Here is an 87,868-nt window from a genome sequence, read left to right as displayed (position 1 = left end):
TGCCTACTCAACGGTCGCGGGTCCACCCGTCGGAGGTCACCAGACCGAGCCGCCCGTATGCCAGAGCGCCAAGATCAAGATCTACAGCTGGAGTACTAGGGTCCCGCGGAACACTGCTCGTCCAGAAGAGGACTGATCGACCGGCAGCCGGGCTGAAGGGCTGGTCATCGACTCTTGCTCCCGCCAGCGCTCGCACTTGGTCACTGTCGCCTGGCCGATCACGTGACCCAGGTCCCGGCTCGGATGTCGAAGCAGCTGCGGGCTGTGCAGCAGGACCTCATCGCCTGGCTACCGGTGCGCCTATGCGTGGATGGTCCTGGAGGTGGGTCGATGGGAGGTCCCGGTGTGGTGTCGCCCTCCTGAGGGTGAGCCCGTCCTCCCGTCGGGCAAGCCGCCAGTCGCCGCACTGCAGAACTGGTTGCCGACGTCCCCTCTCGAACTCTTGCGGTTTCGTGGACGAATCCATATGGTGCTTATGGTGGGGCTTCGTTGGCGAAATCAGGCCGGGGGACTCTGCAATGAATCACGGAACTCTGCGGTCCGCTGTCGTCGCGGCACTGGCCGACGTCGAGTCCCTCAATGTCAAGCTCACTGGGCTGCTCGCGGAGATTGACGGAACGGACACTGCCATTGACCTGGGACGCCAGGGGCTGTGGACAAGGGCCCAGCTTGCACTTCTGTGGAGCAAGGTGAACCACCTTCCCGGGGTACGCGCGCTGTTCGAGGCCACGGCCGAGCACCCAGACGAGAAGGTTCGGTTCACTGACATTCTCCAGCGTTCGGGACTTCCCGAGCGTCAGCAGAGCAGCGAGCACGCAGCCCTTAGCCGCATCTCCGGACAGTTGTTCAAGGAGAAGCGCTGGCCGATCGAGAACAGCCAGGGCGGCATCGACAATGCGACGGGTAAGGCCGAGATGCTCTATTGGATGGACAGCCGAGTAGCCGCCTGGTGGCGCGAGATCACACAATTAGAGGCTTAGGCAGACGTGGGCCTGTGCGGAGCGTGGGGGATGCAGAGTTGAGGGCTTCGCTGTCTGCCGATCGGTGTGTGCAACGCCGAGCTTCTCGGTTCACCCGGGCGAGCCGTTGCGGGCGTAACCTGACATAGATCACATTGTCGCTTTCGCGGATGGGCGAAATGCGATGCGCCATGGAGGGGGGAAATTCGATCGATGGCTTCGGAATTCATCGATGAGCCCGACCTCGAGACTCTTCGCCAGATGGAGCTCGAGCAACGCGAAAGGCGTCGACTCGCCCGCCTGCGCGGCGAGGTGCCAGCCTTACGCGCTCGCCGAAGGTCCGCACCAGCGATAGTCGAGCGGGCGCCGACGTCCGAGATAACGCCGACTCTAGTGGAGCTGCCTGCCCGTATCGGCGCCGTCCTGGATCGCATGGCCGAGCAATCGGGAAATGCCGACTTGTTTGCCGCGGTACTCACCAATCTCGGCGCCCAGGCTGATTCGTTGTCCGTCGTGGTGCCTACGGTGCGGGCACACCTATCCGGGCTATCTCCGCTCATCGCCCTGAACCATCTCGCCGAACTTACAGCGGCAGGCATGCCTCTACTTGGCGACGATGAACTCGCTCGCGCCGAAGCCATCCTCACCGGCAGGCTACCCATACCATCGACGGACTCTGTGTCAGCCGACGCATGGCAATTGCACCTGGAAGCCACGGCGGCCGCGGCGCACGCAACCCTTTCCGCCGAGGTGTGGCAGCGGCTCGTACAGTCTTTGCCGTTGCCCATTGTCGACGATCTCATCGACTCCGGTGCGCTCGATGAAAAGGTGCATCCTGCGGAATGGCCGGCCAGGGACGAGCGCGTGCGCTACGTGCTCGCCCGAGTGACACCCGGGGACCTTGGTGATCACGATGTCGAGGCCCTTGGCTGGGCTGACGAAGTGCGTCGACGCTCCGTGGTTGCCGGCATCGGCGTCGAACCGGTTGAAGGTCGGCACGACCAGTGGAGTTTGCGCTCGGCGCTTCTGGACGGCGAAGTCAGCGTACTCGACGACGTTCAGTCGGACGCGGACACAATGTTGCCCACGGAGCTCGCCCAACTGGTCAGGTCGCTCCGGGAAGTTCGCCGTGGGAGCCCTGTCAGCCGCCGACTCGGTGAGGAGCGCGGGCTGTTCGGCCTACTGGAGGACTGCGTACCGCAGGACCGGCTGATTTCCGGCCGGACTCCATTCCACTACTGGGCCGGTACACGCCGGATGTACCGGCTGTTGGACCAGGCCCACTGGGCTATGGCCGTGGAACCAGACACTGCGGCGGACATGCTGCGCAAGGTCGTCCAACAGGCCACCGCTCTGCGCAATGAACAGCACGGCGCGACAGCTGGCCGCGCCGACCGTGAGGCACGTGTGGCCCTTGCGTACGTGTACTTCCTGACCGCCCGCCCGGGTGACCGTGACCGGCTCGATCAAGGCGTGGGACTACTTGAGGACTTTCTCAAAAGGGGCGGTGCCCAGCGCACAGGGGTCGATCGCGAGACCCGAGGCCGGATGAACCGGCTCAGCCAGCTACTTCAAGCACTCCGCCACAGGTCCAAGCCGCACGATGTTCTCAATCCGTATCTGGCCTTGTCGGTCGAACACGGCTCAACTGAATGGCGACACGGGTGGCGCAACATGCGCACGCAGGTCCCCACCGAGCAGCTGGAGTACATCAACAGCGCCAAGGACCGAATCCAGCGGCTCGAGACGGCCCGGCGAATGGGTAACGAGACGGAGGAACTGTACGAGCTCCCGCTCGACGAACGCTTCCTGTGGGTCCCTCGCGACCGGTCGCCCGTCCTGCAGCCACGAGCGCACTCTCTGAAACGACGAACTGACCCCAGCACCCCGGAAGATCGGGAATGGACCGCCGCTGAAGCGGCCAGCGAAATCATCGGCCGCAGCACCACGATTACGAGGAATGACCACTGATGGACAAGAGGGAGAAGCGGCGAGTTGCGCACAACCCCACATTCCAAGGGCTGCGCTCCCGCCCCATGACAGGCGGAGGCGGAGCCCGCAAAGGGGAGGCAGTGCACGACGAGCCTCCCCCGCGTTCTGGGCAGTCGCCGGCCCGCAGCGAGGACACGTCCAACGCGAACGCGGATGCTCAGCTGCCTACCGATGCCTTGGCCAATCCCGAGAGGTTCTTTGAGAAGGTCAGCGAGAAGCTGGCCACACGGGTCGACAAGGCGGCCTCGAAGGCAGGCCTGAGGGCGTCTCAGGAGCTCTCCCAGAAGCTAAGGGAAGAACTGGACGACGCCATTCGCGGCGTCATGTCCACCGCCGAAAAGGTCGGCACGCTGGTACGGCAAGCGGTACAGGCCGCCGTCGATGATGCACTGCGCACCGCAGTGCTTGAGGCGACGCGGGTACGAGAGCAGCAACTGTCGCAGCTGGCACTCATCGATCGCACAGCCTGTTCTACTCAAGACCTGGCGGCCGTGCGTTTGAGGATAGAAGCCGAGCTGAAGCGGTCGGGCCTTGAGCGCGTCACGTCGCTGGACAATCTCGCTGCCTTCGATGTCGTGAACCCCGGAGAGCACAACGGGAGCAAGGCCTTCGAGGTGGTTGCCCCCGCATACATCGAGACGTCGTCCGGGCGTGTCGTCCAACGTGGCGAGGTACGACAACTTCCTGCGGGCCACTTCGACGGGGCGGAGGACAACGCATGACGTTCGGCATTGACTTCGGCACCAGCAACTCGGTTGTCGCACGTTGGACGGGCCACGGCACCGAGGTCATACGGGTAGACAGCGATGGACTTCCCGCCGAGTGGAACCGCCCAGGCTTCGATGAGCTGTTTCCTTCAGTTGTCTCGCTGCGGGATGTTCAGAGGACCTTGTGCTTCGGTTGGTCCGCCAAGTGCAGTGCCGACGCCCCACAGGACGCGGTGAAACGCATGCTCGCTTCCAAACCTCGGGCTACGGCGGACGAGGACCAGGACGAGTACCTGCGCGGCGCACTGCCCGAAGAGCATGAGGTATGGCTGGGCGACGAGCCGTACCGCAGCACGACGGTTGCCGCAGCTTTGTTCGACCAGATGCGGGCAGGCGTCCGCCGCAATCTGAGGGAAATGGAGGAGGCAGTCGTCACCGTCCCCGCCAATGCCACCGGGGCAGCTCGTTACCGAACCAGGGCCGCGGCACGCCTCGCAGGTATCAGGGTCAAAGCGCTGATCAACGAGCCGACTGCGGCTGCGATCAGTTACGCCCACGACTACCCAGGTGAGGGCTGTTTTCTTGTCTTCGACTGGGGCGGTGGCACGATTGACGTCACCGTGCTCGAACATTACGACGGCATCTTCGACGAGGTGGCTTCTCGAGGCATCACCGCGCTGGGTGGCCTCGAATTCGACGAAGCGCTCGTCCGGCTGATTCTGCCCAAGCTCGGGAGGCGGCCCGAGCATCTGACCCGCGCGGAAGCACGCCGCTGGCGACGCCACGTCGAGCTCACCAAGATCGCGCTGTCCCAGCCCGGCACCAACGATGTGCTCTTCGAACCCCCTGGCGGCATGAGCCCCATCGTCATCTACCGCGAGGAGTTCGAAGAGGCTGTGGAGCCCCTCGTCCGGCGGGCCCTGGTGCCGTTGGAGGAGTGCCTCAACGATGTCGGGCTGTCACCTGAGACGCTCGATGCCGTCCTCATGATAGGCGGGACCTCGCAGATTCCACTCGTTCGCCGGGAAGTCGAGCACGCACTCAATCGCAAGGTGGTGGACGCACGACTGTGCAAGCCCATGACTGCCGTCGCGCGGGGGGCAGCCATCACTGCAGCAGAGATCGACGGGCTTGTCCCCGGGACTACCATCTCGGTCGCCACGAGCCATGACCTCGGTTTGACCTTTCAAGCCGGTAGCCGTCGTGGCTTTGCCACCTTGATCCCCCGATACTCGACATTGCCGGCCCGCGGCAGTCGCAGCGCCATGCCTGCCGTTCGTGGTGCTTCCAAGGTCGTCCTGGAGATCGTCGAGGGGGACAGCGCACGGGCTGCGGACGATGAGCGCACATTTCCCCTGGCGCGTCTTGAACTGCCCGTCCCCCAGCCGGGGGCCGACCCCAACGCGAACCTTTTCGACGTCGACTACCGCTACGACCGCAACGGCATCCTCAAAGTGCGTGCAGTTCTGCGCCATGGTGGACGCGAAATCCTCAACGAGGAACTCGACTGCTTCGGACCTGACGGAACACCGATTGAGCAAGGGCTCGACCGAGAACTCGAACGCCTGTTGCGGCGCATCACCGAGCCGGCGCCGCAGCCTGAGCCACTGACGGCGAGCACAGCGACTCCGGACGCGATTCCCGCAGACATTCACAGCGCAGAGCCGTCTGCCATTCCCACGCTCGTCGTGGATGGGCGGGGAGTCATGACCGCAGGAAGGAGCGCAGCCTCGCCTCGCCCCCCAAGCTATGCGCTCCTGGGTTCCGCACTGGCCGTGATCAGGCAACGGTTCCCGAACCGTCGGCTGATCACGGTCATCGGCACGGATGTCGTCGACATGGTGGAACACCATGAACGCGAAGCGCTGGACCAGGCCATCACCAGGGGAGAGGTGATCCCAGTGCCCTCTGTTTCAGCGCAGGCAGTCCTCAATGTCGCAGGACAGCTCGCAGCGCCCGTGGTGTCGATGAACAACCTGATGCGGTTCCGCACGCCCTACCCGTGGCTTGCCGAGAAGGGGCGCTTCATCCAGCTCGCCCGCGTGGAGAAGGACTGGCTTTTCCCGTGAGCGCAGCCGTGGTGACAGTGAAGTCCGACTGGTCACTTCAACCTGAAGCGACCAGTCGGCTTCGCAGCCCCGGAGTGGGCGGTGCCCGTGTGGTTACCGCTCGGGTGGCGGCAGACCACAGCTCGCGGGCCAGAGCGCTGCCGGCGGTCCATCGGGGCCAGTAGGCGCTGGGCGTAGCGGCTGGCGCGGATCTGGCTGCGCCGTGCGCTGCGGAGATTGCCGCGGTGACAGGCGGCGTCTACGCCGTCACTGACTCGCCCTCGGCTCGAGCTTCACCCCAGAAGGCCGCCCGCCTGGCACGATCCCAAGAGTCCATCGAGAACCGGCTCCATCCTGTCCGTGACAGCGCCCTTCACCGAGGACGCCTCCAAGATCCGCACCGGCATCGGGCATCATCGCCCTACCCGACGACGACGGAACCGATGAGGCCCTGGATCGATGTCAGTTCCTTGTGACCGCCCAGGTAACCGATACCCCGGTGCAGGTGAACCGTCAGCGCACGCGCCGCATTCTCGTCGGTAGGTTCTTCGCCGTCCTGCAGGCAGCGCTGCTTGAGCAGGGCGAGGTACAGGTCACCGTGAGCACCGGTGAAGGTCTTCCACGTCATCTCGACATTGGAGTCGGTGACGATGTCACGGACCAGCGGTGTAGAGGGGTCTTGCAGGGACAGCAGCAGGGCCCAGCGGCACAGCACGTTCCACTGGGCGATGCCGGTGGTGCGCTTGAGGCGAACCAGCCGGTCCTTGGCCGGCTGGGAGAGCCGGACGGTCTCAAGCGACATGGCTGCCTCCTGCATTCCACCAGTAGCCCTCGACGACGCTAGTGGTGAGCTTGGTGTCGTCATGGACCAGCGTGTAGGTGCGGGCGATGGACCTCTTCAGCCGGCCCAGCAGGTACTCGTCGATCTCCTCGTCTGTCGACAGAAGCAGTACCTGCTCGCCCGCCTGGGGGAAGTACCGGTCGACGAGGTGCTCCCGGTGGCGGCTGTCCAGGCGGCCGAGCGGCGTGTCGATGACATTCGGCAGACGGTTGCCTGCGACCTGCATGAGACCCCACAGAAGCGAGATGGCAAGCAACTGGCGCTCCCCGGCACTGAGTCGGCCAGGGGAGATGGTCTTGCCCTCGGCGTCCGACAAGGTGAGGGTGAAATCATCGATGTTGATGCGGATGTCATCGACCAGGCTCTGCTTGCGCATCAGCATGCGGAAGCTGCGGATCATGGCGACTTCCAGGTTGCCGATGTGCCGCTCGAGCAGTGCTTCGCTGAAGCGAGCGAGGGTCTGCCGAGCCTTCTCCGAAAAACGGATGATGCGCTCGACTTCCTCGGCCTTGACCTTGGTACGGATGAACTCGTTGTGCGCCTTTTCCAAGGATGCCCTGACACCCGCTCGGCGCCGTTTGAGTTCCTCGACCCGTTCGGCTGCCTTCTCGCAGGCGCTGACCGCTGAGGCGACCTCCTGCAGCTGTTCTTCCCGCTTGGCCTGCAGCGCCTCGACCTTGTCCCGCGCGGGCACACCCGCCAGCTGACGGTCCAGCTCAGCGAGTGCCTCGGACGCCTCCTCGGCTTCGGCCAGCAACTCAGCTCCGCGGCCGCGTTCACCTTCCAGTGCCGCGTCGAGGACATCGAGCTGGGACCCCATGTCGGCGGGCAGGCGGAGGTCCACGTCGAGGGCTGCCGCCTCTGCGCGCTCGGTGCGGTCGGCTTCCATCGCCTTGACAGCTGCCTCGTGGGCTTGCGCGGGGAGCTGGTCGAGCAGCCAGTCGTCACGTTCCCGCAGGACGTGCAGGACTTCGCGGGCTTGGGCGGCCGCCCGCTCCCGCTCAAACTGGGCGCGTACTTCTTGCAGCTGCTTACCGGCCATGAGGAACGGCAGTGCGCCGGCCGCGGTCTGTACCAGGGCTGCCCGGGCATCTGCGAGCTGGTTTGCCGCCTGCTTGCGAGCGCTCTCCAGCTCGACCCGCTGCTCGAACAGAGCGCCGCCTTCCTTCTGGAATGCCTGTTCGACGGAGTTCAAGGCGCGCGTGGCCTTGGTGTGCTCGCTACGCAGATGTGCCAGTTCCTGCGTGGCCCGTTCCAGCTCCTCCTGGGCTGCTTCCTGCTCCTGCTCCTGACTGCGGATGTTGTCGAGCAGGTGCTGCTCTTCGTCTGAGAGCTTCTGCCGGCGCTGCAGAGCCTGCAGATCGGTGCGGAGCTGCTGGACGGTGCTCACACCGAGCAGCGAGTGGACGGCCGATTCGATCACGGAGGCGGCTCGGTCCGGGTCGGCCAAGGACTCGATCTTCTCGCCGTCGAAGAAGGACAGCGAGGCGATTTCGAGTGGCAGGAGATCTTCGACGTGGTCGGCCCAGCCCTGGCTGAGTACCCGGCTGTGGCGGAGTTCGGGGGTAGCACGAAGGTCGCCCTTCGTCTTGTCTCCGAAGTGCTCGTCGATGGAGACGTTCAAGAACTCCTTGACGGACTTGCCGCTCTCATGCCAGCTGCGGGTGACCTTGTAGTAGTGCTCGGTGCCCTCCACAGTGACCGTGAATTCGAGGCAGATGGCAGCGCCACGGCTGGGATCCGCCTGGCGGTTGATGCTTTCGCGTAGGTAGGTGTCGTACGCCTTGCTGCCTCTTCCGGAGCAGCGGGCACGCGGCCCGTACAGGGCGAGTTGGATGGCGTCGAGGAGCGTGGTCTTGCCGCAGCCGTTGAGCCCGCCGATGAGAACGATCGGCTTGTTCTTCATAGGCGTCAGGTCGAGGGACTGCTCACCGCGGTAGGCCCCGAACTCGGACAAGGTGATCTTATGCAGGAGCATCGAGTTCGGTTTCCTCGTCGAACGTCAGGGTCTCGGTGACGTCGTCGCGCCACTTCTTCTTGCGCTGCGCGAAGTTGACGGCGTCGTCGGCGTCTTCGTAGTAGCCCTTCTCCACGGCTTGCTGGAGAGCCTCGAAGAGCCCGGCGCGACGGGTCATGGTGCGGTACTTACGCTCGACGGAGAGTAGCTCGCGGACCATGCCGTAGTGGATGGCGTCGTCGCCGCAGATGCCCTTCAAGATTTCCATCTCGTCGGCGCCCATGACCAGCTGCTCGTCGAGCGGGCCCCCGGGGAATGCCTCGCCGGTGGCTTCCTGATAGATGCCAGGCAGCGAGTCTTCGACCTCGTGCTTGTCGAAGACCCAGATGCGGCGGATCTCATGAAGCTCCGCGAGGGTGATCAGCTCGATGTTCTTCACGTGTTCGGGAGCGTTGGCGCGGATCCAGGTCTGGGCCTCCAAGAGCTCGCGCAGCCAGTTCTCACGGTAGTTCTGCTTGTACGGGCCGTGGATCGCGTCGTCCTTGAACAGCATGACGCGGCCGTTCATCCGCCGGAAGTCGCGGGCTGGCTTGTCCGGCTTGGGGAAGCCTGCCTTGCGTCCTTCAGGAAGCTCGGGGTCCCCCTCCTCGTAGTAGCCGAAGGGGGCGTCAAGCTTGTCACGCAACGACAGGAGCGGAAGCATCCACTCCTTCTCCTCGTCGTTTTGGATCATCGCCGACATGGACTTGTCCTGCTCGACCAGCGTGCAGGTCCAGCAGCCGAAGCGGCTGGAACCGCACGAGGGCGTGGTGGAGTCGACAACCAGAGGGCACTCGCCGTCGGCGGAAGCGCCCTGGTACATGGTGAGCAGGTCCTCGTTGTGGTAGCCCCACGGATTGGGGCGTTGCATGAGGAACTCCCACACGTCGTCGTTGGTCCACTCCTCGATGGGGCTGTAGACGAGCGAGTTGGGCAGGTTCGCGTTGGGGGAGAGCCGGTCGCGCACCCGTCGCTTCTCGTGCTTCTCCATGGCGCGGGCACGGGCTTGGCTCTCGGTCTTGCGGATGCCGAGCACCATGATCGCCTCACCGTGGGCGGCGACGACGCTACGGATGAAGGAGTTCGACGGCTTGATCTTCAGGCGCTCGGTGCACCAGCGGAACTTCGGGCGCGGGGCAGGGTAGCCCCGGCCGATGAGGTTCACCCAGAAGGTGTCCTTTATTTCCGGCGTCAGGCGGTGTGGCTCGATCGGCAGCTCCTGCGCGGTGGCCGCCTTCTCCATGGTCTCCAGCGAGGTGGTGACCCAAGCCGCGACGACCGGATTCTCAACCAGCGTGTCGGTGCTGATCACATGGACGGGCTTTGTGCGCTTGGCTGCCGGCAGCTCCTGCAGCGCCATCCAGACCAGCTGGAGCACCGCGGTGGAATCCTTGCCGCCGCTGTAGCCGACGACCCAGGGGACCTGGTCAGCGGTGTACAGCTCGCGGATCTCGTCCGTGAGTGCGGTGATCACCTCGTCGAGCGTGCGCCCATCGAACGGCCTGCGGCGCACCGGGGTGAGACCGAAGGGGATGGGGATGGTCATGCCTCGCCTCGCAGGTACGCGTCTTCCACTCGCTGTTCTTCGGGACTGAGCCCAAGGCCGAGGTGGGCGCGAAGGTAGTTCACGGTCAGGGTGACGTTTTGATGGCTCTTGGAGACGCGGCCGCCGACGATGGCGCGGCCCTCCCAGTCGGTGTTGGAACGGGCCCAGTTGACCTTCTTCAACGGCGCGAGGTGTCGCTTCCAGCGGCTGGGCACCGTGGACTCGCGGAACAACGAATTACCGATGCGGCCCAGGGCATGCAGCGCGATGCCGTGGCTGTGGATGAAGTCCCTGCGCATCTCTGCGGCGGTCAACTCACGCCTGCGGACCATGGCCCACTCCGGCAGCGCCTGGTCGATGGTCTCCCAGTACTGCTGAGCCAGGTCGGTGGCCTCGTCGTCCTTGACCTCCAGGCCCTGCAGGAGGGACTGGGTGCCGTAGTACAAGGCGCTGAGGGTGAACATCTTGCGGGAACGGGCGGCGAGGTTACTCTTCTCCATCTCCACGTAGCCCTTGAAGACCGCTGAGCGGGCCGTCAATGCGCGGGCGACCCGGGCTCCGTTATCACGGTGGTCGTACAGCACGCCGATGGAGCGTGCCGGGCGGACAGCATGGCGGTTGAGGTCGGCGAACATCTGCTGGGAGCGGGCGAGGCCGGCGTCGTGGAAGAAGACGACGGCGATCGTCTCGTCCCCCAGGTCGGGGTTCTCCTTGAGGGCCAGCTCGATGGACGCGCGGCGGTGCTGGCCGTCGTTGATCAGGAAGCGAGCGTCCATGGGGATGCGCAGCTGGCCGGTGCGGAAGCCGATGCCCTCGCCGGCGATGCTGTCGAACATCATGTCGCCGTCGACGGAGGCGGTCAGTGCGCTGAAGACGTAGTCCTCGGGGTTTTCGAGGATGTACCGCGTCAGGGCTGGCAGACGGCCCTTGTTCAAGATGCGCTGGGCGCGCAACTCCGGAGAGAGATCTTCCTCGTCGAAGATGAAGATCTTCGGGATGAGGCGGAGCGGGCACATCGAGACGTAAAATTCGCGCCCTGCCTGGACGCCGCGAATGGCCGGGAACGTGTATTCGAATCCCGTAGTGGTCCGCGGTGGGGCCACTTTCGTCGCAGGTGTCGTCGCTTCGATCTCCACCGGGCAACCCTAGCGTACGTCATCACTTAGACGTACACGAGTCACCGTTTTCACGCGGCTCGGTGCATCCCACTCCAGTCGTCGATACTCAGGTACCGCAGGGGTCTGTTGGAGCGAGGAATGACACGCATCGCGCCACTTGTTTAACGTACCGGCGGGGGTGGCAGCGTACCTCTGCAGCGAGCGTGTACGTTAACGGCTTGACGTACACATGTCTCGATGACCGGTAGAGGGCGTAGGTGAGCACTGTGGTGGCGTACCTGGATGCGGCGGCGACGACCCGGGTGGACCCGCGAGTGGCAGATGTGGTTCTGCACTGGATGACGGAAGACTTCGGCAACGCTGGCAGCCGCACCCACGAGTACGGTGCCCGCGCCAAGAAAGCCGTCCAGGAAGCACGAGCCTTCCTCGCCGCCACCGTCGCAGCCAAGCCCGAAGAGGTCATCTTCACCAGCGGCGCCACCGAGTCCAACAACATCGCCCTGCTCGGCATCGCCCCGCACGGGGAGAAGGCGGGGCGCAGGCACATCATCACCTCTGCCATCGAGCACAAGGCAGTCCTCGAACCGCTGCTGCACCTCCAGGAGACCCGCGGCTTCGAGGTGGACGTCCTGGAGCCTGGTCCCAGTGGCCGCATCACCACTGACGCGGTCCTCGAGCGGCTGCGCCCGGACACCCTGCTGGTCTCGCTCATGCACGTGAACAACGAGACCGGTGTCATCCAGCCGGTCGCCGAGATCGCCGAGAAGCTGCAGCAGACCGACACCTACCTTCACGTGGACGCCGCCCAGGGCTACGGCAAGCTTCCCGGGGACCTGAAGGCGCCCATCGACTTGATCAGCATCAGCGGCCACAAGATCGGCGCTCCGAAGGGCATCGGCGCCTTGGTGACCCGGCGCCGCGGCTGGAACAGGATCCCCCTAGAGCCGATCATGTTCGGAGGCGGCCAGGAGCGAAAGCTCCGCCCCGGTACCCTCCCCGTTGCTTTGATCATGGGGCTGTACGAGGCCGCGAAAATCTTCCAGGAGAACCGGCAAAACTGGGAGCGCGACGCCCTGGCCGTCCGCGAGCGCTTCCTCGCCGTTCTGGGCAAAGCCCGCTTCCACATCAACGGGGACATCGAGCACGCCGTGCCCCACATCCTCAACGTCACCTTCGACGGTCTCAACGCCGAGGCATTGATCGTCCGCATCAAGGACCTGGCAGCCGTCGCCACCGGTTCCGCGTGCACCAGCGCCTCCTACACGCCCAGCCATGTTCTCACCGCGATGGGACTTCCCCAGGACGTCGCCTCCAACGGATTGCGCTTCTCCTGGTTCCCTGCCCAGGTCGCCGACTTCGACCCGACGGAGCTGGCCGAGACCATCATCCGCATGCAGCCGGAAGCCACCGACTCCTGAGCCTGCCGGTGCGCCGGATCACGCCTCCGGCGCACCATGCGGCGCCGCAGGGCCTACCGCCTGCGCGCGCCGCACCAGCCGATGGCCGCGCAGCGCACGCCCGCACCGCACCAGCTCCGCCTCCCACCCGTTCTCGGTACCGATGAGATGCGGGTGCGCGTACAGCCCTGCCCTGGACTCCGCCTCCGTCAGCCGCCGGTAGCGCTCGGCGTCGGGATCATCGGGAGCCAGGAACTCGTGCTTGCGGTGGAGCAGCGGACGGTTGCCCGAGTCCGCATACGACATATGAGAGGTCTCCAGCGTCTGGAGATCCACGATGTAGGAAGACTGGATCCGCGGGTGCGGATCTTTGTCGAACGCCGGGTAGTCCAGCCATGACACAGCCCGCCCCTGATGCCGCAGCTTCACCACCGTCCAGTCCGCCGGCCGTCCTGCAGCGATGGACGCACAGTGCTCATACAGACGCAGAACCGTGGGAAGGCGTTCGATGGCCCTGCGGTGCACATACAACGCCGTCGGAGTCAGCTTGCCGACCTGCGAGGCGTTCATCGCCCCACGGACATAGCCGTCGTCCCGCAGTTTCAACAGCAACCGGTCGGCCCGCTGACAGGCTTCCTTGTACGAGGAGAAGAAGGTCCGGACATCCAACTGCACGCTGGGCGGCAGACTGCTGAACGGTCCCCGCCCGTTGAACAGCTCCACCGCCAGGTACAGCAGGGTGTTCAACGTGGTGCGCTTGGCGCCCTCGGCCACCAGGTCGGCATCCGCCGATTCCCGCACCAGACGCTTCACCTCGGCAGGAGTCAGGTGCGCAAGCAGCTCCGCCGTCGTCCGGGGCATCTCGTCGATCCGCGGGGTTCGTCCGCGCCGCTGCACATAGTCCGCCAAGGCGGCAATGGCCGATGTGCTGTCCTTCGACGCCAGCCATTCAGCGTCCGGGGCGATGCGCTGGGCGAGGTATCCCAACCGGGCCGCGTCGTCCTTGAACGCATAGACGATGCCCGGCGCGGCAGCCACCAACCGGGCACCCGTCACCTCCTGGACGTACGCACGCAGCTCGCTCGCACCGAAAAGATGCTGGAAGGTGCCCTTGCCGGTCAGCAACCCGTCCCCGAACTCTTCGCCATGCACCTTGGACTTCTCCCAGGTCAGGCGAGTGGAGACGATCAGCAGAGTCTCAGCGAGATCCCAGGCGTCCTGGAGCGTCCGCCGGCGTTCCACGGGGTCCTCGATGACATTAAGGACGTAGGTGAGTAAGACGACGTCGGTCGGCTCGAGTCTGGCTTCGGGACGGTAGAACGGATCCCAGCCGGAGACACGACACCCCAGCCTCTCCAGCGCCCGCACATCGTCCCCGCGCCCGCAACCGTAGTCCAAGATGGTCCGCTTAGCCGTCAGCTGACGATCCCCCAAGGCTTGCCGTGCGGGGACGGAGAGGTTGGCGCGCCCGATGGCGGTGCGGCGGCGATCGCTTTTCCAGGTCTGCTGCATGACTGTGGAGCTCGCTGAGTGGATCAATGACCGAGGTCGACGGGGGGACCGGGCCCTCAACGGCAGCGTAGTGGACAGGGCGCTCCTGCGGGGCAGAGTTGGCGATGGAGCGTTTCGCCATAAGGGCCTGAAAATAGCCATCTCGTGAGCAATCACTGGATATTGGCACATTTGTTTGATGTGTGCTCCGTTGAGAGGCCCGTCCGTGCCGTGTCCATCGATTCGAGGCGGTCGACCCGAAGTTGCGACCGCCACTCGCCTTCCGCAAGCGTGGTGGCCGGCGGGACAATAGCCTCGCAGCAGAGGATGGGAGGAGGTGTCCGTGTGTCAGTGGGATCCCTTACTCTAAATCTTCACAAGCGGTAGTGATCTGCAATGTGGCACTCACTGCGCAGGGGGAGAGGTCTGTCCATGGGGGGAAAGAGCCTGCAAGATCTTTTACTTGGTCGTGCCGTACTGCCGCCGGGCTGAAGAGAACGTCCGAGCGGGGCGCGTTACGTCGTGAGTCTGTGTCATGCGGGGTCACGTCTCCGGACTGAACGTTCCGGCTGAGGCAACCCAGCGCTGCACCGAACCGGGAGCGTTGACGTCAGTGCGGGCAGGAAGCTCGGGGGAATGGCGTGGCCGCATGGCAGTGCCCACAGTCGTTCGCGCCGCGAGTCGAACGGCTATCTGAAAAACCAGGCATCCGCGGGCCGTCGTCAACCTCTCCAGGCACCTGAGGACTGGAGAGGTTGGCGATACGTGCCGATTTCAGAAAGAAGTGCAGGGAAGCAATGTTTGGTAACCCCACCGCGTCTCCGTTCCGAGAGTTGGTCCAGGGAACGTGGGGTAGCTTCGCCACGCCAGCCGGGCGCGTCGACTACATCATGACGAAGGCCCGCCTGGGCGAGGACTCCGATGAGCCTGAGCGTCGGCTCACCAAGAACCTCGCTCCGGTACGGGAGGTCATGGAAGCCGGCGACCTCGACTTCGACCAGCTGCTCCAGCGTGACCTGGACGACCACCGCGTCGCGGTGAAGCTGGTGCCATACCTGCTGGAGCGCCAGATCACCGGGCCGGCGTTCTTCCCGCCGATCGTCGCGGTTCTCCTGCCGTTCAAGTCCAAGAAGCCGACGACGTTCGCCCCGCTCGGCAGGCCCGAGATCGTGGCGGACTCCGGCACGAAGTGGAAGCAGGAACAGGCTGGCAATGCCTTCCAAGTGCAGCGTCACGTCTTGGACGACGGTCAGCTCGACCCGGCGAACTTCGGCAAGCTGAAGTGGAACGATACCGAGTCGAAGCTGGTCGTGCTCGACGGCCAGCACCGGGCGATGGCGCTGCTTGCGGTGGAACGCACGCAGTCGCGGAGTTGGCAGGGGTCGCCGGGGGAGCGCTTCCGGTCCTTTTACGAGTTCCCGGTGGGCCAGGCGCTGAAGCGGTTCGGCGACGTGGACCTCAGCGGCATCGAGGTCCCGGTCACGGTGTGCTGGTTCCCCGAGGAGACAGGCGAACAAAGCAATCCGCATGGAGTGGCGCGCAAGCTGTTCGTCGACGTCAACAGGGAGGCGCGGCCGCCGTCGAAGTCGCGGATCATCCTGCTCTCGGACGCCGAGCTCAGCAACGTGCTCACCCGCCGTGTGCTGAGCGACCTGCGCAAGGACACCGGCGAGGCGCAGCTGCCCATCTACGCCGTGGAGTACGACAACCCCGATACGAACAACACCCAGCCCGCCCGCTGGTCCGTGCTCACCAATATCCACTTGCTCAAGCGAGCGGTCGAGTTGTGTGTGTTTGGGCCACAGCGGCCCTTGCTTCAGGCGGACCTGCGGTTCTCCGGAGGCCGTCCCCCGGAGAAGGCCATGGACGAGTTCATGCGGTCGCAGCTGGATCTGTCCAGTGTGTTCCCCGAACCGGTCGAGGACGGCAGCTTCCGCTACGCCTGGAACGACATCAAGAACACGAAGTTCCCGCTGAGCTACGTCGACGCGATCAGCGACCGCTTCTCCGAGACCTGGGGAGAAGCCCTCATTACCCTGCTGTCGCGCACCGAGCCGTACGCCGCGCACGCCAGGGCGCTGAACCAGCTGCGCGAAACCTGGGACCGGCACGACCCTGGTCAGAGCCTCGCACACGATGCGCTGTTCAACGGGGTGGGAGTGTTCTGGACGCTGCGCGACAGCTTCGACACCTACCTGGAGAGTAAGCAGTCGGGGCAGCCCGCGGCCAAGTCGGACGTGATCCGTGCCTGGGAGATTCTGCGGGACCGGGAGGAGGAATTCGAGGTCTACCGCAGCAAGGAGTACCGGGACAACGGTAGGACGGGGTCGCTGAAGCAGACCAAGGCAGCTTTCGCCGTCTTCAACACCCATGCCTGCCAGCTGGGCATGGCACTGACCCTGGGCTCACTTTGGGAACTGCGCAAGCAGCAGCCGAACAAGCCGGCCCTGTCTGATCTGCCGAAGTTCGCCGACGACCTGGCCGCCGCCTGGAACGCCTACTTCGCGCTGGAACCGGGCAAGGCCAAGGACCGCCGGCTCGCCTTCAACAAGGCCGAGGTCCACAACCCGCTCAACCAGATCGCCAACATGGACACCCCCCAGGCCGTGTACTTCCGGTACTTCTGGCTGCAGATCCTGGACATCGACGAGGCATGGGCACATATCGAGCGCTGGTTCGACGGACGCACCGCGTTCCGGCACATGCTGAGCGGCGCTCGCGGCCTGTACCTGGAGCTCTGCGTCGATCAGCAGATCCGGGCGCTCAGGACCAGTCTTCCCGGTGAGAAGGAGAACGCGATCCGGCTCGCGGCGGAGCGGAACGCGAATGCGGCCCTCGGCAGGGCGCTGAGGGACTGGTTCTACGGCACCGACGAGCCCTTCCGCGCATGGCAGCTTGAATACGGCCAGGCCCACGCGCAGGCCCTCAAGGCGGGCGCTGCTGCAGCCACGCCCGTCCCCGCGCAGGCTGCCGCGCCGCCGGAGTCCGCGGCCTCGCGTGCGGAGCACCCGACCTCCTCCATCGAGGATCTGCTCAGTGAATGACCCGGTAGGCCACGAAAGCAGCCAGTGGCGCGCCACAATCGACGAAGCGAAGCGCCACAACCAGCGCATTCGCGCCTGGGCGGCAGCCCAGGGCTACCCGATCGGTGACCGAGGGAGGCTGCCCCGCGACGTCGTCGCAGCCTTCGAGGCCGCCCAGACAAGCCCTCACCCCGAGCCGCAACAGCTCGCCGGCCCCCCCGCTGCCGTACCCCACCCGCACCCAGTCGATCCGCAGGAGGTGCCCCTCATGGTGTCCGCACTCTCGGCGCCCGCACGCCCCTGGGACGTGCTCCTGCCGTGGCTGGACCGGCTCGCCCCGTCGGAACTGCTCGCCCTCCAAAGACTGGGCGGGCCGGCACAGTGGTGGCTGCGTGAGACCCCCCAGGAGACCTCGGCACGCCGGGAGGACCTCGGGGCTGTCTTCGACCTCCTTGCATCCTGCCTCGAGATCGCGCCGCTCGCCTACGAGCCCTTGTCATCCCTGCTCCCGCAGCTTTCGGTCGACAGGGCGATCGCTGACCTGGACGCCGCCCCCAAGACGTGCACGGCGCTGGCAGCTGTCGCTGGCGGGGCCACCCTCGACGCCATCGGCACACTCTCGCCCCACGACATCCTCACCGCGCCGATCGGCAGCCACTGGGTCAAACACGATGCTCTGGCCGTGCTCGTGCGAGAAGGGGTGCTGTTGAGCACCCCTCGTGCGCTGCCGCAAGATTCGCTGCCCGAGCCCGTTGGGGCAGCTCCGGCGGGCAGCCTCGACGACGCCGTCGCACACTGGTTCGAGGGGCTCGATCCCCGCCAGCAGGACCTGATCGTTCACCATGTGAGTGCGGCGTCGCCCTCTTCCGTCGATCTACTGGCCACGCGTCACCGCACAATGCGGGAGCGGATGACCCAACTGCTTGAGCAACTGCCTGACAGGCTCGCGGAATCGGCCGATGCAGACCCCAGGCTGCACCGCGCATTGGAGCTGTTCCAGGAGGTGACCAGTGCCCCCATCTGCAGGGCGGACATCGTCGAACGGCACCCCTGGACGGCATCGACGCTCATCGAACCGGCCGTCACCGTGCTCGACGTCCTGGCCGCCGTTGTGCTCAGTGCCCGCGAGGACGACAAGTGGCTGTATGCCGGATCCGTTGAGGCGGCCCGGGCCAAAACCCTGGAAGCACTCGACCTCGACCCGGCGCAGTACATATCGCTTAACGCTGCGGCCCGCTTGCTCGCCGCGACGGGGGAGCCGCTGAGGCCCACGGAAGACTGGCTTCACTTCTGCGGTCTCCGGCTCGTCGGCAACCAGGTTGAGCGCCGTGCCGAACCCGCGAGCGACGGGGCAGACTCCGGGCAGAGCGATGCTGCAGGCGCCGACTACGAGCTCGCACCGCCGCAGCCGAACGGGGTTGCGGCCGCGTGGCCGCAGCAGTCCACGGCACCGCACGACACGTCACCACAGCCGCCCGCGATCCCATCCCCGGCCACTTCCAGCACCCCGCCACCTCCGGCCGAGTCCGCCACTCTCGCCCGGGCCCTCGATGAACTGCACCGGTTCGCCGCCAAGAACCGTCCTGACGCCACGCTCGCGGATCTCCTGCAGCGACCCGAGCAGCTGCCGCGCCCCCTGCGTGGGCTTGTCCTGCGCCTGCTGGCGGCCGAGACCGGACCCTCCGGCTGGGTCCTGCCCGCAGAACCACCGCCGGCCGTCGATGCCGCAGCGCACAAGGAGCCGGCTCTCGCCGAGGAGGACAGCCTGGCTGACGCGCTGGCCGCGATCCTGAGTGAGGCCAAGACGCCGCTCATGCCCGGCGAGGCTCTTTACGCCCTGCTCGATTCGGGAGCCCTCGCCGAGGTCTCCGCAGCCCTTGCCGCGGACCCGCGCATCCTCGTTACCGCCAGCGGACAGTGGAGCATCGATGGCCACCTACACGACGGCTATGGTCCCGCGGGGACGCAGCAACCCCGCGAGCCGACCACGGGCCCGAAGAGTACCCTCAAGGACCAGGCTTGGGCCGTGCTTCGCGAGGCTGGACATCCCCTGACCTTCCCGCTTTTGGTCGAAGGCATGGGAACGGATGTCAATGCGCGCTCGCTGAAGGCCCAGTTGCCGACCGACTCCAGGTTCCTGCGCAGCGATATCGACTCCTGGGCGCTGGCCGAGTGGGGACTGCGCAGGTACACCTCGATCAAGAATCTGGTCGCCGAGGAGGTTGACCGCGCCGGCGGCGAGATCGCCACGGCCGATCTCGTGGCCGTCTTGACGCGCGAGTTCTCGATCAAGGAGTCGAGCCTGATCCAAGTCGCCTCGACGCCGCCCTTTACTACCCGCGGGGGTGTGGTCCGGCGACTGGACGCCGTGCACGCTGACAGCCGCGAGCAGGAACCCACCTCCGACGGCGATGAGCGGTCCCACGAAGATGGACCGTCGACCGACGACCTCATCGACCTGATGGGATTGTGATGGTTGACCACCCGTTGAGCGCACTGCGCGCCGCCAGCCTGCTGGCCGACTACCGCAGCGACCGTTGCGACATCGTCGAAGACTTCTACGCCCCTGCCATGGCCGCCGCCACGGCCTACGATCGCGCCGTCGGTTACTTCAGCGCATCGGTGCTGGCGGTGTTCGGCCAGGGCGTGGAAGCGTTCGCCGCGCGCGGCGGCACCATGCGCCTGGTCGCCTCTCCGCAGCTCAACGCTGACGACGTCGAACAGATCCGCGCCGGATACGCGATCCGCGCAGTCCTGGAACAGGCAGCCCTGCGCGACTTGGAACGCGCGTGCGAGGACCCGTATGCAGCCTACGGCCTGGGTAGACTTGGCCTGCTCGTGGCCGAAGGACACCTGGACGTCAAGCTGGCCTACATATCCGCAGGCGATCGCGTCGGCATGTACCACGAGAAGATCGGGATCTTCCGGGACAGCCGCGACCTGGTGGCCTTCAAGGGCAGCGCCAATGAGACGATGCCGGGGCTCGTCGGCAACTTCGAGTCCATCGAGGTCTTCCGCTCCTGGGAACCCGGCGACAGCGCTCGCGCCATCCGGATAAGCCGGGATTTCGAAGACCTGTGGCACGACCGCACCCCGCTGCTGCGGGTCGTGGACTTCACCAAGGCGGCCACGGACCTCATTGCCTCCTGCGCCCGCCGCAGTGCCCACCAGGCACCGCCCGACCTGCCGCCCATGGATGGCGCGCCGCTCACACTCCCGCGCCCGGAGACATTCGGCCGCCTGGCCATCCCGACGGACCTGGCGGTCCGCGACTATCAAAAGCACGCTGTGGAGCGATGGTTCGGCAACGAGGGCCGCGGCATCCTCCGCATGGCCACCGGCACCGGCAAGACACTGACCGCGCTGGCCGCCGCTGCCCAACTGGCCCGGATGCTCGGCAATCGCGACGAGCCCCTGCTCACCTTGGTCATCGCGCCCTACCAGCACCTGGTGGACCAGTGGAGCCGGGACGTCGCCTGGTTCGGGATGACCCCGGTACGCGCCTACGAGTCCGTCACCAGTTGGTACGGTAACGCCTCCGCCCTTCTGGACGCCCTGGCGCTGGGCACCGTCAAGGGCGGTGTCATCGTCACCACCAACGCCACCCTGGCGGCGGACCCCCTGCAGGGCCTCCTCCACCGCTACCGTGGCCGGCTCCTGGTGATCGCCGATGAATGCCACAACCTGGGAGCTAAGCGACTGCGCGACAAGCTGCCGGACAATGCCCGCTACCGTCTGGGTCTGTCCGCCACCCCCGAGCGCTGGTTCGACGACGACGGCACAGCCGCGCTCGCGGACTACTTCGGTCCGGTGGTTTTCGAGATGGGAATCGGCGACGCCATTGCCGCCGGAGCGCTGTGCCGCTACACCTATACCCCGATCTTGGTGGAGCTCGACAGCGAGGAGGCCGAGCTCTACGCGGAAGTCACCGAGAAAATCGCGAAGCTGCTGGCAGCCAAAGACTTCCACGAGGACGCTGGCGAGGACACGCCGCTGGGCAAGCTGCTGCGCAAGCGGGCCAACATCCTCGGACACGCCCGCGCCAAGCTACCCGCGCTGCGCAGGGAAGTCCTCAAGCGGCGCGAACACTGGTACCAACTGATGTACTGCGCGGAGGGCCGCCACCCGCTGAGCTACGAGCATGGCGGGCCAGACGAGCCGACGCAGTTGCAGCAGGCCCTGGACATGGTCGGCGGGGAACTGCGGATGCCAGCTGCCCCTTACACCGCTGAAACTCGGCGCGAAGAGCGGCAGGTGCTGCTGCGGCGCTTCGCAGCCGGTCAAGACCTGCAAGCGCTGCTGTCGATGAAGTGCCTGGACGAGGGCGTGGACGTGCCGGCCGCCCGCACCGCCTACCTGCTGGCCAGCTCCTCCAACCCCCGGCAGTTCATCCAGCGCCGCGGACGCGTGCTGCGCCGGTCGCCGGGCAAAGAGCACGCGGACATCGTGGACTTCATCGTCGTGCCGCCGGACAACCCCGGTGGTCTCCAGCGCACGACCGAGCGCCGCATGGTGGCCCGTGAACTGGCACGGGTCACCGAGTTCGCACATTTGGCTGACAACGAGGCCCAAACGCTGGACATCCTGCGGCCGTTGCGCGTGCGCTACGGCCTGCTGGACACCTGACGAGCAGACCCCAGTGATCGACTTGCACAACCTGAAGCGGAGGGCTTCATGAGCACCCAACAGACGCCCCGGGAAATCCTCGACGCTCTGTCACCCGAGGCCAAGACCTTGGCGCAGCGTGTCTGGCAGATGGAGCGGCAGTACCTCCACGTGAAGAACCCGTCGATGCTGACCGACGAGATCGTTCGAGCCGCCAAGGAGCTGGCCAAATGAAGCTGCTCAAGCTCACCCTCGAGAACTTCCGGGTCTTCCACGGTGTTCAGGAGCTCAATCTCGAAGTAACCGACGACAAGCCCGCGGTGCTCGTCTTCGGTATGAACGGCGCCGGCAAGACCACCTTGCTCAACGCCTTCGGCTGGGCCCTGTACGGCGAGTTCTCCGGTGACGTGGAGTACCAAGAGCGCGTGATCAACGACCACGCCTGGTCGCAGACACCGTTCGGTGGCCAGATCGGTGCATCGGTGCGCCTGGTCTTCGAACACGAGGGCCTGCTCTTCCACGTGCATCGCTCGGTGCGCACCACCAAGGCTTCCGAGGAGCAGCGCGAGCTCAGCTCGAAGCTGACCGTCACCGAGACCGAGCACAGCACCAGCAAGACGGTCGACAACGGCCAGGACCGCATCGAGAAGATCCTGCCCAGGGAACTGCGTCAATTCTTCTTCTTCAACGGTGAGCGCATGGAGCGCATGTTCACCGGTGACCGCACCGACGAGGTCAAGCAGGCGATCAAGACGCTGATGGGGATCGAGGAGATCGAGCGGGCTATCAGCACCCACCTGCCCAAGGCCTCCGCCAAGCTTGCGCGCCAAATCGAGAAGGGCGGCGATGGACGCCTCCAGGCGCTCATCGCTGAGCAGGAGCGACTGGAAGGTCAAAAGCTTGCGGTGCACCAGCAGTTGCTGAAGCTGTCAAAGGACGCCGCCGCCTACGAGCACGAGATCGAGGCGGTCAACAAGGCGCTGCGGTCCAACGAAAAGGCCGCACCGCTCGCCCGCCAGCGGATCAAGTTGGAAGAGCAGCGCAGCGAACTGCTGGTCAAGCGGAACCAACGCCACGAGGACCGCAAGGACATCCTGGCCAAGAGCAGCTTTTTGGCCTTCACTGGCGGCCTGGATGAGCAGGTACGCGACCTGGCGGACGGGATGCGTCAACGCCGCGAGCTGCCGGCCGGGATCCAGCGCGACTTCATCGACGGCCTTTTGGACGACAGCGTGTGCATGTGCGGGCGCGACCTGCCCGAAGGCTCCGACGCTCGCAAGGCGCTGGAGGAACGCCGCTACAACGCCGGTCTGGCGGATGTCGAATCCCGCTGGATGTATCTGGCCGGCAGAGCCGCCGACCTGCCCCAGGTCCGTGCCGAACTGCTGGAGCGGCTGCGCCAGTGTGTGCAGGGCATCGAGGACACCAAGCAGGCCATCGACAAGGTCGACGCCGAGCTGAGCGACATCACCCGCGAGCTGGAAGGCGTCGACGTAATGGACGTCAAGCGCCTGGAGGAGCGCCGCAAGGAATTCGACGCCAAGCGAGTCGAGGCCCTGCAGCTCCATCGCGATGCCAGCACGCAGATCGTCGATCTGAACGAGCTGATCAGCAGCAACAAGCTGAAGTTCCGAGCCGCGCGTGTGGCGGACGAGGAGTCGCGCCGCATTCAGCGCCAGGTCGCCCTGGTGGATGAGGTCCTGGAAGCCTTCCTCAAGATCCGGGACGTCAAGACCGAAGAGGAGCGAAAGGCCCTCGACGGCAAGATCAAGGCCGTGTTCGCGCGGATCTGCATCAAGCCGTTCACTCCCCACATCACTCCCGACTTCGCACTGGAGTTGATCAACGACTCCTACGGCGGAGCCGCCGCACGCAGTACCGGCGAGAACCAGATCCTCAGCCTGTCGTTCGTCGGCGCGGTGGCCGAGCGTGCCAAGGAGATCCACGACCGCAAGGAGGGCACCGGAGATGCCGCGCTCGGCGGAGGCGGAATCTACCCCGTCGTCATGGACGCCCCCTTCGGCAACCTCGACGTCGCCTACCAGAACGACATCGCCGAATCCCTGCCGAAGCTGACCTCACAGATCATCACTCTCCTCTCCCAGTCCCAGTCCCGCGGCCGAGTCCTGGACCACCTTGGCGACGCGGCGACCCGCATGTACGTGCTCCGCTCCTACACCACCAGCACCGAGGCCGAGGAGCAGACCATTACCATCCGCGACCGCGCCTTCCCCTATGTCTCGCACGGCGAGTTTGACCACACCGTCCTGGAAGAGGTAGTCATCTGATGGCCGTCGAGATCCGTTTCCGTCGCCCCGCCGAGCACGAACAGCTGCTGATCGCGCTCACAGGTCAGGACGGGCCCTTCCGGCACAACTACGAAGCCCTGCTCTTTGCCGCCGCGCTGGGACGCCGCAAGGGGCAGCGGGTGCCGTTTGACAAGCCTGGCGAGCCGATCCGCTACGCCTTGGTCGAGAACCGCGCGTACGGCGACATCCTCGTCGATGTCCTGGCCGTCACCGAGCACCCCGACGACGCGAAGATCCTCGCTGATGAGCGCCTGGGCGACCGCCTGAGGATTTTCGAGGAGTACGCCAACGGCGGACTGCGCTACCTCCAGGGTGAGATCAACAGCCGCGGCAGCCGCGACCTGGTGGCCATCGTCAGCTCACTCGTCTCGGACGCGCTGGTCCAGCCCGTCGAGGAGGACGACAGCCCCGTCAAGGACATGCTCGACGCCTTGGAGTGGTAAGCGGCCACCTTGCCCGGGCCGACCGGCCCGCCAAGTCACCGCTGGAAGTCCCCCTGTCAGTACCACCCCCTACGGTGGCTGCCTGACGACAGCAACCATGCGCAGACGGATGTGGAAGTAGAAAGAGCCGTGTCCCACCCCACCCAACAACCCACCACGCCGGACACCACCCTCGGCGACCTCCTGCCCGCACTCCGCTGGGGGGACCCCCGCCAGCTGGACCCGGTGCTGGGCGACCCTCGCCTGCCGGACACCTGGTGGCTGGGTGCGCCGCTGGCCGACGCGGTGGCCACCGTCACCGCACAAGCAGTGGCGCACCGCGCGGCCGCGGCTCTGCGCACCTACTGGCCGTACCTATCACTGGACGCGGCCATGCCGAGCCTGCGCTTCTGCCTCGAAGGCCAAGAGCAGGACCTCAGCGCCACCATCCAGCAAACTGTGGCCGACATGCCGATCGCCCAGGGCGACGAGATCCTTGGCGCCCTGGTGCGCGCCCAACTACGGTCCTTCGAACACATCGGCCGCACCCTGCACACCCCAGGCGACCGCGCGCGGGCCGACGGCCCACGGGCCGTCGGCGACGCATCCGACATCAGCGCCCAGGCCGAGGCCCTGCTGCGGGCGTTGCCCGCCGCTGCACCACCGCACATCAAAGAAGCCGCGGAAGCCCTATACGCCTGGGCGCACGCCAAACCTGCCGCGTCGGATCAGGATGACCAGCCCGAGGCGAGCCCTGCCGACACAGCGGAGCCCGCGCCCCTCACCGTGGAGCACGCACTTCTGGGGGAGCCTCTCGCGATCCTTGACGAGTTGGTGGGTGGCTGGGATGAACGCCAGCTCGCCATCGCCGAAACCCGGCTCTTCGGCACCGAACGCATACCCCTGGAAATCCTCGGCCAGCAGTTCTCGGTGACCCGTGAACGGATCCGCCAGATACAGATCACTTTGGAGGAGCAGTTCCAGGACTGGCTGCGCACCGGAGCCGGCCGGCCCTTCCACGGCCACCTTCTGGCCGTTCAGGACCTGCTCGGCCCGGTCGCCACGGAGGCGGAGCTCCAGCACATCCACGCACAGCACCCGCTGACCGTGCCCGGACTCAAGCTCCCGCTGTGGCAACTGGTCGCCTCTTGCCTCCCCGACCGCCAGTGGAACCATGGGTGGGTCCTGCAAGGCGACCTGCGTGACAGGCAGGAGCAGACCCGCCTCGCCCTGCTGGCACGGTGCGAAAAGTCCCCGCTGCCATGGCCTGAAGCAGTGACGCTGCTCGGCGACCTCGGTATCCGGGAGCAGGACGCCCAGGCATGGCTTGAGGACCTGACCGGCTTCCGCCAGGTCGACGGCCATCTGCTGCCCTGGGGACGCTCGGTCAACGAACGCGCCGAGGCCATCCTCACCTTGGCGGGCCAGCCCTTGTCCACCGAAGAGCTGCGCAGCCGACTCGACGACGGCACCGCCCTGGCCAGCCTGCGCAACCAGCTCCAGGCCGACGAGCGCTTCATGCGCCGAGACCGGGACGTGTACGGGCTGCGCCGCTGGGGCGGCATCGAGTACCTTGGTATCCGCGAGATGATCGTCCGCGAGCTGGAGGCGGCTGGCGGTGAGGCCAGCAGCGAGGACATCGTCACCGCGCTGTGTGCCCAGTTCGACGTCCAAGACAAGTCGATCCGGGCCTACCTCAGCGGTCCCGGATTTGAACGCCATCGGCGCGGATGGGTGCGACTGGCGGCGCCTGATGTTGATACAGCAACCGACTACCAGCCGCGCCGCGACGTCTCCCACACCCGGCGCTGCTTCCAGACCGGGCAGGGCATCTGGTGGTACCGGATCGACGTCACCCGTGAGCACCTCCGCGGTTCCGGCTTCCCGGTGCCCATGGGCTTCGCCGTTCACCTCGGCCTCACCCCCGGCAACAAGCTCGAGCTCACGCACCAGGCGGGCGAGGTAGTCCTCGCCTGGGGCAATCAGCCCCACTGCGGCTCACTGCGCCCCCTGCTCAACGAGCTGCATGCCGTCGAGGGGGATCACGTGTTCCTCGCGGCCAAGGACGGTGCACTGCGTGCGCAACGGATCCCGCATGAGCCCGAGCACCTACTGAGTGACATGGAGCGAGCGCTGCGCCTGATGGCTCTGGCGGGCCAGGTCGCCGAAACGGAGATGCCCGCCGTGCTGGGGCGACGCATCGGGCTGGCCGACGCGACCACCATGCAGGAGGTCCACGCCCACCTGCGGGTACGCGGCGACAAAGACATCCTGTCTTTGCTGGAGTCGCAGCAGGAGGACCCCGATGCTACACAGGCCGACGCCCCGGATCTCCCAGCGGAGACGGCACCCGTCCACGCCCCAGCCGAGCCGGCCGACCGTCGTAGGAATGGGGCCGCCGCAGCGCAGTTCCGCCGTGATCCGGCCTGGGATGAAGAGATCATCCCACTGCTCAACGACGACTTTGAAGCCCAGCACATCGCCCTGGCCCAGGCATTGGCCGCCCGCGGGAAGGCGGCTCCGGTCTTCGGCTACGAACTCGGCGACAGCGGCTGGCTAGCCGACTTCGCCTGGCAGGACACCGGCGTCAAGATCGCCGTACTCCCCGAGCCGGACCACCAGACCACTGGCGAAGCCGAGCAGCGGGACGCCGCTTATCGCGCCGCAGGCTGGACAGCACGTACCGCCGGCCAGTGGCTCGTCCGTCTTGACGAGCTCGCCGCCGCGCTGCCGGACACCACGCCTGAGTCCTGACATCGCAGCGACTCGCCTTTAGCTACCACCCTTCCCGGAAGGCCTCCACCACGATGACCGCCCGGCTCAGCCTGTACCAGAAAGCAGAGCAGGAGCTCTACCGCCTTGACCGCTCGGTCAAGGCGAAGTTCTACGACTTCACCCACCGGTTCCGCGAAAACCCTTATGGCAACGGCTTGCAGCTCAAGCAGCTCAAGGGCGACTCGCGGATCTACTCCGCGCGGATCGACGACTCCTACCGAGCGTTGCTCGTACGGGCAGGGACCGAGCCCGACGGCGGCGAGAACTGGCTTGTCATCGCCGTCCGGCACCGTCGGGACGTCTACCACCAGGCAACCGCCGCGATCAACCGTGTCTCCGGAGAGATCGAATTCATCGACCTCTCCGTCGTCGGCGGGGACGCCCTGCGTCGTGCAGGAATCGAACTCACTCCAGCCGAACCCTCCCCAGACCCGCAGACGGCGGACCTTGCCAGCCCCGCCGCAAAGGGCGATTCCCCACCGGCGCCCGCTGACGGCGCGCCCCCGCTCCTTCAGGGCCACTCCCCGCAACTGTTGCGCGAGCTCGGTGTCGCCGAGCCGCTCATCGCCCTGGCGCTGACCCTGACCCGCGCCGAGGACCTCGACCGGCTGCTGGCCGAAGCACCACTGCTGTCCAAGGACGTCCTATACGGGCTGGCCGCCGGCTTCACTCCCGAAGAAGTCCGCGCGGAGATCACAGCCCAGGTCGCCACCGACGACAAGGTCGACACCGACGACTTCGGCGCCGCGTTGTCCCGCACCACGGTCACCACCGTCGACGACGCCCTGCGCAAGGTCTTGGAGGACGGCGACTTCCAAGCCTGGAAGGTCTTCCTGCACCCCACCCAGGCGCGCCTGGTCAACCGGGACTACAACGGCCCAGCCCGCGTGTCCGGCGGTCCCGGAACCGGCAAGACCATCGTCGCCCTTCACCGGATCAACCACCTCGTCCGGCAGCTCCCCCCGGGACGCAACAAGCCGATCCTGCTGACCACTTTCACCAAAAACCTGACGGCCGACCTGAGCGACCGTCTGGCCGAACTCATCGACGACCCGGCGCTGCTCGCTCGGGTCGAGATCGCCCACATCGATCAGCTCGCCCACAAGGTCGTCAGCGAAAACAGCCTCGCCGGGCGTTCCAAGCGTCGTGTGGACGACCGCACCGCATTCGCCGAACTGCGCGAGGTGCTGGCCGAGTCGGCCCTCGTGGGCACCTGGGAGCCGGAATTCCTCATCGAGGAATGGGAACACGTCATCCTCGCCCAGTCCGTTCCCACCCGGGCCGCCTACTTCCAGACCCGTCGAGTCGGTCGCGGACGCGCACTGACCCGCCCCGAACGCGACCAGATCTGGAAACTCCTCGACCAGTTCACCACCCGACTTGACCGCAAGGGCATCGAAACCTGGGGACAGGCTGCCGAACGTGCCGCCCGCTTCGAACAGCAACGCGTCGCGCGTATCGAAGCTCGCCGCCAATACAGGGAGCAGGTGGGCGGCCGCGAGCTGATCCACCGCGATGCCGAGCTGTCATTGGATGACCTGAACTACCGCTACCAGCACATCGTCGTCGACGAAGCCCAGGACCTACGTGCCGCCCACTGGAAGATGCTGCGTGCCATGGTCGCCTCGGGCGCCAACGACCTGTTCATCGCCGGCGACGCCCACCAGCGCATCTCCGACAACCAGGTCTCCCTCGGCGCCCTCGGCATCAACGTCCGCGGCCGCTCCGCACGCCTGTCGCTGAGCTACCGCACCACCAAGGAGATCCTCGCCCGCGCCCTGACCGTCATGTCCGGCGAAGCCTATGACGACCTCGACGAAGGCACCGACACCCTGGCTGGTTACCGGTCCGTCCTCGCCGGCCCCACCCCGGAACTGCGTGGCTATCCCACCTGGGATGAGGAACTCGAAGGCCTCGCCACCATCCTGCGAACTTGGTGCGATGAACTCGCCGTCGACGTGCACGGCGCCGCACACGGCACCCGCGGCCTGATCGCCGTGGCAGTCCCCAGCCGGGATATGGCCAGCCAGGTCATGTACCACCTCGCCACTGAGGCCAACTTGGCTTGTGCGGAGCTGACGTCTGACGGCCCGCGGGGGGACGGCGATATCCACGTCGGTACCATGCACCGGTTCAAGGGCCTGGAGTACCAGCGCGTTGTTCTCGCCGGCGCGAGCCGGAATCTGGTGCCGCGAGCCGATCACATCGACCGCTTCCGCGCAGAAGACCCGGCGCGCTACAGGCGGGAGTTGCGCAAGGCCAGGTCGATGCTCTTCGTGGCCAGTACCCGGGCGCGCGATGCCCTCGCGGTCACCTGGCACGGGGAGCCGAGCCCGTTCCTCGTCGAGTAGCCAAGCTGCGGAAGCTGGTGGCGAGGCTCCCCTGATGGGGCTCGCCACTCCGGCATGCACTCGTCCACGATTGGTGTACCGGCGAGCTGACTCCCGCTCTGCGTATTCACGTCCGGGCTTCGCCTTGGGGTCCGCTTATGCAGAAGTGTAAGGCGTCTTCGATTGCCCGGATGTCACAGGTGTGGCGTGATATCTGCATTTGTATGCTTCGCGCTTGCAGGAAGAGGTGGTACTCGTCGTAGCCCATGTGTAGGGCAAACGCGTCAGCCGTGTCTGCGAACCCAATTGGAGGGCGAGTAATCCTTCCGAGGTATCACGTACTCGTGATCAGCCCTACGGACCGCGGGCGAAGTCTGGCCAAGCTTGATATTTATGAGACCATCTGGATGGTGGCCAGTCTGTCAGCCTTCTCGTCGAGCACTTCTCAGGCGGCAGGGCTCTGAGGGCTTACTCAGGCAGAGCAGCTCACGGTTGATGTGCCCGGGCAGGCGGCTCAAGTCGACAGCGGCAGCCTCTGACGGAGGCGGGCAAGGCCAGCAGTCGGATCGCAGTGAGCAGCAGATTGTCCGAGTTGGGCTTCGGGTCCGGTAGCACTGGTCGTTCCGGGGCGGAGCTCAAGCTCGTTTGTTGCAATTTGATCGGACGTCAGTTGGAGGAACGCGTGCGCAGCTACACTGACTGGCATGGCGCCTAGTCACAACAGCACCTCGCTCCAGCTCACGCTCAGCGGTATCGGTGAGCTCCTGAGCGGAAGCCGGCTCTCCGTTCCACAGTTCCAACGTTCCTATTGCTGGTCCGTTGACCAGGAGGTGAGGGACTACTGGGACGATATTTCGCGCGCCGTTGGCTCTGGCGAGGAGTACTTCCTGGGGACGATCGTGCTAACCCTGGAAGGTCCTGACGAACGCAAGACGATCATTGATGGCCAGCAGCGCCTGGTGACTTCTTCGCTGTTCATCGCAGCTATACGTGACCAGCTGCGAGGACTGCGCGACGAGAAGGCCGATTTGATCGGTACAGACTTTCTTGCTCGGGAGACTTGGGACTCCGATGGCAAGGAAGCGCGGCTGCGGCTAAACGAGGAGGACGACCCGCTCTTCCATGCGATCGTCGCCAAGAACCAGCTACCGGTCGGACCGATCAAGAAGAATACTTCTGACATCGACAAGGCATATTTGTATTTCCGCGAGAGGATCGGCGATCTGGCGTCCAGTTACGGCGACAAAGCGAAGGACGTCTTGAAGGAGTGGATCAAGTACCTCAAGACCAAGGCCCAGTTGGCCGTAGTCGAGACTTCCAGCGAAGCCGATGCTTATGTAATTTTTGAGACGTTGAACAACCGTGGTGCGGATCTGACGACCGCGGACCTACTGAAGAACCATCTTTTCGGGGTGGCCAAGCAGCATCTTGATGCTGTCAGGAACAATTGGGTCAAGGCTGTAGGGGCGCTCAACCTCACCGCTGCCGACGCGAAGTTCACCGCGTTCCTGCGCCACTACTGGAGTTCGCGTGTAGGCAAGGTGACCGAACGGGAACTGTATGCCCGTATGAAGGCAGAGATCAGGCAGAGCTGGGAGGCATTGGAGTTCTCCAAAGAGCTGTTGGAAGCTGCCAGGATCTACTCAGCGCTGTCGGATGCGAACCACCAGCTATGGAAGGAGAAGTGCTCACACAAACTCCCCGAGGTGGACACGCTGGCCATGTTCAATCTTGCGCCCAACAAGATCCTCATGCTTGCTGCTGTCGAGAAATTTGATGCCAAGCAGTTGGAGGCGCTCATGCGAGCCCTCGTTAACTGGTCCGTGAGGGGCATGGTCCTCGAGACGATCAACAGTGGGCGTACCGAAGAGAAATACTCTTATATCGCCTCGGAGATTCGGAAGGACACCGTTACGAAAGTCCACGAAGTTCGACAGATGCTGACGGACACCGTTGCAGCCGACGGTGACTTCCGTGACCAGTTCGCCCTCGCTACTGTCCCCAAGTCACGTGGAAAGATTGCGCGCTACTACTTGGCTGCACTGGAGCGCACCAAGGCGAACAAGCCTCAGCCCGAGCTCGTCCCCAACGAGAACGCCAACATGGTCAACCTGGAGCATGTCTTCCCGCAAAACGCGGATCAGGGCGCATGGCCGGAGTTCGACCGTGCCGAAGAGGCCGAGCGGTGGATCTATCGTCTCGGTAACATGGTGCTGCTTCCCAGTGGCCAGAATTCCAAGATTGGAAACAAGGGGTTCGTCGAGAAGGCGGAGTTTTTCCAGAACTCGGAGCTTGCTCTGACGCGTGAAGTCGGCGAGACCTCCTCTTGGAGTCCTGCTGCAGTCGAGGCACGCCAGGAGCGGCTGGCGGAGCTCGCGGTGAAAACCTGGCCGCGGTGATGGCGTGCTGTCGGCTGCTTGGACGAGGTCGCTTCAGGTGGCTCGTTAATCCGCCCATGGTATCGGTGTCGTGCGCCTGCGAGGCGACTGCCAGCCCCGGGGCCGTCAGACGGTGGCGATCCGGCAGCCCGTCGTCGCTATCGCGTTGTCTGCGGCCGCCAAAGCACGCGGACGCCCGCGGGGCGACGGATCGCGTCTCTTGGAGTCACTGCGCGCATCGGACAGCGATGATTGATCCGCCGTGCCCTGCAGGCGGTGTTGCAGGCTTTGATCGAGGCGGAGGCCACCGCGGTGATCGGGGCGGCCCCACGCCAGCGCACCCCGGAAAGGACCACGCACTGCAACGGTCACCGCGAGAGGCTGCTGACCACCGCGGCTGGTGACATCGAGCTGCAGATCCCCAAACTGCGGGCCGGCTCGCTCTTCCCCTCCCTCCTCGAGCGCCGCCGACGCATCAACCAGGCCCTGTTTGCCGTGGTGATGGAGGCCTACCTGCACGGATGTCCACCCGCAGCGCGGGCGACCTGGTCAAGGCCCTCGGTGCGGACAGCGGGATATCCAAGTCGGAGGTCTCGCGGATCTGCGCGGGCCTGGACCAGGAGGTCCGGCTGTTGCGCGACGCCGGGCTGGTGGAGTCCGTCGGCAAGGCGACCGGCACGAACCCGTCGGGGCGACCGGTCAGCGAGCAGTTGTGGAATCTCACCACGGCCGGATTGGCCTCGGCCGCGACCGAGCTGGGCTGGCCGCTCGGAGAGATGGGCGGTACCGCGCGGGTGGCGGCCGGGGCTGGCGCGGCGCACGCGGTGAAGGTGACCGACACCATCGACGCGTTCCTGCAGTCGCCGCCGGAGCCGACCAAGCCGGTTGCCCGCCGCGGCACACTGCCCGCCGCCGGGCCGATGAAGCTGCTGCCTGCCAGTGCGCCAGGGCTTGGCACTCTTCGCGGGTGGCGCGATGGAGGATGCGCTCGGCGTCTGGACCCGGTCCGGACACACGCTGCTGGACTTCTCCGTGTCCTCGGAGGACGGTTGCGAGTGGGAATTCGAGACGTCCTACACGCTCTCCGCATTCGTGGGGCTGCGCGCCGAAAAGCTGTCGCCGAGCGGCGCGTACGGCACCACGCGCACGGTGTACGACGCCGACACCGCCGGGAGCAGCACGGTCTCGGGGTCGCTGGAAGAGGTCGAGGTGGCCACCTCTTGGCCATCCGCATCGAGGGCGTACAGGTCGAAGTCGGCGGCGGAGCCCGGCCATCTGACGTCGATGCGCAGGCTGTGACCGGCGTCGTAGCCCGCAGGCACCGACACCTTCAGGGCGTAGTCGTCGCAGGGTTGCCCTTGCCCGCAGCTCACCGTCCCGGCAGTGCCGGAGACATTCGGGACGGCGAAGGGCCCGGCGCTCCACGTGGCCGTGAGCGCGGTGTCGCTGACCGATCCGGAGGACGGGGTCGCGGCGTCGGCCGGCACACTCGGCAGGGTTCCGGCGACGAGCACCAGCAACCCGACGGCGAGCCGCCCCCGCGACCGCAGGTGGTGGTGAAGACGACGTGCGAAGAGGAGAGCCACAGGTACCTCGTGGATTCGCGAGTCGGATGAAGGGTGGCGGTACGGGTGAAGCCTTCATCTGCTCTACGGGGAGGCAGGCGGTGTCCGTCGCGAGAAACCGAACTCTTTTCGAAGCGGGCCGGACGGGTGCTGAGGGGGGTTGGCCGGAGTTGGTGAGGCAGATCGCTCGGGGGCAAGAACGTCGCCCGGCCCACCGCGGCTCGACCGCAGTGAAGCCCGCCGCCCCAGCCCGGCCGCGCCCGTTCCTCTCGAAAAAGTGCCCCCGCGCGACCGCGCGAGGGCACTTACGGAGGCCTGGTCAGAGGGCGTCGACGCCGCTCACCTTCCAGCCGTCGTTGGTGTTGGTGAGCGTCATGCGCACCCTGTTCAGGTCCAGCCGCGGCTGTGGGACCTGAGTGCTCTGGGTGATCTGGTTGACGAAGAGCAGGACGACGGCCCGGTCCCGTGTGGCCGACACGACGGACACCGCCGGGGCGTCACCGTCGGGTGGTGTGGCCACGGTCGCCTTCACCACACCGTGGTACTTCGTCGCGGTCGGCGCGACCACCGCCTTCGTGGTCTTGCCGTACTGCTCGCGGAAGTGCCCGGTCAGCAGGGTGCGGGCACGGGAGAAGTCCCGGTCCAGGTGCCGGTAGTCGTACGACAGCACGACCGGCGCCGCATTCCGCGCGGCCGCGAGGGCCTCGTCGCGGGCCTGCTCCGCCTGCCGCCCCTGCTGGTACTCCCGCTTGAGTACGGCGGCCGCGACCAGGGCCGCCACGAGGACGATGCCCATTACCGCGGTGAGCACGCCCCGCCCGGTGTTGCGCGGGGACGCACCGCCCTCCGTCTTCCCCTCGAACGACTCGGGTGACTCGGGCTCCGGCGGGTCCTCCCAGCCGTTCGGCGGGGGATCGATGAGCAGGGTGCGCCCGGAGCGGGTCTGCTCTTCCTGGTGGGCACCGCATTCGCGAGGCGCAGGCCGTCCGGCGCGCTTGGCTGCCGCGCGGGTGGCCGCGGTCATGGTGCGGCGGGCCGGTGAGCCGGTGCCGCGGGTGCTGCGGAAGGCCGGGTTCGCCACGGTGTCTCTCCTCATTGTTGGTCTCACGGCGGGGTCAGCCCACGAACACGACGTCGGAGGTCAACCAGCGACCTGCTACATATGCGAGGTCGAGCTGGAGCCGGTAGGTGCGCGCCTGGCCCTCGGGCGCGGCGGTGTTGGTCACCTTGCTGTCGGCCACGACCAGGACCCGGGCCGAGCGCCCGTCGTACCGCACGATGCCCGTTTCCAGGACCTGTCCGTCGGACACCGACTTGTTCTGTGCAACCAGCCTCGTCAGTTGTTCGGTCTGCGAGGCGAACTCCTTCTTGAACTCGCCGGTGGCGTTCGCCAGCACATTGGCGCTGTCCCGGTCGTAGTGCCGGTAGTCGAGCGAGGTGAAGCTCAGCGCCGACTGGCGGGCCGCAGCCAAGATGTCCTGCCGGCGCTGTTCCGCCGCGCGCTGGTCGGACAGCTTCCAGCCCAGCCAGACACACAGCACGGTCGTCAACACGGTCGCAGCGACGAGCCCCGCAGACAGCAGCCTCATGCCGCCTCTCACACCATCGGTCCCACGAGCAGCCATTGCCACGACTCCTTTCCGAACACGGCCTGTTCCCCGCCCGTCGAGCCGATCTCGAGGAGCGTTCCGTCCGGGCCGGTCACGGTGCCGGTCTCCGGGTCGTACGGGGCCACGAACGCGGCCTGGTCACCGCTGTGCGGGCCGGTGGCGCCGGGCGCGTTCTGCGCTCCGCGCACCGAGGACTTGCTGCCGCGCGGTAGCGTGCAGCGCGCGTCGGTGTTCGCATGGCGCGTGCCGGTGTCGGCTGGGTCGCGCCGCTGGGTGTTGTAGCCCTGGGTGCAAGCGGGAGGGTCGTCGGCGTTCACGGTCAGCCCGAAGTGGGTGGTGCCGTCGCCAGGGAGGACCGTGTAGCTGCCCGCGACAGTGAGTGGGAGCGTGACCAGGGCCTGTTCGACGCCGGGCAACCGGGCCACGGTGATCTGGCCGCCGCTGATGAGGTTGGCCAGCAGGATCGGCACGTGCGGCCGCGTGGACTTCAGCAGCGAATCGACCTGCCGCGCGGCGGGCACGGTGCTGCCGATCAGCCGGCGAAGGTCGCCGTCGCTCGACTTCAACTGTCCGGTGAGCGTGGCGAGATCGCGGGAGAACGACTTGATGGCCGAGCCCTGGTCGGCCTGTGTCCTCAGTACCTTCCGCGAGTCCTCGATCAGCGAGACCGTCTGGGGGAGCGACTCGGACGCCGCCTCCACCAGCGCGTCACCGGAGTCCACCAACCGGCTCAGGTTCGGTCCGGTGCCGGAGAACGCCTTGCCCAGCTCGTCGACGGTGACCCGCAGATCGTCCTTGCCGACCGAGTTGACCAGCCGGTCGAGGCTGAGGACCAGGTCGGTGACCGGCAGTGGGGTCCGGGTGCGGCTGCGCGGGATCGGGCTGCCGTCCCTGAGGTACGGGCCGCCCGACCGCCGCGGCTGGAGGTCGACGTACTGCTCACCCACCGCCGATCGGGCGGCGACCACTGCGAGCGTGTCGGCCGGGATCCTCGGGGCGCCGTCCTCGATCCTCAGCGCCACCGAGACCCCGGATCCGGTCAGCTGCAGATCGCCCACGCGGCCCACCGGCACCCCCCGGTAGGTGACCTCGGCACCCGGGAAGACGCCCCCTGACTCGGCGAAGTCGGCGCGCACGGTGTACCCGCGGTGCAAGACGTCGTCCACCAGGCCCGTGTACCGGGCGCCGACGTACGCCACCCCCAGAGCGGTGATGGTCGCGAAGGCCAGCAACTGGGCCTTGACCGTACGTGTGATCACGGCAGTATCCCCTTCAGCATCAGCTCGGCGAGCGCGGGATCGACCCCGGGCGGGAAGCGACGCGCGCCGTCCCCGGTGCCGTAGGCGGCGGTGCACACCGGCGGGCAGAGCAGGGTGCTGCCGTGGGAGGGCGTCGAGGGCACGGCGGGCGCGGAGGGCACAGGGGGCACGGACGGGATGCCCGGCAGGGACGGGACGGACGGGAGAGGGATGGGAGTGGGGTGGCCGGGAAGATGCGGTGTCCCGGGGGCCGGGGACTTCCCGCCCTTGCCCGGCTTACCGGTGACGTTGCCGTAGAGGTCCGCCAGGTCGAGGTCGGCGGTGATCTTCAGGTTGACGTAGTCGCCCTTGACGGCGTCCGTCGCGTTGCGCGGGAACGGGTACGTGGTGAGGAGTTCGAGGGAGTTGGGCAGGTCGTCGCCTGCTCTGTTCAGCTCCTGCAGAATGGGCTGGAGCTTCTTCAGGTTGGCGACGGTGTCGTCGTGGGAGGCGTTCACCACCCTGGTGCCGGTCTTGCCGAGCCTGGACAGGGCGGTGAGCATCTTCGTCAGGTCCTCGCGCTGGTCTGCGAGGGCCTTCAGGGCGGGCGGCATGGTGTCGACGGCCAAGGCGATCGTCTTCTTCTCCCTCTTCAGCCGCTGCGCGAGCCGGTCGACGCCATTCAGCGCGCGCACGATGTCCGCCCGCTGGCCGTCGAGGCCAGAGAGGAAGATGTCGAGCTGCTTCAGCAGGGACCGGACCCGGTCCTCGCGGCCGCCGAGGGCTTGGTTCAACTCGATGGTGATCGTCTTGAGCTGCGCCACCCCGCCGCCGTTGAGCAGCGCGGACAGCGCCGACAGCACTTCCTCGACCTCCGGGTTGCGGCCGCTGCGGGAGAGCGGGATGCGGTCGCCGTCGCCGAGACGTCCGACGGGGCGTGTGCCGGCCGGTGCGGACAGGGCGACGTACTTCTCGCCGAGCATGCTGGTCTGCCTCAGATCGGCGACCGCGTTGCCGGGCAGCTTCACCGAGTCGGCGATCCTGAGCCGTACGCGGGCGTGCCAGCCGTCCAGTTCCACCTTCTCGACCGTGCCGACGGTGACGTTGTTGACCTTGACCGACGACTGCGGCACGAGGTCCAGGACGTCCCGGAACTCGACGGTGACGTGGTAGGCGTGACCGTCCGAGGCCGCGCCGCCGGGCAGCGGGACGTCATACCAGCCGTTGAACTCGCAGCCGGTCAGCAGCAGCGAGCACACCGCCGTCCAGGCGGCCACCCGCCCCTTGCGCCGCACGCTCATGCCGGTGCCCCCAGAATGCCGCCGAGGGTCTTGTCGACCGAGCCCGTCGACGCCGGGACCGGCGGAACCTCGGGCAAGGAGGCGAAGAGCTTCTTCAGCCCCTCGCAGTTGTCATGGTCGTCGCCGGTCGTCTTCAGGATCGAGCAGAGAAGGGACGACGGGTCCTGGGAGGTTTGCACGTTGTTGCGGGTGTCGAGAGTGCCGGCGGAGGGGTTGTAGGCGTTCTCCAGGTTCGACAGGCCCGTGGGCGCGACGGTCAAAAGCTCCTCCAAAGCGTCTCGTTGGGTGACGAGGACCTTGGTGACCTCGGCCAGGCCCTGCACGTCCGAGGTCAGCGCCTTCTTGTTTCCCTTCACGAAGCCGGACACGTCGCCGAGTGCGGCAGCCAGGTACTTCAGCGCGGCCGCGAGATCCTTACGCTCCCCGGCGAGCTGCCCCGCCACGTCGGCGAGGTCGGTGTTGAACGACCGCACGCTGGCGTCGTCCGCCGCCAGCGCGGCCGTGAACACCTGAAGGTTCCGCACGGTCCCGAACAGGTCGCCGCGCCCGTCGGACAGCGTGGTGACCGCCTGGGACAGGTCCTGCACCGTCTGGTTGAGGCTTGCGCCCTGCCCCTGGAGGTTGTCCGCGCTCACCCCGAGCAGCCGGGACAGCGAACCCTTGTTGTTGGCACCGTTCGGGCCGAGCGCCTCGGCGGTGGTGTGCAGGCTGTCGAAGATCCGGTCCAGCTCGACGGGAACAGCCGTACGGGACTCGGGGATGACGGCTCCGTCCCGCAGCACCGCGCCCTTGCGGTACACCGGCAGCAGCTGCACGTAACGGTCGCTGACCACCGAGGAGTTGACGATGGCGGCCTGTGCGTTGGCGGGGACCTTGCGGCCCCTGTCGTATTCCAGCTCGACCCGTACCCGGCCGCCCTCCGGCGTGATCTTCCTGACCTCGCCGATGCGGACACCGAGGACGCGGACGTCGGAGCCGGGGTAGATGCCGACAGTCCGAGGGAAGTACGCCGTGACGCGGACGGGGCCGGGGCCCGGCCAGAGGACGACGGCGAGGCCGACGACGATCGCGAGCGCGGTGAACAGGGCCAGGAGTCTGCGGGTCATCGGGTGTCTCCCGTCCGTGGCGTGACCGGGGCGGCGACCATGTTCTGGATATAGGAGTCGAACCAGCGGCCGTTGCCGAGGGTGTTGGTGAAGAGCCGGACGTAGGGGGCGAGCAGCCGGACGCTGCGGTCGAGGTTCGCCTGGTTGCGTTCGAGCATCCTCAGGAAGGTGTTGAGGTTCTTCAGTGCGGGTCCGATCTCCTTGCTGTTGTCGTCGACCAGGCCGGACAGCTCGATGCCCAGCAGCGCGGAGCTCTTGAGCAGCTTGTGGATCGCCCAGCGCCGCTTGTCGATCTCCTTGAACAGGGCGTCGCCGTTCTTCACCAGTGCGGAGACGTCCTTCGTGTGATCGGCCAGCACCTCGGTGACGCCGTTCGCGTGGTCGAGCAGCTCTCGCAGCGTCTTGTCGCGGGCGGCGACGGTCCGGGATATCCGCGACAGTCCCTTGATCGACGCCCGCACTTCCTCGGGGGAGTCCTGGAAGGTGTCGGCGATCGTGTCCAGTGCCTTCGCGAGCCGGCCCGTGTCGACCTCCTCGGTGGTGGTCGTCAGGTCGCTGAAGGCCTGGACGACGTCGTACGCCGACACGGTCCGCCGAAGCGGGATCTCGCTGCCCGGCTTCAACTGGCCGGGCCCCTTTGGGTGGAGGGCCAGGTACTTCGCGCCGAGGATCGTCTTGACACGGATCGACGCCCCCGTGTCGGTGCCGAACGCCGGGCGGCCCTTCACTTTGAAGGTCACCTTGACGTGGTCGCCGTCCAGGTCGACGTCCTCGACCTTGCCGACCTTGACCCCGGCGATCCGTACCTCGTCGTCCGGCCTCAGCCCGCCGGCCTCGGAGAAGGCCGCGCTGTAGGTGTCGCCGCCGCCGATCAGCGGCAGGCTGTCGGCGTTGAAGGCGGCGACGGTGAGCAGCGCGAGGACGGTGAGGCCTACGGCGCCGACGACGACCGGGTTGTGCTCGCGGAAGGGTTTCAGGCGTGGGCGTGTGAGCCGGATCCCGGGCAGCTTCGACGGTAGGACGCGCACCTTCGCGAGGGGTCCCTGGCGTGGTTCGGGCTTCGGCAGCAGCCCGGGCAGCTTCGGCAGCTTCGGTGGCAGGACCGGGAACCTCACCAGCGGCTCGGGGCGGCGGCCATCGCGCCGCCTGATGCGGAGGCTCATCCGCCACACCTCGCCCGTGCCACGTGCAGCTCCGGGGTGATCACCTGCTTGGTCTTCGGCAGCACGATCCGGCCGTCGAAGTCGCAGAGGTAGAAGTTGAACCACGAGCCGTACGAGGCCGTCCCCGTCAGCTTCTCGAGCTTGTTCGGCAGCCGTTTCAGGACGCCCTCGACGGTGTGCTCGTTCCTGTTCAGCGTCCCGGTGAGATCGCCGAGCCGGGCGATGTCGTCCTTCAACGGTGGACGCGCGTCCTTGAGCAGCTCCGACGTGACGTCCGTGAGGTCGCCGATGCTCACCAGCGACTCCCCGATGGGCTTGCGGTCGGCGGACAGCCCTGCAACCACTCGGCGCAGCTGCGTCAGCAGTCCGGAGAAGCGGGAGCCGCGCTCGTCGAGGGTCGCCAGGACGGTGTTGAGGTTGTCGATCACCGATCCGATCAGCTTGTCGCGGTCGGCGAGGGTGCTGGTGAGCGAGGCCGTGTGCGTGAGCAGACTGTTCACCGTGCCGCCCTCGCCCTGGAGGGTCTGGACGATCTCGGTGGCGAGCTGGTTGACGTCGTTCGGGCTGAGCGCCGCGAACAGCGGCTTGAAGCCGTTCAGCAGGGCGTTGAGGTCCAGCGCCGGCTCGGTCCGGGACAGCGGGATGGTGCCGCCCGGCCGCAGCCTGGCGGTGCCGTCGCCGGTGCCCTCGGTGAGTGCGACGTACCGCTGCCCGACCAGGTTGCGGTAGCGGACGACCGCGTGGGTCCCGGCGAGCAGCGGCCGGTCCGCGCTGACGGTGAACGTGACCTCCGCCAGCGCCCGGTCCTTGATCCGGATGCCCTCGACCTCTCCCACCCGTACTCCGGCCACCCGGATGTCGTCGCCGTTCTCCAGCCCGGTGACGTCGGTGAACACGGCGTGATAGGTGTCCTTGGGGGTGAAGGAGACGTTGACGATGGTGGCGGCCAGGAGCGCCGTCGCCGCGATCGTGACCAGCGCGAAGAGGCTGAACTTGATCAGCGGGGCGGCGGTCTGCCGCGCTCCGGACCCGCTCACGCGACACTCACCGCCGTTCCGCGCGCCAGCGGCCCGAACAGTAGGGTCGCCACGGGCGGCACCTCGTCCGCGGGGACGCCCATGACGGGGGCCACGAGCGAGCCCACGGCCCGCTGCTCGGCACGGGTGGCGGACACGTCGGCACCTCCGGGGAGTGCGCCGCCGGAACCTCCGGCCGACGTACCGTCGTCGAGACGGGGCTTCGGCCCGGGCACCTGCGGATGCGGCAGACCGCGGCAGTTCGGGCCGGACCGGGCGCCGTACGCCGGCTCCTCGCCGGGCCGGTACGCCTCCTGCGGCCGGACGACCTCAAGGGTGATCCGCATCTCGCCGCCCCGGAACGCTTCCTCGGATGCCTTCTCCTGCCGGACCAGGCCCTGGAACAGGCACGGGTACTCGGGGGAGTATCGGGCGAACAGCTCCAGCGTGGGGCGGGAGACCCGGCCCAGGGTGATCAGCCGGTCGCCGTTCTCGGACAGGAAGTCATTCGCTGTGCCCGCCACGGAAGCGGTCGCGCGCAGAGCCGACACCAACTGCTCCCTCTTCTCGACGATCGTCCGGCTGGTGGTGACGGTGTTGCGCAGGATCCGCATCAGGTCGGGCGCGGCGTCGCCGTACACCTCGGCGACGTCCGCGAACCGTGTGATGTCCTCCTTCAGGGAGGGCATGTGCGGGTTGAGGCGGCGCAGATAGCCCTCGACCCGGGTGAGATTGCCTCCGATCCGGTCGCCGCGGCCCTCCAGCGCAGTGGCGAACGCCGACAGCGTGGCGTTGAGCTCACCCGGCCGGACCGTGCGCAGCAGCGGCAGCAGGTCGTTCATCAACTGCTGCACCTCGATGCCGACCTTCGTTCGGTCCTGGGTGATGACGTCACCCGCACGGATAGGCCGAGCCGACGCGCGAGCCGCGCCGGAAGGAGCGACCAGGTCGACGTACTTCTCGCCGAACAGCGTCTTGGGCAGCAGCCGCGCGTGCACGTTCGAGGGGATGTACGACACGTACTGCGGCTTCAGCGCGATGTCCAGGGTCGCCTTGGTGCCGTCTGCATGCACCTCGCGCACCTCGCCGACCAGCAGCCCGCGCAGCTTGACGTCGGCGCGTGCATCGAGCTGGTTGCCGAGGGTGTCGGCCTCCAGGGTGATGGGCACCACCGAGGTGAACGCCTGCTGGTACACGGCCACCGCGAGCGACAGCAGCAGTGCGAGCACGGCGAGGAAGGCAATGCCGTAGAGCCTGAACCGCATTCTCTGCATGCGCACCGCTCTCACCCCGCCACCCGTACCGTCGTGTTGGCGCCCCAGATCGCCAGGCTCAGGAAGAAGTCCAGGACGTTGATGGCGACGATCGAGGTCCGCACCGCCCGGCCCACCGCGACGCCGACACCGGCCGGTCCGCCACTCGCGTGGTAGCCGTAGTAGCAGTGCACCAGGATGATCAGCAGAGCAAAGACGATCACCTTGCCGAAGGACCAGAACACATCGACGGGCGGCAGGTACTGGTGGAAGTAGTGGTCATACGTGCCGGTCGACTGCCCGTAGTAGCCAGTGGTGATGGTGCGGGCGGCCAGGTACGAGGACAGCAGCCCGATCACGTACAGCGGGATCACCGCGACGAAGCCGGCGATCATCCGCGTCGTCACAAGGAACGGCAGCGACGGGACGCCCATCACCTCCAGCGCGTCGGTCTCCTCGCTGATCCGCATCGCACCCAGCTGCGCGGTGAACCCCGCCCCGACCGTCGCGGACAGGGCGAGTCCGGCCACCAGCGGGGCGATCTCCCGAGTGTTGAAGTACGCCGACAGGAACGCCACGAAGTTCGAAGTGCCGAGCTGGTTGAGGGCCGCATAGCCCTGAAGGCCGACCTCGGTGCCGGTGAAGAAGGAAAGGAACGCGATCACACCGACCGTGCCGCCGACGACGGCGAGCGCACCGCGCCCGAAGCTCACCTCGGCAAGGAGCCGCAGGACCTCCTTCTTGTAGCGCCGCAGGGTGCGGCCCGTCCAAGCCAAGGAGCGCCCGTAAAAGGACAGCTGGGCACCCAGCTCTTCGAGCGAGCGCAAGGGGCGATCGAGGAGGTTTTGCGGTCTCATCGGCTAACCCCTCTGCGGGACGACTTGGAAGTACACGGCCGTCATCACGAAGTTGGTCACGAACAGCAACATGAAAGTGATCACCACGGACTGGTTGACGGCATCGCCCACGCCCTTCGGCCCGCCCTGCGCCGTCAGCCCCTTGTACGAGGCGACGATCGCAGCGATGGCCCCGAACACCAGCGCCTTGATCTCCGCCGCCCACAGGTCAGGTAGCTGAGCGAGGGTGGTGAAGGACGCCAGGTATGCGCCGGGCGTGCCGTGCTGGAGAACGACGTTGAAGAAATAGCCGCCCGCAACACCGACCACCGAGACGAGGCCGTTGAGCAGTACGGCTACCACCATCGACGCCAGCACCCGCGGTACGACGAGCCGGTGGATCGGGTCGATGCCGAGCACCTGCATCGCGTCGATCTCGTCCCGGATCTTGCGCGCCCCGAGGTCCGCGCAGATCGCCGTGCCGCCCGCGCCCGCGATCAGCAGCGCGGTGACGATCGGCGATGCCTCCCGCAGCACGGCGAGCACGGACGCAGCACCAGAGAAGGACTGCGCGCCCAACTGCCGGGTCAGACTGCCGATCTGCAGCGCGATGACCGCCCCGAACGGAATCGAGACCAAAGCCGTCGGCAGGATCGTGACGCTCGCGACGAACCAAGCCTGCTGAATGAACTCCCGCGCCTGGAAGGGCCGTCGGGGCAGGGACCGGACGACGTCCAGCGCCATCGCGAAGAGGCTGCCCGAGTGCCGCAGCACACCCGTCGGGGAGAGTCTCATGTGCCCCTCACCCCCCTCTCGTGCAGCTTGGCCTCGCGCCTCGCGATCGCATCCCAGCGGGGCGAGCGGGTGATGCCGGGGCTGGGCAGCAGGCGCGGGGTCAGCACATCGGCCCGAACACCCTCGTCGATCCGGGCCAGCTCCTGCTCGACCTGGGCCGCGTCCTTCTCCTCCGCCATGCCGATCGGCCCCTGCATCCGGCCGTTCAGGAACTGCCGTACGACGGGCTCGTCACTGGCCAGCAGCTCTTCGCGGGGCCCGAACATCACCAGCTCGCGCCGGAACAGCAGCCCGATGTTGTCCGGCACCTGACGGGCCGAGGCGATGTCGTGGGTGACGATGAGGAAGGTCGCGTCGATCTGTGCGTTGAGGTCGACGATGAGCTGATTGAGGTAGGCCACGCGGACCGGGTCCAGGCCCGAGTCCGGTTCGTCGAACAGGATGATCTCCGGGTCGAGGACCAGGGCACGGGCGAGCCCGGCCCGCTTGCGCATACCGCCGGAGATCTCGCCGGGCAGCTTCCCCTCAGCGCCGATCAACCCGACCATGTCCATCTTTTCGAGAACGATCCGCTTGATCTCGCTCTCGGACGTGCGGGTGTGCTCGCGCAGGGGAAAGGCGATGTTGTCGTAGAGGTTCATCGAGCCGAACAGCGCGCCGTCCTGGAACAGCACGCCGAACAGCTTCCGCACCTCGTACAGGTCGCGCTCGCGCAGGCGGGTGATGTCCCGGCCCGCGACCTTCACCGATCCCCGCTCCGGCTTCAGCAGCCCCACGAGCGTTTTGAGGAACACCGACTTGCCCGTCCCCGAGGGGCCGAGCATCACCGAGACCTCCCCGGCAGGCAGCGTCAGCGAGACGTCCTGCCAGATGACCTGGTGGCCGAAGGACTTGGTCAGCCCTTCCACACAGATCTCGACACCCATCCGGTTCCATCCTTCGCCCGTGGAGCAGTTCCGACAACTGCTCTACGGGGAAGAGAGGTGCGTCCGTCGCGGCGAACCAAGAATTTTTTTGCGGACGTGTGTGCGGGGCGCTACGGCAGCTTCGGCGACGACGTGAGCGAAGGCGTCCCCGGGCTGGAGACAGACAGCGGAGGTACGACCGAGGTCGGGGGAAGCGACGGGAGCGACGGGAGTGACGAGGCGACCGACCCCGTCGGCAGACCCGGCACGACGGTCGGCAGGCCCGTCACGGCCGTCGGCAGCCCCGGCACCTTCGGAACCTCGGGCACCTGAGGGACCTGCGGCGCCGAGGGCGGAAACGCGGACACGTCCGCCAGGGATGGCACCGGCACCGGCAGAAACGATCCCCCGGTGGGTGAGGGCGTCCGGCCCCAAGACCCGTGCGCCGGCGACGACGGGGTGGGTGTTGCGGGGGCGGGCCCCCGGCCCGTGACCTCGCCGTGCAGGAGCCGCGGGTCGCTGGACACGGCCGGCCGTGGCGCCGGCCCACTCCCGTTTCCGCCCGCGTCGAGCGCGTACGGCAGCACGAACCCCGCCACCACCAGGGTTGCCGCCGTCGTAGTGAACGCGACCGCCTGCGCATTGCCGCCCCCGCGCAACCGTCCGCGCCCGACCAGGAACAGCACCAGCCCGAGCGTTCCGGCCAACGAGGCACGCAAAGTCCGGCGGGCCCGGGCCAACAGCGACTCGACGGTCCGGTAGCTGAGCCCCATCCGCACCGCGACCTGGTTCACGTCCAGGTCCTCGGACCTCAGCCGAAGCGCCTCCGCCTGCCGGGCGGGCAATTCGCCGCTGCGCACCGCCAGCCACTTCGCCTCGGCCCGGTCGCACACCGCCTCCTCGACGGGTACCGGGCCCGGTGTCATGAGTGCGGGGCGGCTGCCCACCTCGGCCTCGCGGTTGACCTGCCGGTGCCGGTCAACGCACAGCCGCATCGTTACCGTCGTCAACCAGGCGCCGAGCCGCTCGTCGTCGAGGTCCGGGCGCTCCGCGGCTCGCAACATCGCCTCATGAACGGCGTCCTCGGCGTCCTCCCGGCTCACCGATCGCCGCCGGGCCACCTTGAGCAACTGCTCACGATGGCTCCACAGGCGCTGCCAGCGCTCGTCGGCGGCCGCTGTGTCCGCAGGCATATCCGTCGCCATGAGGGCCCGCCCCTTCGCACTCACCCGTCGGTACGTGCTTCCGACGTGGCGAGATTACCGCCGAGTAGTGGCAGTTGTGGAGAGGCGGACACCCATCGCGTTCCGGCCCTGGCCAGTGGTCAGCGGCCAACCTCAGGCAGCACCCCGCCCCCGGGCAGCGAGAGGGGCAGTTCGGGGACGGGAACCAGCGGCGTCGCGGACGCCTTCGGGACTCCGGCCGCGAGGGACGGCCTGGGGGAGGGTGAGGTGGGCGACGTCGACGGCATGCGCGAAGGACCAGTGCTCGGCTTCCGGTCGTCCGACGGCTTCGGCGGCGCAAGCTTCTGCCTCTTCGGGCCGGACGGCTTCGGCCGGACCGGCCGGGATCCGGCGGATGCGTCCGGCACCACGCGGTGACCGGTCAGGTAGTACACGTACCACGCCTTGACGGCGCGCAGATAGGCGTCCGAGTGGTTGTAGCCCAGTATCGCCCGGTCCAGGTCGGCCGGGTTCGACAGGTCCCGGCCGCCCGCGCACAGGTAGCGGCCGGCTGCGAGCGCCGCGTCGTACACATTGTTCGGATCCGTCCGACCGTCGCCGTTACCGTCCGCTCCCCAGCGGGCCCAGGTGGACGGGATGAACTGCATCGGACCGACCGCGCGGTCGTACACCGCGTCCCCGTCGTACGCGCCGTCGTCGGTATCCGCCACGACAGCGAAGGCGCCGCCGGTCAGCCGCGGGCCGAGGATGGGCGCCACGGTGGTACCGTCCCGAGTCACCCAGCCGCCCCGTGCCTGCCCTGACTCCACCTGGCCAATCGCGGCCAACAACTGCCAACGCAGGTGGCAGCGCGGCGCGGTACGCGCCAGATCCTCCTCGGCACGCCGGTACGCGGCGAACACACTCGCAGGCACATTGCCGCCAGTCACTCCCTGTGCCATGCCCTTCTTCCGCGTCCGCAGCGGTGGAAGTTCGGTGCGGTACGGGGTGTCGCCGGAAACGCTGAGGCCGTGCTCGGCGGGTGCCGCCTTCCGTGCGGGCTCTTCGGCTTCGGCCGTGACCGCCCTTGGCGCTTGTGACGCGGTCAGCACGGCAATCGCCGCCGCCGCGATCGCCGTACCCCTGGCACCCCTCAGTGTTCCGATGAGCGCACGCACTGTCATCGTGCAGTCCCCTCCGTGCATGAATCCGTCGTCTGCTCTACGCGGCCGGAGGGCAGGTCCGTCGCGCAAAAATTTGGGGATCGGGCGGGCGCCTCTTCAGAGGGCGTGGCGGCGGGCCAGACGTGTGGACGATGTGGGGTCTGGCTGACGCTGTTCCCCTTCGTGTCCCGCGCCGTCGTGCGCAGGCTGGCGAACCGGGCCCTGGACGGTGCGTCGAGCTGCGCCTTCCAGCTGTTGCCTGACTGCCGCAGTATCGTCTTGCGCCAGGTGGCGCCGTCGTCGTAGGAGACTTCGAGGGCCGTCGTGCGGACCACCCCCGCGTCCGTCGCGCCCTTTAGGTGCGAGGGCGTGACCACCAGGTCGGTGCGTCGGTGGGCCTTGCCGGACACGTCAGTGGCCACGGCGTAGTCGAGTTGCACCAGCGGCAGCGGCGTGAGGACGGTGTAGTCCGTGGTAGCGGAGGTGAAGCTCCACTCGGTGCGGGTGCGGGTCGAGTACGGGCGGTCGGGCATGTTCCGCTCACCCTCTACCACGATCCGGTAGGGCTGCGGGTCCGGCGACAGTTCCTCGACGGTGACGATGCGCTGGTTGTAGTCCTCGCCGAGTAGCTGGTCGCCCTGGTACAGCGAGATCTTCGACGTGGCGCCGTCGACCCAGGCGATCCCTGCATGGCCACCGGAGTCGCCCCAAGCTGGCACCAGGGATGTGCTGATGACATCGCCGATCCGGTAGGGCGCCTGCTGACTGATGCCGTCGTTGAGCAGACGGGGGCGCTGGATGGGGGAGAACCAGATCTCGTGGGTGACGCTTCGCGGTGCATACGAGCGTGCGACACCTCCCTGACCGAGGTCCCCTGTGCCCGCGCCCGGGATCCAGCGGATGTCGGATCCCGCCGTGACCCATGAGGTGAGGGTGCCCTGGGCAGCGACCGCTGTTGCTTGGCGACACATCAAGCCGTCTCCCAAAACGGACACGTCACAGCGACCTTCAGTCGCTTCAGTTTGTGTCGTGTTGCGGAATGACTCGTCGATGCGCGCAAGCTCTCCGGAGCCGGGCCGGTAGGACGGATCCTTCGGGACCGAGCCCTCCTGGTGGCGGATCAGGTCGTAGACGTAGCGCGGGTACGGGTGCGAGACCACCTTCAGCGTCGCGGTCCCGGGCTTGCGGAGCCGCTCAGCAGCCGCGCGCTGTCGTCGGTGCCGAGCGAGGCCACCGGGAGCGGGGCGCCTTCGCGTAGGTCGGCCCAGGGGTCGTACTTACCGTAGCCGTTGTTCAGGATCAGCAGCTGCCGTGCGCCGGCCTTCGCCGCCGCGGCCCCGCCTGGTCGGGGGCGGTCCCCTGGGCGCGGACAGGCCCGCCCGGTTCTGGCCGCACGGGCTGTGCGCCCGCATCGGGCCGCGCGATTCCGCCCCGTCTGGGGGCCACCTGACCGTTCGTCGGGTCGAAAGCTCGCTGACGAGAGGAAGCCGGCAACGCGGCAGCCGGATCACTCGACCACGTCCTCCGCGGGCGCATAGGCCGCGAGCGTCGCACCGGGCTGATCAAGGCACAGGAGTTCTATCGTGCGGGCGGTGCGATCAGAGATCGTTCAAGACGATAGTAGAACGGCGTATCTGCGCAGCAGCGACGCGCCAGCACTCTGAGCACCGGAATCGCCCACACGTGCTGTGAGGAGGTGGTCGGAGGCAGGATTGAGAGGTACATATGGATTTGTCGACTGTGTCTGCGGCCTCGGGCGGAGGGCCGGTGCCCCTCGGCAAGGAGTCTGCGTGGCTCACGCAGCGTGAGAGGGAGGTCCTGGGTCTCGTCGCCCAGGGGGAGACCTACGCCGTCATCGCCCGTCGGCTGAATCTGAGCCTGCACACCGTGGACACGTACATGCGCCGCCTGCGTCAGAAGACCGGAGCGGCAAACCGTACGCAACTGACCGTCTTCGCCCTCGGGATGGGACACGCGGACTGCTGATCGTGAACCCGTGATGCGGTGCGGGGCCCAGGGGGGACGAGCATGCCGCTGGTGGGCTCCGCCTGGTCGCTCGGCTCGGTCAGGCCGATCGTGGAGGCTCGCGTGAGGGTGTTCGCAGCGGGCGCCGACGTCGACCGGTGACGTCTGCTGTCACAGCGGGTGAGTGAAGCCGGAGACGATCCGGCGTGCACGCGCGCTACCCGGGCGGCGTAGCCCGCCGTCCGCCTTTGGGTCATTACCTCCCGGACCGGTTCGGAACACAACCGGCGCTTTCTTGTCGGCTCGCGACTCCTCGGGCGCCCAGCCCGGCCTCGACCGGACCGTGGGAGCCACTGCCGGGGTTGTTGTCCTTCCCGTGAGGGGAGGGACGACGGCCCCGGCTCTTGTTTCTTGCTCACGCTTCGCAAGCGCCTCTGGTCACGAACATTCGTGACTGTTCCTGTGATCCGCCCATTGCCATAGTTCTGGGCATCGCAGAGACGTCGCGTGGGCTGCTCCAGCGACGACGCGAGCCGAAGACACTGCCGGAATCGCTCCGGGGAACATGCAATGACCGCGGGAAGGAGGAGGAGATGTCCGATCCGTTCACCGACGTGACGACGGGCCAGGAGCCGCAAGTGCGGACCCACCACGGAGATCGCGTGGTCGATGAGTTCGCCTGGCTCGCCGACACCCGCAGTCCGGTGACCCTCCGACACCTGCGGGCCGAGAACGACCGCACAGACCGCGCGACGGAACATCTGGCCACCCTGCACGAGTCGATCTTCGCGGAGATCGGGCAGCGTGCGCGGCGGGCGGATCCGACCACGCCGGTGCGTACGGGCTCCTACTGGTACTTCGACCGGGTCCGGCCGGAGGACCGATACCCGGTCCACCGCCGGCTCCCGGTTCAGAACCAGGACACTCCCCCTGATCCGGCAAGCGGGAACCCACTCCCGGGCGAACAGATGGTCCTCGACTTCAACGCGCTAGCCGACGGCCACGACTACATGGGGATCGGTGTCTTCGACCTGACGCCCGACGGCAGGCTGCTGGCCTACTCCGTCGACAACCTCGGAGATGAGGTCTTCACCCTCCGGGTGAAGGACCTCGCCTCGGGAGAGGACCTGCCGGTCGAGATCCCGGGAACATCGTACGGAAGCGCGTGGTCCAGCGACGGCGGTGTCCTCTTCTACGTGAAGGTCGACGGCACTGGCCGCCGCCACCAGGTCTGGCGTCATCGTGTGTCCGTCGGCGAACCGGACGCCTTGGTGTACCAGGAGGACGACCCGCGATTCTGGGTCACGGTGGGCACCACCCGTTCCGGCAGGTACGTGCTGATCGAGTCGCACGCCGCCCACGCGAGTGAGATCCGGTACCTCCCCGCCGACCATCCGCTTCTGGCGCCGACCGTCTTCGGCACGGGCCGGGCCGGAGCCTGCCGGATGCAGGTGGAGCACCAGGACGGCCGGTTCCTTGTCCTGCACAACGCCGGGATGGACGATTTCGTCCTCGACTGGGCACCCGAGACCGACACCTCCAACCTGCAGCGGCTGGCGCAACCGAGTGAGGGCACCAGTTTCGTGAGCATCGACGCGTTCGCCGAGCACGCCGTCCTCGAGTTCCGCCGACAGGGGGTCCCGGGCTTCCGGGTGATCCCCCGTGCCGGAAGCCCGTACGACGTCGTCTTCCCGGAACCGGTGTTCACCGCCGAGCCGGATCTCAACCTCGACTACAGGGCGCGCACCTACCGCGTGAGATACCAGTCGCTGGCCACCCCGGACACGCTGCTCGCCTACGACATCCCGACGGGCAAGGCCACGGTGGTCAGTCGGCGCCACGTGTCGGGTGGGTTCGACCCATCCTGCTACGAGCAGCACCGCACTTGGGCGACAGCCCCGGACGGCACACAGGTGCCCATCTCTCTGGTCTGCCGCTCCGGCATGCCGAGGGATGGGTCCGCACCGCTGGTGATGGTGGGGTACGGGAGTTACGGATCATCCCTGGATCCATGGTTCTCGGCGTCCCGTCTCTCCTTGCTGGACCGCGGCATCGTATTCGCCCTCGCGCACGTTCGGGGCGGCGGTGAGCTGGGGCCCCGGTGGCACGACGAGGGGAGAGGAGTGCGGAAGCCCAACACCTTCCACGACTTCCTCGCGTCCGCCAGACATCTGATCGATACGGGCTGGACCAGCGCGGGCCGCATCATCGCTCGGGGGAGGTCCGCGGGCGGGCTGCTTGTGGGAGCTGTCGTCAACACCGCGCCGGAGCTCTTCGCAGGCGTCGTGGCCGAGGCTCCGTTCGTTGATCCGTTGACCACGATGCTCGATCCGTCCCAGCAGCTGACTGCCGCCGAGTGGGAGGAATGGGGAGACCCGCTGACGGACCCCGAGGCCTACCACTGCATCAAGTCCTATGCGCCGTACGAGAACGTGTCCGACCTCACGTACCCACCCATCCTCTCCGTCGCCGCCCTGAACGACCCCCGGGTCGCCTGGCGGGAACCGGCCAAATGGATCGCCCGGCTCCGCGCCGTCGGCAGCGGCGGCCCCTTCCTCCTGCGCACCGACTTCGTCGGAGGACACGGGGGGCAGTCCGACCGGCACAGCGCCCGGAGTGCCGAAGCCTTCGTCCTGGCGTGGATCATTCACACCGCTACGGCGGCCGCCAAAGAACCCGTCCCCACTTCGTCTTCGTCATGAGCAAGGATCCATCGATGAGCCGGCCGACCCAAGCCGAGACGTCCACACGCTGGGCCGAGGAGCTGAACGGTCTTCTTGCGGAGCACGACGCCTCCTGGTGGGAGACCCACACGGGTGACCACTGGTTCCAGGTCAGGCCCGTGGGTCACCGGATGCGCAACCAGGGTTGGAAGATCCATCTCTCGGCCACTGTGGGGGACTGCGACTCCATCGTGCGCGCGGCCTTGCCCGTCCTGCTGGAAGAGCAGTGCGCGTTCAAGTTCGTCAGGGACGCGGAGGTCTACCGGCGTGCTGTCAGCCGTCAGGCGGACCGGTCGGCCGCGGGAAAGCTCTTCACCGTGTACCCCGACAGTGACGGGCAGTTCCGCAGACTGGTGCGACGCCTGCATGCGGCCACCGACCAGTTCGCCGCACCACACATCCTGACGGACCGCCAGTATCAGCCGGGCAGCTGTGTCCAGTACAGGTACGGGACCTTCGCGGGCACCCGCGTGCTGGACGACGCCGGACTTCACGTCGACACCTTCATGGCGCCGGACGGGAGCCTGGTACCGGACGAGCGCAACGCCTGGTTCGACCCTCCGCCGTGGGCTGTGGATCCGTTCGACACCCGTTCGGCCGGGATCTACGGGGCGCAGGAGACCGCCGGGGACGACCAGGAAGGCGGGGACGACGAGGCAGCCGTCGTGCTCGCCGATCGTTACCGGGTGACCGACGCCCTCAGACACACCAGCAAGGGCGGCGTCTATCGGGCCGTGGACCAGAAGACGGGGGACCGGGTCATCATCAAGCAGGCCCGGCCGCACATCGACACCCAGGCAGATGGAGGAGACGCCCGCGACCTGTTGCGCAACGAGGCGCGGATGCTGGAGCGGCTGGCTTCGACCGGCTACGTCCCCCGTCTCCTGGACGAGTTCGGCGTGGACGACGACCTGTTCCTCGTCCAGGAGGAGCTGGTCGGTGACAGCCTCCAGGACGCGGTCGACCGCGAAGCACACCCCGCGTTGCGCAGCGCGGACGCGAGCACGGCTCTGTCCGCACGTCTGGTCGACATGCTTGCCGCTGTACACCGCTCCGGCGTGGTACTGCGCGACCTGGCGCCGGGGAACGTGATGCTGACCTCCGACGGCGGACTCCGGCTGATAGACCTGGAGACCGCGGCGGAAACAGGAGCAGCCGGTCTGCGGTTGGGAACACCCTTCTTCGCTGCTCCTGAGCAGCGGGTTGCCGCATCCGACCAGGCCCCGCGAGCCGATCCCGGGGTGGACCGCTACTCACTCGGGGCACTGATCTTCTTCCTCGTCGTCCGGGAGGGCCCGTGGCCCACCGAGGACGTTCCGGCCGACCGCACGATCGCCGAGCAGGTGGCGCAGCGACTCGCACAGGCTGCACATCAGTTGCCCGAAGCCCGGGTTCTCGCGCCGGTGATCACCGGCTTGATGGAACGGGAGCCGGACAAGCGCCTGTCGCTGGACGGCGCCGCTCAGGCCTTGACCGACGCGGCGACGACCGGTGCCAAGCGGGCCCCGGAGCCGGCTCCGGAGCTCGTACGCGGCCCCGCCGCGACCGAGGAGCGCGTGATCGCCGACACCTTGGCCCACTTGGTCGACTCACTCGACCACGATGCGACATGGCTGTGGCCGGTGCCGTCCTTCGGTACGGACGCCTTGCCGGGCTCGCTCCAGTGCGGAGCGGCCGGCGGCGCGGGAGTCCTGGTCCAGGCTTGGCGGCTACGCGAGCAGCTCGCTCTGGACGAGACCCGCTGGCGGCGTGCCCTCGTGCGGGCGACGCGCTGGTTCGACGGTCGGCTCCAGGACACCTCCCGGGTTCTCCCCGGGTTGTACTCCGGCCATGCGGGGATCAGCTGGGCCGCGTACGAACTGGCCGACACCGTCGAAGACGAGTTCACGGCGGCCAAGGCCACGGCCCTTGCTCTACGGCTTCCCGTCAGGTGGCCCAACCCGGACCTGATGCACGGCCTGGCCGGTGCTGGTACGGCACTGCTGCGCCTGTGGCGACTGACCGGCGACCCCTCCCTGAGGGAGCGTTGGCGGAAGTGCGCCGAAGGGCTTGCCGAAGCCGCGTCGTACGGCGAAACCGGCATCGGCTGGCGCGTGCGCGAGATGTTCCCCACTCCCGTCGACCGGGGCGTCTTCCACGGATTCGCCCACGGTACGGCCGGCATCGGGTCGTTCCTGCTGTCGGCAGCCGCGGCAGGAGCGGGATCCGCCTGTCGGGAACTGGCGCAGGCCTGTGGCGAAACGCTGGTGGCCGCAGCCGTCGTCGACGCGGACACACAAGCCGCATTCTGGAGCGAGACCCCGCAGCGACCACTTGCCGTCCGACAGCATTGGTGCCATGGATCGGCCGGCGTGGGAACCTTCCTGACCCAGCTTTGGCAGGCCACCGGCACCCCGCGCTACCGAGAGCTGGCGGAAGGGGCAGCCCGGGCCGTTGTGCAGTCCATTCCGTTCACGCCGACCGGTCACTGCCACGGACTCGCAGGATACGGCCACTTCCTCCTCGACCTCGCTGAAGCGACCGGTGACCCGGCCTACACCGAACATGCCCAGGAGTGCGCCGACTCCATCGTCGTCCGCCATGTACGCAGGGACGGTCTCTGGCTCCTGCCCTCGGACAACGGCCTGGAGACCGGCTTCGACTACGGCACCGGAATGCCGGGACCGCTCTCCTTCCTCCTGCGTCTGCGTCACGGAGGCCCGCACCCCTGGACCCCGTCCCGCTGAAGGCACCCAGGGACCCACGATCTTCGGCCGCCCGGCCGATGCACCAACCCCCTGACATGACCGAAGGAGGTGAACCACACATGAACGGCACGAAGACCCTCGCCGCGCTCCAGCGTGTGCGCAAGGACAACGGCGCCCCCAAGCGGATCTGCCGCTTCGGCTCCGTCCAGAGCTTCTGGACCTGGTAGTCCGACCCCTCACGAGCCGCTGTCGACGCAGCGGCCGGAAACCATCCGAAAGGACACCTCATGAACGGCACGAAGACCCTCGCCGCGCTCCAGCGTGTGCGCAAGGACAACGGCGCCCCCAAGCGCCTGTGCACGGGCCGCAACACCACGCCGGGCACTTTCTTCACCGCCCCGTAACACACCACCCGTCTGACGGGTGAATCGATCCTGCGGGTTGTGGGACCCCTTCCGGGCCCACAACCCGCAGGCATGCCACCGGAAGGGCACCGTGTTCCGCTCGATACAGCCAGTCCTCAGCGTGATGCGGGCGTCGTGGCGCCCCCACACGCTCTATTTCGCCGCGAGCGGCGTAGGCGCGGCCGCCTCTCTCGCACTGCCGGTGCTCCTGGACCGGGCCATCGAATCAGCGTTCGACGACCACCGGGCCGCCGCTACCACCGGATGGACTGTCGCAGCCCTGGCTGCGGCCCTGCTGGCCACTGTTGTGGCGAGCCGCGCGAAGAACGCCTCCGTGGCCGCAGCCGGTGCCCAGCTCCGCCGCTCCCTGATCCAGCAGGTCCTCGACGCGGGCCTGCCCGCCACTCAGCGGTTCAGGACGGGCGACCTCCTCGCTCGGATCACCGGCAACGTCACCGTCGCCTCCGACATGGGCTTCGCCCTCATCAACTGCGTCATGGCCGCGCTCAGCGCGCTCGGAGCCATGCTCGCCCTGCTGTACCTCGACTGGACCCTGGCGCTCGCGTACGCCGCCGGGGCCACAGCGACCGCCGTCATCCTATGGCGAAGCACGAAAAGTGCCACCACCGTTTACGAGCGGTACCAGAGCGTCCAGGCGACGATCGTGAGCGCGCTGGACGATGCCCTCACCGGGTTGGGCACCATACATGCGGCCGGCACACAGGAGCGTGAACTCGCGCGCATCACCGAACCACTGAAGGACCTGTCCACTGTCGGACGTCGGGACTGGGCCGTCGCCGGCAAGATCGGCACCCGCATTAACCTGCTCACGGGCCTGACCGAGCTCTCCGTGCTCGGCCTGTGCGGTGCACAGGTGACCGAGGGGCGGCTCCCCGTCGGGACGCTCGTCGCTGCCGTCGGCTATCTGGCATATGGACTGCAGTCGCTCAGCCAGTTGTCCGGCATCACTCACTTCGCCCACATGATCGCCGCATGGCGGCGTGTGCACGAGGTGGCCGAGCTGCCCGCCAAGCGCGCGGTGGCCGAGGCCACGGTCCGGCCGTACGCCCCGGCCGTAGGGGGAGCAGAGATCGCGCTGTCCCGGGTGAGCCTCCGGTACGGCGACAGCGGCGTGCTTCAGGAATGCGACCTGAGGGTGCCGGCTGGTTCGGAACTCGCGATCGTCGGTGCCTCCGGTTCCGGAAAGTCCACGCTCGCCCTGCTCGCCGGCGGACTGCTCACTCCCGAAACCGGGACCGTCGCTCTGGCGGGTACCCCCGTAGCCCCCGGACGTGTCGCCTTCGCCTTCGAACAGCCTGTCATGGTCGGTCGCACCCTGGGGGAGGCACTTGCCTACGGCCGGGCGGACGCAGATGCGAAGGAGGTCGCCCAAGCCTGCCGAATCGCCAAGATCTCCGACTTCGTCGATCGGTTGCCGGAGGGTCTGCAGACCCCGGTGCGCAGCCTCGCCTGCTCCGGTGGCGAACTGCAGCGGCTCGGCATCGCCCGGGCGCTGCTCCAGGGACGGGACGCCATCGTCCTGGATGACGCCACCTCCAGTCTGGACACCGCCACGGAAGCGGAAGTGACCCAGGCGATCCAGGAGCGCCTGGCGGGCATCACGAGGATCGTCGTGGCCCGCCGCCCGGCCACCGCCGCCCGCGCCGACCTCGTGGCCTGGCTGGACCAGGGACGGATCCGGGAGTTGGGGTCCCATCAGGAACTGTGGCAGCACCAGGCATACCGCCTGGCATTCGCCACCCACATGCCGGCGAGGGAGCCTTCCCCATGAAAGATCTGCTGCCCCTGCACATGCCGGGCGCCCGGCGGCCACTGACCAGGCTGCTTCTGTGGTCGGTCGCGGACAGTACACCCACCCTCCTCTCCGGGCTGTGCGTGGCCACCGCCATCGACCAGGGATTCCTTCGTCACCGAGCAGGTGTGGGCCTTGCGTGGCTGTCGCTGGTGGCTCTCGCCTACGCCGTCAGCGCCGCAGCCCAACCACATATCGCACGGCATGTGGCCGAGCTCGTCGAGCCCTTGCGCGACCGGCTGGTCCAGCGAACCGTGGCTAGTGCGCTGCAGAGCACCGGCAGCACCGACCTGAGTACCGGAAACCGTGCCGCCGCCCGCATCATGACCCAGGCGGAGACCGTACGCGTGCTGACGGGCGACACGCTGCTGACCATGCGTCAGCAGGCTTTCTCCGTGGCCGGCGTGCTGTTCGGCCTGGCGGTACTCTCCCCGGTATTCATGGCTTCGGTCGCGGTCTGCACAGTCGTCGCCATCGGGCTCCTGATCGGCCAGGTCAGGGCGCTGACACGGATCCACCAGGAAGCTGCTGTCGCCGGTGAGGAGCTTTCGACCGAGACCCGGGCCGTCCTCACGGCGCTGCGGGACGTCCTTGCCTGCGGCGCGACCGCCCGCGCTGCTACGCAGGTGGGTCAGGCGATCGACCATCAGGCTGCCGCAGTACGCGCCATCGGCCGCACGGGTACCGTTCGGGCGGTGGTGGTCGCGGTCGGCGGGTACCTGCCGCTGGCGTTGCTGTTGTTGACCGCACCCTGGCTCAGGACGGCGGCGGGACTGACGACAGGCGGCCTCGTCGGCGCGGCCACCTACCTGTTCAGTTCCCTGGTGCCGTTGCTGCGCTCCCTCACGCAGACCGTCAGCTCCACCCTGGTGCCGCTCTTCGTGAATCTGCACCGCATCCAGGAGACGCCGCCTCCCCTCGACACCATCCCGACCGGGCGCGAGACGGTCCCCCCCAGACCTGTCCTGAAGACCGAGGGACTCGGTTTCGCCTACGGCCCCACCCGAGCGGTGGTCAGCGGACTCTCCCTCGCCATACCCTTCGGCCGGCACATCGCCCTGGTCGGCCCCAGCGGGACCGGAAAGTCGACCCTGGGCGGGCTCCTGGCAGGTTTGCTCCGCCCGGACAGCGGAACGGTCCGGCTCGACGGCCGCCCACTGGAGGATTTCGAGTGGCACTCGCTGCGGACGTCCGTGAACCTCGTGCCGCAGCAGGGCTACCTGTTCACCGGCTCCGTGCGGGCCAATCTGGCCTACCACCGCGAGGGCGTCACCGACGCGGAGCTGGAGGGCGCCGTACGTGCAGTCGGCGCCGAATCCCTGGTCGACCGGCTCGGGGGCCTCGACGCCCACCTCGCCCCGGCGCACCTGTCAGCGGGTGAGCGGCAGATTCTCGTCCTCACCCGTGCCTTCCTGGCGAACGCCGTCGTGACCATCCTCGACGAGGCCACATGTCACCTCGACCCAGCAGCCGAGGCCCGCGCGGAAGAGGCGTTCTCCCGACGGGAGGGCACCTTGGTCGTTATCGCACACCGGATCAGTTCCGCCCTGCGGGCAGAGGTGGTCATGGTGATGGACCACACCCGGATACAGATGGGGACGCACGAGGAGCTCCTGCGATCGTCAGCCCGCTACGCGGCGCTCGTGGGCCACTGGAGCGAGACCGCAGAGCTCGTCGGGTGACCACCGTCATCGAGCCACCGCCCGACAGGTTCGCCGTGCCCTTCGAGGAGAACGCACCGGTGGCCGGCCCTACGACGGCGGTGGCACGACAGCTCGCCGGCCGGGGCGGCGCGGGGGCGCGGACACCGGCCTCGGCCGGCAGCGGGAGGTCGCCGGGGCGTTCCCCGGCGGCCTCGCGCGCGGGCGGCCTCGCGGGCCTGGTCGCGGTGCCGCATCTGGACGTCGTGCTGCGCGCCGCCGCCGGCGCCGCCTTCTCGGGGGGCCTCTAGCACGGCGACCCGCTGCCGCACCCGAAGATCCTCACGAGGGACCGCAGGGCGCTGCTGGCGTGGTGGCAGGACATGAAGCGCACGTCGATCGTGCGGGACTGGCATTCGCTCGCGCAGGGCGACCCGCAGCCGGCTGAGGGCGCGCTGGTCTCGGAGGAGCTGCTGCGCCTCATCCGCGACCCTGGCGGCAGCGTGGAGCCGCGGAAGATCGCCGTGGCGATCGACCCGTCCGGCGGCGGCCGGGACGTCGCCGGCGTCATCGGCGGCTTCCTCGCCGACGACGGCCGCGTGTGGGTCACCGACGACGTCTACGCCGCCATGTCGTCCGCCGCCTGGTCGACGGAGGCCTGCCGGCTCGCGCACCGCACCAACGCGGCGATCATCTACGTCGAGTGGAACTTCTCCTCAGCAGCGAGCGCAGCTGGGCGCGGGTGAGCTTGGCTGCCTGCTCGGGGGTGGAGGCCGCGGCCAGCATGGCGCGGGCGACGCTGCTGCTGATCCCTTCGCGGTTGTGCTGGAAGGCGGCGAGGAAGCCGGGGAAGTATTCGCGCAGGTGGGAGCGGAGTTTGTTGCCCGCCTGGGTGCGGTCCCAGACCGACCCGGGCGTCCGGCAGAAGCCTCGCGGTCACAGCTCGACGGGTCAAGAATCAGCGTCTGGCCTCGGTCGGATACGTCTGGGCGTTCGCCAGCCTGACCGCCTCCCCGGGCGCCCGAGCCCACTACGACAGGCGACGAGCCGACGGAGACCGTCACACCGCCGCCCAGCGCAACCTCTTCAACCGCATGCTCGGCTGTCTCCGCCACTGCCTCACCAAGCGCACCCCTTACGACGAACTCACCGCGTTCCCCACCCCACCAGCGCCGCTTGACAGATCAACTGCATCGGATGTCTCTTTCCGAGGTCCTGACGTCGCTGCCCGGCGTCGGCGTCAGGACCGCCGCAGTCCTCCTGGTCACCGTCGGCGACGGCAGCTCGTTCCCCAGCGCCGCCCACCTCGCCTCCTCCGCCGGCCTGGCCCCCACCACCAAACAGTCCGGCACCTCCATCCACGGCGAACACGCACCCCGAGGCGGGAACCGGCAGCTGAAACGGGCGATGTTCCTGTTCGCGTTCGCCGCCCTCCACGACCCCGCCTCACGCGCCTACTACAACCAATGCCGGGACCGCGGCAAAACCTACACCCAAGCCCTCCTCCGCCTCGCCCGCCACCGCATCAGCGTCCTGTTCGCCATGCTCCGCGACGGCACCTACTACGAACCCAGAACCCCCCCGCGCCGCTTGACGAAATACATAGAGGCACCCCCCGCAAAGCGCCACGTGGTCGCGGGCCGAGGTGCGCACCCGGCCCGTCCCGGCGGGCACCGACCAGCTCACCTGGGGCGTGTCGGTCTACGGCGTCGGCAGCGTCACCACCGACGACTACACCACCGAGCTCGTCGCCGCCCCACCACCGGATCCGGTGTGCACGGGAATGGCCGCCCGGTGCCAGGACGGCCAGTGGGACGTCCTGCCCGCGCAGACCCCCGTGCGCTCCATGCACTCCGTCGTCCTCAACAACGGCAAGGTGCTGCTCATCGCCGGCTACGGCAACAACACCGACAACTTCGCGGCCGGCTCGTTCACCTCCGCCGTGTACGACCCGCAGAACAGCACCTACAAGGTGATCCCCACCCCGGACGCCATCTTCTGCTTCGGGCACGTGCAGCTGTCCGGCGGCCGGGTCCTGCGTGGCGGGAGCGCCTTGATCGAGTAGGCAGACGTCCAATGAACAGGTGTCGCCTGCAGGAAGGGGCTACGTCTGCTGCTCTTCGATCCCGCTGGGAGAGTGGACGTGCCAGAGCCTTCGCACTGGCGCTCGGCCCGTGCGAAGGCTCCGAGGGCAAAACAGTCCCCGGTAGATCTGCGCGTGTCCTGAAGCTTCAGTCGTCACTGTCGCCTCGGTATCGCGCCGGCTTGCCGGGGGCCTGAACCACATCCTGTCCGAGTCACTCCGCCGACTAGACGTCCTCATCGACTTTGCAACTCTTTCGGTGTTATGGCCTATAAACCACGATGCACAACATATGTAGCGAGTCAATAGGTTTTCGGTAAATTCTGCAGGAAGCTCCACGCGATCACCTTCGACTGCGACACCCGGCTCGCCCTGCGGCGCCGCTGCAAGCTCCGGCCCTCACAGCGGGCCCTGGTCGTCCTGGTGTACCTGCGCAAGCACGAAACCCTTGCGCAGATCGCTGCCGGGTTCCGGATCAGCGTCGGCACCGCCCACGCCTACGTCCGATCCGTCACCAGTCTCCTTGCCCGCCGTGCTCCCTGCCTGGCCCATGCCCCGCGCGCAGCCGGTGCGGAGTATGCGCTGGTGGACGGCACCCTCGCCGAGTGCGACCGGGCCGGTGACAGCCGCGCTGACTACTCCGGCAAGCACCGCTGCCACGGCGTGAATCTCAGGGTCATCACCGACCCGTAAGGGGAGATCGTGTGGATCTCTCGCGCTCTGCCCGGACGCACCCACGATCTGACCGCGGCCCGCACCCATCGCATCGTGACCACCCGCGTCCGCCTCGGCATCCCCGCCTCGGCAGATCTTGCCTACCTGGGCGCGGGCGGCACCTTCGCCGTACCGACCAGACGCCCGCCCCGCAAGGAGCTCACCACCCGCCAGATCGCTGAACCGGCCGCAGACTCGGCTGCGGGTGAATCGGACACCCGCCGGTCACTCACCGTGGATGTCCGGCCGGACCTCCACGATGATGTCCGCGTCCGCCTGGTCGCCCTCCTCGTCACGCCAGAGGAGGACGCGCACGTGCCTCGCCCTGGAAAGGCCGCTCACCTTCCACTCGGTCATCAGGTCGGCGACGACGAGGGCGACGGCGTATCGGGGGCCCTCGCTCGAATCATCTGCGGTGATCGTGCCCCGCCACCGCTCGGAAGCCCTGCCATAAGGGCGCCATCCCTCCGAGCCGTGCGGCTCGAAGACCCGGTACACCCAATCCGTCTCGGTGCCCATAGCACCGATCCTGTCACTGTAAGGATTCCCCTGTGCCGTATCGGATCGACGCCCGCCGAGCGCGGGTCGACCGCCTACAGCGACTGCCCCGACGTCCTGGAGCTGGACGCCGGCGAATCCCTCGTCATCGGGGAGCGGCTCGGCGCCGGACGTGACCCCCGGGCGACTGGCAGTGAGAGCCGCCTGCCACGCGACCTCGCCACCCTCTCCCCACATTCCGGGCAGCGAACCCCCGCGTACACGTCGTCTCGCGCGTGATCCAGCGGCCGCCAGTGCTCCTGCTTCGACCTGGGCGAACCGCAGCGAACGCAGCCAACGGCCACCCTGGCGACCTTGGGGGTGCTTCGCCCCAACAGGCCCGGTGCTGTACACCGCGGCGCCTCGGCTCCATCCCACTGCATGGATGCTGTATGGCGCGAGGGACGCCAGGAGGTCGAACTGCGGGTTCTCGTGGACGGCCACTTCGATCCCCATCCCGGGGTCGTCGTCGAAGCCGCGGGCTTCGCGGCCTGCGCCGATGTGCGGGGCCTTCGGCGGTCGTCAATCTCACTCGACCACGATCAATAAACAACGCTACGCATTCCATCACTCCAATGGGGGGGATCGAATGGCGGTTCCCTTCCGCCCTGCCCAGTCTGGGCTCGTGCGTTCGATTCGTCCGAATGCGCGAGCTACTCAAGGGGGGTCGGACCATGACCCGCACCAAGCTCCTCGCCCTGGCCGCCGCCCCCGCGCTGGCTCTTAGCCTGGCGTCCCCTGCGCTGGCTGTGGAAGTGACCGCCTCGTCCCCCGACACCGTGAACAGTCCGGTGGGGTCGATCGAGGCCAACCAAAGCAAGACCGTCACTGTCACCTGCCCTGCGGGCACCAATGCCATCAGCGGTGGCTGGAAGGTGTCCTCCGCCAGCATCGACGTGATGGACAACCGTGCGATGAGCGCCACGCAGTGGCAGATCACCTTCCAGAACGAGTCGAAGAACTCAGGCACTGTGCAGGCGTTCGCCCGTTGCATGGCCTGATCGCGAGCACCAGCCAGGGCAGTTCGGCCCGTTCACCGCACCGTCAGCCGCGGTGAACGGGAAGGCCGAGCAGCCCCCAGCGCCGTAACCGGCTGACCGCGAAGGACGACGAGGACGCTGCGGACGGATACGGACGGCTGGACTGATCTGGACGGCACAAGACCCAGGTCGGGAATCCATCCCCCGACCTGGGCCTTTCCTCAACTGTCAGGAGGCCGCAGGGAGCGTTTACGACAGCCGGAAGTAGTCGATGTTGAATCCGCCGGTCCCGCAGAAGAGCCTGACCGTCTGGTCTCCCGCCACGAGACTGACCGGCACGTGCACGGACTGGTACGAGCCCCAGCCGCCCGTGTCCGGCACCGACACCGTGGCCAGCGTCGCGCCCCTGCTGTCACGGAAGGACAGTGCGCCCGGGACGGGCGCACCGGTGCCGGTGGCGACGCGCAGTTCCAGGTCGTAGGTGCCGGCGGTCGGGACGTCGACGGCGTAGTCGAGCCAGTTGTCGGTGGCGGTCCAGCCGACGTTCGCACCGCCGCTGGCGGCGGGGTTGGACTCGATGAAGTTGGCGCCGCCGGCCGTCCAGCCGTGCTGGGCGGCGTAGGACTCCGCTTCGATCCGCACTCCGACCGGTGCGCTGTGCGGGCGTATCGTCACGTGCAGGGTGACCTTGGCGTGGGCCGTGCCGTCGGTGGCGACCACCGTCACGTCGTTCTCGCTGGCCACGGTGGGCTTGAGGGTCACCGTTCCCGTGGTGGGGTTGACGGTGACGCCGTCGGGGAGGTCGGTCGCGTAGAAGGCGAGCCGGTCGCCGTCGCGGTCGGTGGCCTTGAGCGGGACCTGCACCGTGCTGTACTGGTCGGCCACCACGTCGGGTACGGGGGCCAGTACGGGCGCCCTGTTGTGCGGGGGACGGGGTATGCGCTGCTGCCAGCGGTAGGTGGCGTAGGAGTTGGCCGGGACCTTCACCACGAAGGACTTGTCGGCGAGGACGACCCGCACCGTGGTGTCGGTGCTGTTGGCGTTGCCGAGGACCGCGACGAACCTGTCGGTGCCGTGGCGGTAGACGACGTTGCTCACGCCGCTCGCCGTGGTGCTCGACTCCAGGCGTACGTCGCCGGGCGTGAGGTACCTGGCGAACTGCCCCATGGTGTAGAGCTCGTCGCGGACGGTGAAGTCCTTGGTCATGGTGTTCACCTTGACCAGGCGGTCGGGCCACTTGGTGGTCGCGGCGACCTCGTCCCAGTCGATGTTGTTGTCGCGTGCGGGCGTCCAGTGGAGCGTGCCGCCGTCCTGGTCGGTGGCCTGCGCCCACAGGATGTACGAGCTCGCGTCGAGGCGGAAGTCGTTCAGGATGGTGGCCGCGGACAGGTCGCTGGTCTCGGTCATGTGGACCGGCTTGCCCGTCTGCTCGAACGCGTCCCGCATGACCTTCGGGTCGCCCCAGTAGGGGTGGAAGGCGACGGCGTCGGTCGCGTTCAGGACCTGCCGGCCGGTCACCGAGCCGTCCGGGGCGTCGTTGAAGATGCGGTAGTAGTTCTTGGTCGCGGTGCTGTTCGGGTCGCGCCAGTCCCAGAAGTTGAAGTCGTGGACGTACAAGCTGGTGTTCAGGTCGGCCTTGCGGAGGGCCTTCTTGATCGCGAGGGCGAGCTTCTGCTGCTGGGCGACGCTGATGTCCATGGCCGGGTAGACCACGTCCATCCCGGGCTCGTTCAGCAGGGTCAGAGCGTCGACGCGGATGCCGTGCCGGGCGTACGCCTGAACGAACTTGACGTAGTAGCGGGCGAAGACGTCGATGCACTCGTCCCGGAGCTTGCCGACCTGGTAATAGTCCGTGGTGCTTCCCGGCTTGAGCGCCACCTCGCCCGTGAACCGGTTGTTGGTCTTCATCCACGCCGGGGCGCTCCACGCGGAAGCGAAGAACGTGGCCTTGGGGTTGTAGCGCTGGATCAGCTTGATGGTGTCGACGATGTGCAGGTCGATGTCGCGCTGGATGGAGAAGTGCTTCAGCTGGAAGTCGTCGGTGACGCCTGCGGGGAGATCGTCCTCCGACCAGAAGGGCAGGTGCTCGATGAGGTCGGGGCTGCCGATCGTGAGGCGGAACCGGTTCAGGCCCGCCCCGGTCTTCGGGTCGACGAGCAGCCGGACGGCTTCCTCGCGCTTGGCGGGGGTGAGCTTCCACAGGTTGGAGACGCTGGTCTCGTCGAGGGAGAACCCGATGCCCGAGTACTTCTGGCGGGCGCTGCTGGGATCGACGACGACGGTCGCGTCCGTGGGGGTGCTCGTGCCGCTGGTGTCCGCGCTCGGTAACGACTGCCACGCGTGGGCGGCCCCTGTGGAGTAGGTGCCCGTTACGGAGTCGGAGCCGTGGTGCGGTACGGCGGCCGGGGCCGCTGACTCGGTGCCGGCGAGAACGACCAAGGTGAGAGCCGCGGCTGCCCCGAAGAGGGAACGTCTCACGGTGCCTTCCTTCCTGAGGGGGTACCGGGTCGTGCGGGGTCCCGATCCCGCGCGGCCCGGCTGCTGACAGGGGTTCGCTCCGGATGCGCGAGCAGATCGAAACAGCCTGTCGGTGTTCTGTCAAGGCGTGAAAAAAGGCGTGAAGAAAGTGCCTCGGGGCTTCGTCAGTGGGATCCGCAAGGTGCGCGAGCTGCCCGTATGCCTGCCGTCGTGTCAATCTTGCATGGGTGTGCCGAGAATTTGCTTGGCGTGTTCAGAACCTTGCGGGGTCTGGTGCCGATCTGTACGTTCGGGGCGCCGGTTCTCCACGTTCCTGAAGGAGCCTCAGATGCGGGCGATCCCCAGACCTTCCCGTGGCAGCCGCCACGCCGGGCGCAGGTTAGCGACGATCGCCCTCGCAGCGGTCGGCGCCTTATGCGTGTCCGCCGTGTCGGCCGTGCCGGCGGGCGCCGTGCCCCATCGCGCCCCGGCAGCCGAGGCCTCGGGCACCGCCGCCGCGGCCGGCGCGACGACTCCGTTCCGGATCTACGAGGCCGAGGTCGGCACGACGGGCGGGGGCGCCACCACGACGTCGCTGACGGCGCCGCCCGCGACGCAGTACTCCAGTGCGGCCCTCGAAGCGTCCGGCCACGCCTACGTGCACCTGAGCGGCACCGGGCACTCCGTCCAGTGGACGAACACCACCGGGGCGCCCATCAGTTTTCTCAACGTCCGCGCCAGCATCCCCGACTCCGCCTCCGGCGGCGGCACGACCGCGACGCTGAACCTGTACGTCAACGGGGTCTTCCGGCAGGCCCTCAACCTCAACTCCCAGCAGACCTGGGTCTACGAGGGCAACAACAACTACAACACCAGTGACAACCAGAACCCGGCCGACGGCAACCCGAGGGTCTTCTGGGACGAGTCGCACGCCTTCGTCACCGGCGCCCCGATACCGGCGGGCGCTACGTTCTCACTCAAGAAGGACGCCGCCAACAGCGCGGCCTTCTACGACGTGGACTCCGTCGACGTGGAGAACCCGCCCGCGCCGCTGACCCAGCCGGCGAACTCGATCTCGATCACCAGCTGCGGCGCCGTCCCGGACGACACCCCGACCAACGGCGCGGCCGCCCCCCAATCCGTCGACAGCCGGGCCGCGATCCAGAACTGCATCAACCAGGCCCAGTCGCAGGGCAAGACCCTCTGGATCCCGCAGGGCACCTTCTACGTGAAGGGCACCACCGGCCTGACCGCGCAGGGGATCCGCATAGCGGGCGCGGGCCTGTGGTACAGCACGGTCTACCGCGACGTGCCGGTCCCCAACAGCACCCCGCTCGCGGCGCTGTTCAACCTGACCTCCTGCACGGTGGAGAACTTCCACGTCGACGCCAACGCCGTCAGCCGCAGCACCATCGGTGGCGACGGCGGCGCGATGGACACCACCGGCACCAACTGGGTCGCCGACGGCATCTGGACCCAGCACACCATGTCCGGCTTCTGGGCCTCGGGCACCGGCGGCACCGTCCGCGACAGCCGACTGACGGCGATCTGGGCGGACGGCATCAACGTCAACAACGTGTCACTCGGCGCCGACACCGGCAACAACCTGACCGTCACGAACAACTTCGTCCGCGGCACGGGCGACGACGCCATCGCCATCAACTCCGTCCACTACAACACCAACGGCGACGGCTCCCAGACGTTCTACCAACCGATGACGAACGTCACCGTGAGCGGCAACACCTCGATCGCACCGTGGGGCGGCAAGGGCATCGGGATCTACGGCGGCAGCGGCCACCACGTGAGCGGCAACTACATCAGCGACACCGCCCGTTACATCGGCCTGGGCGCCGGCCGGTTCGGTGTCAACGGCAGCGACCTGCTGTCCGCGACGGTCTCCGACAACACCGTCGTCCGCTCCGGCGGCAACGCCTACAGCCAGGGGCAGCCCGCCCTCCACATCGGCAACGGCGGCGACGGGCAGAACACCGGCATCGTCGACAACGTCACCGCCACCGGCAACACCGTCGTGGACTCGCTCTACGACGGGATCGGCTTCTCCACCTCGACCGACACCCTGCTGCAGAACAACACCGTCACCACCCCCGGCCGCAACGGCATCGCGATCTCGCCACCGTTCTACCCCGCGCCCACCGGCTCCGCCGCGATCACCGGCAACACCGTCACCGGCCTGCGCTCCGGAGCCACGGCCTTCGTCAACAACTCCGGCGGCTTCACCGCCACGTTGAGCGGCAACACCTGGGAGCCTCCGGCGCCCGAAGGCCCCTACGGAGGCACCCCCGCGGCGATCCCCGGCACCGTCCAGGCCGAGAACTACGACACCGGCGGCCAGGGCGTCGCCTACAACGTCACCAGCGTCAACGGCAACGCGAACGGCTACCGCGCCGACGGCGTCGACCTCGAGGCCACCTCGGACACCGGCGGCGGCCACAACCTCGGCTGGACCAGCGGCGGGCAGTGGTTCCGCTACACCGTCGACGTCGCCACAGCAGGGACGTACACGGTGGGACTGCGTGTCGCGGCCCCCTCGGCAGTGACCGGCGCGCTGCACCTGTCCAACGCCTCCGGCGCCAACCTCACCGGCGCCGTCGACATACCCGCCACCGGCGGCTGGCAGACCTGGGCCACCGTCACCGCGCGGGTCACCCTGCCCGCGGGCCGCCAGATCCTCACCCTCCACCAGGACAACGGCGGCTGGAACGCCAACTCCCTCACCTTCACGGCGGCGGGAGGCGCTCCGCCGGCCAGTCTCTCGGCGTCCCCCGCCTCGCTCACCTTCGGCGGCCAGGCGCTGAACACCACCAGCGCCGCGCAGTCCGTCACCGTCACCAACTCCGGGGCCGTCGCCGCTTCGATCTCCTCGATCACGGCCGGCGGTGACTTCGCGCAGACCAACACCTGCGGCTCGTCCATCGCCGCCGGAGCCTCCTGTGCGATCAGCGTCACCTTCACCCCGACGGCCACCGGCACCCGCACGGGTACGGTCACCGTCACCGGCAACGCGGCCAACAGCCCCACCACCATCGCGCTGTCGGGCACCGGAACCGGCGGCGAGGCCGTCAACCTGGCCGCCGGCCGGCCGACGACCGAGTCGAGCCACACCGATGTCTACCCCTCGTCGAACGTGACCGACGGCTCCCAGTCCACCTACTGGGAGAGCGTCAACAACGCGTTCCCGCAGTGGGTCCAGGTCGACCTCGGGTCGGCGCGCAGCGCGTCCAGGATCGTGCTGCAACTGCCCGCGAGCTGGGGCGCACGGACCCAGACCCTGTCCGTGCTGGGCGGCACCGACGGCACCAACCTCACCACCGTCAAGGCCTCCGCGGCCTACACCTTCGACCCGGCGACCCACAACACCGTCACGATCACCTTCCCCGCCACCACCCAGCGCTACTTCCGCCTGAACATCGGCGCCAACACCGGCTGGCCGGCCGGACAGATCTCGGAGTTCCAGATCTGGACCACCTGACCGCCCCTCGGGCTCCCCGCCAGACGCTCCCGCCCCCGGACGCTCCCAGGCGCCGGGTGGCGGGAGCGCCCGTGTCCCCGTTATGTCAGCGCGTACCGCGGGTTCCACTCGGGGTCGCCGCCCGCAGCTCCCTCACCAAGGCGCGCACGACGGCGGATCCGGCCAGTTCGGACGTGGTGACGTAGCCGACCCGGCGGGTCGGGCGGGCGGGGCCGAGGTCGGAGATCTCGACGGAGTCCGGTGCTCCGACCAGGGAGAGCGCCGGCATGATCGCCATCCCGTGGCCTCCGCTCACCAAGGACAGCACCGCGCCGTCGTCCTCGGCCTCGACGGTCGCCTGCGGGATCCAGTCCTGCGCGGACCACCACGCGCGGGTGTACGAGCCGCAGTTCTCGGCCCAGTCGACCAGCGGCAGCGAACGCGGGGCGGCGTGACCCCTCGCGTGCACCAGGGCGTACGGCTCCTCCAGGAGTCCGCCCGCGACCAGACCCGGTGGAAGCGGCACGGAGCCGCCCAGGGTGGCAAGGGCGATGTCGGCCTTCCCGTCGGCCACTTCGCCCGCGGTGCCGCGCCCCACCTCGCGTACGATCCGCACCCGCGGCTCGATCCCGGGCTGCCGGGCGCGCAGCCGCCGCAGCACGGGCGGCAGCAGGTGGAGAGCCGCGCTGCGGAAAGCCGCGATCCGCAGCGGCCCCTCCGCGGCGTCGGGCCGGCCCGCGCCGCGCGCCTCGGCGGTCAGGACGTCCAGCAGGCGGAGGACGCGGCGGGCGTGCGCGACGGCCTTCTCGCCGGCAGGAGTGGGGCGGGCGCCGGTGCGGCCGCGCTCGAAGAGGACGGCCCCGATCTTGCGCTCGCTGCCGCGCACCGAGTGGGAGACCGCGGACTGGGTCAGCCCGAGGGTGCCGGCCGCGGCCGAGAAGCCGCCGGTGTCCGCGACCGCCACCAGGACGCGCAGTTCGTGCGGGGCGAGATCGGAGTCGGTCGTACGCGCCACGGGGCGTTCACCTCGGCGTATGAGAGCTGCTCATGGAACGGTGCGTCGCATGAGCCCAACCGGCTGCCCGGGCGGCGCATTCCCGCCCTACCGTCCGGTCATGAACGAGACCGCGCTCACCGTGCACCAGACCGCCCGCCCGCACGGCTTCCCCACCGCCGGGCACTTCGCCGTCGTCGAGTCCACGCTTCCCGAGCCCGCGGCCGGCAGCGCGCTCGTGGAGAACCTCTACTGGTCCGTCGACCCCTACCACCGCGAGATGATGGACGACGTGCCCGGCGGCTTCGCGCTCCACGCACCACTGGAAGGCCGCACCATCGGGCGGGTGACCGCCTCGCGCACGCCTGCGCTGGCCGAGGGCGAGATCGTGTTCCACCGGCAGGGCTGGCGCACGCACGCGGTGGTCACGCCCGAGGAGATCCGGCGGCTGCCCCGCTTCGACGGAGTGCCCCTGACCGCGTACTTGAGCACCCTCGGCGGCACCGGCCTGACCGCCTATGTGGGCCTGACCCGGATCGCCCGGCTCCAGGAGGGCGAGGACCTGTTCGTGTCGGCCGCCGCGGGCGGCGTCGGCACGGCGACCGGGCGGTTCGCCAGACTGCTCGGCGCCGGACGGCTCGTGGGCAGCGCGGGCTCGTCGGCGAAGGCCGGACACCTCATGCGGGAGGTGGGCTACGACGCCGTCTTCGACTACCACGACGGGCCCGCCGCCGACCTCCTCGGCAAGGCCGCGCCTGACGGCATCGACGTGTTCGTCGACAACGTCGGCGGCGAGCAGCTGGCCGCGGCGGTGGGAGCACTGCGCGAATTCGGACGCATCGTCCGCATCGGCACGATCAGCCAGTACAACACCCCCGACGCGCCGCCGCCGCGCTTCAACCACGCGGACATTGTGGAGAAGAGCATCCGAATGGAGGGCTTCCTGGTCCGCAACTACCTTGATCTGCAGGATGAGTTGTACGAGTTCGCGGTGCCGCATCTGCAAAGCGGCCGTCTCGCCCTGGACGAGACGGTGGTCGACGGTTTCGAGCACATCGTGGACGCGTTCCTGGGAATGCTGCGCGGCGAGAACACCGGCAAGATCATCGTGCGGGACCGCACGCAAGCCCCGCGGCTCACCTGCGGTGGGGAAGGCTCCAGTGGTGCGGTGCGATGAGCCGCCGGACGCTGTCCGGGCCCCAGGAGCCCGGGGCGTAGAGCCCGACCGGAGGCGGGTTCTCCAGCAGCGGGGTGGACGCCTCCCACCGGCGCTCGATGCCGTCGGTGCCTCGCCGAGGGGCTTGCCCGACCGCAAGTAGAAGGGCACCCCGGGCGGCACCACGGCGGCAGGATCGCCGAGGAGAGCCGCCCGGAACTTCGTGCCCGCGGCCGGAGAGGTCCTCAGCTCCGCCGCCGGACCGTCGTCGGCCACCGTCGACCGGCTGACCGCGCAGTGGCAAGCCGGCCACCAGGTCTTCAGGGACCGCGACCACTCACCAACGGACTCGGCGGCGCCCTGAACGCGGAGTGACCAAGGACACCCGGCGGTCCGCCGGCCGGGCGGAGCGTGGAGAATGGCCGGGCCGCTCCGGGCCGTCGTCCCGAGGTCGAAGCGGGGACAGCTTTCGTAAGACGAGAGGCCCGGCGACATGGGTGCACCACCATTGCTAGAGCTCAGCGGCGTCAGCCGGGTCTACGGCAAGCGCACCGCGCTGGCCAGCATGAACCTGCGACTGCGGTCCGGGAAGTGCGTGGCGCTGCTCGGCCACAACGGCTCGGGCAAATCGACGCTGCTGCGCATAGCGGCCGGTCGGGACAGGCCGAGCACCGGCACGGTGACGTTCGACGGCAAGCCGATGAACGAGAACGACCCGTCCGTCCGCGCCCGGGTGGCGGTGGTCGGCGACACCGCGGCGTGTTACCCCGACCTGACCGTGCGCGAGCATCTGCAGCTGGTGGCGGTGGCCCACGGGGTGGAGGACGCCGGCGACTGGATCGGCCACGTGATGGCCGAGCGGAAGCTGACCGACCACGCCGACGCGCTGCCCGGAGCGCTGTCCTCCGGGCAGCTCCAGTCGCTGCTGCTGGCCTCCGCGATGGTCCGGCCGCGCGACCTGCTGCTGCTGGACGAGCCGGAACAGCGACTGGACCCGGGCGCGCGGCGGCAGCTCGCGGACCTGATCAAGAAGGAGACCGCGGAAGGCGTCGCCGTGCTGCTGGTCACACACCACGGAGAGCTGGCCCGTGCGGTCGCCGACCGGGTGCTGGTCCTCAGCGACGGCAAGGTGGTGGCCGACGGCCACCCGGACAAGGTGCTCGCCACCGGCGCCGACGGACTGACCTGGCTGGCCGAGAACCTGGACGGTGGCCGGTGACCACTCTCGCCGAGGAGACCGACGGGACCGGGGAGCACGCCGCGGCCTGGTCCGACGAGGACGACTGGACGCGGGAGACGCTGCGGCTGGTCCGTGACCTGCGCACCCCGCACCGCCGCAAGAAGACCGGCCAGATCGCCTACACCCTGTACTGCGTGGTGCTGCTCCTCGTGGTGTGGGGAGCGCTGCCGAGCATGGGGCTGTTCCTCGAGAAGTCGATGGGCGCCGACTACTCCGGTCACGGACCGGCGATCCTGGCCGCGCTGCCGGCCGGGTCCTGCGCGCTGGGGCTGGGATGGCTGCTGGTCGCCGCCTGGGACGCCCAGTGGCGCGGGCCGGTGGTGCCGCCGCGGGAGACCGTGGACTGGCTGCTGGCCCAGCCGGTGGACGTCGCCCGGGTGCTGCGGCCGTGGTTCTGGGGGTCGGCCGCGATCTCCGGCGGAGCCGGGCTGCTGGTCTCGGCGATCGGCATGGTCGCGCTGGGCCTGACGGTCGGTGTGGGGCTGCCGGCCGCGTTCGGCTGGTGCCTGCTGGGCGGCTGCGGTCTTCCGCTGCTGGCGACCGCGCTGGCCACCGCGGTGGAAGGCAGCGAGAGGGTGGCCCGCTGGGCCCGGCTGGCCACTCCGTACGTCGGTATGGCGGTGCTGGCGCTGGTGGCGCAGACCGTGCTGGCGGTCAGCGGCGACCGGCTGCCGGGGCTGGAACGGGTGGAGCTGTGGTCCGGGCCCTGGGGCTGGGCCGGGCTGGCCGCGCTGGCCCCCACGCCGGCCGCGCTGCCGGGCGGCTGGGCCGCGGGCGTCCTGCTGGCGGTGGTGGTGGCCGGCGCGTTGGCCGCGGCACACCGCTTCACCGGGTCGCTGGCGCTGTCCGCGGTACGGCGGCGTTCGCGGACCGCGACCGGGGTGATGGCCGCGCTGCGCACGGTGGAGTTCCGTACCGCGCGGCAGGCGGTGGCCGGGGTCACCGGCGGGGGCCGGTCGACGCGATGGAGGTTGCCGGCGCCCCGTCGGGCGGAGCTGGCGGTGCCGTGGCGCGACACGCTCGCGCTGCTGCGCACTCCGGGCCGGCTGGGCCGGGCGGTGGTGCTGGGGCTGCTGGCGGTGCTGGGCGCGGTGCTGGCGGCCTCGGCGCACGGCGGGACAGGCGTGACGGCGGCGCTGGCCTCACTGGTGTTCGGCTACTGGTCGCTGACCCAGCTGCTGGAGCCGGCCCGGGTGGAGACCGACGACACGCGGCGCGGGTCGTGGGCTCCGTACCCCTACCGGGGCCTGATGCTGCGGCACACGGCGGTGCCCGTCGTGCTGGGGCTGGTCGGTGCACTGGTGGCGGCGGGGGTGCTGGCCGGGGAAGGCGCGGGGGCCCGTGCGCTGCTGGCACCGGCCCTGGTGCCGCCGCTGGTGGGCGCTTCGCTGGTCAACGCCTGCCGGGGGGCGACCAAGCACCATCTGCTGATGTCGTCGGCCCAGTCCCCTGCGGGCGGCATGGGCCCGGTGCTGTTCCTGGGCTGGTACGGCGCTGGGGCGCTGGCGGCGGTGGTCACGCTGGTCGTCCCGTTCCTGACCGCGTTGCATTCCGGCTCGGCCGCCTCGATCGTCACCGCTGTCGTGGCCAGCGGCATGGTGACGGTGATCATGGTGCGCTGGGCGGTCATGCGGATCGGGAACCTGACGGCTCCCCTGGCGGACTGACGGGGGTGCCGGTGGCGGCCCCTGACGGGCGGCCGAGGCCGGCTGCACCGCCGCCCTCGGCCAGGGTGAGTCCCCCTGGCCGAGGGCGGGATGTCCGCCGGATGCGTGCCGCGGCCGTCTGCGCAGGCCCGGCCTCCGGCCACCGCACGCCGGGCAGCCGGCCGCCTGGAGGTCACTTGCGGTGGGGAAGGCTCCAGTGGTGCGGCGCGATGAGCCGGCGGACGCTGTCCGGGCCCCAGGAGCCGGGGGCGTAGAGCTCGACCGGGGGCGGGTTCTCCAGCAGCGGGGTGGACGCCTCCCACAGGCGCTCGATGCCGTCGGAGCGGGTGAACAGGGACTGGTCGCCGAGCATCGCGTCCAGGAGGAGGCGTTCGTAGCCCTCGAGGGCGTGCATGGTGTTGAAGGAGTCGGCGTAGCCGAAGACCATCTCCGCGGTGCTCAGGCGCATGGCGGGGCCGGGTTCCTTCACCAGGAAGGAGGTGGTGATCCGGCCCGGGTCGTCGAAGTCGATCACCAGCGCGTTGCTCCGGGTCTCGGAGCCGCCCCGCGCGGCCAGCGGGAACATGCGCAGGGCCGGTTCCCGGAAGCCGAGCGTCACGACGTGCCGTGCCTCGCCGAGGGACTTGCCCGACCGCAGGTAGAAGGGCACCCCGGCCCAGCGCCAGTTGTCGATCGTCGCGCGCAGGGCGACGAAGGTCTCGGTGTCCGAGTGCGGATCCACGCCCGGCTCGGCCCGGTACCCCTCGTACTGTCCGCGCACGACATGGGCCGGGTCGACGGGCTGCAGCGACTCGAAGACCTTCTCCTTCTCGTCCCGCAGGGACTGTGCCTGCAGTGCCGTGGGCGGCTCCATGGCCACGAATCCCAGGAGCTGGAAGAGGTGGGTGACGATCATGTCCCGGAACGTGCCGGTGCCCTCGAAGAACTGCGCGCGGCCCTCGATGCTGATGCTCTCCGGCACGTCGATCTGCACGTGGCTGATGTGGTCGCGGTTCCAGATCGGCTCGAAGAGGCCGTTGGCGAAGCGCAGGGCGAGGATGTTGTCGACGGACTCCTTGCCGAGGAAGTGGTCGATGCGGAAGACCCGGGACTCGTCGAAGACGGCGTGGATGGACGCGTTGAGCGCGCGGGCCGAGGCGAGGTCCGTGCCGAAGGGCTTCTCCACGATCACCCGGGCGTTGTCGGAGAGTCCGCTCGCCCCGAGCGTCTCGATCACGGAGGTGAAGGCGCTCGGCGGCACCGCGAGGTGGAACAGGCGCCGCGGGCTGCCCTCGATCGCCTGCTCGGCCTCCCGTACGGCCGCGAGCAGCGGCCCGGCGGCGCCGGGATCGCACGCACCGAAGGACAGGGCGGCCTCGAACTCCTCCCACGCGCGGCCCTGGGGCTTCGACCGGCCGAACTCCGCGACCGCGTCCCGCGCGTGCTTGCGGAAGTCCTCGTCGCTCAGCGTGCTCTTGGCGGGCGCCGAGCCGACGATCCGGTAGCGGGCGGGCAGCAGCCCCGCCTTGGCGAGGTGGAAGAGACCGGGCAGCAGCTTGCGGCGGGCGAGGTCGCCGGTCGCGCCGAACAGCACCACCACGTGGTCCTCGGGGACCGGACCGTGACCGGGTGAGGGGGAACGATGGGACACGGCGCCTTCACCCGCTCTTCTCGGCGTGGCCGCCGAACTCGCCGCGCATCGCGGACAGCACCTTGTCGCCGAACTCGCCGAGTCCGCGCGACGCGTACCGTTCGGCCAGCGAGGCGCTGATGACGGGGGCGGGCACGCTCTCGTCGATCGCCGCCTGGACCGTCCAGCGGCCCTCTCCGGAGTCCGAGACCCGGCCGGTGAACTGGTCCAGCTGTGGTGAGCGGGCGAGCGCGTCGGCGACGAGGTCGACCAGCCAGGAGCCGATCACCGAGCCGCGCCGCCAGACCTCGGCGACCTCGGCCACGTCGATCTCGTACTGGTACGCCTCGGGCTCGCGCAGCGGCGCCGTCTCGGCGTCGACGGCCCTGCGGCCGAGCCCCGCGTCCGCGTGCCGGATGATGCTGAGGCCCTCGGCGATGGCGGCCATCATCCCGTACTCCACCCCGTTGTGGACCATCTTCACGAAGTGGCCGGCGCCGCTCGGCCCGCAGTGGAGGTAGCCCTCCGGCGCGGTGCCGTCGGACCTGGTCCTGCCGGGCGTGGGCTCGGCGTTCCCGCGGCCGGGCGCGATGGTGCGGAAGATCGGGTCCAGCCGCGCCACCGGCTCGTCCTCGCCGCCGATCATCAGGCAGTAGCCGCGTTCGAGGCCCCAGACGCCGCCGGACGTGCCGCAGTCGACGTAGTGGATCCGATGCGGGGCGAGCTGCCGGGCGCGGGCCATGTCGTCGCGGTAGTAGGAGTTGCCGCCGTCGATGACGGTGTCGTCGGGTTCCAGCAGCGCGGTGAGCTCGTCGAGCGTCGACTGCACGACCCCCGCCGGGAGCATCAGCCACACGTTGCGGGGCGGCGCGAGCTTCTCCACGAACTCCTGGAGCGAGGCGGCGGCCGTCGCCCCCTCCTTCTCCAGTTCCAGCATGGCGTCGCGGTTGAGGTCGTGGACGACGCATGGATGGCCGTCGCGCATCAGCCGGCGCACGAGATTGGCGCCCATGCGTCCGAGGCCGATCATGCCGAGTTGCACGGGTGAGTCGGTGGCCATCGTCGGTTTCCCCGTTCCTCGGCGGCCTTCACGGGCTGAAGGTCCTGTCGTCCCTCACCTCAGGGCGGTTCCATGGGAATCTACCGAACTCGGACATATGGTGCGATCAGAGGAGCGCCGTCCACGGGGCGGGACGCGACGGCCTTGACCTGCGATTCCCCTGCGCGCCGGGGGCTCCGCCAGGTGAGGAACGCCGCTGCCGCGCTGCGCCGTCCCGGTGACGCACCCGTTGCCGCGCGCAGCGGTACGCGTCAGCGCGCGACGGCGCAGTTCCGCCAGGCCGTGGCCAGGGCCCGGGGGATCTGCGGGATCGCGCGGCAGCCGCTCTCGCTCGCGGGGAAGCCGTCGGTGGCGACGTAGGCCCAGTTGGTTCCCGAGGTGGCGCGGAAGTACTTCATGGCGCTGCCCTCGTCCTGCAGGTTCACCAGCTCGCCCTCGGTCGCGCCCCGGGTGGGCTGGAACTGGGTGGCCGCGTAGCGGACGGTGCCGCACTGGCCGAAGAAGAACCGCTGCGGCTCCGGCTCGATGTGCACGAAGCGCGGGAAACCGCGCTGGTACGCCCGCGTCACCGCGGCCTTGACCTCACCGCTGACGGTCAGGTTGCGGCAGCCGGGGACGGAGGCGGGCGCCTGCCGCGTGCTGGGGGAGGTCGCGGGGGCGGTGGAGCGGGGCGACGGCGTGGTGGCCGAGGGCGACGTGGCGGAATCGGACGGCCGGGCCGAGGGAGAGCCGGACGCCGATGCCTGTGCCGTGACCGACGCGTCCGGCGAGGACGAAGTGGCCGGACCGGCGGCGGAGTCGGACCCGGAGGAGTCGCTGCACCCCGTCAGCAACAAGATCCCACCCAGCAGTGCGGCCGCCATTGAGACGCCTCTGAATCCGGACAACGTGACGCTCCTCCTCGGTCGGTGAACCTCATGCGCACCCCGCCGTGCCCCACAGCCGGCGATCCGCTCACCCCTCACTACTCCACCGCGCCGCGGGTGGGTTGCACAGGCGGCCGGATCAACGGTTGCAATTCCGCATACGCGTACGCCGTGCAGCCATATGTCGTGATCAGGTGACCGGCCCCCGCGGGGCCAAGGGGACACCTTCCGCTGGTTGTTTACGTTTGCTTTAACTGCGTTCACCTCCGCTGGCCAAGATCCGCCAGGGGCATGCCACCTCTCGGCACCGGCGTTCCCCTCACCTTGTGGCGATCGGAAGGACAGCTGGTGATACGGCCAACACAGCGGCTCGGACGGCCCGGTGGCGGATCGGCGGGGCAACGGCTCGTGGGAGTGGCGCTCGCCGCGCTGCTCCTGCTGAGCGGGAACCTCACCGGGGCGTACGCAGAGACGGCGACGCAGGAGCGCACACCGGGGCACGGCGGGTCGGCGGACGCCACGAGCCTGCCGGCGCTCACCCCCGGGGACGGCGCGTACCTGGAGGGCACGGAGAAGGTCGCGGCCACGCCCACGCTGGCCGGTGACTCCGTCACACGGCTCGCGGTCGACGGCAAGGCCGTCGACGCGGAGCGGACGGTCGGGACCTCCCGGCTCAGCTTCGACGTCGGGTCCAACTCGACGGAGGCCCGCTACCACAACCACGTCCTGGTCAACGGAGACTACCGGGCCGACATCGGCGACCTCGTCAACCAGCGCGGCACGATCGAGATCCCCAACGACGAGCTGGTCAAGGGCGAGAACAAGGTCGAGATCCTCGCCGGCACCGTCGACAGCTCCTGCGGCACCAACTTCGACGACTTCGTGCTCTCCGACATCAGCCTGGACCTGCTCGGCGAGGTCGCGGACGGCGAGGAGAACGAGTACACGTACTCCTTCGGCGACGGCAGCTGCGGCACCAACACCACGCTGCTCACCAAGGCCACACTGACCTTCTTCGTCCTGGGCGACCCGCAGCGCACCACCGGCCTGCGCGCCGACCTGGACACCACCGGGCTCGCCAACGGCGCGCACGCCCTCACGGCGACGACGACCTCGGGCAAGACCGTCAAGAACACCGTGACGGTGAACAACGCCCCCGCGGGTGCCCCCCGGCTGCTGCCCAAGGACGGCACGCTGGTGAAGGGCCGCCAGCCGGTCTTCGCGAACTTCCCCGCGGGCGCCGAGGGCGAGCCGACGACGCTCACCGTAGACGGCAAGGAGCCGGCCACCGCCGCAAGTCTCGGCAATGGCGCGGCCACCTTCTCCTTCGACGTCGGGTCGAACTCGATCGACGACAGGTACGACAACCACCTCCTCGTCAACGGCAAGCGCATCGACCTGGGCGGCACCTGGGTCAGCCAGCGCGTCGACATCGCCGTCCCCGCGCGCTTCCTGGTCCCCGGTGACAACACGATCACGGTCGTGACCAGCGCCTACAAGGAGAGCTGCGGCAACAACCGCGACGACTTCGACATCTCGGGGCTCGCGCTCGCCCTCGACGGCGGCACCGTCACCGGCCACGGCATCGCCGACTCGTACGCCATGGGCGACGGCAGCTGCGGCAACAGCGACACCCGCCTGCGCGAGGCCGAGCTGCACTGGACGATCGACGCCCCGGCCGTGCACGTCTCACCGACCCTCGGCTCCGGCAACGCGACCCTCGGCTTCACCGTGGGCACCAACTCGATCGAGGCCCGCTACCAGAACCACATCCTGGTCAACGGCCAGAAGCAGGTGCTCGACGCCGACTTCGTCAGCCAGCACGTCGGCCTGACGTTCCCCAACGAGTGGCTCGTCCCCGGCTGGAACACGATCGACTTCGTCACGGGCACCTTCACGACCTCCTGCGGCGACAACCGCGACGACTTCGCCGTCTCCGACATCACCCTCACCCCGGCGAACGGCACCGCCGCCGGCCGGATGCTCAAGGGCTCGTACGGCCTCGGCGACGGCAACTGCGGCGACAACGTCAACCCGCTCACCGAGATCGACCTGGAGTTCTTCGTCGACGGCCCCGCCCAGGGCCTGTACGCCGACCTCGACACCGCCAAGACCGCCGACGGCAGGCACACCCTGGCCGCGACGTCGAAGAGCGGCAAGACCGCGACCCGCTTCCTGGTCACCGACAACTCCGCCCCCACGGTGGCGTCCAGCGTCCCGGCCGCCGGGCAGCGGATCACCGCCTCGGTCGTCCTCGACGTGCGGCTCCAGGACCTGTCCGGCGTCGTGAAGGGCCCGGACGTCACGCTCGACGGCAAGCCCGTCGAGCCCGGCGCCGCGGTGGGCCCCGGCCTGTCCGCAGGTGAGCACACGCTGAAGGTGTCCGGCACCGACGGCCTCGGCAACACCGGCACCCGCGAGGTGACGTTCACCTCCGCCGGCGTCCCCGACGCTCCCGCCGGCCTCACCCCGAAGTCCGGTACGACCGACGCGGGCGGCAGCGTGAAGCTGTCGGCCACGGTGGCCGAGCCCGACGGCGGTGACGTGACCGCCACGTTCTCCGAGACCGAGATCATCACGCCGGACCAGGTGTACCAGGGCACGGCGACGTCCGTCCCCACCACGCTCGAGGTCAAGGGCGAGAAGAAGGTCAAGGCCGCCGGCCTCGCGCCCGCCGACGGCAGGACGCTGCCCGCGCCCGCCGGCCCGGACGTCACCTTCCAGCGGTACGACGTCAAGGTCAAGGGCCACGTGGACGCGCCGGTGCTGCGCTGGGAGGGCGTCATCGACCCCGAACGGCTCGCCGCGCTGCGCGTGTGGAACACCAGGACCGACGCCTGGGACGTCCTGACCAGCGCCCGCGGCGCCGTCGAGGGCAACACCGTCCTGACCGCCGTCGTCGACCGCAAGTACGTCGACCGGCAGCAGGTCCACGTCATGGTGACCGGCGAGGACCCGTTCGCCGACGACATCGACGCCGGCGACCCGAACCGTTTCGCCGACCCCGGCTCGTACGACTTCTCGATCGTCCACTACACCGACACCCAGTACCTCTCCGAGGGCGCGGTGGAGCAGGAGACGCCCGAGGAGCGCGCGGTGTGGGAGAAGGCGTACGGCGACGTCTCCCGCTGGATCGCCGCCAACAAGGACCAGCGCAAGATCGCCTACGTCGCCCACACCGGCGACATCATCGAGAACAACATCCGCAAGCCCGCCGACGAGGCCACGCAGCGCCAGATCACCGGCGAGCTGGAGCTCTCCTCCGAGCAGCAGAAGATCCTCGACGACGCCGGGATCCCCAACGGCGTGATCGCGGGCAACCACGACAACCAGTCGGGCACCGAGAACGGCCCCGGCGCGATCTACAACAAGTACTACGGCCCCGACCGCTACCAGGCCCTGTCCAAGGGCTGGAAGCACGCCGAGTACGGCGGCCCCTGGCGGCCCGGCGACAACCAGAACCACTACGACCTGTTCTCCGCCGGCGGCCTCGACTTCGTCGTGGTCGGCCTGTCCTACGGGGTGACCCGCGAGGAGGCCGAATGGGCCGACTCCGTCTTCAAGCGCTTCCCCGGCCGCAACGGCATCCTGCTCTCGCACGACTACCTCGCGCCGAGCGGCAACCCGGACGGACGCGGCGCCCCGTTCTCCGCGCCCGACGGCTCGATGCTCTACAAGACGGTCGTCCAGGACAACCCGAACGTCTTCCTGATCCTCGCCGGTCACGAGCACGGCGTCGGCACCAACGTGAAGCCCAAGGTCGGCGAGGTCGAGCACGACGTCGTCGAGCTGCTCGCGGACTACCAGTTCTACACGGTCTCCGCGGACCGGCTCGGGCTCACCGAGATCGGCGGCTACCGGCCGGACGACCAGCTCCAGTTCGGCGCGAGCTTCTTCCGGATGCTGCAGTTCGACGTCAAGCGCTCGGAGGTGACGGTGGACACCTACTCGCCGCTGCTCGACGAGTTCGGCGCCACCGAGTACGACACCGACCACCGCTACGACGGCACCGAGGACAACATGGTGCTGCCGGTCGACCTCACCAGCCGCAAGACGGCCTTCACGACCGACTCGCTGGCGCTCTACGACCCCGTGAGCGTCATCGGCAAGGCCAAGGCCCGTTCCGGCGAGGTCGCCTCGGTGACCTGGCGGGGGCTCAAGCCGGGCACGACCCACGCCTGGTTCGTCACGGTGCGCTCCACCGGCGGCGGTGTCACCGCCTCCGAGCCGAGCGTCTTCGTGACCAAGGACGCCCACGGCCGCCCCGGCACGTGGGGACCGGACGCGCCCGCGTACCCGTGGTTCGCGCCGTCCACCGGCCGGCGGTGACCGGCTGACACGCCGGTAGGACCGCAGGCCCGCCCACGCCCGCCGTCCCGGACCCGACCGGTCCGGGACGGCGGGCCGCCGCCGTTCACCCCCCCCACCCAGAGGACCGACCTCATGCGTTCCACCACCGCGCCCCGGCTCTCCGCCGTGCTCCTCGCGGCCCTCGTCGCCGTGCTCGCCGCGGCCCTCGCCTCCGCCGCACCGGCCGCCGCGCACGACGCGACCTCGAAGGCGTACGTCGAGGTCAAGGGCGCCGGAAGCCACGTGGAGGCGACCCTCGACCTCGAGTACGACCTGCTCATGAAGTCGGCCTGGCTGTACGAGGAGGCGTACGGGGCGCAGGGCCGGACCGAGCAGCTGCACCAGCTCCAGACCAACGCCGACGCGGTGCACGCGTACGTCACCGGGCGCTTCGCCGTCGGCCACGAGGACGCCGCCTGCTCACCCCGCCCCGCCCGCGACGCGGACGTCCACACCCGCGGCACCCGCCCGTACGCCGTCCTCACCCTGGTCTACGACTGTCCGGGCGGCGCCGGCGGTACGTACACCGTCTCCAGCGCCCTCTTCCCCGACGCCGAGAGCTTCGTGCACAGCACGCAGACGATCGTCCACTACGACATCGACGGCCGGCGGGGCTCCCAGGTGCTGACGGCCGCCGAGCCCACCCTGGAGACCACCGGGCACCACGAATCCCGGCAGATCACGGACTTCTTCCTGCTCGGCATGGAGCACCTGCTGTTCGGCCTCGACCACATCCTCTTCCTGCTCTCCCTGCTCATCGGCGCCCGCGGCCTGCGCGACGTCGTCCTCGCGGCGACCGCCTTCACCGCCGCGCACAGCGTCACCTTCCTGCTGGCGGCCATGGGTCTCGTCCACGTTCCCGGATCGGTCGTCGAGCCGGTCATCGCCGCCTCCATCGCCGCCGTGGCCCTCGCGGGGCTCCTCCTGCGCAACCGCGAGGCCACCGGCCGCTGGCGGCTCCCGGTCGTCTTCCTCTTCGGCCTCGTCCACGGCCTGGGCTTCGCGGGCGCCCTCGGCATCGAAGAGAGCTGGTCCTGGGAACTGCTGCTGTCGCTGCTCAGCTTCAACGTCGGCATCGAGGCAGTGCAGCTGGGCATCATCGCGGTCACGTTCCCCCTGCTGGCCCTGCTGCGCCGCACCCCCGCCCACCGCTGGGCGCTGCCCGCGATGACGGCTCCGATCGTGGTCGTGAGCGTCTACTGGTTCTGCGAGCGGGTGGCCGTGCCGGCGTGACGGGGTGCGGCCGCGCGGTCAGGCCTCCAGACGGACGGGCATCAGGACCGAGAAGGCGCCGTCGTCCTCCGCCCGGCGGATCGTCAGGGGCGCCGTGGATGCGCCGAACTCCAGCACCAGCTGGTCCCGGGCTCCGGCGGCCAGCGCCTGGAGGAGGTACGCGCGGTTGACGGCGACATCGTCCGGGCCCTCGTCGCCGTCCTCGCACACGCCCACCGTGCCGTCGCCCGCCACCGTGAGCACGCTGATGTCGGGGGACTTCCCGTCCTGCTCCCGGCTCTCGCCGGGGCGGACGGGTCCGGTCTCCAACGCGGCGCGCAGCGCCGGGACCTCGACGAGGACGCGCCGGCCCTCCGGCAGCCGCACGATGCGGCGGTAGTCGGGGAAGTCGTGGTCGAGACAGCGGCCGGCCGCCTGACGGTCGCCTGCCGCCAGGGCGACGCGGTCACCGTCCACCGTGAGCTCGACGGACGCCTCGCCGCCGGCGAGGAGCGCCCGCATGGCGTCGGCGAGCGGGGACGGCACGACGACCTGGCGGCGGGGCCCGTCGTGCCCGGTGGCACCGGTCTGCGCGACGGCCATCCGGTACCGGTCGGTGGCCACGACATGGAGCGTCCCGCCGTCGATGTCGAACAGGACACCGCCGAGCACCGGCAGTTCGGGGTCGGTCCCGGCGGCGAAGCGGACCGCGTCGAGTGCGGCGGCCAGGCCCGGGACGGGGACGGCCAGGCGGACGGTGGCGGAGGCGAGGGGCGAGGACATGGGGTTCTCCTTGCGGTCGAGTAGGGCGCGGATCGCGGAGAACTCGACGCGAGCGTCGGACAGACCCCGTTCGAGGCGGCGCAGTTGCGCCTGCAGCAGTTTCCTGACCAGGTCGGTGTCGGCACTGGACCAGCCGGCCAGCACCAGGCGGATGTCCGCCAGGGGCATGCCGGTCCGGCGCAGCCGTGCCAGCAACCGGGCCTCTTCGAGCTGCTCGGGGCCGTACCAGCGGTAGCCGCTCGACGGTTCCACGCGGGCCGGGACCAGGACCCCGGCGCCGTCGTAGAACCGCAGCGCGCTCACGCCCAGGCCGCTGTCCCGGGCCAGCTCACCGATACTGCGCATGTCGTTCTCCACTCCCGGGACTCTGCCCCCTCCACCAGGTCGAGGGTCAACCCGCCTGCCCGGAGGGGCCGCGCCAGGCCCCCACCAGATCCGAAGGTCGGCGGGTTGAACGGGGCGTGACGTCCGGCACGGGGGAAGGGACGTGGTTCTTCATCCGCCCGTCACACGCCGGCCAGCGGGCCCGACCACGATCGTGATCGTTCCCGAAAGCCGTTCCCAGGAGGACCCCCGTCATGCTGCGCCGGACCCTGTCCGCACTCGCCGTCGTCTTCGCGCTCTCCGCCACCACCGGCACCGCCGTCGCCACCACGGGCAAGGCCCCGGCCGCCGAGGGCCGCGGCGCGCGCGTGCTGGACGTGATGACGTTCAACATCCACCACGCCCAGGGCACCGACGACGTGCTCGACGTCCCGCGGATCGCGGACGTCGTCCGCAGGAGCGGCGCCGACGTGGTCGGGCTGCAGGAGGTCGACAACCACTACTCCGCGCGCAGCGACTGGGCCGACCAGGCCGCGGACCTGGCGAAGCTGCTCGGCTACCACGTCGTCTTCGGCGCCAACATCGACAACGCGCCCCCGGCCGGCAGCGACCACCGGATCCAGTACGGCACCGCGATCCTGTCCCGCTACCCGATCACCGCGTCGGAGAACACCTGGCTCTACAAGTCGCCCGGCCAGGAGCAGCGCGGACTGCTGCACGCGACCTTGAACGTGCGCGGCAAGGCCGTCCACTTCTACTGCACGCACCTGGCCGCCAGTTCGCAGACCGACCGCCTCCAGCAGACCCCGCAGATCGTGGACCTGATCGGCGACAAGGAGCCCGCCGTCCTCGTGGGCGACTTCAACGCCCTGCCGGACGCGCCCGAGTCGCAGCCGCTGCAGTCCCGCTACACCGACGCGTGGGCCCGTTCGCTGCACGGCCGTGGGGACGGCGCGACCTACCCCGCCGAGGCCCCGACCGAGCGCATCGACGCCATCTACACCACCGACGAGGTCAAGCCCCTCGTCACGCGCGTGGTGCAGGCCGACCCGACGGCCTCCGACCACCTGCCGCTGATCAGCAAGGTCCTGGTCACGCCCTGATCAGGAGCCGGGGCCCAGCCGCTCGACGACCGAGCGGAGCTGGTCGCGGTCGAGCTCGTAGACGGTCTCGCCCGCCCGTGGGTCGCGTGCGTGGAGCACGTGGAACAGCGGGGCGTACGGACCGCCGAGGTCGACGAGGGTCGCCGAGGCCCCGCGTACCGCCCGCTCGGTGCCCTGCGGGCCGGAGAGGTCGATGCGGCTGAGGACCCCCGGGGTCACCCACACCGGGACCGACCCGAGGTGGCCGAAGAGCTGCAGGTGGAAGTGGCCGCACAGGACGAGCCGTACGTCCGTGCCGCGCACGGCGTCCGCCAGTTCGGCCCCGTCCTGCAGCCCGAGGGCCTTCTGGGTCGCGACGTCGAGGGTGACGGGCGGGTGGTGGAGGACCACCACGGATCCGTGCGGCGCGGGCTCGGCCAGCACCTCGCGGAGCCAGCCGAGCTGGCGCGGGCCGACCCGGCCGTACACCTTGCCGGGGACGAGCGAGTCGAGCGTGATGAAGCGGTGGCCGCCGATCACGCTCACGGCGGCCCGCTCGCCCTCGGGGGAGTCGACGACGGCGGTCGCCAGGTCGTCTCCGCCGGCTCCCAGATGGCCGCTGCCCAGCACCTTGGCGAAGGCGCCGCGCTCGTCGTGGTTGCCGGTGCAGAACACCACGGGCGCCCGCCGGCGCGCGGCGAACTCCCGCACCATGTCGCGGGCCGCGGCGTACGCCTCCGGGGAGCCGTCGTCGGCGACGTCGCCGCTGACGACGACGGCGCCGACGTCCGGGACGGAGTCGAGGGCGGCCAGCATCCGGCGCAGGGACTCCCGTGCGTCGATCCCGCGGGAGTTGGGCCCGTCGGCGGGGCCGATGTGGATGTCGGACAGGTGAAGGATCCGCATCCCGACCACGGTACTCACCGTCTGACGCGGCGTCACCGGGGCCGGGGCGGACCTCAGGGGCGTCGGCGGGTGCCTACTTCAGGGGCTCCAGGCAGAGCGTGAAGTCCCGGCCGGAGCCGCCCTGGGTGTACCGCCGGTACTGGTCCTCGCAGGTCCCGTTCGTCCCGGACTGCCGGTCGACGACCTTGAACTGGGCTTTCGCGTCACCGCAGTCCACGATCTCGAACTCCGGGTCCCCGACGGAGATCACGCCCGTGGCCGCCGCGTTCCCGGCGTGCAGGCAGTCGCCCGCGTCGGCGGTCGCGGCGCCCCCGAACCAGGTGGTGTAGCCGCCGTAGACCACGAAGCCGATCACGACGAGCCCGACGACTCCCCTGACGATGCCCTTGACGCCTATGCGGCGTGCGGGTGCGGGCGCCGGAGGGCCGGGCACGCTGTACGGGTTCCCGGGCGGGGGGCCGTACGGCGCGGGCGGCTGCTGGTTGTACGGGTTGGTGCCGGGCGGCGGTGGCGGAGTGCTCATCGCGGTTCCCCCTGGTTCTCGTAAAGGCGAGGTCAAGTAGCCGGTGGAAGTTACCACCGTGACCTGCGCGGGGGACCGGATCACCGGAAATCTGTGGCCTTGACGTGACCGTCAGCCACGTCGGCGACGCACGGCAGGCGCTCCTGGGTCCCGACCCCGGTGGACGTCGCTTTTGTCAAGCCCCGAATTCCAGGGGCGTGACGCGACGCGCCGGGCCGGGCTCAATGGAGGCATCGGTTCACGCAGAACGGGTGGCCCTCCCGGAACCATCCGGTTTTCCCGTCATCCCTCAGCAAGGAGAATTCTCATGGCCCGCACACCTCGTTCCCGGCGTCTGGCGATCTTCACGGCCTCCGCGGCCCTGGCGGCAGGGGGCGCTCTGATCCCCACCACGGCGTTCGCCGCCCCCGCGTCGGCCCAGACAAGCGCCGTGTCCACCCAGGCACCCCAGCAGCAGACGAAGACCACCGGCTACGGCGGCGACAGCGATTGCTGGGAGTCCGACTACGAATACTGGGAGTACACGGAGTACTGGGACTACACGGATTCCTACGACTACTACGACGGGTACTGGGTGTACTACTGATCCACGGTTGCCCGAAGACACACGGGTGCCGGCCCGGCGGTGGAGACCGCCGGGCCGGCACCCGTCCTCCGCTCAGGCGGTTCGGGTGCGCAGCCGGCGGGTCTTCCAGGCGAGCAGCGCAGCCTGTGCGATGAAGAAGACACCACCGCCCGTGGCGTACGTCGACAGCACGTCGAGCGAGGGGTGGTCGCCCACGGCCTGGATGTTGTAAAAGACGCCGACCAGCAAGGACAGGCCGCCCGAGATCAGGGTCGGCCACTGGTTGCCCAGCTCGGAACCGCGCCGCCGCAGGCCGACGACCAGCTGGGCCGCCCCGGAGATGACCGCCCAGGCGCCGAACGCATGGAGCACCGGCTCCACGCCGCCCGCTCCGGCGGTGCCGACAGCGAGGGCGGCGAACGTGCTCAACACGCCGTTGAACGCTGTGACTCCGCGCTCCGAACCGTCGGGGGTGGCGCGGTAGTCGATCAGCGACGACACCGCGTCGATCAGCGGGTAGACGACCAGCAGCGTGATCGCCGTGGCGTCGACGGAGTCATGGGCGCGGGCGAACACCAGGGCCCACACCACGGCCAGGACGCCGCGGCACAGGTACAGCCTCGGCAGGGAGGAGCGTCCTCCCGTTGTTGCCCGGGTGGTGGAAGTCGCCGTCTGCGTCCTCATGGTGTTCGGCCTTTCTCGGGTTGTCGGATGGTCGGCGACGGTGTCAGTGCCGCGGCGGGAAGACGCACCGGTGGCTGGAGGCGACGTCCGGGTCTCCGTGGCCCTTGTAGCGGGACACCCCGGGGTAGCTGCACAGGTCTCGGGTGACGCTCCTGCCGGAGGCATTGATCAAGGTGGCGGGCAGGGTCTTGGGTGCCTTGCCGTGCTCGACCCAGGCGGTCAGCGCGGCGAGGCCGTCGGCCGAGCCGTCGGTGCCGTTCAGACCGCAGTGGTCGGTGCCCGGGGCGAGGAACAGGCGGTAGAAGTCGTCGACCCGCTTGGGGC

General features: G+C 68.6%; 62 protein-coding genes and 6 pseudogenes (1 of these 68 cut by a window edge). 36 read left to right on the top strand and 32 right to left on the bottom strand.

The window, feature by feature from the left end; all coding sequences use genetic code 11:
• The first annotated feature begins 518 nt into the window (after nucleotides 1–518).
• The 4 genes from ACFYYN_RS20355 (at nucleotide 519) to ACFYYN_RS20340 (ending at nucleotide 5,727) form a co-directional block, all read left to right on the top strand.
• Nucleotides 519–980 (top strand): hypothetical protein, encoded by a 462-nt coding sequence (locus ACFYYN_RS20355; RefSeq protein WP_500546945.1) that lies wholly within the window; start codon nucleotides 519–521, stop codon nucleotides 978–980.
• A gap of 411 nt (nucleotides 981–1,391) precedes the next feature.
• The gene (locus tag ACFYYN_RS20350) at nucleotides 1,392–2,930 is read left to right on the top strand and encodes a hypothetical protein (RefSeq protein ID WP_500546944.1); all 1,539 of its coding nucleotides are present in this window, start codon (nucleotides 1,392–1,394) and stop codon (nucleotides 2,928–2,930) included.
• A gap of 101 nt (nucleotides 2,931–3,031) precedes the next feature.
• A complete protein-coding gene (locus tag ACFYYN_RS20345) occupies nucleotides 3,032–3,673 on the top strand; it encodes a hypothetical protein (protein WP_500546943.1) in 642 nt (213 codons plus the stop codon).
• Nucleotides 3,670–5,727, top strand: coding sequence for an Hsp70 family protein (locus tag ACFYYN_RS20340; protein ID WP_500546942.1), 2,058 nt, complete (start codon nucleotides 3,670–3,672; stop codon nucleotides 5,725–5,727). The genes ACFYYN_RS20345 and ACFYYN_RS20340 overlap by 4 nt, the downstream gene beginning before the upstream one ends.
• A gap of 400 nt (nucleotides 5,728–6,127) precedes the next feature.
• On the opposite strand, the gene dndE is transcribed toward ACFYYN_RS20340, so the two are convergent.
• From dndE to dndB, 4 genes are read right to left on the bottom strand one after another with little or no spacing between them, the layout of a single operon-like run.
• Complete coding sequence (dndE, locus tag ACFYYN_RS20335; protein ID WP_500546941.1) at nucleotides 6,128–6,508, bottom strand: DNA sulfur modification protein DndE; 381 nt, start codon at nucleotides 6,506–6,508, stop codon at nucleotides 6,128–6,130.
• Complete coding sequence (dndD, locus tag ACFYYN_RS20330; RefSeq protein WP_500546940.1) at nucleotides 6,498–8,525, bottom strand: DNA sulfur modification protein DndD; 2,028 nt, start codon at nucleotides 8,523–8,525, stop codon at nucleotides 6,498–6,500. Before dndD ends, dndE begins: the two co-directional genes overlap by 11 nt.
• Nucleotides 8,512–10,089 carry a DNA phosphorothioation system sulfurtransferase DndC gene (gene dndC / locus ACFYYN_RS20325; RefSeq protein WP_500546939.1) on the bottom strand — a complete coding sequence of 526 codons (1,578 nt, stop codon included), beginning with the start codon at nucleotides 10,087–10,089 and terminating at the stop codon, nucleotides 8,512–8,514. The genes dndD and dndC overlap by 14 nt, the downstream gene beginning before the upstream one ends.
• Nucleotides 10,086–11,225 (bottom strand): DNA sulfur modification protein DndB, encoded by a 1,140-nt coding sequence (gene dndB, locus ACFYYN_RS20320; RefSeq protein WP_500546938.1) that lies wholly within the window; start codon nucleotides 11,223–11,225, stop codon nucleotides 10,086–10,088. The genes dndC and dndB overlap by 4 nt, the downstream gene beginning before the upstream one ends.
• Before the next feature lie 239 nt (nucleotides 11,226–11,464).
• Here dndB and dndA point away from each other — a divergent pair, with 239 nt between their 5' ends.
• Nucleotides 11,465–12,625 (top strand): cysteine desulfurase DndA, encoded by a 1,161-nt coding sequence (dndA, locus tag ACFYYN_RS20315; protein ID WP_500546937.1) that lies wholly within the window; start codon nucleotides 11,465–11,467, stop codon nucleotides 12,623–12,625.
• A gap of 18 nt (nucleotides 12,626–12,643) precedes the next feature.
• On the opposite strand, the gene ACFYYN_RS20310 is transcribed toward dndA, so the two are convergent.
• Entirely contained in the window at nucleotides 12,644–14,116 is a 1,473-nt protein-coding gene (locus tag ACFYYN_RS20310; protein WP_500546936.1) for a DNA phosphorothioation-associated putative methyltransferase, read from the bottom strand.
• Nucleotides 14,117–14,985: 869 nt separating this feature from the next.
• Between ACFYYN_RS20310 and ACFYYN_RS20305 the strand changes: the two genes are divergently transcribed.
• From ACFYYN_RS20305 to ACFYYN_RS20260, 10 genes and pseudogenes are all read left to right on the top strand, one after another.
• Nucleotides 14,986–17,139, top strand: a complete 2,154-nt coding sequence (locus ACFYYN_RS20305; protein WP_500546935.1) for a ParB N-terminal domain-containing protein — start codon at nucleotides 14,986–14,988, stop codon at nucleotides 17,137–17,139.
• Nucleotides 17,132–19,591 carry an Lsr2 family DNA-binding protein gene (locus tag ACFYYN_RS20300; protein ID WP_500546934.1) on the top strand — a complete coding sequence of 820 codons (2,460 nt, stop codon included), beginning with the start codon at nucleotides 17,132–17,134 and terminating at the stop codon, nucleotides 19,589–19,591. The genes ACFYYN_RS20305 and ACFYYN_RS20300 overlap by 8 nt, the downstream gene beginning before the upstream one ends.
• Nucleotides 19,592–19,605: 14 nt before the next feature.
• Nucleotides 19,606–21,744 (top strand): DEAD/DEAH box helicase family protein, encoded by a 2,139-nt coding sequence (locus ACFYYN_RS20295; protein ID WP_500546933.1) that lies wholly within the window; start codon nucleotides 19,606–19,608, stop codon nucleotides 21,742–21,744.
• 48 nt (nucleotides 21,745–21,792) lie between these two features.
• The gene (locus ACFYYN_RS20290; RefSeq protein WP_500546932.1) at nucleotides 21,793–21,957 is read left to right on the top strand and encodes a hypothetical protein; all 165 of its coding nucleotides are present in this window, start codon (nucleotides 21,793–21,795) and stop codon (nucleotides 21,955–21,957) included.
• Nucleotides 21,954–24,011 carry an AAA family ATPase gene (locus ACFYYN_RS20285; protein ID WP_500546931.1) on the top strand — a complete coding sequence of 686 codons (2,058 nt, stop codon included), beginning with the start codon at nucleotides 21,954–21,956 and terminating at the stop codon, nucleotides 24,009–24,011. Before ACFYYN_RS20290 ends, ACFYYN_RS20285 begins: the two co-directional genes overlap by 4 nt.
• The gene (locus tag ACFYYN_RS20280; RefSeq protein WP_500546930.1) at nucleotides 24,011–24,475 is read left to right on the top strand and encodes a DNA phosphorothioation-associated protein 4; all 465 of its coding nucleotides are present in this window, start codon (nucleotides 24,011–24,013) and stop codon (nucleotides 24,473–24,475) included. Before ACFYYN_RS20285 ends, ACFYYN_RS20280 begins: the two co-directional genes overlap by 1 nt.
• A 129-nt stretch (nucleotides 24,476–24,604) precedes the next feature.
• On the top strand, nucleotides 24,605–27,208 hold the full coding sequence (locus ACFYYN_RS20275; RefSeq protein WP_500546929.1) for a hypothetical protein: 2,604 nt from the start codon (nucleotides 24,605–24,607) through the stop codon (nucleotides 27,206–27,208).
• 53 nt (nucleotides 27,209–27,261) lie between these two features.
• Nucleotides 27,262–29,580, top strand: coding sequence for a UvrD-helicase domain-containing protein (locus tag ACFYYN_RS20270; RefSeq protein ID WP_500546928.1), 2,319 nt, complete (start codon nucleotides 27,262–27,264; stop codon nucleotides 29,578–29,580).
• 683 nt (nucleotides 29,581–30,263) lie between these two features.
• The gene (locus ACFYYN_RS20265) at nucleotides 30,264–31,958 is read left to right on the top strand and encodes a DUF262 domain-containing protein (protein WP_500546927.1); all 1,695 of its coding nucleotides are present in this window, start codon (nucleotides 30,264–30,266) and stop codon (nucleotides 31,956–31,958) included.
• 145 nt (nucleotides 31,959–32,103) lie between these two features.
• Nucleotides 32,104–32,587, top strand: a pseudogene (locus ACFYYN_RS20260) (transposase); the annotation flags it as partial.
• A gap of 423 nt (nucleotides 32,588–33,010) precedes the next feature.
• On the opposite strand, the gene ACFYYN_RS20255 reads toward ACFYYN_RS20260, so the two are convergent.
• The 15 genes from ACFYYN_RS20255 to ACFYYN_RS20185 form a co-directional block, all read right to left on the bottom strand.
• On the bottom strand, nucleotides 33,011–33,523 hold the full coding sequence (locus ACFYYN_RS20255) for a hypothetical protein (RefSeq protein WP_500546954.1): 513 nt from the start codon (nucleotides 33,521–33,523) through the stop codon (nucleotides 33,011–33,013).
• 298 nt (nucleotides 33,524–33,821) lie between these two features.
• A complete protein-coding gene (locus tag ACFYYN_RS20250) occupies nucleotides 33,822–34,583 on the bottom strand; it encodes an Rv1363c family protein (RefSeq protein WP_500546926.1) in 762 nt (253 codons plus the stop codon).
• Nucleotides 34,584–34,617: 34 nt separating this feature from the next.
• Nucleotides 34,618–35,091 carry an Rv1363c family protein gene (locus tag ACFYYN_RS20245; RefSeq protein WP_500546925.1) on the bottom strand — a complete coding sequence of 158 codons (474 nt, stop codon included), beginning with the start codon at nucleotides 35,089–35,091 and terminating at the stop codon, nucleotides 34,618–34,620.
• A gap of 8 nt (nucleotides 35,092–35,099) precedes the next feature.
• On the bottom strand, nucleotides 35,100–36,371 hold the full coding sequence (locus ACFYYN_RS20240; protein WP_500546924.1) for an MCE family protein: 1,272 nt from the start codon (nucleotides 36,369–36,371) through the stop codon (nucleotides 35,100–35,102).
• Entirely contained in the window at nucleotides 36,368–37,651 is a 1,284-nt protein-coding gene (locus tag ACFYYN_RS20235) for an MCE family protein (RefSeq protein WP_500546923.1), read from the bottom strand. Before ACFYYN_RS20235 ends, ACFYYN_RS20240 begins: the two co-directional genes overlap by 4 nt.
• Nucleotides 37,648–38,757 carry an MCE family protein gene (locus ACFYYN_RS20230; protein WP_500546922.1) on the bottom strand — a complete coding sequence of 370 codons (1,110 nt, stop codon included), beginning with the start codon at nucleotides 38,755–38,757 and terminating at the stop codon, nucleotides 37,648–37,650. Before ACFYYN_RS20230 ends, ACFYYN_RS20235 begins: the two co-directional genes overlap by 4 nt.
• Nucleotides 38,754–39,920 (bottom strand): MCE family protein, encoded by a 1,167-nt coding sequence (locus tag ACFYYN_RS20225; protein ID WP_500546921.1) that lies wholly within the window; start codon nucleotides 39,918–39,920, stop codon nucleotides 38,754–38,756. The genes ACFYYN_RS20230 and ACFYYN_RS20225 overlap by 4 nt, the downstream gene beginning before the upstream one ends.
• Entirely contained in the window at nucleotides 39,917–40,957 is a 1,041-nt protein-coding gene (locus tag ACFYYN_RS20220) for an MCE family protein (protein WP_500546920.1), read from the bottom strand. The genes ACFYYN_RS20225 and ACFYYN_RS20220 overlap by 4 nt, the downstream gene beginning before the upstream one ends.
• Nucleotides 40,954–42,210, bottom strand: coding sequence for an MCE family protein (locus tag ACFYYN_RS20215; RefSeq protein WP_500546952.1), 1,257 nt, complete (start codon nucleotides 42,208–42,210; stop codon nucleotides 40,954–40,956). Before ACFYYN_RS20215 ends, ACFYYN_RS20220 begins: the two co-directional genes overlap by 4 nt.
• 11 nt (nucleotides 42,211–42,221) lie before the next feature.
• Nucleotides 42,222–43,046: an MlaE family ABC transporter permease gene (locus tag ACFYYN_RS20210; RefSeq protein ID WP_386993463.1), complete on the bottom strand. Its 825-nt coding sequence runs from the start codon at nucleotides 43,044–43,046 to the stop codon at nucleotides 42,222–42,224.
• A gap of 3 nt (nucleotides 43,047–43,049) precedes the next feature.
• A complete protein-coding gene (locus ACFYYN_RS20205) occupies nucleotides 43,050–43,820 on the bottom strand; it encodes an MlaE family ABC transporter permease (protein WP_500329982.1) in 771 nt (256 codons plus the stop codon).
• Nucleotides 43,817–44,746 (bottom strand): ABC transporter ATP-binding protein, encoded by a 930-nt coding sequence (locus ACFYYN_RS20200; protein ID WP_500546919.1) that lies wholly within the window; start codon nucleotides 44,744–44,746, stop codon nucleotides 43,817–43,819. The genes ACFYYN_RS20205 and ACFYYN_RS20200 overlap by 4 nt, the downstream gene beginning before the upstream one ends.
• 110 nt (nucleotides 44,747–44,856) lie before the next feature.
• Nucleotides 44,857–45,930, bottom strand: coding sequence for an RNA polymerase sigma factor (locus ACFYYN_RS20195; protein ID WP_500546918.1), 1,074 nt, complete (start codon nucleotides 45,928–45,930; stop codon nucleotides 44,857–44,859).
• Nucleotides 45,931–46,049: 119 nt separating this feature from the next.
• Nucleotides 46,050–47,072, bottom strand: a complete 1,023-nt coding sequence (locus tag ACFYYN_RS20190) for a lytic transglycosylase domain-containing protein (RefSeq protein ID WP_500546917.1) — start codon at nucleotides 47,070–47,072, stop codon at nucleotides 46,050–46,052.
• Nucleotides 47,069–48,211 (bottom strand): hypothetical protein, encoded by a 1,143-nt coding sequence (locus tag ACFYYN_RS20185; protein WP_500546916.1) that lies wholly within the window; start codon nucleotides 48,209–48,211, stop codon nucleotides 47,069–47,071. Before ACFYYN_RS20185 ends, ACFYYN_RS20190 begins: the two co-directional genes overlap by 4 nt.
• 607 nt (nucleotides 48,212–48,818) lie before the next feature.
• Between ACFYYN_RS20185 and ACFYYN_RS20180 the strand changes: the two genes are divergently transcribed.
• The 7 genes from ACFYYN_RS20180 to ACFYYN_RS20150 all read left to right on the top strand — a co-directional run bounded on the left by ACFYYN_RS20180 (nucleotide 48,819) and on the right by ACFYYN_RS20150 (nucleotide 59,029).
• Nucleotides 48,819–49,037 (top strand): response regulator transcription factor, encoded by a 219-nt coding sequence (locus ACFYYN_RS20180; RefSeq protein ID WP_500359552.1) that lies wholly within the window; start codon nucleotides 48,819–48,821, stop codon nucleotides 49,035–49,037.
• Between the two features lie 383 nt (nucleotides 49,038–49,420).
• Nucleotides 49,421–51,718 (top strand): S9 family peptidase, encoded by a 2,298-nt coding sequence (locus ACFYYN_RS20175; protein ID WP_500546915.1) that lies wholly within the window; start codon nucleotides 49,421–49,423, stop codon nucleotides 51,716–51,718.
• A complete protein-coding gene (lanL, locus tag ACFYYN_RS20170) occupies nucleotides 51,715–54,465 on the top strand; it encodes a class IV lanthionine synthetase LanL (RefSeq protein WP_500546951.1) in 2,751 nt (916 codons plus the stop codon). The genes ACFYYN_RS20175 and lanL overlap by 4 nt, the downstream gene beginning before the upstream one ends.
• Before the next feature lie 456 nt (nucleotides 54,466–54,921).
• On the top strand, nucleotides 54,922–56,622 hold the full coding sequence (locus ACFYYN_RS20165; protein WP_500546914.1) for an ABC transporter transmembrane domain-containing protein: 1,701 nt from the start codon (nucleotides 54,922–54,924) through the stop codon (nucleotides 56,620–56,622).
• Nucleotides 56,619–58,325, top strand: a complete 1,707-nt coding sequence (locus ACFYYN_RS20160) for an ATP-binding cassette domain-containing protein (protein WP_500546913.1) — start codon at nucleotides 56,619–56,621, stop codon at nucleotides 58,323–58,325. Before ACFYYN_RS20165 ends, ACFYYN_RS20160 begins: the two co-directional genes overlap by 4 nt.
• On the top strand, nucleotides 58,322–58,594 hold the full coding sequence (locus ACFYYN_RS20155) for a hypothetical protein (RefSeq protein WP_500546912.1): 273 nt from the start codon (nucleotides 58,322–58,324) through the stop codon (nucleotides 58,592–58,594). The genes ACFYYN_RS20160 and ACFYYN_RS20155 overlap by 4 nt, the downstream gene beginning before the upstream one ends.
• Before the next feature lie 72 nt (nucleotides 58,595–58,666).
• Nucleotides 58,667–59,029 carry a hypothetical protein gene (locus ACFYYN_RS20150; RefSeq protein WP_500546911.1) on the top strand — a complete coding sequence of 121 codons (363 nt, stop codon included), beginning with the start codon at nucleotides 58,667–58,669 and terminating at the stop codon, nucleotides 59,027–59,029.
• Here ACFYYN_RS20150 and ACFYYN_RS20145 read toward each other — a convergent pair.
• Nucleotides 58,980–59,192: pseudogene (locus tag ACFYYN_RS20145) on the bottom strand (IS110 family transposase); the annotation flags it as partial. The gene ACFYYN_RS20150 and the pseudogene ACFYYN_RS20145 overlap by 50 nt on opposite strands.
• Between ACFYYN_RS20145 and ACFYYN_RS20140 the strand changes: the two are divergent.
• The 4 pseudogenes from ACFYYN_RS20140 to ACFYYN_RS20125 all read left to right on the top strand — a co-directional run.
• Nucleotides 59,192–59,449, top strand: a pseudogene (locus tag ACFYYN_RS20140) (IS110 family transposase); the annotation flags it as partial. The pseudogenes ACFYYN_RS20145 and ACFYYN_RS20140 sit on opposite strands and share 1 nt — an antisense overlap.
• 37 nt (nucleotides 59,450–59,486) lie before the next feature.
• Nucleotides 59,487–59,864, top strand: a pseudogene (locus tag ACFYYN_RS20135) (transposase); the annotation flags it as partial.
• 49 nt (nucleotides 59,865–59,913) lie between these two features.
• Nucleotides 59,914–60,321, top strand: a pseudogene (locus tag ACFYYN_RS20130) (galactose oxidase); the annotation flags it as partial.
• Between the two features lie 423 nt (nucleotides 60,322–60,744).
• Nucleotides 60,745–61,284 (top strand): annotated as a pseudogene (locus tag ACFYYN_RS20125) (transposase); the annotation flags it as partial.
• A 21-nt stretch (nucleotides 61,285–61,305) separates the two neighbouring features.
• Here ACFYYN_RS20125 and ACFYYN_RS20120 read toward each other — a convergent pair.
• Nucleotides 61,306–61,599 (bottom strand): hypothetical protein, encoded by a 294-nt coding sequence (locus tag ACFYYN_RS20120; protein ID WP_500546953.1) that lies wholly within the window; start codon nucleotides 61,597–61,599, stop codon nucleotides 61,306–61,308.
• Between the two features lie 692 nt (nucleotides 61,600–62,291).
• Between ACFYYN_RS20120 and ACFYYN_RS20115 the strand changes: the two genes are divergently transcribed.
• On the top strand, nucleotides 62,292–62,618 hold the full coding sequence (locus tag ACFYYN_RS20115) for a hypothetical protein (protein WP_500546910.1): 327 nt from the start codon (nucleotides 62,292–62,294) through the stop codon (nucleotides 62,616–62,618).
• Between the two features lie 228 nt (nucleotides 62,619–62,846).
• On the opposite strand, the gene ACFYYN_RS20110 is transcribed toward ACFYYN_RS20115, so the two are convergent.
• Complete coding sequence (locus tag ACFYYN_RS20110; RefSeq protein WP_500546909.1) at nucleotides 62,847–65,075, bottom strand: carbohydrate-binding protein; 2,229 nt, start codon at nucleotides 65,073–65,075, stop codon at nucleotides 62,847–62,849.
• A gap of 427 nt (nucleotides 65,076–65,502) precedes the next feature.
• Between ACFYYN_RS20110 and ACFYYN_RS20105 the strand changes: the two genes are divergently transcribed.
• Nucleotides 65,503–68,544, top strand: coding sequence for a discoidin domain-containing protein (locus tag ACFYYN_RS20105; protein ID WP_500546908.1), 3,042 nt, complete (start codon nucleotides 65,503–65,505; stop codon nucleotides 68,542–68,544).
• 85 nt (nucleotides 68,545–68,629) lie between these two features.
• Here ACFYYN_RS20105 and ACFYYN_RS20100 read toward each other — a convergent pair whose 3' ends face one another.
• A complete protein-coding gene (locus tag ACFYYN_RS20100; protein WP_500546907.1) occupies nucleotides 68,630–69,538 on the bottom strand; it encodes a LysR family transcriptional regulator in 909 nt (302 codons plus the stop codon).
• A gap of 100 nt (nucleotides 69,539–69,638) precedes the next feature.
• Here ACFYYN_RS20100 and ACFYYN_RS20095 point away from each other — a divergent pair, with 100 nt between their 5' ends.
• The 3 genes from ACFYYN_RS20095 (at nucleotide 69,639) to ACFYYN_RS20085 (ending at nucleotide 73,580) form a co-directional block, all read left to right on the top strand.
• Nucleotides 69,639–70,694, top strand: coding sequence for an NADP-dependent oxidoreductase (locus tag ACFYYN_RS20095; protein ID WP_500546906.1), 1,056 nt, complete (start codon nucleotides 69,639–69,641; stop codon nucleotides 70,692–70,694).
• Between the two features lie 472 nt (nucleotides 70,695–71,166).
• A complete protein-coding gene (locus ACFYYN_RS20090; RefSeq protein ID WP_500546905.1) occupies nucleotides 71,167–71,892 on the top strand; it encodes an ABC transporter ATP-binding protein in 726 nt (241 codons plus the stop codon).
• The gene (locus tag ACFYYN_RS20085; RefSeq protein WP_500546904.1) at nucleotides 71,889–73,580 is read left to right on the top strand and encodes a hypothetical protein; all 1,692 of its coding nucleotides are present in this window, start codon (nucleotides 71,889–71,891) and stop codon (nucleotides 73,578–73,580) included. Before ACFYYN_RS20090 ends, ACFYYN_RS20085 begins: the two co-directional genes overlap by 4 nt.
• A 172-nt stretch (nucleotides 73,581–73,752) precedes the next feature.
• Here the strand turns inward: ACFYYN_RS20085 and zwf are convergent, their stop codons facing one another.
• From zwf to ACFYYN_RS20070, 3 genes are all read right to left on the bottom strand, one after another.
• Nucleotides 73,753–75,210, bottom strand: a complete 1,458-nt coding sequence (gene zwf / locus ACFYYN_RS20080) for a glucose-6-phosphate dehydrogenase (protein WP_500546903.1) — start codon at nucleotides 75,208–75,210, stop codon at nucleotides 73,753–73,755.
• A 7-nt stretch (nucleotides 75,211–75,217) separates the two neighbouring features.
• On the bottom strand, nucleotides 75,218–76,249 hold the full coding sequence (gnd, locus tag ACFYYN_RS20075) for a phosphogluconate dehydrogenase (NAD(+)-dependent, decarboxylating) (RefSeq protein WP_500546902.1): 1,032 nt from the start codon (nucleotides 76,247–76,249) through the stop codon (nucleotides 75,218–75,220).
• A gap of 251 nt (nucleotides 76,250–76,500) precedes the next feature.
• A complete protein-coding gene (locus ACFYYN_RS20070) occupies nucleotides 76,501–76,818 on the bottom strand; it encodes a hypothetical protein (protein ID WP_500546901.1) in 318 nt (105 codons plus the stop codon).
• 67 nt (nucleotides 76,819–76,885) lie between these two features.
• Here ACFYYN_RS20070 and ACFYYN_RS20065 point away from each other — a divergent pair, with 67 nt between their 5' ends.
• The 3 genes from ACFYYN_RS20065 (at nucleotide 76,886) to ACFYYN_RS20055 (ending at nucleotide 82,698) form a co-directional block, all read left to right on the top strand.
• A complete protein-coding gene (locus tag ACFYYN_RS20065) occupies nucleotides 76,886–77,161 on the top strand; it encodes a hypothetical protein (protein WP_500546900.1) in 276 nt (91 codons plus the stop codon).
• A gap of 302 nt (nucleotides 77,162–77,463) precedes the next feature.
• Nucleotides 77,464–81,444 carry a metallophosphoesterase gene (locus tag ACFYYN_RS20060; protein WP_500546899.1) on the top strand — a complete coding sequence of 1,327 codons (3,981 nt, stop codon included), beginning with the start codon at nucleotides 77,464–77,466 and terminating at the stop codon, nucleotides 81,442–81,444.
• A 114-nt stretch (nucleotides 81,445–81,558) separates the two neighbouring features.
• Complete coding sequence (locus ACFYYN_RS20055) at nucleotides 81,559–82,698, top strand: HupE/UreJ family protein (RefSeq protein ID WP_500546898.1); 1,140 nt, start codon at nucleotides 81,559–81,561, stop codon at nucleotides 82,696–82,698.
• Nucleotides 82,699–82,716: 18 nt separating this feature from the next.
• Here ACFYYN_RS20055 and ACFYYN_RS20050 read toward each other — a convergent pair whose 3' ends face one another.
• Nucleotides 82,717–83,805: a DNA polymerase III subunit beta family protein gene (locus ACFYYN_RS20050; RefSeq protein WP_500546897.1), complete on the bottom strand. Its 1,089-nt coding sequence runs from the start codon at nucleotides 83,803–83,805 to the stop codon at nucleotides 82,717–82,719.
• Between the two features lie 233 nt (nucleotides 83,806–84,038).
• Here ACFYYN_RS20050 and ACFYYN_RS20045 point away from each other — a divergent pair, with 233 nt between their 5' ends.
• A complete protein-coding gene (locus ACFYYN_RS20045; protein ID WP_500546896.1) occupies nucleotides 84,039–84,887 on the top strand; it encodes an endonuclease/exonuclease/phosphatase family protein in 849 nt (282 codons plus the stop codon).
• Here the strand turns inward: ACFYYN_RS20045 and ACFYYN_RS20040 are convergent, their stop codons facing one another.
• Entirely contained in the window at nucleotides 84,888–85,772 is an 885-nt protein-coding gene (locus ACFYYN_RS20040) for a metallophosphoesterase family protein (RefSeq protein ID WP_500546895.1), read from the bottom strand.
• A gap of 73 nt (nucleotides 85,773–85,845) precedes the next feature.
• Complete coding sequence (locus ACFYYN_RS20035; RefSeq protein WP_500546894.1) at nucleotides 85,846–86,295, bottom strand: LppU/SCO3897 family protein; 450 nt, start codon at nucleotides 86,293–86,295, stop codon at nucleotides 85,846–85,848.
• Between the two features lie 307 nt (nucleotides 86,296–86,602).
• Between ACFYYN_RS20035 and ACFYYN_RS20030 the strand changes: the two genes are divergently transcribed.
• A complete protein-coding gene (locus tag ACFYYN_RS20030; protein WP_499515071.1) occupies nucleotides 86,603–86,881 on the top strand; it encodes a hypothetical protein in 279 nt (92 codons plus the stop codon).
• Nucleotides 86,882–86,953: 72 nt separating this feature from the next.
• Here ACFYYN_RS20030 and ACFYYN_RS20025 read toward each other — a convergent pair whose 3' ends face one another.
• Both ACFYYN_RS20025 and ACFYYN_RS20020 read right to left on the bottom strand, forming a co-directional pair.
• Nucleotides 86,954–87,544 (bottom strand): DUF308 domain-containing protein, encoded by a 591-nt coding sequence (locus tag ACFYYN_RS20025; RefSeq protein ID WP_500546893.1) that lies wholly within the window; start codon nucleotides 87,542–87,544, stop codon nucleotides 86,954–86,956.
• A 43-nt stretch (nucleotides 87,545–87,587) separates the two neighbouring features.
• A protein-coding gene (locus ACFYYN_RS20020; protein ID WP_500546892.1) for a tannase/feruloyl esterase family alpha/beta hydrolase crosses the window boundary here: on the bottom strand, nucleotides 87,588–87,868 show its end. The gene runs 1,348 nt beyond the window's last position; the window shows 281 of its 1,629 coding nt (coding positions 1,349–1,629); its start codon lies off the right edge, out of view; its stop codon occupies nucleotides 87,588–87,590.

The organism is Streptomyces sp. NPDC001902 (genome assembly GCF_042891295.1).
In the GTDB taxonomy this organism is placed as follows: Bacteria; Actinomycetota; Actinomycetes; order Streptomycetales; family Streptomycetaceae; genus Actinacidiphila.
The sequence above is the reverse complement of the archived record's forward strand: the minus strand, read 5'-3'. Positions and strand labels throughout refer to the sequence as shown.

What these genes read in the sequence shown, in the direction of transcription:
- ACFYYN_RS20340 (WP_500546942.1), top strand. Translation starts at nt 3,670, where the DNA reads ATGACGTTCGGCATTGACTTCGGCACCAGCAACTCGGTTGTCGCACGT.
- dndE (WP_500546941.1), bottom strand. Translation starts at nt 6,508, where the DNA reads ATGTCGCTTGAGACCGTCCGGCTCTCCCAGCCGGCCAAGGACCGGCTG.
- ACFYYN_RS20280 (WP_500546930.1), top strand. Translation starts at nt 24,011, where the DNA reads ATGGCCGTCGAGATCCGTTTCCGTCGCCCCGCCGAGCACGAACAGCTG.
- ACFYYN_RS20160 (WP_500546913.1), top strand. Translation starts at nt 56,619, where the DNA reads ATGAAAGATCTGCTGCCCCTGCACATGCCGGGCGCCCGGCGGCCACTG.
- ACFYYN_RS20195 (WP_500546918.1), bottom strand. Translation starts at nt 45,930, where the DNA reads ATGGCGACGGATATGCCTGCGGACACAGCGGCCGCCGACGAGCGCTGG.
- ACFYYN_RS20190 (WP_500546917.1), bottom strand. Translation starts at nt 47,072, where the DNA reads ATGACAGTGCGTGCGCTCATCGGAACACTGAGGGGTGCCAGGGGTACG.
- ACFYYN_RS20270 (WP_500546928.1), top strand. Translation starts at nt 27,262, where the DNA reads ATGACCGCCCGGCTCAGCCTGTACCAGAAAGCAGAGCAGGAGCTCTAC.
- ACFYYN_RS20205 (WP_500329982.1), bottom strand. Translation starts at nt 43,820, where the DNA reads ATGAGACTCTCCCCGACGGGTGTGCTGCGGCACTCGGGCAGCCTCTTC.
- ACFYYN_RS20090 (WP_500546905.1), top strand. Translation starts at nt 71,167, where the DNA reads ATGGGTGCACCACCATTGCTAGAGCTCAGCGGCGTCAGCCGGGTCTAC.
- ACFYYN_RS20285 (WP_500546931.1), top strand. Translation starts at nt 21,954, where the DNA reads ATGAAGCTGCTCAAGCTCACCCTCGAGAACTTCCGGGTCTTCCACGGT.
- ACFYYN_RS20150 (WP_500546911.1), top strand. Translation starts at nt 58,667, where the DNA reads ATGAAGCGCACGTCGATCGTGCGGGACTGGCATTCGCTCGCGCAGGGC.
- ACFYYN_RS20115 (WP_500546910.1), top strand. Translation starts at nt 62,292, where the DNA reads ATGACCCGCACCAAGCTCCTCGCCCTGGCCGCCGCCCCCGCGCTGGCT.
- dndC (WP_500546939.1), bottom strand. Translation starts at nt 10,089, where the DNA reads ATGACCATCCCCATCCCCTTCGGTCTCACCCCGGTGCGCCGCAGGCCG.
- ACFYYN_RS20350 (WP_500546944.1), top strand. Translation starts at nt 1,392, where the DNA reads ATGGCCGAGCAATCGGGAAATGCCGACTTGTTTGCCGCGGTACTCACC.
- ACFYYN_RS20310 (WP_500546936.1), bottom strand. Translation starts at nt 14,116, where the DNA reads ATGCAGCAGACCTGGAAAAGCGATCGCCGCCGCACCGCCATCGGGCGC.
- ACFYYN_RS20045 (WP_500546896.1), top strand. Translation starts at nt 84,039, where the DNA reads ATGCTGCGCCGGACCCTGTCCGCACTCGCCGTCGTCTTCGCGCTCTCC.
- ACFYYN_RS20040 (WP_500546895.1), bottom strand. Translation starts at nt 85,772, where the DNA reads ATGCGGATCCTTCACCTGTCCGACATCCACATCGGCCCCGCCGACGGG.
- ACFYYN_RS20230 (WP_500546922.1), bottom strand. Translation starts at nt 38,757, where the DNA reads ATGACCCGCAGACTCCTGGCCCTGTTCACCGCGCTCGCGATCGTCGTC.
- ACFYYN_RS20265 (WP_500546927.1), top strand. Translation starts at nt 30,264, where the DNA reads ATGGCGCCTAGTCACAACAGCACCTCGCTCCAGCTCACGCTCAGCGGT.
- ACFYYN_RS20050 (WP_500546897.1), bottom strand. Translation starts at nt 83,805, where the DNA reads ATGCGCAGTATCGGTGAGCTGGCCCGGGACAGCGGCCTGGGCGTGAGC.
- ACFYYN_RS20030 (WP_499515071.1), top strand. Translation starts at nt 86,603, where the DNA reads ATGGCCCGCACACCTCGTTCCCGGCGTCTGGCGATCTTCACGGCCTCC.
- lanL (WP_500546951.1), top strand. Translation starts at nt 51,715, where the DNA reads ATGAGCAAGGATCCATCGATGAGCCGGCCGACCCAAGCCGAGACGTCC.
- ACFYYN_RS20235 (WP_500546923.1), bottom strand. Translation starts at nt 37,651, where the DNA reads ATGAGCGTGCGGCGCAAGGGGCGGGTGGCCGCCTGGACGGCGGTGTGC.
- ACFYYN_RS20355 (WP_500546945.1), top strand. Translation starts at nt 519, where the DNA reads ATGAATCACGGAACTCTGCGGTCCGCTGTCGTCGCGGCACTGGCCGAC.
- ACFYYN_RS20055 (WP_500546898.1), top strand. Translation starts at nt 81,559, where the DNA reads ATGCGTTCCACCACCGCGCCCCGGCTCTCCGCCGTGCTCCTCGCGGCC.
- ACFYYN_RS20210 (WP_386993463.1), bottom strand. Translation starts at nt 43,046, where the DNA reads ATGAGACCGCAAAACCTCCTCGATCGCCCCTTGCGCTCGCTCGAAGAG.
- ACFYYN_RS20095 (WP_500546906.1), top strand. Translation starts at nt 69,639, where the DNA reads ATGAACGAGACCGCGCTCACCGTGCACCAGACCGCCCGCCCGCACGGC.
- ACFYYN_RS20200 (WP_500546919.1), bottom strand. Translation starts at nt 44,746, where the DNA reads ATGGGTGTCGAGATCTGTGTGGAAGGGCTGACCAAGTCCTTCGGCCAC.
- ACFYYN_RS20245 (WP_500546925.1), bottom strand. Translation starts at nt 35,091, where the DNA reads ATGAGGCTGCTGTCTGCGGGGCTCGTCGCTGCGACCGTGTTGACGACC.
- ACFYYN_RS20215 (WP_500546952.1), bottom strand. Translation starts at nt 42,210, where the DNA reads ATGCAGAGAATGCGGTTCAGGCTCTACGGCATTGCCTTCCTCGCCGTG.
- dndD (WP_500546940.1), bottom strand. Translation starts at nt 8,525, where the DNA reads ATGCTCCTGCATAAGATCACCTTGTCCGAGTTCGGGGCCTACCGCGGT.
- gnd (WP_500546902.1), bottom strand. Translation starts at nt 76,249, where the DNA reads ATGGCCACCGACTCACCCGTGCAACTCGGCATGATCGGCCTCGGACGC.
- ACFYYN_RS20025 (WP_500546893.1), bottom strand. Translation starts at nt 87,544, where the DNA reads ATGAGGACGCAGACGGCGACTTCCACCACCCGGGCAACAACGGGAGGA.
- ACFYYN_RS20305 (WP_500546935.1), top strand. Translation starts at nt 14,986, where the DNA reads ATGACGAAGGCCCGCCTGGGCGAGGACTCCGATGAGCCTGAGCGTCGG.
- ACFYYN_RS20225 (WP_500546921.1), bottom strand. Translation starts at nt 39,920, where the DNA reads ATGAGCCTCCGCATCAGGCGGCGCGATGGCCGCCGCCCCGAGCCGCTG.
- ACFYYN_RS20035 (WP_500546894.1), bottom strand. Translation starts at nt 86,295, where the DNA reads ATGAGCACTCCGCCACCGCCGCCCGGCACCAACCCGTACAACCAGCAG.
- ACFYYN_RS20120 (WP_500546953.1), bottom strand. Translation starts at nt 61,599, where the DNA reads ATGGGCACCGAGACGGATTGGGTGTACCGGGTCTTCGAGCCGCACGGC.
- ACFYYN_RS20290 (WP_500546932.1), top strand. Translation starts at nt 21,793, where the DNA reads ATGAGCACCCAACAGACGCCCCGGGAAATCCTCGACGCTCTGTCACCC.